Source organism: Brevibacterium sp. LAARM3_SD1 (assembly GCF_057364765.1).
Genome location: NZ_JBNFOL010000012.1, coordinates 1 through 93,532, shown reverse-complemented (window position 1 = coordinate 93,532; position 93,532 = coordinate 1). Strand labels below are relative to the sequence as shown.

The following is a 93,532-nucleotide window of genomic DNA, read 5'->3' as shown; positions in this document are numbered from 1 at the left end:
GGCCACGCCTGCTTGACAGACAGTACGAGGATCCTGACCGGCGGCCCACGCAACCTCGCGCAATGGTGCTGGCACCGTCAGGTAGTAATTCAGCCGTAGAGGGTTTCGGTGTCCTCGTCGACCCATCCCTTGGAGCGTTCGACGGCCTTGTTCCAGAGGCGGTAGAGGCGGTCGACGGTCTCGTCGTCCATCGACGGATTCCAGCGCTTGTCCTCGCGCCAGTTCTTCCGCACGTCCTCCTCACCGTTCCAGAACTTCACGGCGATGCCCGCCGCGTACGCCGCACCCAGCGCCGTGGTCTCGATGACCTCGGGTCGGATGACGGGCACGCCGAGGAGGTCGGCCTGGAACTGCATGAGAGTCTCGTTCGCGACCATGCCTCCGTCGACCTTGAGCTCGGTCAGCTCGACACCGGAGTCGAGGTTCATCGAGTCGAGGACCTCGCGTGACTGGAAGGCCACGGATTCCAGGGCGGCACGGGCGATGTGGTTCTTGTTCACATACCGTGTCAGACCCACCATCACACCGCGGCATCGGACTCCCAGTGCGGGGCGAAGAGTCCGGAGAACGCGGGCACGATATAGCAGCCGCCGTTGTCGTCGACCTGCTTGGCCAGGGTCTCGACCTCGGGAGCGTCGTTGATGATGCCGAAGTTGTCGCGCAGCCACTGCACGAGCGAACCGGTCACGGCCACCGATCCTTCGAGTGCGTAGACGGCTTCGTCCTCGCCGATCTTGTACGCGACCGTGGTGAGCAGCCCGTTCTTGCTGGCCACCGGCTCATTGCCGGTGTTGATGAGCATGAAGTTGCCGGTGCCGTAGGTGTTCTTCGCCTGCCCCTTTTCGAAGCACGCCTGACCGAACGTCGCCGCCTGCTGATCGCCGAGGATGCCGCAGATCGGGGTGTCGATGATGAGCCCGTTCTTCGCCCCGTAGCCGTAGATCTCCGAGCAGGACCTGATCTCGGGCAGCATCTCGACGGGGATGCCCATATCGGCCGCGATATCGGGGTTCCAGTCGAGCGTGTCGATGTTCATCAGCATCGTCCGCGAGGCGTTCGTGACGTCGGTGACGTGGATTCCGCCGTTGACTCCGCCGGTGAGGTTCCAGATCACCCAGGTGTCCATGGTGCCGAAGAGCAGGTCCCCGGCCGCGGCGGCTTCCTTGACCCCGTCGACGTTGTCGAAGATCCACTTGGCCTTCGGTCCGGCGAAGTAGGTGGCCAGCGGCAGACCCACCCGGTCCTTGTATTTGTCCGGTCCATCGTCCCCGGCGAGTTCGTCGCAGACCTTCTGGGTTCGGGCATCCTGCCACACGATGGCGTTGTAGACGGGTTCGCCGGTGTTCTTGTTCCAGATCACGGTGGTCTCACGCTGGTTGGTGATGCCCACGCCTTCGAGCTGGTGGCGGTTGATGTTCGCCCGGGTGAGAGCCTGGCCGATCGCCTCGTTCGTGTTCTTGATGATCTCAACCGGGTCGTGCTCGACCCAGCCGGCGCGAGGGAAGATCTGCTCGTGCTCGAGCTGGCCGGACGACACGATCTGCCCGTCATAGTTGAAGACGATCGCCCGCGACGAGGTAGTGCCCTGGTCGATGGCGAGGATGAACTTTTCCTGACTCATTCTGACTCCTGTGTCGAAGTGGTTTGTCTGTGAGCTTGCTCAGTTGTCTGTGAGCGTGCTCGGTTGTCTGTGATCGTACTCAGACGAATGCCTGGGAGGCCAGGCCGGCGACGACGCCGCCGACCAGCGGTCCGGCGATCGGCACCCACGAGTAAGCCCAGTCGGAGCCGCCCTTGTTCGGGATCGGCAGCAGAGCGTGGACGATGCGCGGGCCGAGGTCACGTGCGGGGTTGATGGCGTAGCCGGTCGGTCCGCCCAAGGACGCACCGATGACGACGACGAGGAGGCCGACGGCCAATGGTCCGAGCTCGTGCGGGGTCTCGCCGAAGAGAAGGATGACGAACACGAGGACGAAGGTCGCGATGACCTCGGTGACGAAGTTCCACCCATAGGAGCGGATCTCCGGCCCGGTCGAGAAGGTGCCGAGGATGTTCCCGGCGTCCTTCTCCTCGTCGTAGTGCTTTTTGTACACGGCCCAGGCGAGGGCGGCTCCGAGCATCGCGCCGATCAGCTCGGCCGCCAGGTAGGCGATCGTATTGCCGAAGGTCACGGCGATGCCGGGAGCGTATTCTTCGGCCCCGCTGGCGAGGATGCCGAAGGTCACGGCCGGGTTGAGGTGTGCGCCGGTCTTGAAGGCGACGAAGACACCGGCGAAGACCGCGAGGCCCCAGCCGAAGGAGATCAGCAGCCAGCCGCCGCCGTTGCCTTTGGTCTTGCCGAGGACGACGTTGGCGACGACGCCGACGCCGAGCAGCATGAGCATCGCCGTACCGGCGATCTCGAAGAGGAAGATGGTGCCCATATCTCACAAACTCCTATTGTTTGTCTTTCCGGTGGGTGTTCCGGTCGATAGTCGGCCCGGAGGGTGCTCCGAGGTCGGTCGATATTCAGTTGTCGGTATTCCGTTGTGGTTCCGCACTTCGCTGTGCACGGTTCAGTGGAGAGTCTCCCCGACCAGGGCCGCCGCCGAGGCGTCGTCGTCGGTGGACTCGGCCGCGACCTGGGCGTCGACGTGGGTATGGAAGTCCTCGACCTCGGTCGACTGACGATCGGCGTCCCAGCCGAGGACCGGTGCGACGATGGCAGCGACCGCCTCGGCGGCGTTCTTCCCCCGGTCCGCGGCTTCGTAGTTCAGCCGCATCCGCCTCTCCAGGATGTCACTGAGGTGGACGGCCCCCTCCGCGGCGGCTGCGTAGTGGGCTTCGACGCGCAGGTAGCGTTCGGCGCCTTCCAGCGGCTGACCGAGTTCGGGATCCTCATCGACGAGGTCGAGAAGATCCTCGATGAGGGTGCCGTAGCGGCGGATGAGCCGTTTGACGCGGTCTTCGTCCCAGCCGTACTTCTCTGCGATCCCGGACTGGCCGCGCCGCAGCGCACCCACTCCCTGGGCACCGAGCAGCGGCACCGATTCGGTGAGTGACCGGCGGTCCTTCGCATCGTCGCCGAGGACGAAGTCGACGGCGTCTTCGGCCATCACTCGGTAGGTGGTGAACTTTCCTCCGGCGATCGCGGCCAGAGCCGGCTCGACCTCCATGACGGTGTGTTCGCGGGAGACCTTCGTCGAAGCCTGTCCCTCTTTGACGACCGGCTGGAGCAGCGGCCGCAGTCCGGAGTAGACGCCGATGACATCCTCGCGGGTGAGTTTGTCGGCGAGGATGGCGTTGGCGTGTTCGAGCAGGTAGTCGATGTCCTGCGAGGTCGCCACCGGGGCGTCGACGTCTTCGTTCCACGGGGTGTCGGTGGTGCCGATGACCCAATAGCCTTCCCAGGGGATGACGAAGAGGACGGATTTCTCCGTCTTCGAGATGATTCCGGTGTTCGGGTCGGCCTTGATCTTGTCTTCGGCCACGGTGATGTGCACGCCCTTGGAGGCGAGCACCTTGAGCCCGGCGTCGGCCTTCGCCAGATCCTGCTGCTCTTCGGTCCAGACGCCTCCGGCGAGGATGGTGCGGCGGGCGTGGATGTCGAATTCCTCACCGCTGATCTCGTCCCGGGCGTGCACGCCGGTGACCTGGTCGCCGTCGTGGAGGTAGCCGATGACGGAGACGTGGTTGGCGGCTGCGGCTCCGTAGCTCACAGCCGAACGGACCAGGGTCATGACGAAGCGGGCGTCGTCGACCTTCGCGTCGTAGTATTCGAGGGCTCCGACGGCGGCGTCATCGGCCAGGCCCGGGAAGTGTGAGCTCAGTGCCTTCTTGCCCAGGTGCCGGTGCATCGGCACGGCGCGTTTGCGGCCGGGCCGGTGGCCATCGTGTCGTAGAGCAACACTCCGGAGCCGATGAAGGCACGGTCGATGAGGCGGTGTTCGAAGGGGAAGACGAAGGCGACGGGTTCGACGAGGTGGGGCGCGGTGTGCTGGAGCAGCAGATCGCGTTCCTTCAGAGCCTCGGCGACGAGTTTGAAGTCGAGCATCTCGAGGTAGCGCAGTCCGCCGTGCATGAGCTTCGATGATCGAGAGGAGGTTCCCGAAGCCCAGTCCTTCGCGTCGACGACACCGACTTTGAGTCCGCGCGTAGCTGCGTCGAAGGCCGATCCTGCTCCCGTCACTCCCCCACCGACGACGAAGACGTCGAGCGGGTCGGCCGCGCTCGTCTTCTTCAGTGTCTCGAGTGCCTGGTCACGGAAGTTCGGGGACAGCTCACCATTTCGCATCGGCAGAAGCGCGCTTTCTTTCAGACGTTGTTGTCATTCACCATTGTCACCCCAGAGGTTGATGCCGAGGGCGCACTACGGCGAATAATCAAAAACTAGCAGGCTATTCTGAACGGCGATACCGACCAGTAGCGAAAGCCTGCTGAGATCGGCGGCCGAAGCGCGGCGTGACGGGCAGCCGTTGCGAGGTCCGTGAGGGCGGCTCAGTCGAGGGCGGAGACGGTCTCCACGCGCATCGCCGAGGACTGCTCGGCAGAGTCGAGGAGGTCGAGTTTGCGCATGATGATGCCTTCGCGCAGCGCCCATGGGGAGATGTTCATCACGCCGATATCGAAGATCGTGAAGGCCGCCTCGGCGACGATCGCTCCGGCCAGCACCTGACCGGCACGCGCCTCGGAGACGCCGGGCAGGGTCGCCCGCTCTTCGGGGGTACGGGATGCGAGGGTGTCGATGATGCCTTCGAGGTCGCGGCGGAAGAGCTTCCTGGGAGCATAGATTCCGTCGCCGCTCGGAGCGGCACCGGCGATGCGCGCCAGGGAGCGGAAGGTCTTCGACGAACCGACGACCTGGTCAGGCACTCCGACCCGATTGATGTCGCCGGCGATACGTCCGATCTGCGCCCGGGCATGCTTGCGCAGGCGGTGGATGTCTTCTGCGGCGGGCACCGGGTCCGGCAGGAAGTCCGAATAGGTGCGTCCGGCGCCGAGTGGGATCGAAACAGCTGCCTGCGGGTATTCGTCCTGACCGGCCGCGATCTCCAGTGAACCGCCGCCGATGTCGAGCAGCAGGATCTTCCCGGCCGACCATCCGAACCAACGGCGGGCGGCGAGGAAGGTCACGCGGGCTTCGTCGCGGCCCGACATGACGTTGAGGGTGACCCCGAGCTGAGCGTTGATCGATTCGATGAGACCGATCCCGTTCGGAGCTTCCCTGACCGCCGAAGTGGCGAATGCGAGGATCTGCTCCGCTCCCTGATCCTCGGCAATCTCGACGGCATCGGTGATGAAGGAACGCAGCCGTTCCTGCCCTTCGGCATCGATCGATCCGTCATCGCCTAAGTACTCCGCGAGTCGGAGCACCTCCTTGTGCGAGGTGGCCGGCAGGGGCGGTGCTCCGACGTGGGCGTCGACGACCAGGAGGTGGACGCTGTTGGAGCCGATATCGAGGACTGCTAGGCGCATTCGCTCAGTTTATCCTCTCCGTGGGACTCCGTGCCCACGGACTTCGGAACCGGCCTGCCAGGCAGTTTTGGTGAAGCCGAAGTCCGGCGGTTCCTTGGCGAAGAACGCTTCCTGACCGCGGGTGATCTCTGCCCGGTAGGCCTCATCGAGCCACCGAGGCGGCTGTGTGTCCTCGGCCAGCTCACCGTCGAGGATCGCTTTGGCTCCGACCTGGCTGAGTCGGGACAGTCCCACGATCCGCTCCCCCAGTGCCTGCGCGGCCTCCAACGGGTTGTCGGAGACTTCGTGGAAGAAGCCGAGTTCGGCCATCTTCTCGAACTTCACGATCGAGGCCGTGATCAGCAGATACCTCGCCCAGGCATCGCCGAGGATCTGAGCCAGGCGCTTCGTGGGGCCGGCCGGGTAGACGAGCCCGAGCTTGGCCGCGGTGACGCCGAAGATCGATCCCGGGGCGGCGATGCGGATATCGCAGGCCGCGGCGATCTCCGTTCCCCCGCCCACACAGTTGCCGGTGATTGCTGCGATCGTCGGGGTCCGCGAGTTCGCCAGGGCCGCCTCGGCGGTGGAGTTGAGTTCCCAGAAGTCGTCGAGCGGCACATTGAGGTCGGCGATGTCCGAACCGGCGGAGAAGTGCCCGCCGGCCCCGGTGATCACGAGCGCACCGATCGAATCGTCGGCGTCGACGTTCGCGATGATCTGCGGCAGCGCCCTCCACATGGGCCGGGAGATGGCATTGCGCTTTTCGGTCCGATCAATGACGAGGGTTCCGACTCCACCGGTGACGGCGAAGTCGAAACCCTCGAGATCGACCGGACGGTATGAACCGTCTGGTCTCATGTGTGTTCTGCCTTTCGAGAGGTCAGCCCCGGTTGTCGGGAACCTCGCGCTGGTCCTCACCGTTGTAGGCGCTGAGAGGACGGATGAGGGCGTTGTTCGCCTGCTGCTCGAAGATATGAGCGGTCCAACCGGTGATGCGGGCCATCACGAAGATCGGGGTGAACTGCTCGGTGTCGAAGCCCATGAGGTGGTAGGCCGGGCCCGACGGGTAGTCGAGGTTCGGGTAGATGCCCTTGCGCCCGACGAAGTCCTCTTCGAAGGTGTTGTACAGATCGAGCAGATCGTTCGCGCCCTTGGCCGCGACCATGTCCTCGAAGGCCTTGCGCATGGTGGGAACGCGCGAATCGCCGTTCTTGTACACGCGGTGGCCGAAGCCCATGATCTTCGCCTTCTTGGCCAGTGCCTCGTCGATCCAGGCCGAAGCCTTGTCGGCGGTGCCGACCTCTTCGAGCATCGCCATGACGGCTTCGTTCGCTCCGCCGTGCAGCGGGCCCTTGAGCGCACCGACGGCACCGGCGACTGCCGAATACAGGTCCGATGTGGTCGAGGTGATGACGCGACCGGTGAAGGTCGAGGCGTTGAACGAGTGCTCGGCGTAGAGGATCATCGACACATCGAAGCAGCGCACGACCTCCTCGGCGGGAACTTCGCCGAAGACCATCTTGAAGAAGTTCGCGGCGTAGCCGAGGTCCTTCGTCGGTGCGATGGGGTCGAGTCCGTGACGGCGACGGTGGTCGATGGCCACGATCGTCGGCAGCTGGGCGTAGAGACGCTCGGCCTTGGCCAGGTTCGCCTCGGCGCCCTCGGTGTCGGCCTCGGGGTCGACGGCGCCCAGGTAGGCCACGGCCGTCTGCACGACGTGCATCGGGTGGCAGTCCTTGGGCAGGTCGAGGATGAGCTGGACGAGCTTGTCATCGACGGCACGCTGAGCGCGCTCGCGCTCCTGGAATTCTGCCAGCTGCGCCTCGGTGGGCAGTTCGCCGTTCCAGATGAGGTAGGCGACGTCCTCGAAGCTGCGCTTGGCGGCGAGCTCCTGCACGGGGTAGCCGCGGTAGGTCAGCGAGTTGGTCTCCTGGACCACTTTGGACACTGCGGTGGTGTCGACGACGACACCGGCGAGGCCCTTCTTGATTTCTTCGGTCACTGGTGACCCTCCTGTGAGAAGTTGAAGACTGCGGAGTCAAAATCGTTGTACGCCGCATAGTCGATCGTGTCATACAGGTCCGCACGGGTCTGCATGCCCTCGAGCAGGTCCACCTGAGTGCCCTTGTCCCGAATGGTCTGCAGGCCCGATCTGATCGCACCCATGGCGATGCGCAGAGTCGTGACCGGGTAGATCACAAGTTTGACTCCGACATTCGCCAACTGTTCGGTGGTGAACAGTTCGCTCTTTCCGAATTCCGTCATGTTCGCCAGGATCGGCACATCGACGCTGGAGGCGAATTTCTCGAACTCTCCGAGATCGCGCATCGCCTCGGGGAAGATCATGTCAGCACCCGCATCGGCATAGGCCTTCGCCCGGTCGATGGCGGCGTCGAGACCTTCCCCGGCGCGCGAGTCCGTGCGGGCGCAGATGACGAAGTTCTCGTCCCGGCGCCCCTTGACGGCGGCCTTGATGCGCTTGGACATCTCGGCCGCGGTCACGACCTCCTTGCCGTCGAGGTGGCCGCAGCGCTTCGGATTGACCTGGTCCTCCAGGTGCATTCCGGAGATTCCGGCGTCCTCGAACTCCTGGACCGTGCGGGCCACATTCATGGCTTCGCCCCATCCGGTGTCGGCGTCGATGAAGGTCGGCAGGTTCGTGACTCGGGCGATGTTGCGTCCGTGGTCGGCCACCTCGGTGAGGGTGGTCAGCCCGATATCGGGCAGACCCATGGCCGCGGAGAACGCGCCTCCGGAGATGTAGACGCCTTCGAAGCCGGTCTGCTCGATGATCTGAGCGTTGATCGGGTTGATGGCGCCGGGGAACTGGACGATCTGATCACCGGCGAGCAGCTCGCGGAACTTGGCGCGGCGCTCGGCGGGGGTTGCCTGTGCGCCGAGCATCAGAAGATGCCCTTCGATCCGCTGTGCTCGAGCCCGTCGACGACGAAGCTGAGTTCGCCCACGCCCTTGGCGTCGAGGCTCTCGAGGTTCTCGGCGAGGTCGATGAAACGGGCCTGCTCCGAGTCGGAGACGATGCCCTCGGCCAGAGTCTTGAACTTCTCGATGTAGTTCGCACGGGCGAAGGGACGCGCTCCGAACGGGTGGGCGTCTGCGACGGCGATTTCGTCGGTCAGCGTCGAGCCGTCCTCGAATTCGATCTCCACGCGTCCGCCGAAGGCCTTCTCGTTCGGGTCGATCGAGTGGTAGCGGCGGGTCCACTCGGGATCCTCGGTGGTCTCGATCTTGTGCCACAGCTCGACGGTGTCGGGACGGCCGGCGCGCTCGGGAGCATACGAGCGCTCGTGGTGCCAGCCCTGGTCCTGCATGGCTACGGCAAAGATGTACATGATCGAATGGTCGAGGGTCTCACGGCTGGCCTGCGGATCCATCTTCTGCGGATCGTTCGCACCGGTGCCGATGACGTAGTGGGTGTGGTGCGAGGTGTGGATGACGACCCGCTTGATCTTCGACAGGTCCTCGATCTGTCCGCCGAGCTTGCGGGCGAGGTCGATGAGCGCCTGAGCCTGGTACTCGGCCGAGTGCTCCTTGGTGTAGGTGTCGAGGATCGCGCGCTTCGCTTCGCCCTTGCCCGGCAGCGGGATGGTGTAGCGGGCCTCGGGACCGGAGAGGATCCAAGCGATGAAGCCGTCCTCACCTTCGTAGATCGGGTTCGGAGCACCCTCGCCGCGCATCGCACGGTCGACGGACTCGACGGCCATCTTGCCGGCGAAGGCCGGAGCGTGGGCCTTCCAGGACGAGATCTCGCCCTTGCGCGACTGACGGGTCGCGGTGGTCACGTGCAGCGCCTGCTGCACGGCCTGGAAGGTGACCTCGGTGGGCAGGTGGAGCAGTGCGCCGATACCGGCGGCTGCCGATGGGCCGAGGTGGGCGACGTGGTCGATCTTGTGCTCGTGCAGGCACATTCCCTTGACGAGGTCGACCTGGATCTCGTAGCCGGTGGCGATGCCGTTGATGAGGTCCTTGCCGCCGATGCCCTTGTGCTGGGCGACTGCGAGCACAGCCGGGATGTTGTCACCGGGATGCGAGTACTCTGCGGCGAGGAAGGTGTCGTGGAAATCGAGTTCGCGCACGGCCACACCGTTGGCCCAAGCGGCCCATTCCGGGGAGAAGCGGTCGCTCACCGGCAGGCCGAAGATGTTGGCGCCGGGGTTGAACGGGTGGGTCTGGGCCTGCTCGCGAGCGTGGGTCGGAGCGGAGCGGCGCACCGAGGCTGCTGCCACGGCGGCGTTGTCGATGACGCGGTTGATGACCATCTCGGTGACGTCGGAGTCGACCGGAGTCGGATCGGATGCGACCTCGGCGATCTTCCAGGCGAGCTGATCTTCGCGAGCCAGGTTCTCTGAGCTCTTGTAGGTACGGACTTCATGATTGATCATGGTTACCCCTTCATACGTCCTTGACCGGTTCCGGTCAGAGAGTGCTGACACAACTGTAGGCCACGTCACTTCTCGTGATGATGAGCGGTCGGAAATTTATCTCGACATCAAGATACTTTACCCGATACGTGTCCCAGTTCATCAACAGGGCCTCCAGACTCTTCTGCAGAGAGGGATGGTTGTGGGAATATTGGGTCATGACTCGGACTGCCCTGGACTTCGACGAGAACTGGTTCGACGACGCGGAATACGCGCGCCTGCGCAGACGCATCCCGATTCCCTATGTCAACGCCATCCCCGTGCGGGTGGGCGAGACGGGCAATGTCGAGCGCATCGGCCTTCTGCTGCGCAGCCTCGAGGACGGAACTCTGGGGCGAGAGCTCGTCGGCGGGCGGATCCGCTTCCACGAGACCATCCGAACCGCACTGGTGCGTCACGCCGAGAACGACCTGGGCCCGATGGCGCTGCCGGTCATCCCGCCCGCGATCGCCCCGTTCCACATCGCCGAGTACTTCCCCACCGAAGGATCGTCGCTCCTCCACGACCCGCGCCAGCATGCGATCGCCATGTGCTTCATCATGGAGGTCCGCGGCGAATGCACTCCGCGAGCCGATGCGCTCAGCCTCGATTGGCTGACCCCCGAGGAGACCCTGCGTCCCGATATCGTGGGCGAGCTCTGCTACGGCCAGGACCACATTCTGCGCATTGCGCTGGCTCACCTGGGCTTCCGCGTCTGAGCCGCGGCGCGCCCAGGTGAGACGCAGCTTCTCGCCGCACGCTTTTTCTACATCTTGTAGAACAGTCTTGGTAGACTGAAGAGGACGCGGACGATACCGCCAGTCGGGGCCGTCGTCGGCGTCTGGGTTGGACAGGCCCCGATCGAGAGGTGCGAGATGTCTGCTCAAACCAGTTCGTCCGAATCCGGCCTGAATCTCGAACTCGGCGTCCTCGTCGGCTTCGACGGCTCCGAACTCGCCGCTCAAGCCGTCCGCTACGGCGCCATCGAGGCGAAACGTCGCAGGACCGTTCTCACCGTCGTCACCGCCTATGAGCTGCCGACGATGATCTACCCGAATATGGCCTCCATCCCCAGCGAACCCGAGGATGACAAGGCGAAGAAGGAAGCAGAGAAGACCCTCACCGAGGCGGTCGAACTCCTGCGCGACTACTCCGGTGAGAAGTCCTTCCGCACCGCGCCGGGAAACTCCGCCGGTGTGCTCGTCACGCTCAGTGCCGACGCCGAAGTCGTCATCGTCGGTGCTCGCGGACGCGGCGGATTCATGGGCCGCGTCCTCGGATCCGTGTCCACGGCTCTGCCGGCCCATGCGCACTGCCCGACGATCGTCGTTCCCGAACGATCGACCTCGGCGTCCGCGGACTCGGGCCCGGTGGTTGTTGCCGTCGACGGCTCTGACACCGGTCGGGTCGCGATGTTCACGGCGGCTGCCGAAGCCGGCACTCGCGGGGCTGAGCTCGAACTCGTCGTGGTGCTGCCGGCCGGTGAGGAATGGCTCTACTGGTACCCCGACCTCGAGCTCAGCTCCGAGGTCACCGCGCGTCGGCAGAAGCAGCTGACCGAAGGCCTGGAGAAGGAAGCTGCGACACTGTCCGAGCAGTTCCCGGATCTGACGGTGACCACCTCGGTACCGGTCGGCGATCCCACCGAAACCCTCGTCGAGATCAGCTCGCGCGCACAGCTGACCGTGATGGGCACCCGCGGGCGCGGATGGATCCGCAGCGCTCTGCTGGGATCCGTCTCGCGCGGGGTCCTCAACCACGCCGAGGGTCCGGTCATGGTGGTGCCGAGCTGATCAGCAGCGCCGGACTGATCAGCTGAGTCCGGCGCCGCGGCGGCGACGGCTGGCAATCAACAGAGCCGCACCGAGTGCCAGTGCTCCCGCGCCGGCGGCCAAGGGCAGTGCGAGCCCGCCGCCGGTGCGGGGCAGATCTCCGTCTCCACCCGCCGAGGTGGTCCCGGAGGAATCCGAATCATCGGCCGTTCCCGCGGCGTTCGCCGCGGTGCCTGAGTCGGATTCTGAGCCGGTCGAGCCGGCGCCGCCTTCGGAGTCGGCAGTTTCCGTGCCGCTCTCAGCGCTGTCCGCTTCGGCGCCCGCGGTTCCGGCGTCCGCGTCGTCTCCCGTTCCATCGGCATCCTGTCCGACGTCGGCACCTGCAGCATCAGCGTCAGCATCCGAGCCGGTCGCGCCTGTGCCTCCATCGGAGTCAGCCGTTTCAGCACCGTCCTCTGCTGCTGCAGCGTCGGCGCCCGCTCCTGCCTCAGCGTCGTCGCCGTCCGCGCCGGCATCGGCACCATCTGCGCCGGCTCCGCCGTCCGCGTCGGCACTGGCATCGTCACCCGGGTCGGGCTCCTCCGCCTCGGCGCGCCTGAGTTCGACATCGTCGATCTGCTCGGCGGCTGCCTGCGCCTGCCCACCGTCGGCCGGTGCACTGCCTACTGGCACCTCATAGGTCGTCGCCCGCAGCGCTTCGTCGCTGACCTGGACCCGGGTGAACGCGGGAACGTCGTTGTGGACGCTCTTGCCTTCCCAATCGAGGCCGGGAACGTAGTCATAGAACTTCGACCCCGACGACGAGGTCAGCGTGAGGTAGAGCGTCTGTCCGTCTTCCTTCTCTTCCTCGGCTCCCGCTTCGGAGCCCTCGACGGGCTTGCCTTCACCATCCATGAGGAAGGTGCGGTTATAGATGTGGTCGTGGCCGGAGACGACGAGGTCGATGTCATTGCGAGCAGCGACCGGCGGGATCGCCTTCCGCAGCCGCTTCACGTCGAGGTCGTTCCAATGAGTCGCGGTCGAATAGATCGAGTGGTGAAATCCGAGCACCGTCCAACGTGCTTGGTCTCCGTGCTCGGCGACGACCTCGTCGATGAACTCGGCGTGGGCATCCATATCCGAGCTGTTGGAGTTGATGTTGAGGAACAGGACGCCTTCCTCGATGAACCAGTAGTCGCCTCCGGAGGTGATGACGCCACCGCCGCCGTGGTCCTGGCTGACATTGGGCCGGTTGAAGTGCTGTTCGTAGGCCTTCGATGACACATCGTGGTTGCCGATCGTCGTCGCCTGCGGGATCGTCCGAGTCGCCTCCGGCGCCAGGTACTGGGCGTACTGTTCCTGGTTGCCCGCGGAGTTGACCTGGTCTCCCAGCGAGTAGAAGAAGCTCGGGTCGTCGGCGGTGGCCGCTGCCGAACTCAGTGTCCGGTCCCAACCGGCGGCGTCGTCGGGGTCTCCGCCACCGGCGCCGACCTGCGGGTCACCGAAGACGAGGAATTCGTCGTCACCTCCGACGTCTCCCGTGGTGAACTGCTGCACCTCGGTGAATCCGTCCTCTTCGCTGCCGACCTGGTAGGCGTATTCGGTGTCGGGCTCGAGGCCGGTCATGATCGCATGGTTGAAGTGACGTTTGAGATCGGTGGCCAGCCCGGAGTCCGTGGTCTCGGCTGTTTCGGCGTCAGCAGGCAGCTCACCGCCCTCGAGCTCACTGGCCGGCGCCCAACGGACTTCTCCCCCGCCGGAGCTCTCACTCATCCACGAGAGGTTGCGGGCCATGGAATCGGCCCCGACCTGCAGCACGGGATCGGTGATCGCCTCGCTTCCCGCATCCGCCTCGGCGGGCGATTCCGTTCGGTTCTGCCCCGGGCCTTGGCTTGGGGTCTGGCTCGGATCCTGACTGGGGCTCTGGCTCGCGGTCGAGCCGGGCCCGCCTGAACCGAGCGATGGTTCGGCCCGAACGGGCACCGGCGCTGCCACCATGGCAGCGAGCAGAGTGGCGGCGGACAGGGCACTGAGCGGTCGCTTGAGTCGTTGAGTGTTCACCCGCATATTCCTACTGATCAGTAGTGTCCGGTCGTTCGAAGCCCGTCGACGAACGAGGGAACGGCAAGTGAATACTCGATAACCGATCCCGGCCCCCGCTTCGCTTCCGATCCCGGTCGCTGCCGCGCTCCCCTGTTGTACAGTGGTGGCTACGACAGGGGAGCGCCGTCAGGGGCGCTGAGAGTGCAGAAGAAGCTGCAGACCCTCGAACCTGATGCGGTCAGCACCGCCGAAGGAAGTCGAGACTCTTCACCCCTCCTTGAAAAGAGGAGGCACAATGCCGAATACCGCCGTACCGAAAACCACCGCCACCCCTTCACACGCCTTCACCGCGGCGCCGAAATCCAAACAGTGGCGAGTGGTCGACTATGTCACCACCGCCGTCCTCGGCATCGCCGTGGGACTCGTGTTCTGGGTGCTGGCGCTGAGCTGGAAGGTCCTCGAACTCGCTTTCCAGGCCTTCCCGCCGTCGATCGGCCTCATCGCCGGGCTCTGGGTCCTTGCCGGCCCGCTGGCCGGGGCGATCATCCGCAAACCCGGTGCTGCGTTGCTGTGCGAACTCATCGCCGCCATCGTCGAGGCCGTCCTCGGCTCTCACTTCGGAGCGACAGTTCTGCTCTCGGGACTGCTGCAGGGCCTCGGTGCCGAACTCGTCTTCGCCGCCTTCGGCTACAAGCGCTTCACCCTGTGGGTCACCGCGGCCTCGGGGATGCTGGCCGCGGCGTTCATGGCCGTGAGCGAGAACATCATGTACAACGCCGAATGGCAGTTCGGCTTCCAGGCGATCTACGCGGTCTGCGCGATCGTCTCCGGTCTCGTCATCTCCGGAATCGGCGCTTGGTTCGCCTACCGCGCGATCGCAGCCACCGGAGCGCTGGGCTCCTTCGCCTCCGGCCGCCTGCGCTGATGGCACTGCCGATCACTGCTTCCGGCTTCTCGTGGACTCACGCCGACCGTGATCAGCCTGCGGTCGGTCCGCTCAATCTACAGATCGCCGCCGGTGAGAAAGTGCTGCTGCTCGGCGCCTCCGGAGCCGGCAAATCGACAATCCTTCACGCTGTCGCAGGCGTCCTGCCCGAGGAATCAGGTGAGGCCACCGGTGAACTCCTCGTCGGCGGCGAGAAACCGGATCCTCGCCGAGGCAGCACCGGGCTGGTCCTCCAAGATCCCGATTCGCAGGTGATCTTCTCCCGCATCGGTGATGATGTGGCGTTCGGGATGGAGAACCTCGGATTCCCGGCCGAGACAATCGAGGCCCAGACGCTGAAGTCCCTGCGAGCGCTGGGACTCGATCTGCCTCCGGACCGTCCGAGTGCGGCTTTGTCCGGCGGGCAGAAGCAGCGGCTGGCTCTGGCCGGGATCCATGCGATGGCTCCCGAGGTCATCGTCCTCGACGAACCGACCGCCAATATCGATCCCGCCTCGGCGACCGAGGTCCGCGACGCCGTGCTCACCGTGCAGGCCGAGACCGCGGCGACCATGCTCGTCGTCGAACACCGGGTGGAGCTGTGGATCGATCACATCGACCGCGTCATCGTCCTCGGCCGCGAGGGCATCGTCGTCCAAGGTCCGCCCGATCAGATCTTCACCGATCCGGAGCTGACCGACGTGCTCATCGACTGCGGCATTTGGATGCCGCAGGACTCCCCCACCCCGCGCCGAGGCGGAACCGACGGAATCGGCAGGACGTCCGGTCGCCTCGGCGAGGTTCTGCTGCGCACCGATCGGCTCAGCGTTGCTCGGCCTCGCATGACCACCCCCGCAGCGGCCGGTATGGAGCTGAGCCTGCGTGCCGGTCAGGCACTCGGAATCGTCGGCGCGAACGGGACCGGAAAGTCGACCACGGCCCTGACCTTGGCAGGTCTGCTGCCCGAATTCTCCGGGCAGGTCCTCGCCGAGGCGGCCCTGCGGGAAGGCGCTAAACGGGCCCGTCCGTTCGCCTGGACGTCGAAGCAGTTGGCCGCGCGCATCGGCATCGTATTCCAGGAACCGGCACACCAGTTCCTCACCTCGAGCGTGGCGTCCGAACTCGAGCTGGGTCCCCGCCTGGCAGGGTGGTCTGCCGCCGATTCGCAGGCACGAGTGGATGAACTTCTCGAGGGCCTCGGTCTCACCGGGTTGGCGCACGCTCATCCGCAGAGTCTCTCCGGTGGAGAGAAGCGACGTCTGTCGGTGGCGGCGATGTTGGCTCCCCGGCCAAAGGTGCTCATCGTCGATGAACCCACCTTCGGTCAGGATGCGCTGACCTGGGCGGGGCTGGTGGAGATGTTCCTCGATGCCCTAGAGCACGGCTCTGCTGTGGTCGCGGTCAGCCATGATCACGCATTCCTCGTGGCCATCGGGGCCGATCTCCTCGAACTCGGTGACAGCAATAGTGCAGAACGAGGGTCTGGCAACGAGTCGGCTTCTTCGGTCAGGGCCGGTGATCCCGGTGAGTGAGAGTCTCGATCAGCGCACTCGCCCCTCCCCCGAGGTTGCCGTTGAAGATCCGGGGCAACTCATCCCCGTGGTGCATTCCACCGCATTGGGTCGGTGCAATCCGCTGACGAAGATCGCAGTCGCGCTGATCCTCATGGTCGGTGCCCTGTTGAGCATCGATCTGGTCTCTGCCGGTGTGGTGCTGTTGGCGGCATTGCTGGCTCTGCCGGCGACTGGCCTCGATCTCGGGGCGGCAGCCAAGCGGCTGTGGTTCTTGCCCGCCGCTGCTCTGCTCGCTGCCTGGGGCACTGCACTGTTGGCGGAGAAGTCCGGAGATGTGGTCGTCGACTTCGGTCCGATCCTGTTCACTACGGGGTCGTTGGCGGCTGCCGCAGCGATCTTCGTGCGCGCCCTGGCGTTGGCGATCCCGCTCATCGTGCTCGCCTCGACGATCGATCCGCGTGACCTCGCCGATGCGCTCATCCAGCATCTGCGTCTGCCCGAGGTCGTTGTGGTCTCGGTTCTCGCGGCCTCGCGTCTGCTCGGGCTGTTGGTCAGCGAATGGCAGGTGCTGGCGATGGCCAGGCGGGCCAGAGGCGTCGCCGGCGGTTCGCTGCTGCGGCGCACGGGCAGCCTCTTCAGCGGGGTGTTCGTTCTGCTCGTGGTCTCGATTCGCCGGGCAACGACCTTGGCGATGGCGATGGAAGGTCGGGCTTTCGGACGGCCGGGACGCACGTGGCGCCGGCGGTCGAATTTTGCGACCCGAGATGCCGTGGCGGTGGTGATCAGCCTGGCAGTCTGCGGGGTCGCGATCGGAGCGGCTCATGTACTCGGAGTCTGGAACCCGATCATCGGCTGAGACCGCATCGGCCGAGACGAGACGGAATCGTCAGAGCTGCTTGAGGAAGTCCTTGCCGAAGGCCCGCCATTCCTCGAGCGCCTCGGGGCTGGGCAGCTTCGATGTGGTGAGGACGAAGAGCGTCTTGTCTTCGCTCTTCGTCTCGGCGGCGGCTTCGACCTTGATGCCGCCGTCAAGATTCGCTCGCCAGAACGAACGTTTCGCCGTCTCCGAAGTGCGGGGATCACCATCGAGGGCCACCTCGTTGAGGGTATCGCCGACCAAGGAGGCGAACTGTTCGATGAGTTCGGAACGATTGCCGGGGATGGTGCGTGACACGGCGACGTCGAAGGTGCCATCGGCACGTTGACCGGGCACGCGCCGGCCGATCTCCTGCTCATAGGCGACGACGGCGCCTTGGACCCACCAGCCGTGGTTGTCGACTCTGCCGTCGAACTGAGGATAGAGAGCGTCGGCGAGTTCTTTATGACTCGCCGACGCTCCCCCGGCTGCTTCTAGACGAGCACGGGTGTCGGCCCATGGTTCGCCGAGTGCCTTTTCGATCGATGCGATGTTCTGCGCTTTGGTCGCCATGGCAGAAGTCTATTCGCCCGATCGGCCCCGTTTGAAGGCTCGGAAGGCGATCAGTCGATCTTGAGTTCGCCCATCTCGTCCCAGCCTTCGCCGTCGATCTTGCGGGAGATGATCTTCGGGGTCGAGACCAGATGCGGGCGCATGGCTTCGAGGCCGGCAGCGAAGTGATCGCTGGTGACGTGCGGTTCGGCACCCTCGTCGGTGAACGCTTCGACGAGGACGAACTCGTTCGGGTTCTCCAGACTCTTCGACCATTCGAAGAAGAGGTTGCCGGGTTCGGCACGGGTCGCCTCGGTGAAGGCACGCACTGCCTCGGGGAACTTCTCGACGCTTTCGGGTTTGACATCATACTTCACAACGATGAAGATCATGGTTTTACTCCTTCAGCTCATCGACTCTCTGGTCGATCCCAGCTTAGTTCGCGCACCCGCCCGAATCGACCGGTGATCAGTCGAATCCTTTGCTCGCTTCCACAATGATCAAGCGTTCTTCCGCCGACCCAGAGAAAGGAGTCCGGCTCCATTCGCTCCACATATTCTCTATCCGCAACCCTGCTGAGTAAAGATCACGCCGCAGGGTTTCGGCAGACCGGAAGCGCAGTCGCAGAGTAGTTTCAATGGTTCGCTCCGCGTCGATGAACTCGTGAGTGCTCTTCAGCGTGACAGTTCCATCGGTGTCTGGCCCGGTAACAGATTCGGACTCACGCAACTTGCCGACCGAAGTCTCGCGCACCACGTTAGGTCCGCCCCAAGCTGTCCACGCTTCTGCTTGCGGGTTGCGGGTTGCGGGTCTCAAAGACGAGCCGCCCGCCGGGCTTCAGACCTTGAGCGATGTCGAGCAGAGTTGTCTCCCATGCTTCGCCGACGATGTGCATAGCGACGTTTCCGCTCATGATGATCAGATCATCGGCGTCGCGGTCAAGGAGTTCAGAGGTGCCCAATCGCCATTCGACCTGGTCTCCCCCGGGTCGTGATGCTGCACGCGACAACATCGTAGCGGCCGGGTCGATGCCGACAATCCGGCGTCCCTTTTTCGCCAGGGGGTCAGTCAGAATTCCTGTACCGCATCCGAGGTCAGTGATGGATGAGGCCGTAAGTTCATCGGCGATCGCACGAATGTAATCGTGGTCGGGTCCGTCGCCGTTGTCCTCGTCATTGATGTCTGCGAGAAGATCGTCGTCGTAGCCGGCATCATCCACGCCTGCGGCTCACAGCCTTTCGGCGATGAGGACGATGAAGTCGCTGTCGGCGTCGAAGGGGCGCAGCTCCCAGGTGGAGAACTTCTGATCGACGAACATCCCCGTGGCCTTGACGTCTTCGATGAAATCGTCGAAGTCGTAACCGCGCCCTGCACCGAAACCGGCTACAAATCGGCCGCCGTGCTTGAGCGTCGACTTGATGTTGCCCAAGGTCTGCCGACGGGAGGCAGGATCGAGGAAGGACAGGACGTTTCCGGCGCAGAAGGCCACGTCGATCTCATCGATCCCGGCACCGGCGAAATCGAAGTCGGCGAGGTCGCCGGTGTGCCATTCACCGCTGGGAAAGTCCTCCTCGGCAACGGAGATGAGGAACTCGTCGAGGTCGACACCGAAGACGGTGTGCCCCTCGTCGATGAGCAGTCCGCCGGCCCGTCCGGTTCCGCAGCCGGCATCGAGGATGCGCGAACCCCGCGGAGCCATGGCGTTGACGAACCGGGCCTCGCCGCCGATGTCATGCCCCGCGGCCACGAGATCACGCCACCGCTGCGCGTAGTTCGCCGAATGGTCAGGGTTGGCCCTGCGTACCTTGTTCCACTGATGGTCGAAGCTCATGCCCTCATCCTAGGCCGGAACCTCATGCGAAGACCTCGGTGACCACCTCGGCGACGGCGCGGACCGGATCGCTGGGGTCCGGAGAGGTCAACACGATGATCTCTCGTCCGCCCGCCTCGGCGACAGGATGGAGGTCGACGTCGGGCCCGCCCAACGACATCATGATCGGGGTCGCCAAGGTCAGGCCGAGCCCGGTTCCGGCGAGCGCCAACGCGACCGCGGTGTCCGTGACGATATGGGTCTCCTTCGCATTGATTCCCAGCGCCGAGGTGGCCAACCGCATCGCACGGCCGAAGAGCTCCTCGGCCGGTGGGAGGATCCAATCGGCCTCGGCCAGCTCGGGCATCGCCGGGTCGGGACGTCCCGCGGGCGACGATGCCGAAGTCCTCGTCCGCCACGGCCTCCCAGCGAAGCCCGCGCATCGGCGGCAACGGCGCGGCCGGATAGTTGATTCCGATCCCCAAATCGATGACGCCGTCGATGACGGCAGACGACATGGTCTCGACGTTGATCTCGCGCGCCCGGACTTCGATATGCGGATGGCGCTCGGCCAGTTTTCGCACGACCTTCGGCAGTGCCGTCGTCGACGCCGATCCGAAGACGCCGAGGGTGACGATCGCTTCGCTGCGGAAATCCCGGCCGAGCATCGCCATCTCCGCCTGCTGCTGTGCGGCGAGGATGTTCCGGGCCCTGGGCAGCAGAGTGCGCCCGGCTTCGGCGAGGACGAGCCCGCGACCGCGCCGCGTGAACAGATCGGAATCGACGACCTTGCGCAGTGCGGCCATGTGCTGGGATACGGCACCGACGCTGTAGCCGAGATGGTCCGCCGCACGCGTCATCGATCCGAGTTCAGCCACAGCGACGAATGTGCGCAGCTGTCCGAGCGTCCATGTCATGGCAGCGCTCCCCTCTTTTTAGACTTCCTGAACACAGTGTTCACAAACTCTCCCTTGTCCTTAAGTGTGATGGCAACCACAATGAAGTCAAGACACAAACGCCGACATCGTCGTCGGCACTCTCCGCTGTCGGGGCGACCAATGACGGTCGCCCCGGCAGCAGACAGCGAGGTGAACCGTGGAAACCCCAACCGCATCGACCACCGCCCCTGCCACCGACGGGGTCCCCGACACGACCGGAGCCCTGCCCACCAAGGCCTCCGTCGTCATCATCGGCGCCGGCGTCATGGGTGCAGCCATCGCCTACCACCTGGCCGAACGCGGAGCCCGCGACATCGTCATCGTCGAACGCGACACCCCCGGAGCCGGTTCGACATCGAAGGCCGCCGGAGGGGTGCGCTGCCAGTTCTCCGACGAAGTCAACATCGCCTTGGCCGCCCGCGGCCTCGAGGTGCTGCGGAACTTCGAGGCCGAATTCGGCGTCGACATCGATCTCGTCAGCAACGGCTACCTGTTCCTCCTCGACTCCGAGGAGTGTGCCCAGACCTTCACCGAGAATGTGGCTCTCCAACAGAGGATGGGCCTGGATTCGCGGATGCTCACCGTCGCCGAGGTGGCCGAACTGGCCCCATTCGTCAACACCGACGGGCTGGTGGCAGGGGCCTTCAACCCCGGCGACGGTCACTGCACCCCCGAAGCCGTCGTCGCAGGCTTCGTCACCGCCGCCCGCGAACGCGGAGTCACTGTGGTCAAGCAATGTGAGGTCACCGGATTCGACACGAACGGCGGTACGGATCGCAGGGTCACCTCGGTGATCACGAATCGGGGCACGATCAGCTGCGAACAGGTCGTCGTCGCGGCAGGTGCGTGGTCCGGACCCATCGGGGACATGGCCGGGGTCGACCTGCCCGTGAAGCCGCTGCGGCGGGAGATCATGGTCTCCGAACCCGTCGATTTCGACACCTCGGCGATGCCCTTCACGATCGACTTCTCCACCAGCTACTACGTCCACCCGGAAGGGGCCGGGCTGCTGTTCGGCTGCCCCGATGAAGACGACGACTGGTCCTTCAACGACAAACGCGACCCGAACTGGCTGGCCACCCTGGCCGAGCACATCGAAGCCCGCACCCCTGACCTCGGCGATGTCGAAGCGAAACACGGGTGGGCAGGACTCTATGAGATGACGCCCGACCACAATGCGCTCATCGGAGAGGCCGAGGAGCTCCCGGGATTCTTCTACGCCTGCGGGTTCTCCGGTCACGGCTTCCTCATGGGCCCGGCCGTCGGCGAAGTCGTCGCCGACCTCATGACCGGTCGCACCCCCTTCGTCGACGTGACTCCCATGGACAAACGACGCTTCACCACCACCGGGCTGCGTAAGGAGCTCAACGTGATCTGAGTCCTCGCACACCTTCTCCTCCCAACCGACCTCCCCAACACCCACCCATCACGACCGACCGGCCAAACAGCCGATCGACACAGCAGACGACGAAAGGACAGCAATGACCGCACTGCCCACCGATCAGACCATCACCGACCTCCTCACCTCAGGACTGAGCGCCTGCGGAGTGGACGCCTCCGTGCTTGAGGGGTCGGCCGCCTCGGCGAGCCTTCCGGCCCGCTCCCCCATCACGGGACAGGACCTCGGCACGATCGCCGCGGACACCGCGCAGACGGCGAGCGACAAGATCGCCGCGGCCCAAACCGCGTTCGAGACCTGGCGGGACGTGCCCGCTCCCGTCCGCGGCCAGCTGGTGCAACAGTGGGGGCAGCTGCTCGGCGAGCACAAGGAGGACCTGGCGAAGATCATCACCGTCGAAGCCGGCAAGACTCCCTCCGAGGCGGCCGGTGAGGTGCAGGAGATGATCGATATCTGCGAATTCGCGCTCGGTCAGTCTCGGCAGCTGTGGGGCAAGACAATGCCCAGCGAACGCCCGGGTCACCGGCTCATGGAGACGTGGCACCCCCTCGGCGTCGTCGGAGTCATCTCCGCATTCAACTTCCCCGTGGCCGTGTACTCCTGGAATACCGCGCTGGCCCTGGTGGCCGGTGATGCGGTCGCGTGGAAGCCGTCGGAGAACGCCGTGCTCGCAGCCCTGGGGGCACAGTCACTGCTGGCTCGGGCCGCTGCCGAGGTGGGGGCACCGGAGAACCTCGCGCCCGTCCTCATCGGCGGTCGGGACATCGGCGATGCCATGGTCCGCGATGAGCGCGTCGCCTTGGTCTCGGCGACGGGATCGGTGCGGATGGGACGCGAGGTCGGGCCGGTCGTGGCTGAGCGCTTCGGCAAGATCCTGCTCGAACTCGGCGGCAACAATGCCGCCATCGTCGCCCCGAGCGCCGACATCGATCTCGCGCTGCGCGGAGTGGTCTTCGCGGCTGCCGGCACTGCCGGACAGAGGTGCACGACCCTGCGACGACTCATCGTGCACGAATCCATCGCCGATGAGTTCGTCGACAAGGTCGTCGCTGCGTACAAGACGTTGAGCATAGGCTCGCCGACCGACGACGGGGTGCTCGTGGGGCCTCTCATCAATTCGGCATCGTTCGATGCGATGCAGTCGGCTCTCAAGCAAGCTGAGGCAGAGGGCGGCAAGGTCCTGTGCGGAGGCGGTCGGGTGCTCGCCGATGAACGGCCGAACGCTCATTACGTCGAACCGGCAGTGGTGCGGATGCCCGCTCAGAGCGCTGTGGTCAAGGAAGAGACGTTCGCCCCGATCCTCTACGTCGTCACGTATTCGGATCTCGATGAGGCATTGGAGATCCACAACGATGTGCCGCAGGGGCTGTCCTCGGCGATCTTCACCGCCGAACTCGCGGAGTCCGAGAAGTTCCTGTCCCGTTCCGACTGCGGAATCGCCAACGTCAACATCGGCACCTCGGGTGCTGAGATCGGCGGCGCCTTCGGTGGTGAGAAGGAGACCGGCGGCGGCCGGGAGTCCGGTTCGGATTCGTGGAAGGCCTATATGCGTCCGGCCACGAACACGATCAACTACTCCGGCGAGCTGCCGCTGGCGCAGGGAGTCGAGTTCCTCTGAGGCCCCGGCCACAACTTGCATCGATCAAGGGCTCGCTCGGATCACACGTCGTAGACGAGGCGATTTTCGAGCGAGCCCTTGATCGAGCGGGTCAGGTAGGTGGCCCCGCCTGGCTGTCTCCTTGCCCACAGATCCGGGGGCGACCGCGACTTCGGGACCACCGAGGACTAAAATCGAGTCTGGACCGGTGAACGCTGTTGAAACCCTGCCCCTCATTGAAGGAGACCCCTGTGATTGAGCTGAAGACGCCCGCCGAGATCGACAAGATGGCGGTGACCGGCCGTTTCGTCGCGAAGACCTTGGCCGAGCTGACCTCGATCGCAGAACCGGGCATGGACATCATGCACCTGGAGAAGACCGCGCGGAAGATGATCGAGGATGCCGGAGCGAAGTCCTGCTACTGGGACTACGCCCCCTCCTTCGGCTCCGGCCCGTTCCGGAACGTCATCTGCCTGTCCGTCAACGACGGCGTCCTCCACGGCAAACCGCACAATTACGTGATGAAGGACGGCGACCTGCTCACCCTCGACTTCGCCGTCTCCATCGACGGCTGGGTCGCCGACGCCGCCCGTTCCGTCGTCGTCGGCGACGGCAGCGATGAGGACCAGCGCCTCATCGACACCACCTGGGCCGGCCTCGAAGCCGGAATCGGTGCCGCCCAAGCCGGCAACCGCCTCGGCGATATCTCGAAGGCCATCGGTGACGTCGCCGATGCCCACCGCATCCCCGTCAACCTCGACTTCGGCGGGCACGGCCTCGGCCACACGATGCATGAAGATCCGCACGTGCCCAACCGCGGCAAGGGCGGTCGCGGACTGGTCCTCAAACCAGGACTGACCCTGGCCATCGAACCGTGGTGGTCGTTCACGTCGAAGAAGCTGTCCGTCGACAAGGACGGCTGGACCCTGCGTCTGGCCGACGGTTCGAATGGTGCCCATTCGGAGAACACGATCGCCATCACCGAGGATGGTCCCCGAATCCTCACCACGCTCGACTGACCGAGCTGCCGCACTCTGCCGGCAGGGGCGTCCGACGAACTCATAGTCGGGCGCCCCTTCGCTTGTCAATACTTGCAGAACTGCCATGTCAGCGGCCCGTGCCAGAATTGCGGTATGTCTTTCACATGCTCGGAATGCGGCTATTCGACGGTCAAATGGTTGGGACGCTGCCCCGAATGCCAGGCCTGGGGCACCCTTGAAGAAAAGGGCGCCAACTCGTCGAAGGTGAAGACGAAGGTCAAGAAATCCAGCGCGGCGAAGCCGATCAGCGAGATCGACTCGACGCTCGCGCAGGCGAGATCGACGTTCGTCCCCGAGTTCGATCGGGTGCTCGGTGGTGGCATCGTGCCCGGCGCCGTTGTCCTGCTCTCCGGAGAACCCGGTGTCGGCAAGTCGACGCTGCTGCTCGACGTCGCCGCGAAGATCGCCATGTTCGGGGTCAAGGTTCTGTATGTCACCGGTGAGGAATCCGCCGGTCAGGTGCGGCTGCGCGCCGAACGGATCAATGCCCTGGCCGACTCGCTGCTCCTCGCCGCCGAGACCGATCTGGGGTCGGTACTGGGAATGATCGAATCCGAACAGCCGGAGCTGCTCGTCGTCGACTCGATCCAAACTTTGGCATCCTCCGAGGTCGAAGGCATCCCCGGCGGAGTCACCCAGGTCCGCGAAGTCGCCTCCGCCCTCATCAGGGAAGCCAAGGCCCGATCTTTGCCGACTGTGCTCGTCGGCCACATCACGAAGGACGGCACGATCGCCGGTCCTCGCCTTCTCGAGCACCTCGTCGACGTCGTATGCACTTCGAAGGTGAGAGGCATTCGCGTCTGCGCATGCTGCGCGCGGTGAAGAATCGCTTCGGCCCCACCGACGACGTGGGCTGTTTCGATATGGAGGAGAACGGCATCAAGAGTCTCGAGGATCCATCGGGCCTGTTCCTCTCCCGCAGCGGTGCCAACCCGCCCGGAACGTGCCTGACAGTGACGCAGGAGGGCAAGCGTCCGCTCCTCGTCGAAGTCCAATCGCTCATCACCGAATCCGCCGGCGGCCAGTCCCGTCGGTCCGTCTCCGGAGTCGACTCCTCACGTGTGGCGATGATGCTGGCTGTGCTCAGCCAGAACGTCTCCCAGGCGAACCTCGCCAAGAGCGATGTCTTCACCGCTACGGTCGGCGGAGCGAAGCTGTCGGAACCGGCCAGCGATCTGGCGATCTGCATGTCCCTGGCTTCGGCGCTGCTCGGCAAGCCGCTGGCTCGCCACTTCGTCGCGATCGGCGAGGTCAGCCTGTCCGGAGAGATCCGCAACGTCCCCAATCTCGGCCAACGCCTCAACGAAGCCAAACGTCTGGGCATCACCCATGCCGTCGTGGCCAAGGGCGCGATGACCAATGTGGCGACGCCGGAGAAGATGAAAGTCGAGGAGTGCGAGCACATCGCCGGGGCGGTCGAACTCATGCTGACGAATGGCGCCCTGCGGGAGCAGAAGTGAGAAAGTTCGGGACTTTCGCACGGTTTTGGCGCATCCTGGTGTCATGACCACGACAGTTTTTCCAGCATTCCGGACCACCGATGCGGCAGCGACGATCGAACTGCTGGTCACTCTCGGATTCACCGAAAGACTGCTCGTCCGCAACGAGCAGGATCCAGCACTCGTCGATCATGCCGAATTCGCACTCGGTGACACCGGCGGGATCATGTTCGGCTCGGTCCGCAACGACGGATCAGCACTCGATTCGGTGGGCGGCAGCTCGATCTATGTCGTCGTCGACACCGAACGAGAAGTCGACCGGCTCTACCAGGAGATCGTCGACATGGGGCATGCGATCGTGCGACCGGTTGAGACTCAGGACTACGGTGGCCGCGAATTCGACTTCCGCGACCACGATGGAAACTCCTGGGGAGTCGGGTCCTACCGCGGCGCCTGAGTTTTCAGTCCTGCGGTTCCTCTGACTTCTCCTCATCCGAGGAGTCCTTCTCACCGGTTTCCTCCGCCGACTTCTTCTCCTCGTCGGCCTTCTTCTCCTCCGCGGCCTTCTTCTCCTCGGCCTTCTCGGCGGCGCTCTTTTCGAGGGTGAACTTCGTCGGTTCGCTCTTCTTGTCGTCGAGCTTCACGATGAGCTCATAGTCGCCGGGAGCGAAGTCACTGTCTTCGCGGTTGCAGTTCGAGTCGACCTTGATCCGGTTCCATTTCAACTTCGCGGTCTTCTCCGACTCAGGGGCGAACTCAGTAGAGGCCTCGGCATTCTCGTCCTTTGAGGCCGCGCAGTACTCCGACGACCACACGACGTCGCCGTCCTTTTCGACGATGAATTCCTGTTTCTCGGTGCCGACCTCGATGAGGCACGTGGCGGTGTGTCCGTTCTCGATGACCATGCCGAATTCGGGTTCTTCCCCGTCCTTCACGGATTTCGGATCGACCTTCGCCTTGAGCGAGACCTTGTCCTCGGGGCACTTTCCGCTCGCTGCCTTCTTATCCGGCACCGGTGCGCCGTTGTCGTTTCGGCCGGAGTCGTCTCCTCCGCTGCGACCTTGTCCGATCCGTCGCTGCCGCTGCCGATGGCCTTGACGATGCCGGTGATTCCGAGGACCAGGAGACCCACGACGACGAGGCTGAGCACACCGAGCGTGATGCGGCGTCTGCGGTACACGTGAGCAGGCAGCTTCCCGCTAGACTGGCGAGGCTGCCCGGCAGCCCTGTTCGGCTGCGAACCACGATTGGAAGGAGTCATCGCTTTGAGCCTAGGCAATTGCGAATGAGCATCCAAATGACACACCGAGCCGGTCCCGAATCGAATCTCTCGGGGTCTTCGTCCACCTTCCCCGAGGTGGCCGAACCCGTGCTCAGACGCGTTCAGGACACCATCATCGCCTGGTTCGACGAAGCCGCCCGCGACCTGCCCTGGAGGCATCCGAACACGAGCGCCTGGGCCATTCTCGTCAGCGAGATCATGTCTCAGCAGACCCCCGTATCCCGGGTCGAACCGCGGTGGCGTGCCTGGATGGATCAGTGGCCGACACCTGCCGATCTCGCCGTCGCCCCGACCGCCGAAGTCCTCCACGCCTGGGACCGGCTCGGGTACCCGCGCCGGGCTCTCCGGCTGCAGGAAGCCGCCGAGGTCATCGCGACGGACCTGGACAATGAGGTACCTGAGACGACCGAAGAACTCGAGCGCCTGCCGGGCATCGGGTCCTATACCGCCGCAGCGGTCTCCTCCTTTGCCTTCGGCCGCAAGACGACCGTCTTGGACACGAACGTGCGTCGGGTCCTCATCCGTCTCTTCGCAGGCAGAGAACGCCCCACCACCTCACCCGGTCGGAAGGAGTCCGCGTGGGCGGCCGACTTCGTCCCCGATGAGAAGCATGTGGAGTGGAACACCGCAGTCATGGAGTTCGGTGCCCTCATCTGCACGGCACGCAATCCCGACTGCCCAGCCTGTCCGCTCCAGGACATCTGCACGTGGAACCAGAGGGGCAGACCCGCCTCGGCGACGAAACCGAAGACGCAGAAGTGGGCGGGTACGGATCGACAGCTGCGCGGAGCGATCATGGACGTCCTCAAGGCCGCACATGCCGCCGGGGACGACCAGCATGGCGTCAGCCTCGACGTCTTCACCACCTCGGTGACCGACCTCGATCCCACGCTCATCGATACTCTGGCCGAATCGACGGCCGCAGCGGTGAAGCGAGTGCGTGAACTCAGTGCCGACCAGGACAGGATCTCGCGACTCATCACCGATCTCGTCACCGACGGACTGGCTCAGCTGGCCGATGGCCGATTGGCACTGCCGCACCGGTGATGCCCGGACTAGGGGCTAGGCATTCGCCGTCGCAAGCCGTGAGGCCGCAGCCATAGCCAACACAGGCCGCTGATGGGTGTGCCCCAAATCCGTCTCAGAGGTATTTGATCATCCGCGAGTTGCCCAGGGTGTTCGGTTTGACCCGGGCCAGGTCGAGGAACTCTGCGACCCCCTCATCGGTGGAGTGGAGCAGCTCGACGTAGACCTCGGGCGAAACGGGGATGCCCTTGATCGGCTCAAAGCCGAGCGATCCGAAGAATCCGGTCTCGAACGTCAGGCAGAACACCCTGTCGACACCGATCTCCCGAGCATCGGCGAGCAGCTGTCTGATGATCGCCTTGCCCACTCCCCTGCCCCGGTAGTCCGCTGAAGTGGCGACTGTGCGCGCCTCGGCGAGGTCCGCCCAGATGATGTGCAGGGCACCGCAGCCGGCGAGGATCTCTGACCCGTCGGGCTGGGGGTCGACGACCAGCCAGAACTCCTGCAGAGACTCGAAGTACGTCACCGTGTCCTTGGCGAGCAGGATCCGCTGCTCGGCCAGTGGTGCGACGAGGGCTTCGATGCCTTTGACGTCGCCGGTCCGCGCTCGTCGCAGGTACAGGCCACCGGGAAGTTCGTGTTTGGTGTGGTGGTCCCCGGAGATCCGTCCGTGATCGAAGTCGCCTGCATCAGAGCTCATACCGCCATTCAACACCATCACCGGCGCTGGACACGAAAGAGTCCGGAGAGCCGGCTGCTGCCGACTCCCCGGACTCTTACGCGTTATCCGAGAAGGTGATGAACGATCAGACCGAGGTCTCCGAGGATCCGCTCGATCCGGACGAACCCAAACCTGCGAGTTCGGCCTCGTCATCCTCAGCGGGCTTCAGGCTCTCGGTTTCGATGCCCTCGAAGGTGAACTCGGCGTCCTTTCCTTCACCCTTGACGTCGACCTTGATGGTCTGGCCGCGGCCGATCTCCTTGAACAGGATCTTCTCCGACAGAGTGTCCTCGATCTCGAGCTGGATGGTCCGACGCAGAGGTCGGGCGCCCAGGACCGGATCGTAGCCGCGCTCGGCCAGCAGATCCTTCGCCTCTGCAGTGACGTCTACCTTCATGCCCTGATCGGCCAGGCGCACGTCGAGACGCTCGAGGAAGAGATCCACGATCTTGATGATCTCGGTCATGCTCAGCTGCGGGAACACGATCGTGTCATCAACACGGTTGAGGAACTCGGGACGGAAGTGCTGCTTGAGCTCTTCGTTGACCCGCTGCTTCATCCGGTCGTAGTTGGTCTTCGTGTCACCCTCGACCTGGAATCCGAGCTGGAGTCCACTCGAGATATCACGCGTACCGAGGTTGGTCGTCATGATGATGATGGTGTTCTTGAAGTCCACCTCACGGCCCTGCGAGTCGGTCAGGCGACCGTCCTCGAGGATCTGCAGCAGCGAGTTGAAGATGTCCGAGTGGGCCTTCTCCACCTCATCGAAGAGGACGACCGAGAACGGTTTGCGGCGGACCTTCTCCGTGAGCTGACCGCCCTCTTCGTAGCCGACATAGCCCGGAGGGGAACCGAACAGTCGGGAAACGGTGTGCTTCTCCGAGTATTCGGACATGTCGAGGCTGATGAGCGAGTCCTCATCGCCGAAGAGGAACTCGGACAGCGCCTTGGCCAGCTCGGTCTTGCCGACGCCGGTGGGGCCGGCGAAGATGAACGAACCGGAGGGACGCTTCGGATCCTTCAGCCCGGCGCGGGTACGACGGATCGCGCGCGAGATCGCCTTGACCGCGTCGTCCTGACCGATGACGCGCTTGTGCAGCTCGTCTTCCATCCGCAGCAGACGCGAGGACTCCTCCTCGGTGAGCTTGAAGATCGGAATGCCGGTGGCAGAGGCGAGCACTTCGGCGATGAGATCGGCGTCGACGACCTTCGAGGTGTCGGCGCCGGACTTGCGCCATGCCTCGGTCTGCTCTTCCTTCTCCTTCTGCAGCTTCATCTCGGAGTCGCGCTCCGAGGCTGCCAGTTCGAAGTCCTGAGCATCGATGGCGGCTTCCTTGCGGTGGCGGGCCTCGAGGATCTTCTCCTCGAGGTCACGGACCTCCTGGGGAACCGACAGACGCGAGATGCGCAGCTTGGCGCCGGCTTCGTCGATGAGGTCGATCGCCTTGTCCGGCAGGTACCGGTCGTTGATGTAGCGATCGGACATGTTCACGGCGGCAGCCAGGGCACCGTCGGTGACGGTGACCTTGTGGTGCGCCTCGTACTTGTCCCGCAGACCCTTGAGGATCTCGATCGAATGCGCCAGCGACGGCTCGGGAACCTGGATCGGCTGGAACCGGCGCTCGAGAGCGGCATCCTTCTCGATGTGCTTGCGGTACTCATCCAGAGTGGTCGCGCCGATGGTCTGCAGCTCTCCGCGAGCCAACATGGGCTTGAGGATCGAAGCGGCATCGATCGCGCCTTCGGCGGCACCCGCACCCACCAGGGTGTGGATCTCGTCGATGAACAGGATGATGTCACCGCGGGTGCGGATCTCCTTGAGCACCTTCTTCAGACGCTCTTCGAAATCACCGCGGTAGCGGGAACCTGCGACCAGCGAACCGAGGTCGAGGGTGTAGAGCTGCTTGTCGGTGAGGATCTCGGGCACTTCGCCGTTGACGATGGCCTGCGCGAGTCCTTCGACGACAGCGGTCTTGCCGACACCGGGTTCGCCGATGAGGACCGGGTTGTTCTTTGTGCGACGCGAGAGGATCTGCATCACACGCTGCATCTGCTCGTGGCGGCCGATGACCGGGTCGAGCTTGGCCTCACGGGCCGCAGCTGTGAGGTTGGTGCCGAACTGGTCGAGCACGAGCGATCCCGAGGGGGTTCCCTCTTCGCGACCGCCGGCGGACACGGGCTCCTTGCCCTGGTAGCCCGACAGCAGCTTGATGACTTCCTGGCGGACGCGTCCGAGGTCCGCGCCGAGCTTGACGAGCACCTGCGCGGCAACGCCTTCGCCCTCGCGGATGAGGCCGAGCAGAATGTGCTCGGTGCCGATGTAGCTGTGTCCCAGCTGCAGTGCTTCACGGAGGCTGAGCTCGAGGACCTTCTTCGCCCGAGGGGTGAAGGGAATGTGGCCGCTCGGAGCCTGCTGCCCCTGACCGATGATCTCCTGGACCTGGTCGCGCACCTGCTCGAGGGAGATGTCCATGCCCTCGAGAGCTTTCGCTGCCAGACCTTCACCCTCGTGGATGAGGCCGAGCAGAATGTGCTCGGTGCCGATGTAGTTGTGTTTGAGAAGTTTCGCTTCTTCCTGCGCGAGCACCACAACGCGTCGTGCTCGGTCGGTGAACCGCTCGAACATATTCATCCTCCTCGGTCTTCTGATTCTTCTGAGCCTAACCACCACGAGCGCGGTTCTATTGCAGGTTTCGCCATGAGCCGAAACCGTTTGGCTGTGGGCGAAATTCTCTAGACTCGAGGTCCACACGGCCACGACAGAGAGGTTGCCGACATGTCCACCGATCGTTCGACCATCCGAGACCTCGCCCGGGCCCATGGTCTCGACATCACTGCCGATTCCATCGTCATCAACGAGCTCGGACTCGACTTCCAGGTCGCCATCGCCGAGGCGGTCGACGGAGGTTCCTGGGTGCTCCGGATACCTCGGCGTCCGGATGCCTCCGCCCGTGCCGACGTCGAGGGCCGATTCCTCACTGCCATCGCACCCCACTTGAGTTTCGCGGTCCCCGATTGGAAGATCCACTCGCAGGATCTCATCGCCTACCCTCTGCTGCCGGGAACTCCCGGGCTGACCATCGATGACGACGGAGCGCCGCAGTGGCATTTCGACGTCGAATCCCCCGAATACACCGCGTCGCTCGGATCCGTCCTCGCCGAACTTCACACCGTCGACCCGGCCGTCGTCCGGGACTCCGGGATCCCGGAGTTCTCCCCCGCCGAGCTTCGCCAGCGCAAACGCGACGACATCGACCGAGCCGCCACGGAGTTCGAGGTGGCGCCGGCTCTGCTCCGACGGTGGACAGCGTGGCTCGACGACGACAGCTATTGGCCGACCTTCACCACCGTGACCCATGGAGAGGTGTATCCGGCGCATCAGCTCATGGACGGAGCCGTCAACCGGAGCATCCTCGACTGGACGACGGCGTCGATCGGCGACCCCGCCCGAGACTTCATGTTCCACCACGCCAGCGTCTCGGCTTCGGCATTCGAAGCGACGATGGCTCGGTATGAGGAAGCTGGCGGTCGGGTCTGGCCCCGGTTTGCCGAGCACTGCGGCGAGCTCTATTCGACGTCGCCCGTCGAGCTGGGGCTGTTCGCATTGCAGACAGAGGCGCCGGAATATATGGCTGCAGCACGGGCGCAATTGAACCCGGCCGACTGAATCACCATCATTATCGGCCCGATGTGCAGCAGACTTTCCTCCGCCATAGTTCAGGCTTCCTTGATTCGCAGCTCACTGCGACGAAACATTTGCTCCGCCCATTGATCGTTACGACTTTCAACTACTCTGCACCTGGCAATTGTCTGTGACGCTTCATCACTGCTGTCCTGCCACATCAGCAGATGATGGCATTTGCTAATGCTGGACCACATATAAAAGGCCCGAGGGGCCAGCGAATCAATTCGCTGACCCCTCGGGCCTAATCGGAAGTTATCGGCTTTCGAATGAGCCTCTTACTTCTCCGCTGCTTCGTATGCTTCGACGATCTCCAGCGGGATCCGTCCACGATCACCGAGCTGGTACCCGTTGTTCTGAGCCCACTCGCGGATCTTCGCCGTGTCCCGCTTGGGTCCCGACGAGCCCGCACGACGGCCACGGCCACCGGTGTTGGCTACACGACGTGCTTTGGCGATGAATGGGGCGAACGTTTCACGGAGCTTGTCGGCATTCTCGGTTGAGAGCTCGAGTTCGTACGTTGCCTGGTCGAGGCTGAAACGAACGGTTTCCGCCGCTTCGCTTCCGTCGAAATCATCCGTGAGAACGAGGCGCATTTCCCTTGCCATGTTCACTCTTTTCATAATCAGAGGATTTTGTCGCTGTCATCTTAACATCCGTTTCCGGATTATCGTCGATTCCGCTAACTTCGATCTCTGAATAGTATTTATCAACCTGTTGGCGTTCATTGCGATCTGCGCGGACAATACTCCGGAACACATACCAGAACAGCAATCCCACACAGATCGACGGGAGCAGCGCTTTGATGATATCCAACATCGTAAATCAGCCCTCCTGAGCCGAATCCTCTTGCGAAGAAGCCAGAGGCTTAGTGAATGGGAACAGAATGGTTTCGCGGATTCCCAGACCTGTCAGTGCCATGAGCAGACGGTCGAGGCCCATTCCCATTCCGCCGGTCGGCGGCATTCCGTGCTCCATCGCCATGAGGAAGTCCTCATCGAGGCCCATCGCCTCGTCGTCACCGCGAGCGGCATCCGCAGCCTGAGCTTCGAAGCGCTGCCGCTGGATGATCGGGTCGACGAGCTCCGAATAGCCGGTGGCCAACTCGAAGCCGCGCACGTACAGATCCCACTTCTCCACGACGCCCTCCTTCGTCCGGTGCTCACGCACCAGAGGTGAGGTGTCGACGGGGAAATCGGTGACGAATGTCGGAGCCCAGAGCTTGTCCTGGTAGAAGTGCTCCCACAGCTCTTCGACGTACTTTCCGTGTGAGCGGAAGACACCGCCCAGGTCGACGTTGTTGTCGGCGGCGATCTTGTCGAGGACGTCCAGACCGGTCTCCGGGGTCACCTCGACGCCGGATTCCTCGGACAGGGAGTCGTACATGCTCACAACCGGCCAGTCTCCGCCGAAGTCGTATTCGGTGCCGTCGTCGAGGGTGACGACGAGCGATCCGGTGGCTTCCTGGGCGGCGTTCTGGATGAGGGTCTTCGTCAGATCGGCGATCGAGTGGTAGTCGCCGAAGGACTGGTAGGCCTCGAGCATCGCGAACTCCGGGGAATGAGTGGAGTCTGCTCCCTCATTGCGGAAGTTGCGGTTGATCTCGAAGACGTTCTCGATTCCGCCGACGATCGCCCGCTTGAGGAACAGCTCGGGGGCGATGCGCAGGTACATGTCGATGTCGTAGGCGTTCATATGCGTCTTGAACGGGCGCGCCGAGGCTCCGCCGTGCATGGTCTGCAGCATCGGCGTCTCGATCTCGACGAAGTCCTGGTCGGCGAAGGTCCGCCGCAGCGACGACATCACCTTCGAACGCGTGAGCATGGTCTCGCGAGCCTGTTCGCGGGTGATGAGGTCGAGGTAGCGCTGACGGACGCGGGTGTCCTCGGCGAGCTCGGTGTGCAGGCCGGGCAGCGGACGGATGGCCTTCGATGCCATGGTCCAGGAATCCGCGAGCACGGAGACCTCACCGCGCTTGGACTTGATGACGCGGCCGTGCAGGAACAGGAAGTCGCCGAGGTCGACGTCGGTCTTGAAGTCATCCAGGCGCTCCTGACCGACTTCGCGCAGCGAGAGCATGCCCTGCAGACGGGTGCCGTCACCGGCCTGCAGCGTGACGAAGCAGAGTTTGCCGGTGGTGCGGACGAAGACGACGCGGCCGATGACGCCGACGATGTCGTCGGTCTCCTCCCCCGCTTCGAGTCCGTCGTGGGCAGCGCGGACCTCGGCGAGGCTGTGGGTGCGGGGCACCGTGACGGGGTAGGCATCGGTTCCGTCATCGAGGAGACGCTGGCGCTTGTCCTTTCGGATCCGGATCTGTTCCGGATCGAGGTGTTCGGGTGAAAGGTCTGCGTTCTCAGGTGTCTTCGAGTCGGTGTTCGCCATGCTTCAAGGCTACCGTGGACGGGCCGTACGGGGGAATTCGGCGGTCAGTCCAGAGCGGTCAGGATCTGCTGTGCCTGGGCTTCTGTGATCCGCCCCATTGCCAGGGCCTTCGCGGCCGTCGACCGGGCGAGTGCGATGTAGCTGTTGCGCACGGACGGGTTCGACCGGCTGAGGCTGAATTCGGTCAACGCCGCCAGGTGCGCTTCGACGGTTCCGACGTCACCGCGGCTGATCGGTCCGGTCAGCGCCTTGGGCCCGTTCTGCATGGTGTTGGCGACGCTGGCATCGACGAGGGTGTGGAGAACCGCCGAGGGATCGGCGACCCCCGCCTCGGCGAGCAGCTCCATGGCTTCGGTGAGGATCGTGATCGAATGGTTCGACGCATGGGTGATGGCCGCATGGTAGAGGGGACGGTCCGCCTCGGCGATGTCGATCGGTTCGGCACCGAGTTCGACGACGAGGGCCTCCCCCACCGGACGGATCGGGGCCGGGGCCGTGACAGCGATCGTCGCCTGCCGCAGCCGGCTGAGATCAACTTCGGTTCCGGTGAACGTCAGCGACGGGTGCAGGGCGATGGGCAGAGCGCCGAGGCTGGTCCCGGCTTCGAGGGCCTCCGTTCCGTACCGGCCGGAGCAGTGCATGAGGATCTGCCCGGCGTGGATGCGTCCGAGGTTCGCCAGGCCGGTCACCAAGGGTGCGATCTCGTCATCAGGGACGGCGATGAGGACGAGTTCGGCGCGCTCGGTGATCTCGTCCGGGTCGAGGACGGGCACTCCGGGAAGCATCTCCTCGGCGCGTTCGAGGCTCGCCGCCGAAGTGGCGCTGACGCCGATGATCGCATGCCCGGCCTGCCGCCAAGCGGCTCCGATGCTGGCTCCGACTCGGCCGCAGCCGATGATTCCGATGCCCAGCCTCGGTGCGTCGCTCTGGCTCATCCGTCGTCCTCCTCGAGGGTCTGTGTGCGGTTGGTGTGGCCGCTCTTCGCGGCCGCGTCGAAGGTCTGGCGGGCGATCCGGGTGCGTTCGGCATGTTCGGTGAAGAAGCGTTTGGCTCCGTCCGCGCTCTGGTGCTTCACGAGCGGGGTGATGGGTCCGGCGGTCGAATGCACGGCCACCGTGCCCAGCTTCAGCGCCCGCATCAGCGGTCCCTGATAGTAGCTCAGGGATTGGACGCGGACATGGGGAACGAAGTCGACGCGGCGGTCGAGGATGCCCAGGCGCAGCACGAGCATGGAATCGGTGAGCGCATAGGCCCGTCGTCTCCACACGAGCGGATCGACCAGTCGTGACGATCGCGGCTGCGGCTGGAACAGCTCTTCGGCCGCGGCCGCGTTCGGGTCGGCGGACTTCCGGTCGTACATCGCCGAGCGCACCAAGGTGTCGGCACCGATGTCATCGGGCAGCTGCGGGTCCGGCAGGGAGAGCCCGACCATGAGCAGTGCCTGATCGATGTCTCCGACAGGCAGCAGCAGGTTCGATTCGGTTTTGCCGCCGTCGCTGGCGATGTTGAATTGGGCCTCCCACCAGCCGGCCCACCGCCACAGCAGCGGCTGGTGCAGTGCCACCGCCTGGATGCGGTCGAGCGGAATGACCTTGCGAGAGGTGGAGAAGAGTCCGTGGTTGACGGCCAGCCCGTTCTCGCCGAGGCGGACGACGAAGTTCGCATTGTCGAGGTTCTTCCGGAACACGGAGAACGCCGCGAAGACACCGGGCAGAACACCGACGAGGATCGGGATGAACGCCTCTTTGATTCCGAAGGCCAAGAGCACGATCGCCGTGATGACGACGACGATGACGACGCCCACGGACACCAGGGTCTCGGTCTTGAGCAGGGAGGAGACGACGACCCGGTGGACGGGCACCCGGATGATCTCGCCCTCGTCGCCCACCCGCGGACTGAGGTTGTACGGGGCGAGCAGATCGCCGAGGCTGGATTCGGCTTCACCGGAGACTTCATCGGCAAAGTAACCCAGCCGTTTGGTCAGCCGCACACCGAGGCTGTCGCCGCCCCGTTCGGGAACCGAGAGATCGGCTCCGGCCTGCCCGCTGGACCTTGAGGTGCCGCTGTCGTCGGCGGCGCCCGCCATGGCCGGCACGGACGGCCCCGCAGCGAGATGCGCTGCCGCACCATCGGTCGGCACCTCAGACCCAGCCGAACCGGCACCAGCCGACGCGGACGCCGACGAAGCGGATCCAGGTGTGCCGGGGGCGGCCTCGGTGCGGGTGTGCCCCTGCCTGCGGGAGCGGACGGCGGCCAGCAGTTCGTCACGCAGCTCTTCGGCCCGCTTCTTCGACAGGTACTTCAGGGAGATGTTCGAGTCGGTGCCCCCGGCGACGTCGAAGACGAGTTCGGCCATTCCCAGCAGGCGCGGCAGCAGCTTCTGCTGCAGGTCGATGGACTGCACGCGGTCGAGTCGGGCCTTGCGCAGCTTCTTCGACAGCAGTCCGCGCCGATAGTAGATCGCTTCGGCGTCGACGCGGTAGCCCATGACGCGCCACGCCAACCAGCTGAAGAGAGCGGTGAGCAGGAGGACGAGGACGATCCCGCCGACGACAGCGAGGATGACCAGCGGATGGGCGCCCAGCCATTCGGCGAAGGTGAGGTTGACGGAACGACCGGAGGCCAGGTCTTCGACGGCGCTCTGGAAGAAGTTCTGCAGACCGTAGGCCGCGGCGATGAAGATGCCGACGAGGACGCCGAGGCTCTCGAGGATCGGCGTCAGCGGATGGACACGGTGCCAGACCTCCGGCACGGCCGCCTCGGTGGTGGTGTCCGGATTGTCGAACGAGGGTTCGTCGCTCATCGTCACAGTCCGGCCAGGTTGGCCTGGCCGAGTCCGGCGAGGCTGTCGCGCAGGCGATCGGCTTCGGCGCGGGGCAGTCCGGGGATCGTCGCGTCGGTCGCGGCGGAGGCGGTGTTGAGTTTGACGGTGGCCAGGCCGAACATGCGGTCGATGGGGCCGGCGTCGACGTCGACGAATTGGAGCCGACCGTAGGGCACGACGGTGGCGCGATGGAACATGATGCCGCGGCGGACGAGCAGGTCGTCCTCACGTTCGGCATAGCCGATGGCGCGAGCTTGGCGGAGGATGATGACCGTTGAGATGATGCCGTAGACGAGGACGGCGATCCAGACCAGATGCAGCCAGGGCACTTCGGAGTTGAAGATGATCGCGAAGACCAGGGCGGCGACGAGCAGCGGAACGAGCAGCGTCAGTGAGGCCAGGACCTCCTTCAGCCCGTACTTCGGGCTGACCCGGTTGAAGGGCACATCGGCTCCGATGGAGAAGGAGAGGTCGCGGTTCATGCTGTTTCAGCTCCCGGCGGGTCTTGAGGTGGGATCTCGCAGAATCCCTCGACGATCATTCCGACGATCATGAGCACGGCGGCGGCGATCATTGCGACAAGCATACCTGCGGCCAGATCGTTGCGGATCCCCGGTGCCGACAGGAAGTAGTACCCCGCGTTTCCGAGATACCAGCCGGAGAGTCCGGCCCCCGTCAGGGCGCTGGCCTTGGCCATGATCGCGACTCTCGCCGCCTGGAGCGGGTCGATCTCCTTCGTCCGGTCCCCGTCGTTCCACTTCTTGATGGGCCAGCCGAGCAGAAACAGGATGGCGGCGAGGACGAGCATGCCGATGACGGCGAACCATGGCAGACCGGGCAGTGAGAACCCCTGGCTTTCGAGCACCACGTCGACCACGATCGCGAGAACCGTGCCGATGACGGCCCAGACGGCGAGGGTGGACGACGAGGTTCTCTGCATGGTTCCCAGTCTCTCAGATCGCGGGCGGTTATCCAGAGGTGATCCGGGAGATGTCCTGGTCGTCGAGTTCGGCCAGAACCGCGCTGATGGGGCGGCGCCCCTGCGGAGTGTCGATGAGTGTGTCGCCGACGAGTTCGGCCCAGGGGGCGAGGACGAAGGCGCGTTCATGGGCACGCGGGTGCGGCAGCGTCAGTCGCGGGGTCTGACTGCGCAGCTCTGCTTCCTCGCCTCCGAAGCGGATGAGGTCGATGTCGAGGGTGCGCGGTCCCCACCTCAGTTCGCGCGTCCGCCCGCAGGCGACTTCGATCCCCTGCGCCACCGAGAGCAGTTCGAGCGCCGGCAGCGTGGTGGTCACCAGCACTCCGAGGTTGAGGAAGTCGTCCTGTTCGACTCCGCCCCAGGGCGCGGTGCGGAAGAGGGAGGACCGGGACGTGACGGTGATTTCCGGGTGCCGGTCGAGGGCGGCCACCGCCTGGTCGAGGGTGTCCGCGGCATCGCCGAGGTTCGCCCCGAGATTGAGATACGCAGCGGTCTCCCCGCCGTCCGAAGCTGCCGCAGGGGGCACAGCGTGCACGGCGTTCGCAGCGGTGGCGAACTCCCCCGCCGAGGCGGTGCTGCGGAATCGTTCGACGCGGATGCGCACATCGTCGAAGGTCCGTTGGATCGGTGCGGAGGGTTTGTGGACGACGACTTCGACGTGCTCGCACAGGCTCAGGCAGTGATCGGCGATGCGTTCGGCCAGCGTTTCGATGAGGTCGAAGGTGTTGTTCTCGACGATTCCCGCGACATCCTCGGCGAGTTCACCGTAATGGATCGTCTCGGCGAGGTCGTCGGTGGCTGCGGCGCGCTCCACCGAGGTGTGGAGGGTGACGTCGATGACGAAATCCTGACCCTCGCGCTTCTCGAAGTCGAAGACGCCGTGGTTGCCACGGACCGTGAGCCCGCGCAGTTCGATGCGGTCGGGAGCCGCCTCGGTGCCGGTCACCGTCCGACTCCATCGGTGCCGGCATTCGCTGCGTGGTTCGCGGCTGCGGAGTGTTCCCTGACCGCGGCGATGACCTTGCAGGCGACCGCCGAGGTGGCCGGATCGTGGACGCGGACCGCCCAGGCGCCGGCCTGTGCGGAGATCGCGGAGATCGTGGCCGTGGCCTGATCCTTCGCCGCCTGTTCGGCCTGCTTCGGGTCGTCGGGGCTGAGCAGGGAGGCGATGAAGCGCTTCCGGCTGGCGGCGACGAGGAGCCGGTGGTCGAGGGCGGAGAATGCGTCGAGAGCTGAGAGCAGCTGCCAGTTGTGTTCGGCGTTCTTCGAGAATCCGAGACCGGGGTCGACGATGATGTTCGCCGGTTCGACGCCCACGGCGATGGCTTCGTCGATGCGGGTGCGCAGTTCAGCGATCACCTCGGCGACGACATCGTCGTAGTGGAAGGTCGCCGAGGCCTGATCGAGGTAGCCGCGCCAGTGCATGAGCACGATGGGTGCTCTGGTCTCGGCGGCGACGCTGAGCATGGTGGGATCCGACTGCCCGGCGGAGACGTCGTTGATGATGTGGGCCCCGGCTGCCAGAGATTCCGCGGCGACCTGGGCACGCATCGTGTCGACGCTGATGACGGCTCCGGCTGCGGCGAGCTCACGGACGACCGGGACGACTCGGCGCAGCTCTTCGGTCTCGTCGACGCGGGCCGATCCCGGACGCGTCGACTCGCCTCCGACATCGATGATGTCGGCACCATTGGCCATGAGTTCGAGTCCGTGGGCGACGGCCCGGTCGTGGTCGAACCACAGTCCGCCGTCGGAGAAGGAGTCGGGGGTGACGTTGAGGACGCCCATGATCTGCGTCGTCTTCGCGGCTGTTTCGTCCATCGCTGTGATCCGTGTTCTGGCCTCAGCGACCGAGGATGAGACTCATCGCTTCTGCTCGTGAGGCGCTTTCGCGCAGCTGCCCGCGCACTGCGGAGGTGATCGTCGAAGCGCCGGGTTTGCGGACGCCGCGCATGGTCATGCACAGGTGTTCGGCTTCGACGACGACGATGACGCCGCGCGGGTCGAGATGGTCGACGAGGGCATCAGCGATCTGCGAGGTCAGACGCTCCTGCACCTGCGGGCGACGAGCATAGATCTCGACCAGGCGGGCCAACTTCGACAATCCCGTGACCTTGCCGTTCATGCTCGGGATATAGCCGATATGGGCGACACCGTGGAAGGGCACGAGGTGGTGTTCGCAGGTGGAGTACAGGTCGATATCGCGGACGAGGACGAGTTCCTCGTGGCTGATGTCGAAGGTGACGTCGAGGACTTCCGCCGGGTCGCGGTGGAGTCCGGCGAAGATCTCCTCATAGGCCCGAGCCACTCGGCCCGGAGTCTCGAGCAGACCCTCCCGGTCGGGGTCTTCGCCCACGGCGATGAGGATCTCACGCACAGCAGCGGCGATGCGCTCCTGGTCGACCTTGTTCTCCTGCCCCGAAGGGGCGGGGCCGAGACCGGCGGAGACCTCTTCGATATCGGCCATCAGTCGTTGTTCCCTCTGTCGTCGTTCGTGCCATTCGTCGTCGGTCCCCCGGTTCCGGGACCGCCCGTGCCGGGTCCTCCGGTCGGTCCGCCCGTCGGACCGGTGGGGCCGTTCGGGTTCTCGGGTCCCGGCGGGTTGTTCGGCACATGGGGTCCGCTGACTCCCGTGGGTCCGGCTCCGGGGATGTCGGTGGTGTCCACCTCGGCGCCGGTCGACCCGTCACCCTCGCTGCGCTCACTCTGCGGTGCGGGAGGATCGATGGGGCCGCGTTCGGACACGGGACGATCATCGTGGGCCAGCCACACTTCGCGAGTGGCGCGTTTGACGACGGGTGCGAAGATCTCCTCGAGGGCGGCCTGGTCCAGCGTTTCGCGTTCGAGCAGCTGGTAGGCGAGGTTGTCGAGGACATCGCGGTTGTGCGTCAGCGCCCAGTAGGCGTCGGCGTGCGCGGCGTCGATGAGGCCGCGGACTTCGCGATCGATCGAGGACAGGGTCGAATCCCCGTATTCGTCGCCGCCGCCGTAGCCGCGCCCGGCGAAGGGCTCGGACTGGTCGTCGCCGATCTTGACCATGCCGAGCTTCTCGCTCATTCCGTACTGGGTGACCATCTTCCGGGCGATGTTCGTCGCCTTCTCGATGTCATTGCTGGCGCCGGTGGTCGGGTCGTGGAAGACGATCTCCTCGGCCACGCGCCCGCCCATGGCGTAGGCGAGCTGGTCGAGCAGCTCGTTGCGCGTCGTCGAGTACTTGTCCTCGCTGGGCAGCACCATCGTGTAGCCCAGTGCGCGTCCGCGCGGGAGGATCGTCACCTTGGTGACGGGGTCGGTCTGGTTCATGGCCGCGGCGACGAGGGCGTGCCCGCCCTCGTGGTAGGCGGTGACGAGGCGTTCCTTGTCCTTCATCAGTCGGGTCCGCTTCTGCGGGCCGGCGATGACCCGGTCGATGGCTTCGTCGAGGATCCGGTTGTCGATGACCTTCGCGTTCTCGCGTGCGGTGAGCAGGGCCGCCTCGTTGAGGACATTGGCCAGGTCGGCACCGGAGAATCCGGGGGTCCTCTTCGCGACCTGACCGAGGTCGACCTCGTCGGCCAGCGGCTTGTCTGCGGCGTGGACCTCGAGGATGTGCTTGCGGCCTTTCATGTCCGGGGCTTCGACGGGGATCTGCCGATCGAAGCGGCCGGGGCGCAGCAGCGCCGGATCGAGGACGTCGGGACGGTTGGTCGCGGCGATGAGGATGACGTTGGTCTTGACGTCGAATCCGTCCATCTCGACGAGCAGCTGGTTGAGCGTCTGTTCGCGTTCATCGTGTCCGCCGCCCATGCCGGCGCCGCGCTGGCGGCCGACGGCGTCGATCTCGTCGATGAAGATGATGCAGGGGGCGTTCGACTTCGCCTGCTCGAACAGATCGCGCACACGGGAGGCACCGACGCCGACGTACATCTCGACGAAGTCGGAACCGGAGATCGAGTAGAACGGGACTCCGGCCTCACCGGCGACGGCCTTAGCCAGCAGCGTCTTGCCCGTACCGGGCTGACCGTAGAGGAGCACGCCCTTGGGGATCTTCGCTCCCACGGCCTTGAACTTCTCCGGTTCGGCGAGGAACTCCTTGATCTCTTCGAGCTCCTCGAGGGCCTCGTCGACTCCGGCGACGTCCTTGAAGGTGACGTCAGGGTTCTCCTTGTTGACGAGCTTCGCCTTCGACTTGCCGAAGTTCATCATCTTCCCGCCCGACATCTGCGAGATGAGGAACCAGAAGACGACGAAGATGATGACGAACGGGATGAGCGTGCCCAGCAGCGACATCAGCCAGCTCTGCTTGGGCACCTCGTCGGTGAAGCCCTTCTCCGGACCGGCTGAGTCGACGGCCTTGACGACCTGCTCGCCGCGCTGTTCGACGTAGAAGAACTGGACCTTCTTGCCGAAGTCCTTGTCGTCGACCTTGAAGTCGTCCTTGAGAGTGAGGTCGACGCGCTGGTCCTTGTCGACGATCTTGGCCTGCTCGACCTTGTCGTCCTCAAGCAGCTGCAGACCCTGTTCGGTGTCGATCTGGCTGAACCCGGACTGGCTGAACAGCAGAGCACCGACCGATACGACGAGCAGCGCCAGGACGATCCAGACCAATGGGCCCTTCGTCGCCTTGTTCAGCAGTGGGCGACGTTTGTTCGACTCGGCCATAAGTCCTCTCAGGAAAAAGATGTGGGCAACCGTTTCAGGCTACCGAGGCTGCCTGGGAACATCCCCCACAGCCTAGTACTTCGCACCCCTATAGCCCGAATGCACGGCGAATCTATTCCGTCACAGACCCCGGACCCTGCCCGGGTTCGCCGCGGGCGTAAAGATGCGATGCGGTCAGGCTCAGCTGTAGACGTGCTGAGCCAGTGTCGCAACGAACGGCACGTTGCGGTACTTCTCCGCGTAGTCGAGGCCGTAGCCGATGACGAATTCGTTGGGCACATCGAAGCCGACGTACTTGACGTCGATGTCGACCTTGACGGCTTCGGGCTTGCGCAGCATCGTGCAGATCTCGACGGTGGCCGCGCCGCGGGTGCGCAGGTTCTGGACCAGCCAGGACAGAGTGAGACCGGAGTCGATGATGTCTTCGACGATGAGCACGTGACGATCGGTGAGATCGGTGTCGAGATCCTTGAGGATCCGCACGACGCCGGAGGACTTTGTGCCCGAACCGTACGAGGACACAGCCATCCAGTCCATCGTCACCGGCGAGTGCAGGGCACGGGCGAGGTCGGCCATGACCATGACGGCCCCCTTGAGGACGCCGACGAGGAGGATGTCCTTGTCTTTGTAGTCTTCATCGATGGCGGCGGCCAATTCAACGAGTCGTGCGGCTATCTGCTCTTCCGAGACGAGTACTTTTTCGATGTCATTGCCGAGATCGTTGATGTCCACGAGTGTCGATTCTCCTCAGAAACGGGTCCTTGAGATTCCATTATGGGTCACTTTGCCTCGCCGGTGCCACTGTGCCCGGAAGTCGGCGCCAGTTCGTCGTCGACGGCCCCCGGACCCGCCGACAGCCAGCCGGTGATCGCCATGAGCGCGGAGATGATGACCATGAACCACAGCGGCACCTGCCAACCGCCGGTGACGCCGAGCAGTCCGCCCACGGCCAGCGGACACAGCGCGGCGAGCACATAGCCCGACGATTGCACGAAAGCCGAGGTCGAGGCCGTGACCGAGACCTCGCGGGTCCGAGAGGTGATGAGCGCCAGCGCGGCGGGGAACGCGAATCCGCCGTAGCCGAGCAGAACCGCCCACAGCCAGGGAGTGGTGGCCGGGCTGAGCAGCAGTCCTGTATAGCCGGCGACGGCGCTGGCGCCGAAGGAGACGAGGAAGGCGCGCGGGGCGATGCCCCGCACGATGATCTGCGGAGCGAGGAATCCGCCCGGCAGACCGCCGAAGGTCACGATCGTGAGCATGATCCCGGCGAGGAACGGGTCGAGTCCGGCGTCGCGGTAGATCTGCGGCAGCCACCCGAACTGGAGGTAGGCATTGGCCGATTGGAGACCGAAGAACATCGCCATGTACCGCGCCTTGGGCGAGGTGAAGACCGCTCGCCGAGGCGGTGCTGCGGTCCGTTCTCCTCCGGGCTCGGCCGCCTGGCCGGAGAGGACGGGCACGGATTTCAGGCTCCGCAGCACCGACCACGTGATGAGCGCGGAGAAGGGCAGGATCATCCAGAATCCGAGGCCGAAGCGCCAACTGCCGAACTGTTCGGCCAGGGGCGCAGTCAGCAGCGAGGGCAGCATCGAACCGAGTCCCAGCGAGACGGTGAAGGTCGTCGCGCCCAGGGTGGGCCGGTGCGGGAAGCGGGACTTGACGTAGACGGGCAGGATGACGTTGCCGATCGACATTCCGGCCAGGGAGAGGACCGTGAGCAGTGCGAAGGCCACCCATTCGGTGACGATCGCGCGCAGGCCGACGCCTACGACGATGAAGGCGGCGCTCATGGCCAGGGCTGTGAACAGTCCGAGTCGTTTGAGCAGGGGCACGGCGATGATGCCGCAGATGGCGAAGACGAGGCCCGGCAGAGCGGTGAGCAGACCGGTCTGCCATTCGGCCAGAGAGAATCCGTCCGTGACTTCGGAGAGCACGGGGCCCAGCGAGGAGGCGGCCGGGCGCAGTGAGGCGGCGATGAGGACGAGGCAGGCCAGGGCCAGAACGTCGAGGCCGCGGGAGCGTCGGAACCCCTGCTCGGGCGAAGTCGTCATGGCCTCATCCTTTCAGACCGCCGCGGTCGTCGTGCACGCGGGCCGCGGGTGCGCAATCGGACACAACCGCAGATGGTATACCATCCGATGATCGACTGTCGTAGGCTGAGCACATGATCGTTGTGAAGAATGTGCGCCTCTTCCCGCGCACTCCCGATGCTCCCGCCGTCGATGTCGAGATCACCGAGGGCCGGTTCTTCCGCATCTCCCGCGCCGAGGATGCCGCCCACGGTTCCACTGCACCGGGAACCGGGACTGGGTCGACGGGGGCGGAGGTCATCGACGGTGCGGGACGGATCCTGCTGCCCAGCCTCGGCGATGTCCACGCTCATCTGGATTCGAATCGGATGGGCCAGACGTTCCGGCCGCACACCGCCGACGGCACTCTGCACGGCTACATCGTGAACGATCGGGAGAACTGGCGAGGCGGCGAGCGCAGCGTCGCCGATCAGGCCGCGTTCGCGATTGCGAAGATCGTCGCCTCCGGAGGCACGCGCATCCGCTCGCATGCTCAGGTCGACGCCGACTGCGGGCTCGAACGCTTCCACGGGGTCAAGGCAGCGCTCGAGGCTCATGCCGATGTCCTCGATTTCCAGATCGTCGCCTTCCCGCAGGCCGGAATCGTGAAGGAGCAAGGCGTCCGGGAGCTGCTCGATGCGGCTCTGGCCGAGGGCGCGGACCTCGTCGGCGGGCTCGATCCGCTGCTCTACGACCGGGATCCGGCAGAGCACCTCGACACCGTGTTCGCTCTGGCCGACAAGCACGGCAAGGGCATCGACATTCACCTCCACGAGGCGGGCACCGCGGGACTGTTCTCGCTCGAGGAGATCGCGGCCCGCACCAGAGCCGCTGGCATGGCCGGCCAGGTCACGGTCTCCCATGCGTTCGCTCTCAACACGAATCCGGAGCAGGAGGTCGCCCGGGCCCTCGAGGCCCTCGCCGAGGCGGGAGTGGCCCTGACGACGGTTGCCCCGGCCAAGGGGGTGCTGCCGCAGGCGCTCATCCGTGAGCGCTGCTTGGCTCTGGGACTCGGCGAGGACGGGCAGAGGGACTATTGGAGCCCGTACGGTGACGGTGATCTGCTGCGTCGGACCTGGCAGCTGGCGTTCACGAACGGGTTCCGTGCCGATGCCGATATCGAAGGCTGCCTCGACATCGCCTCCCGCGGTGGCGCTCAGGTCATGGCCGGTGCCCGCCCCGACGGTTCGGCGCTGGCCGACGATGCCCGATTCGGTCTGGGTGTGGGTGCTCCCGCCGACTTCGTGCTCGTCCCGGCCGATACGGTCACCTCGGCGATCATGGACTGCCCGCAGGATCGGGACGTGTTCAAGGCGGGTCGGCTCATCGCCTCCGGCGGAGAGCTGACAGGCGGTGCCAGGCTGAGCTGAGGCTCAGCGGGCCTTCGCCGCGGCCTGGAACACGACCTGGCCGCCGGAGACGACGACTTCCGTGTCTCCGGGCAGGGACAGGCGACCGCGGCTGCGGTCGCGGATGAGGGCGCAGAGTTCGGCGACGCGCACCGCTCCGAGGTTCTGTCCGGGCACGCCCAGTGAGATCACCCAGTCGCGTACGACCCGGCTGAGCACGGCCTCGTCGAGTGCGGTGAAGTCCTCCACCGGCACCGAGGCGGCTCCCCGGATCGACTGCCCGGTCGCCTCGGCGCGGGCTTCGATGAAATCGGCGTCGGCCCGGCACAGGTCTGCGGTGCGGGCGAGGTTCGCGGTGATCGGCTGGCCGAGTTCGGCTTCGAGTCCGGCCAGCACCTGCCGGGCTCGGACTCGGGTGAACGCGGTGTCGGCGTTCATCGGGTCGTTCCAGATTTCGATTCCCTGGGCCTGGCAGGAGGCTTCGGTCTGGTCCCGGTCGAGGCCGAGCAGGGGGCGCATGAGGTGTCCGTTCAGTGGGCTCATCCCTGCCAGAGACCGGGTGCCCGATCCGCGCATGAGGCCGAGCAGAACGGTTTCGGCCTGGTCGCTGCGGGTGTGGGCGGTGAGGATCCAATCGGCTCCGGCCTGGGCCCGTGCGGTTTCGAGGGCGGAATAGCGGGCGGCGCGTGCCGCGGCTTCGAGGCCTTCGTCACCGGCGTCGATGCTCACGGTCATCACCTCGGCGGGCACACCCCACGATTCGGCGGTGGCGGCGACCCGGGCGGCCACCTCGGCGGTGACGGTCTGGAGACCGTGGTCGACGGTGACGGCACGGGCACGGATCTCACCGCGACGGTGGAGGAACGCTGTTGCGTGCAGCAGGGCCATCGAATCCGCTCCCCCGGACACCGCGACGATGACTCCCGGCTCTGCTGTTCCGGCCGCCTTCAGTGCCGCCCGGACGGCGCCTCGGATGGCTCCGCTCGCAGGGTCGAGGGTGGGCCGCCTCGGCGAGGAACCGGCAGACGAGCCGTCAGCCGTGGACACGGTCGAGCCAGAGGTGCGGTTCGTGGATCTCGGCTGTGCGCGGGAGGTTCTCAGGTCTCGCGTAGATGCGGGAGAAGCCCTTCTGCCCGACCTCACGGCGGACGGCGCGGACGAACTTCGCCCCGTCGCGATACTGCGCGAGCTTGAGATCCATCCCGAGCAGATTGGTGAGGAACCCGCCTTGGGCGGCGTCGCGACGGGCCTCGAACCTGCGACGCAGCGTGCGCACGCTCGGGATGACTCCGACGCCCACCTCGTCCATGACGACATCGGCGTGGCCTTCGAGCAGGGACAGGATCGCGGTGGCCTCGTCGAGAGCATTGCGCATCTTCTCGTCGCGGATGAGGTCGATGATGCTGGCCTCGCCTTTGACGATGCGCCCGAGGGTGGCGAAGAGGTCGACGATCCCGCCGACTCCGGGCATCGTCAGCCGGGTCGACACGGCTCCGGAGAGCAGGGTGCGCATATGCTCGCGCAGCCAGGGCGCCGTCGCGAACTGCACTTGGTGGGTGGCTTCGTGGAGGGCCACCCACATGCGGAAGTCACGCGGATCGACGTCCATGGCCTTCTCGGCGATGAGCACGGCCGGGGCGACAAACATCAGCCGTCCCGTCTCAACGGCGAAGGGATCGAACTGGCCGAGCACGCGTGTCGACAGGAGCGAGAGCACCCCGGCGACCTCGACGGCACCGGCCATCGCGGTGGCGGGGCTGACCGGGGCGGGCAGGGCCGCCTCGTCGAGCATTCCGTTGACTGATTGGGCATTGGCTTTGACCCAGCTGACCTGGTCGAGGACGAGCACGGAACCGGCGGCGAGCCGGCCGCGCACATCATCGGCATGTTCCGGCGGCAGCAGAAACGAGTCGAGGACGAGGTCCTGAGCGGTCAGTGCGTTGTCCTTCATCCTCTCGACGAGTGTGTCGAGGACACCCGGTTCGGGGACCTTCGCCGCGGAGACGAGCTCACGGGCGGTGCGGGCGGCGAAGTCCTCATCGATGATCATCGGCAGCCGCAATTCGCGAGTGCGGTGACGATATCATCCACGGTCTTTCTGGCTTCCAAGATCTTGTCCTTATCCACGTCGTCGATCTGGATGGAGAATACGAGGTAGCGGCCCTCCGCGTCGAGCACTCCCCCGGCCAGGGAGGTCACGGAGGACAGTGTTCCGGTCTTCGCGTGCACCACACCCGAGGCATTCCTCTCATCGAGGAAGCGGTCATGCAGGGTGCCGGTCAGTCCCCCGACGGGGAAGTAGCTGACGAGTCCGGCCAAAGAGTCATCGGCGACGACCGAGGCCTGCAGGACGGTCGTGAGATCGTGTGGGGCGATCCGGTTGTCATAGGACAGGCCTGATGTGTCGACGAGGTGTGTGCGCCCGAGATCGACGGATTCGCCGAGGGCCTCCAGCACCGCTTCGGGGCCGTTCTCGAGGCTGCCGTCCTTGCCCTGGGCGATGGCGACCTCGTTGCCGAGCACCTCGGCGACGACGTTGTCGCTGTGCACGAGGGCGTATTCGACGATCTCGGAGATCGTCGCCGATTCCACTCGGGCCAGTTCCTTCGGGCTCTCGGACTCGGACGGCTGCTCGGATTCGGTCGGTGCCTTGGATTCGGACTCGGCGGCCGCCTCGGTGACGGTGATCCCGGTCTTCTTCAGTTCCTTCTCGAAGATCGAGAAGGCATCCTTGGCCGGGTGTTCGCTGCGGCCGCGCCATTCGGCGTCCTTCGACCCGACGTAGGCGGTGTCGACCATGATCGGCTGGATCAGGGTGATCACGCCCTTGGCGATATCGGCTCGCTCCCAGCCGGAGTCGAAGTCCTTGCCGACGTACCTGCTCGTATCCAGGTTGAGGGCCACCTCGGAGATGTTCTGTTTCTCGAGGGCGGCCGCGGTGTCCTCGGCCAGGGTCCGCAGGCCGGCGTGCCCGTTGACCGAACCGGGGTCGGAATCTCCGGCCGACAGGAGCACATCTCCTCCCCCGGTGAGGGTCAGGGTGTTCGTGTCGGCATCGAAGTCCGTCGTCGTCGCCAGGCGCTTCTCCCCGCCGATCGCGGACAGGGCGGCGGCCGCGGTGAGCACCTTCGTCACGGAGGCGGGAGTGCGCGGTTTCGTCTCGTCCTTCGCATAGAGGACATCGTCGCTGACCCCGTCGCGGACCTCGAGGCCGAAGCCCTTGACCTTCGAGTCCTTGAGCACGGCGTCGATCGTCTTCGGGATCTGGGTGGGCACAGGAGCGGAATCGTCGACCGCCGAGGCGGGGGCGGGCTCCTGCTGGGCGTGGGCCTGCGGGGTGGGCACGGTCTGGACCTCGACCTGGGGTTCGGTGGTGAGCACGCTCGGCAGGCCGGGCACGAGGTCAAAGGCGTCGACGGCGGCATAGGCCCCGAGAGCGAGCACGATGGCGCCGGCGGTGATCGCACCGCCCTTCTTCCGCCGCGATGTCGACTTTCTGCGGTCACGGCGCGAGGAGCCGGAGTCCGACGGGTTCTGCGGCGCATCGGTGTCGTTCAAACGCAGGCTCTCATTCCTCGACGACCGTGAGGTGGTCGCCGTCGGTGGGCGGTGACGGGGACTTGTACCATCTATTCTAGTGATGCACCCCTAACGTGAAGGAGCACTATGGAACTGTTGGCCACAATCGAGATCCCGCAGGGGTCCCGCAACAAGTACGAAGTCGACCATGAGACCGGTCGGGTCAAGCTCGATCGCTACCTCTACACTTCGATGCAGTACCCCGCCGATTACGGCTATATCGAGGACACGCTCGGAAACGACGGCGACCCTCTCGATGTGCTCGTGCTGCTGCCCGAGCCGCTGTTCCCCGGTGTGCTCATCGACATCCGCCCCATCGGCATGTTCCAGATGGAGGACGAGGCCGGCGGCGATGACAAGGTCCTCGCTGTTCCCGCCGGAGATCCCCGTTGGGACTCCTATACCGACATCTCGGATGTGGACCAGTTCATGCTCGACTCGATCGAGCACTTCTTCAACCGGTACAAGGACCTCGAGCCCGGCAAGTTCGTCAAGGGTTCGAGCTGGGCCGGCCGCGAAGCCGCCGAAGCGGAGATCAACGCCTCCATCGAACGATTCAAGGCCGAGGGCCACTGAGCCTTCCCCCTCACCATGTGCTGACGAATCAGCGCTGGATCACGACCGCCCGGATGATGACATCCGGGCGGTTTCGTTTGCCCTCGGCCGTTGCCCGGGCCGCTGCGGCCGGGCGTGATGATCATCACGATTTCTTAGGTGACCCTAAGGGGCAGTGTGAGCCAGGTTATGCGATTGTCGAGTCATGAAACTCGATCATGTGTCATACGCCAGTGAACCTGACGGCTATCGTGCGACTGCCGAGCGGATCGCGGAGAAGCTCGGAGTGGCTCCCTACGACGGCGGTGTGCATCCTCGATTCGGCACCAGAAACCTCATCTTCCCCCTAGCGAACGGCCACTACCTCGAAGTCGTGGAAGCCTTGGAGCATCCGGCCGCTCTCTCGACACCCTTCGGCCAGGCAGTCCGGGCTCGTTCCGAGCTCGGCGGCGGCTGGATGGGCTGGTGCGTCTCGGTCGACGATCTCACCGCAGTCGAATCCCGCCTCGAACGCAAGGCCGTCGATGGAAACCGCACACCGGAGTCCGGTTTGGAACTCAGGTGGCTGCAGATCGGCGTCAAGGGGCTCATCGCCGACCCCCAGCTGCCGTTCTTCATCAAGTGGTCCGCCGATTCCTCGCAGCATCCTTCGACGTACAAGACGAATGAGGACGTCGCCATCGACACCCTGCAGATCGCCGGGGACCGCGATCGTCTGCGCGATTGGCTGGGCACTCAGGATGCCAAGCCGATCTCGGAGATCAACATCGACTGGTCCGCACCCCACGGGACGCCGGGCATCATGTCGGTGAGCTTCAACACGCAGAACGGCCCCGTCACCATCTGAGCCCCTCAGCGTCCGCGTACTCTGCGGAGTCGAAGAAGGCCAGAGGCAGTGCCGCCTCTGGCCTTCTTCAGCTTATGGTCGTGGAGTCATCAGTCGCCCTGAGTCTCCAACGGCGATCCCTGCTCGCTTTCCGTCCCGTCTGCTTTCTTCCGACGCAGATGAGCGGCCGTCGCCATCGCACCGCCGGCGGCGAGGAGACCTGCTCCGCCGCCGAGCAGCGGCAGAGTGCTGTCAGTGCCGGTCCACGGCAGTTCACCGCCGTCCGACCCGGACCCGCCTGAACCGGACCCACCTGAACCCGAGCCGCCGTTCGAAGAACCGCCGCCCGAGCCGGATCCGCCGGAGCTGCCTGAACCTGAGCCGCCGTCGCTTCCGGCGCTCGCTGCTGCACCAGCTGCCGCGGCATCCTTCGCGCCGTCCTGCGACCCGGCAGTCGATCCGGAGCTGTCGGCGTCCGTTCCGGTCCTGTCGCCCTTGGCATCGGTGTCCTCACCAGTTCCGGCACCATCTGAGTTGCCGTTCTCATCCGAGTCCTTGGCCCCTTCATCTGTGCCGTCGGCGTCGGAGTCCTGGTCCTTCGGCGGTTCAGTCGGGTCCGGTGCCGATCCCCCGTCGCCCTTGATGACCTGCACGACCGTGGGCCGCGGCATCGCGGCCACTCCCTTATCGACATCGGTCGCGTCGACATAGTCGGGGAACTGCGAGTGCTGATCGGCATAGGAGCCGTCCTCACCTGGGTGCTGGACCGCAACGAAAGCTGACTCATACTCGTCGTGGACGAGTGGTCCGCAGACCTCGGCTTCGCGAGGCACGGACAGGAACTGTTCGACCCGACCGCGCTGGTCACCGTCGATCGTGACCTTGAACAGCCCGTCGCAGTAGCCGATGCCGTCGGGAGCACCGTCGGTGGAGATCCACAGGTTTCCGACGGTATCGAAGGCCACATTGTCCGGGCAGGAGATCGGTGAGACCTGATCGGCGGGGAAGCCGGAGAAGTAGGTGGCATCGCCCTGCTTCGGGTCTCCGCAGACCAACAGCAGCGTCCAGTCGAATTCGGTGCCCGTATGATCGCCGGAGCGCTCGGTGATCTCGACGATGTGCCCGTCGCGGTTCTCCGTGCGCGGATTGGCCTCATCTGCGGCGGCCTTCCCGTCGGTGCCGCGGTCGGAGTTGTTCGTGCAGGCGACGTAGATGCGGCCGTTGACCGGGTTCGGTTCGACGTCTTCGCAGCGGTCCATCTTCGTCGGTCCGACCTTGTCGGCGGCCAGTCGGGTGTTGACAAGGACCTCTTCGACGGAGAATCCGGACACCTGCGACTTGCCGTCCTTGACCAGCGGAAGCCACTGTCCGCTGCCGTCGAACTCGCCGTCGGCGGGCACCTCACCGCTGCCGTCGATCTCGGACTTCGGTGAGTTGCCGGTGAACTTCGCGACGTAGAGGTCGCCGTCGGTCAGCAGCGTCTTGTTGTGTTCGCGGTCGCCCTCGACGTAGGTGTCCTTCGAGACGAACTTGTAGAGGTAGTCGAACTTCTCATCGTCTCCCATATAGGCCACGGCGTGGCCCGAATCGGAGATCGTGATGTTCGCCCCTTCGTGTTTGAAGCGGCCCATGTTCGTGTGCTTATGAGGGGTGGAGTTCGGGTCCCAGGGGTCGACTTCGACGATCCAGCCGAAGCGATTCGCTTCGTTCGCGTAGCCCGGGTTGTTCGTATCGAATCGGTCGACATCGGCTTCCCACCCGTTGGCCGAGTCTTCGCTGTCGAGACCGTAGCGCTTATCGGCCGCCGAGGTGCCCTGCGCCTTGAAGTACGAGTTGAAGTTCTCCTCACCGGACACCAGAGTGCCCCAGGGCGTGAGCCCGCCCGAGCAGTTGCCGAGAGTGCCCTGCGCCTTGTCACCGTTCGGATAGTCCTTCGTCCGCAGCAGATCGGAACCGGCGGCGGGACCGGTGAACTCGTATTCGGTGTCGATGAGGAACCGGCGGTTCTTCTTTCCGTTGACATCGATCGTCCACGTCGACTTCTCGTCCGTGCGGATGAGTTCGGCAACGGTCAGTCCGTGGGCTTCACGGCTGATCGCCCGCTGATCGGCTCCGTCCATGTCCTCGGGGTACATGATGGCGTCGTTCGTGTATTCCTGGTTGGCGAAGAGCACGGCCCGGTTGGAGTCATCGGGGTCGATCTGGATGGACAGGAAGTCGTTGTTGTAGCCGAACTGGCGGCGCTGCGCCTCTGGGCTCTGATTCTCCGGGTCAAATTTCGGAGAGTCGGGGAACAAGGGGTCTCCCCAGCGGACGATCGGATGCCAGGAGTAGCCTTCGGGGACGACGAATTCGTCGACCTCATGCTGGACCGGGTCGATGGCGGTGAAGGCGAGACTGCCTGCGGTGGCTGCGGCGGCAGAGCGTGCGGTCGGACTCGGTGCGGTGGTCACTGCGATGGCCAAGGCACCGGCAGCAGAGGCACCGAGAACCGCGCGACGGCTGAGCTTCGCATTGACGATATCGCGGAAATACCCATTTGCCGATGTGTTGCAGGTGGCCTTGAGGCAGGCGTTGTCGCACTTCAGTGCGCACGTGACGGGGCTGCGCTTGCCACGCACATGGTCGGCCATCGGCAGAAAGGTTCGCATAGATTCTCTCCTTGTATCGGGTATCTTCCCAGTCCGGGGCCGCCCGGCACAGAGGGCGGAACCGGGAGGGCTCACCCGGTCGAGACTGTCACCGGCAAGCGGCCCTGGAACTACCCGTCGGTGAACTGCCGGTGAACCCAGCAGGTCGAGTGAGTGTCCCATTCGCCTGTCCCGGCTTCGGGTCCTGGTCTCAGCCTGGGGCTCCTGGCCTCAGCCGAAGTCGACGAGGGCGAGCACTCCCGGGGCGAGGAATCCGACGGCGTCGATGATGACATGCGCCCACACCAGCGGCATGAGTCTGCCCTTGCGCAGGAAATACCAGCCGAAGATGATGCCCATGGCGACGTTGCCGATGAACGGGCCGATGCCCTGATAGAGGTGGTAGCTGGCGCGGAAGAGAGCCAGGGAGATGATGATAGGCCAGGGCCCGAACCCCAGCTGCCGCAGTCGCAGCCACCCGAAACCGAAGATGATGACCTCTTCGACGATCCCGTTCTTCGCGGCCGAGAGCAGCAGGACGGGAATCGTCCACCAATGATCGCCGAGGTTGGACGGCTGGATCTCGGCCGTGATCCCCAGTGCCCTGCCGCCCGCGTACACCCCGAGGGTGCCGATGCCGATGATGAGGAAGATGAGGACACCGTGGCCGAGGTCGCGCCCTCGGTGCCCGTCGACTCCGAGTCGGGTCGACAGCGGCTGCGCCGGCCGGTCTCGACTGAGCAGGTAGATCGCGAGGGCGACGGGAACGAGGGTGAAGCCGATGTCGAGAAGCTGGTAGATGAGGTCGAAACCCGGCCGGGCGAGATCGAGGTATTGAGCTTCGCCTGGGCGTCGCTGATCGGCCCACGGGTGGCGATATCGGCCAGGCGCACGATTGCATAGACGGCCGACTGGCCCAGCGACAGGGCCGCAATGAGGCCGAGCTCGAACCACAGGCGCTTTCTCTCCTGTGGTTCGAGCTCGGTCGTCATGGACTCAACTCTAGCCGGGACGGATCAGTGTTTGGGTTCACCGTCCCCGTCGTCGCGGCGCGGGTTCTGGCTGCGCAGGGTGAAGTCCGTTTCCTGCCCGCTGCCTCGCTCCGCGTCGGCCTCCCGCCCGCCGCCTCCGTGGTCGGCGTCCGTCGATTCATCCGACGCCGAGGCGGTGCTGCCCGAATCCGTGGACCTCGGGTCCGCGGTCGGTGCGGCCTCCTCGGTGGGGGCCTCCCCCTCTGTCCGTGTCCGAGGTTCACCGAAACCGGCGACTGCGGCTCCCGCACCGGCGGGCACCGTGGCGGTCTCCCGCTGGTTCGCCCGGGCTTCGGCGGCGTCGAGGACCTCTCCGCGGGCCATGTTCTTCACGTACTTCTTCTCGGCCCGGCGTTCCTTCACTCCTTCGAGCAGCAGGTAGAGCACCGGCACGAGGATGAGCGTGAGCAGCGTCGAGCTGACCAGGCCGCCGATGACGACGATCGCCAACGGCTTCGAGATGAACACTCCCCCGCCGGTGAGCCCGAGGGCCATCGGCAGCAGCGCGAAGATCGTGGCGGCCGCGGTCATGAGAATCGGACGATAACGCAGCCGGGCGCCGTGGACGACGGATGTGCGCAGCTCGACCCCGCGAACGCGGAAGTGGTTGATGAGGTCGATGAGCACGATCGCGTTCGTGACCACGATGCCGATGAGCATGAGCAGACCGATCATCGACGTCAGCCCCAGCGGGGTGTCGGTGATGAGCGAGAGCGCTACCGAACCGGTGGCCGCGAACGGGATCGAGACCAGCAGGATCAGCGGCTGCAGCAGCGACTTGAACGTGGCGACCATGATGACGAACACGATGAGGATCGCCGCGAGCATCGCCAGTCCCAGCTGCGAGAACGCTTCGTTCTGCTCCTGGGTGGCACCGCCGGTGTCGACGGACACCGTATCGGGCAGGTCCACCTCGTCGAGGGCCGACTGCACCTCGGTCGAGACAGCACCGAGGTCATCGCCCTCCGGGGTCACGGACACGGTGGTCGAGCGCTGCGAATCCGTGTGGCGGATCGTCGGAGCGGTCTTGACCTCCTTGACCTCGGCGACCTCATCGAGTTCGATGAAGCGCGGCTCCGAGGTCACGGGAGCGCCCGCATTCGGATCTCCGGCGGCTGCGCCACCGGCACCGCCACCAGCGCCGCCGGCTCCACCAGCACCGCCTTCTCCGCCAGCGCCGCCGGCTCCTCCGGCCGCACCGGCGTCACCCGAACCACCGGCACCGCCAGCGCCTCCGGCAGCTCCTCCAGCGCCTCCGGCTGCAGCACCCGCACCGGCTCCGCCGGCAGGGGCTGTCTCTTCCGGCTTGCCCGGGATCTTGAGTTCACGCAGCTTCTCCACGGTGTCGGCATTGCGATCGAAGAGCAGCACCGAATGCGAGACATCGTCGACGACGACCTCACCGATCTGCTGACCGTGCATGGCCCGCTGCACATACTGGCCGATGGACGCCTCAGTGAGGTTCTCCTCTGCGGCCTTCTCATGATCGACCTTGACCTCGATCACGGGCTGGACCGCAGCGATATCGCTGGTCACCGACTGTGCCGAGGACACGCCTTCGAGCTTGTCGCTGACCTTCTTCGTCGCGTCTTCGAGTTCCTGCGCGTCGGTGGCCGTGAGCGTGACGTCGATCGTCTGCGCACCCGGGGTCGAGCTCTGGCTCGCCACCTCGACGTCACCGGCACCGTCGAGCTCGTCGAACTGCTTCTGCAGGTCGGCGGAGATCGACTGCGCCGAGACTCCGGACTTCGTGTTGACGATATACGTGCCCGTCAGCGACGAGTCATCGGTGAAGCCGAACGATGTTCCGCCCAGCGACAGCTGATAGTTGTCGACATCGGAGGCATCGGCGAGGATGTCCTCGACTTTCTTCGCCTGCTCCGATGCCTCATCGAGGTCCGTGCCCGGGTCGAAGGTCTGAGAGATCTGCAGGGAGTCCTGCCCGGTGTCGCCGAAGAGCTCGGTCTTCAGCTGGGGAATCATCGCTCCGGTGCCGCCGAGGATGAGCACGGCGATGAGGATCATGACGATCGGGTGCTTCGTCGAGAACCCGATGACCGGCATATAGGTCTTCTGCAGACGCGTCACCGGAGAATGCATTCCGGCGAGCTCGTCGACCGCCGCCGTGCCGTCTTCGGATTCGCCGTAGCGCGGACCACCCGCGGCCACTCCGGTCGGTTCGGACCGGGTGGAGGCTTCGCCTCGCGCAGAGGCAGCAGCCGGAAGGGAGGAATCGGCATCGTCGCGCGGGCCGGTGTCCTCGGCTTCGGCACCGGCGCGACGAGGTCGCGCTTCTTGTCGGCCTTCTTCGCCGCCTTCTTCTCTGTCCGCCACTGCGACAGCATCGACTTGCGGCTGCGACGGATCTCGGCCTTCTCAGCGCGGGTGAGCTTGACCTTCGCTTCACGCTGACGGAGGAACCAGTACGCGAGGACGGGCACGATCGTCAGCGCCACAAACAGGGAGGAGAGCAGGGCGATCGTCGCGGTCAGGGCGAAGGGCCGGAACATCTCGCCGGTCTGCCCCGTCACGAACGCCAGCGGCAGGAACACGGCCACCGTGGTCAGGGTCGACGCGGTGATGGCCCCGGCCACCTCGGAGACGGCGGCGAGGATGTTCGAGAATTTGTCGCCACCGGAGGCATGACGTCTTCGGATCGCCTCGATGACGACGATGGAGTCGTCGACGACGCGGCCCACGGAGATCGTCAGCGCTCCCAGGGTGAGCATATTGAGGGTCTCCCCGCCCATCCACAGCCCGATCATGGCGATGAGGAGGGAGAGCGGAATGGAGATGGCGGTGATGATCGTCGCCCGCACCGAGAGCAGGAAGACAAGGATGACGAGGACCGCGAAGATCAGGCCCAACCCACCCTCGTTGAGCAGGTCGTGGATGGACTGCTCGATGAACGGTGCCTGGTCGAACGCGGAGACGAACTCAGTGTTGTCGCCCATCACCTTCTCGAGTTCAGGCAGCTTGTCGGCCACCGCGTGTGAGACGTCGACGGTGTTCGCGTCGGATTCCTTCATCACCGACACGGACAGCGACGGCTGTCCGTTGGTGCGCGAGATCGATTCGACGGGCTCGTCGACGAGCTTGACGTCGGCGACGTCGGAGACCTGGATCGGTCCGTCCTTGCCGGAGATGACGAGGTCCTTGATCGCATCGATCGAGCGGATGCGCGTGCCGACCTCGACCGGGGCCGTGCCGTCGGCGCCCTTGAGCTCACCCGCCGAGGTGGGGACGCCGTTGGATTGGAGGATTCCGGCCACCTCGTCGAGGTTGGCTCCTTCGTCCTCGAGATCGTCACGACGGATGCTGATCTCGACCTGTTTGGTCTTCGCACCGGCGATCTGCACCTGGGAGACTCCGTCGACCTTCTTCAGCTCCGGTTCGACCATGTCCTCGAGATTCGCGGCCAGCTGGTCTTCATCGGCGTCGGAGGTCACGGAGAGGGCGAGCACCGGAATATCGTCGGTGCCCATCATCATGACGTTCGGTTCGACCCCGTCGGGCAGGGTCGGCTGCACTTGGGAGACCGCGCGCTGCAGAGCACGGACGACGTCATCGGAGTCGTCGCCGTACTTCGTGCCCACGGTGATCTGCGAACTGCCCGCCGAGGATGTCGAGGTCATGTCCTCGACTTCGGGCAGTGCGGTCAGCGCCCCTTCGAGGGGGTCGGTGACTTCGGATTCGACGGCCTCGGGGGTCGCCCCCTCGTAGGAGGCGGTGACCGTGGCCTGTGGGTTGTCGAGGGATGGGAAGAGCTCTTGCTTGAGGGCACCGGCTCCGATGACGCCGAAGATGACGGCAACGACGGAGATCAGCGCGATGAGCGCCCGGTTCTTCAAGCTCAGTCGAGTCAGGAAACTCACAGAAGGGGACTTTCTTTGTCGTAGACAGGGCGACGACGCAGAACGCCGACAGAGCCATCCTAGTGAGTGTCCGCTGAGCCGCCCATGAGGAAAACCTGACTTCTCGGAATCAGAACCGGGGCGCGCCCAGCCGCACCTGCGTCACTGAGTCGAAGCCGGCTGCCTCGGTCGGGTCTCGCGGCCGAAGAACCACAGACCGGCGGCGATGATGCCGAGGACACCGGTGAGCAGGAACGCCCACGAGTAGTCGAAGTGGTCGACGACGGCTCCGGCGATGATCGGGCCGAGGATCGCTCCGCCGTCGAGGGCCATCTGGTAGCGGGCGAGCACTCGGCCGCCCTTGCGTTCGCGGCCGATGACATCGGCGACGGTGGCCTGTTGCGCGGGATTGGCCAGGCCGGATCCGACTCCGGCGATGACCGAGAAGGCGAAGAACAGCCAGATCGAGTCGATGAAGGCCAACGCCGCGGTCGTCACGCCGAGGACGAACAGACCCCATTGGATGAAGGGCTTGCGCCCGACGGTGTCCGCGAAGCGCCCCACGACCGTGACCGCCGAGGCATTGCCGATGGCGAACATGGTCAGAGCCAGTCCGGCCACGGCCGTATCGGCCTTGAGTGCCTGGATGGCGAAGAGCGGGTAGATGGCCACGCGGATGCCCATCGCCGACCAGCCTTGGACGAAAGCGGAGATGAGCGCGGAGCGGTAGGCCGAATCCTTCCAGGCTTCCCGGAAGGACATGACTTCCTGCTGCTCCTTGTCCTTCTCCGCCTCCAGGCGGGCACGCCCGGACTTCGTGGAGGAGCCGAATGAGGCGGTGGAGCCGAGGAAGACGCGGACGACGATGGCGGCGATGAGCAGACCGACGGCGTAGATGACGAACGGGATGCGCATCCCCCATCCGGCCATCGCACCGCCGAGGACGGGCCCGGTGATATTGCCGACGAGGAACGCTGTCGCATACGTCGAAGAGGCTTTCGCACGGGCGTCGATCGGGGCGAGCCGGACGATGAGGGCCATCGCGGAGACGCTGAACATGGTCGAGCCGATGCCGCCGAGCCCGCGGAAGATCAGCAGCTGCCAGTAGTTCTGGGCGAAGGCGACGGCCGCGGTGGAGGCGGCGACGATGAGGAGGCCGGTGATGTAGATTCGGCGTTCACCGAAGGCATCGACGAGGCGGCCAGACGAGGGTGAGAACACGAACCGGAAGAATGCGAACGAGGAGACGACGATGGTTGCGGCCGTGACCCCGAAGTCGAAGCTCGCTGCGAACTGCGGCAGGACGGGAGCGATGATTCCGTAGCCGAGGGCGACGATGAAGGCCGCTGCCACGAGGACGTAGATCTCCTTGGGCAGGCGGCGCGTTTCCGGAGTCTCGGTGTCGGGTGTGCTCACAGGGTATCGAGGAACTGTTCGGGCTTCGGCAGGGGGCGGGTGCTCGTGGTCAGCCGCTGTCGGTAGCGTTCGGAAACGGCTCCGATGTAGAACCAGCCCATGAGCAGCTCGTGATCGGCAAGACGGTGGAGGCGACGCACCGGTTCGGTGTTCGTCAGGGTTCCCGACCGCCACATCACTCCCCAGCCTGCCTGCCACAGAGCGAGCTCGAGAAGGTGTCCGGCACCGGCGGCCGTGGCGTGCTGCTCCCATTCGGGAACCTTGTCATGCTTGGCCGGTGAGGAGACGAGGGCGAGCAGGAGTTCGGCTCGCAGCGGCTTCGTGTTTGTCTCTCCCGGCTTGCGGACGACTCCGGCGGCTTCGTCGAGGGCATCGCCGAGGCGGAGCCGGTCGTCTCCGCGGATGATGAGGAAGCGCCAGGGGCGCAGGGACTTGTGGTCGGCGACCGAGGAGATCGACCGGATGATCTCCAGCAGGTCGGAGTCGTTCGGGGTCTCCGGGTCGACCTTCGAGATCGACCGCCGTGTGCTCAGGGCGTGGAGAACGGGATCGGCGACGATGTCGATCGATGACGGCACCGAGTAGTCGGGTCCGCGGCGGGTGGGCGTGATGGTCGCGGTGCTGCCCTTCGCCGAGGCGGCGGCATCCTCGGCGTGGTCAGCGTTGTGCTCGCTCTGCGCCGAGCGGGCGGTCTGTGCGTCCTGCGCGGCCAAGCTCTTCGCCCATGGCCCGGTGTTGCCGTCGAGGAAATGGGCACGAACGCGGTCTTTCGTCACCTCGCAGGCCTTGCCCGAGTCCTTGGACCGTTTGCGGTCCTTATGTTTGGACTTCTTGCATTTGTCCTTTTTGTGACTGCCCATCAGCTCACCCAATCGGCGAAGGCGGTGCGGGCCTTTTGCAGTTTCGGGTCGATGATGACACGGCAGTAGCCGTTGTCCGGGTTCGCGGTGTAGAAGTCCTGGTGGACCGCCTCGGCGGGATAGAACGTGCCGAGGGGTTCGAGGGTGGTCACGATCGGATCGTCGAAGAGGGACTGTGCGGATTCGATGGCTTCGGCGAAATGCTGCTTCTCGGTTTCATCACGGTAGAACATGGCCGACCGGTACTGGGTGCCGACGTCGTAGCCCTGACGATTGAGGCTCGTGGGGTCGTGGCCGGTGAAGAACAGGCCGAGGATGACCTCTTCGGGGACGATGTCGGCGTCGAAGGTCACCTGCAGGGCTTCGGCGTGGCCGGTCATGCCGGAGCAGACCTCGCGGTAGCCGGGGTTGTCGGTGTGGCCGCCGGTGTAGCCGGAGATCACTTCTCTCACGCCGGTGGTCCGCTGGTAGACGGCGTCGAGGCACCAGAAGCAGCCGGCGCCGAGAGTGAGGGTACGAAGATCGCTCATGCAACGTATAACGATGACGCGAGCAGGTTATTCCCGCCAGTCCCGGCTCACATCACCAGACCGGACGGCAGAGAGAAGCCGAACTCGGCGGCTGCCTTCTGCGTCGAGGGCTGGTGCCAGAACTTCGCGACCGATTCGTTCGTCGCCAGGGATCGCATCTCGGCCTTGTCGAGGAAGAGGATTCCGGACAGGTGGTCGGTCTCGTGGGCGACGATGCGTGCCGACCAGCCGGAGACCTCTTCGGCGATGGGGCTGCCCTGCAGGTCGGTGCCTGTCAATGCGATTGTGCGGGGGCGGGCGACGACGGCCTGGTAGCCGGGGATCGACAGGCATCCTTCATAGAAGGCGACGTCGTCTGCGCCGGCGCGTTCGTATCCCGCGTTGAGGACGACTCGCAGCGGCATCGGCTCCCGTTGCCGGACCTTCGCGACTTCGGGATCGCGGGCGCCGGGATCCTCGGCGACGAACATCGACAAGGCAATGCCCACTTGCGGGGCGGCGAGGCCCACTCCGGGGGCTGCGAGCATGGTTGCTCGCATCACCTCGGCGAGCCGTTCGAGCTCGGCATCGTCGACCTGCCCGTCGAAAGGGCGGGTGTCGGTGCGCAGGACGGGGTCACCGGCCTCGACGATGGGCGCGGTCCCATCTCCCTCCTCGGCGGCGGTGAGGACAGCCCGGATCTGTTCGGCGATCAGCGCATCGGCTGCGTGCATGGAATGGTTTCCTCAGCTCGCGCGAGCGACGATGAGTTCGGCGTGCTTGAGCAGCGGGGCGTCGATCATCTTGCCCTCGAAGGAGAATGCGCCTTTCTCCGTCTTCGCCAGGTCGAGCACGGATTGTGCCCATGTCAGCTGTTCGTCGCTGGGGCGGAAGGCGTCGCGGACGACGGGCACGTGGTTGGGGTGGATGGAGACCTTACCGGAGAAGCCCGACTGCACGGCGTCCTCGGCTTCGGCGGCGAGGCCCTCGAGGTTCGGAATGTCCGCCCAGATCGAGTCGAGGGCGAACTTGCTGTGGGCCCGGGCGGCGAGCAGGGTCTGGCTGCGCACATGCTTGGCTACGTCCCGGTAGCCGCCGTCATCCTTGCGTGAAGAGCCTCCGCCGAGGTCGGCGATGAGATCCTCGGATCCCCACATCAGCGCGTAGACGTTCGGGGCGGCGGCGATCTCGGCGACGTTGACGGCGCCGAGCGCGGTTTCGATGAGCGCGATGACCTGGAAGCCCGACAGGATCGACAGATCCGCTGCGAGTTCTGCCTTCGGCAGCATCACGGCCGTGTAGTCGGTGCGTGCGAGCATCTTGAGGTCCTCGCCGAGGTGGCCCGAATCGTGGGAGTTCACCCGCACGACCGTGCGGCTGGGGTCGAGGGGGAAGTCGACGATGGACTCCCGCGCGGCGGCTTTGTCGGCCTCGTTGACGGCGTCCTCGAGGTCGAGGATGACGATATCCGAGCGTTCGGCAGCTTTCGTGTACCGGTCGGGGCGGTCGCCGGGGACGAAGAGCCAGGCGGGTTTGAACTCGAGTGCCATGGGCGTGCTCACTTTCCGGTTTCGGTCTGGTCGGCGGTATCGGCGGCGGACTTCGCAGCTGCGGATTCGTGGCTGGAGTCGAACATCATCGCCTGGCGCACGGCCTTCGCGACGAGCTTGCCGTCCTGGTTGTAGCCGCGGTGTTCGAAGGTGACGATGCCCTGGCCGGGACGCGACTTCGAATTGCGCTTGTCGAGGATCGTCGTCTCCGCGTAGAGGGTGTCGCCGTGGAACATCGGTGCCGGGAAGCTGACCTCGGAGAAGCCGAGGTTTCCGACCGTCGTGCCCTGGGTGAGCTGGGATACGGACAGGCCGATGAGGGTGGCAAGAGTGAACATCGAGTTCACGAGACGCTCACCGAAGGGTTCGGTGGCCGACCATGCGGCGTCGAGGTGCAGGGCCTGGGTATTCATGGACACGGCCGTGAACAAGGTGTTGTCCGCCTCGGTGATGGTGCGGCCCGGCGCGTGCTTATAGGTGGCGCCGACTTCCATCTCGTCCAGCCACAGACCTCGTTGTGCAATGACCTTGTCACTCATGTAACGCTCCTCACTCGTCGTGATTTGAGTTTATCGCCATTCACCGGAGCCCTGCGACCCGGGGGTCGGTAGGATCGAGCCCATCATGGCCATCACACGAACGCTCTTCGTCGTCACGCATCCCGAGTCGCGACATCATCTCGAATCGCGGGTCGGCGGGTGGCACGATCCCGCACTCACCGTTCGCGGTGAGTTCCAAGCCGATCGCATCGCTGCCGAGCTGCAGTCACGGATTCCGGCGGGTGCCTCGGCGCTGGTCTTCACCTCCGATCTCAGGAGGGCCCGCACAACCGCCGCGATCATCGCCGATCGGCTCGACAGTCGAGTGGTCGACCGGCCGGACCTGCGCGAGAAGTCGTACGGGGTCGCGGAGGGGCGGGAGCAGTCCTGGCTGGACGAGCGCTTCGTCTTCCCGCCCGTGCCGGATGATGCCTTCGACCATGCGGCGCGGCTCGATCATGCCGAAGGCATCGACGGAGCGGAGACGCGGCGTGAGGCCGGGGCTCGGATCTACGCCGCCGTCGACGAGATCCTCGCACAGCGGGCCTCGCACCAGGTGGTCGTCACGCACGGCTTCGCCCACACGTTCGTCATCGGTCGGTGGCTCGAGCTGCCTCTCGAGGCGATGGGCCGGGCGACGTTCGCGGCGCGATCAGGGTGCATCACAGAACTGGTCGAGGACGATCTGTTCGGCAATCGGACCCTGCAATCGCTGGCGGCGGTGGACCACCTCGGCGATGCCTGAGGTGGTCCACCGCTGTGAGAGCAGAGGGCATTTGCCTGCTCTTAGTGAGATGGCCGCCTGATCGGCTGTGCACCGGTCAGGCGCTCAGCTCGGTATCGAGTTCGCTGAAAGCCGATGACCATCCGTCGTACACGCTCTCGTCCGAACCCGAGTCGCCCGGCAGGCCGGTCAGCGTGAAGGTCATGCGAGTGCGGCCGGCGTCGAGCTCGTCGAGTTCAATGCTCACGCGCGGAGCCTCGTCGACCTCGCCGGGACTCCCCCACGTGAAATCGAGGCGGTCGGGTTCGTCGATGCGGAGGTACTTCCCGGCGGTCGGGAACTCCTGTCCCGTGTCGGGGATGCGCATCGTATAGGTGTACTCGCCTCCGACGCGCAGGTCGACGGAGACGGATTCGCGTGGGGTCACCAGCGTTTCGGGGTGGAACCAGCGGGCCATCACGTCCGGATTCGTCCATGCTTCCCAGACGCGGGCGCGCGGTGCGGCGAATTCGCGGACGATGGTGAAGCCGGGCTCCTCCGCCTGCGCGCTGTTCGAGTCGGTGGCTGTGCGGTCTGTGTTGATTGTGTTGTCCGTGTTCTCGGCGTTCATCGCTGTTCTCCTCCTTGAGTCGTGCATGATGCTTAAGTCGTTCATGATGTCTGCGTGATCCGCTTCGTCGTTTTGTCGATGTCGGGTCCGCGGTTCACTCCGCTGTCGGCGGATCGGTCGTTGCAGGGTCGGTGGGCACCTCCTCGGCGAGGATGCGATCGAGATTGTCGAAGCGCTGCTGCCATTCGTCGTGAGCCGACTGCAGCCAGCCGGTCGCCTCGGTGAGCGCGTCGGCGTTGAGTGCGATGATGCGCTGCTGTGCGGATTTCGACCGCGTGATGAGCCCTGCAGTCTCGAGCACCTTGAGGTGCTGGGAGACCGCGGACCGGCTGATCGGCAGCGGCTCCGCAAGCTCACCTGCGCTCTTGTCTCCCGAGCGCAGCCGATCGATGATCGTCCGACGAGTCGGGTCGGCCAGCGCCGCGAAGACGAGATCCATACTCATTTAAGCGTCCCCTTAATTAAGTGATTACTACAATACACTTCTCTGACGTCCCGTCAAGGGGCGCGCACCATCGGATCGGACTTCTCAGCACACTTGCGCCCAACCCGACTAGGCTGGAAGCAGCCGCTTCGGCCCACCCCGAGCTCGAGGAGAGACATGGATCGCGATTCGATCGACTGCTGGCTGACCGATATGGACGGCGTCCTGGTCAAGGAGAACAATCCGCTGCCGGGTGCCGCGGAGCTGCTCGCCCAGTGGCGTCAGGCAGACATCCCCTATCTGGTGCTGACGAACAACTCCATCTACACCGCGCGTGACCTCTCCGCCCGGCTGCGCTCGAACGGACTCGACGTCCCCGAGTCGAACATCTGGACCTCGGCGATGGCCACCGCGGATTTCCTGTCCAATCAGGTCGAGCGCGGCACGGCCTATGTCGTCGGCGAGGCGGGACTGACCACGGCGATCCACGAGGCCGGGTTCGTCATGACCGAACACGACCCGGACTTCGTCGTCGTCGGCGAGACCCACTCCTATTCGTTCGAGGCGATCACGAAGGCGATCCGCCTCATCGATGCCGGCTCCCGCTTCATCGTCACGAACCCGGACGCCACCGGCCCCAGCCCCGAGGGCGTCCTGCCGGCCACCGGCGCCATCGCCGCACTCATCACGAAGGCGACGAACCGCGAGCCCTACGTCGTGGGCAAGCCGAACCCGATGATGTTCCGCTCGGCCCTGAATCAGATCGGCGCGCATTCGATGAGCACAGCGATGATCGGCGATCGCATGGACACCGACATCATCGCCGGGATGGAAGCGGGCATGCACACGGTCCTCGTGCTGTCGGGAATCTCCACCGCCGAGGATGTCCGCCGCTTCCCGTTCCGACCCAACGAGATCGTCAACGGAGTCCACGAGCTGCTCGATGTGCCGCTGGAGAACCGCGGAGAGCTCGGCCCCGACACCACCGGCTCCGCCTGAGGCGGCCCCGCACCTGCGGCGCCGGACATACAGCCTCCCAGCGGCGAGAAGCTGGCGCCTGCAGCCTCCACCTGGCGACAAACGGGTTGAGGTACACGTGGATTCGCCGAAAAACGGTCTGAGTGTCAAAACACGGGTGCGCGCAACCTCCCTGAACCGAGAAACTGGCTGAGTGTCGACACACGGGTGTGCCCACGCGTTTTTCGACACTCAGCCCGTTTCTCGATGAAGCCGCCCCGGCGACCGCTCCGCGGCCGCCCCAGCACAGGAGAGCACCCACGCCAGACTCTCCGGAACCCGATTACCCAATGCTGAATATGCGGTTTGATGCCATTTGATCTTTTTTCATTGCATTTATTGCGTATTTGGTTCATGCTTGATGAATGTTCCAAGTGCTGACGACGCGGCAGCTCCGTGAACTCGGTATGACCCGCAAACAGATGGCCGAAGCGGAACGATGCTGCCTGCGCAGAGTCAGGAAGGGCCACTTCGTGATCCGCAGGGCCTGTGACGATGACCATCACGGACCCATCCGCGGTCTTTCTACGGATCACGACACTTCGTTCCCGACTGTTTTCGGAGATCTGCGAGACGAAGGCGCCGCACACGCGGCCCCAGCTGCCCGGCTACTGGAGCGAAGAGGTCAGGCGCATGACGGACTCCATATACCGGCGGGGCCATGGCCGCTTCTCCCATTCCTCGAGGGTGAGTTCGCGGCTGACGTCCTGGTAGCCGGCGACGACGTCGACGATGTCATCGACCAAGTCCCCGCCGGTGGTCAGCAGGCTGATCTCGTAGTTGAGGCCGAAGGAGCGCATGTCCATGTTCGATGAGCCCATCACGGCGTAGATGTCGTCGACGATGAAGCACTTCGTGTGGAGCACAGCGGGTTTCGGGTACAGGAAGATCCGCACCCCCGCTTCGAGCAGCGACCGGTAGTACGACGATTGGGCCCGGTCGACCATGTATTGGTCGGCCTGCTCGCTGACGTAGAGCTCGACGTCGACTCCGCGCCGGGCCGCGGTCTCCACTGCGGCCAGCAGCGATTCGTCGGGCACGAAGTAGGGGCTGACGATGACCAGGCGCTTCTGCGCCAGATACATCATCGAGGTGAAGACCTTGAGGTTCGGCGAGGTCGTGAATCCGGGGCCGGAGGGAATCAGCTGCATGGCGCTCGTCGCTCCGCCGACTTCGGGTTCGTTGCCGTCCCGTTCGTAGGGGCGGATGCCCAGCGCCTGCCCCGATTCGGAGTACCAGTCGGTGGAGAACGCCGCTTCGATCGCTGCGACGATGGGCCCGGAGAGCTCGACCATGATGTCGTGCCAGTTCCGGCCGATCTGCGAGTTCTTCCTGTTGAGGTAGCTCGAGTCGATCATGTTCTGCGAACCCATCATCGCCTGTTTGCCGTCGATGACGAGCAGCTTGCGGTGGTTGCGCAGATCGATGCGCCGGGCCTTGCCCCGCCACGGAATGAACGGCAGCATCAGGTGCCATTCGATTCCCGCGGCGTTGAGGCGTTTGCCCAGCCGATGGAATCCCGGATACTTCCTCGACCCGATGTGGTCGAAGAGGACGCGGACTTCCACACCGCGTGCCGAGGCCCGTTCGAGTGCCCGGAAGAACACGTCGGTCGTCTTGTCCCAGGCCATGATGTAGATCTCGACGTGGACGTACTCGTGGGCCTCATCGACGAGTTCGGCCATGCGCTCGATCGAGGCTTCGTAGTCCGAGATCACCCCGTGGCTGTCGCCGGTGACCATCGGCAGCGCGGTCAGCGCCCGCCCCAACTGGGCGACGGAGACGAATTCCGGCGCGGCGTCCAGCGATGGAGGCACATCCGGCAGATCATCGGCGCCTTCGTGCAGGAGTTCGTTCGCTTCAGCCTGGATCCGTGCGCGGCGCTGATTGATATAGGGGCTGCCGAGCATGAGGAATGCGGGAATGCCGATGATCGGCACGAACAGGATGAGCAGCAGCCACGCCGATGACGATGATGGGCGACGGTTCTCCGGCACCACACCGACCGCGATGATCTTCACGATGTATTCGATGACGATCCACGTCGTCGTCGCCACCGATGCCACCATGCTGAGATCCATGTGCTCCCACTTCCCCTTCGGTCGCCGTCTCACCTCACGGTGTTATCGGACCAGAATATCGCCCGCCGAGCGCCCCGCACGTCCGTACGGAGGTGCGGGACCGCCTCGGCGGGCGATGTCGGCATCTGAACTTCGGCGGGTGACCGTCGGAAGGTCGGCACCCACACTCAAGTCAGGATGTGAACTGAGCTCAGAGCCCGAGTTCGCGGGCGATGAGCATGAGCTGGACCTCGGTGGTGCCTTCGCCGACTTCGAGGATCTTCGAGTCGCGGTAGTGGCGGGCGACGAGGTATTCGTTCATGAAGCCGTAGCCGCCGTGAATCTGCGTGGCGTCGCGCGCGTTGTCCATGGCTGCTTCGCCGGCGACCATCTTCGCGATCGCCGCTTCCTTTTTGAACGGCAGTCCGGCGAGCATCCGCGAGGCTGCGAGGTAGTACGCCGAACGGGCGGCGACAACGCGAGCTTCCATGCGGGCGATCTTGAACGAGATGCCCTGGAAGTCGGCGATCGGCTTGCCGAAGGCCTGACGTTCCTTCGCATACTTCACGGATTCGTCGACGCAGCCCTGGGCGGCACCGACGGACAGGGCGCCGACGGCGATGCGGCCTTCGTCGAGGATGCGCAGGAAGTTCGCGTAGCCGCGGCCGCGTTCGCCGAGGAGGTTCTCTTCGGGCACCTGCACGTTGTCGAAGGTGAGCGGGTGCGTGTCCGAGGAGTTCCAGCCGACCTTGTCATAAGCCGGTTCGGCGGTGAAGCCGGGAGTGCCGGTCGGGATCATGATCGTCGAGATCTCGGGCACCTCACGGCCGGACTTCGAGGTCCGGGTCCCGGTCACGGCGGTGGCGGTGACGAGCCGGGTGATGTCGGTGCCGGAGTTCGTGATGAAGCACTTGCTGCCGTTGATCGTCCAGGTGCCGTCCTCCAGGGTGGCCTTGGTCCGGGTGCCTCCGGCATCGGAGCCGGCTTCGGGTTCGGTCAGGCCGAAGGCGGCCAAGCCCGAGGCATCGGTGAGCTTGGGCAGCCATTCCCTCTTCTGCTCTTCGGTGCCGAAGCGATAGATCGGCATCGCACCGAGCGAGACTCCGGCTTCGAGGGTGATGGCCAGGGACTGGTTGACTCTGGCGAGTTCCTCGATGGCCAGGCACAGGGCGAAGTAGTCGCCGCCCATTCCGCCGTACTCTTCGTCGAAGGGCAGACCGAACAGGCCCATTTCGCCCATCTTCGCAACGAGGTCGTAGGCGAATTCGTGCTTGGCGTCGAGTTCGGCCGAGACGGGTGCGACCTCTTCGTCAGCGAACTTCGCGACACCCTGGCGCAGGTCTTCGTATTCTTCGGGCAGCATGCCCGGAACAAAGGTTTCCATTGTTTCCTCCCCGCTTGTGGCGTGGTTGTGGTGAAAGTGACTGGTGACTATTCGGTGGCGTCGGCGGCGGCTTCGTCGACGACTGTGGCGAGCACTTCGTCGAGGGCGACCTGGGCGCCTTCGACGGCGGTGACGGTGACGATTCCGGAAGCGGGCGCGGTGAGTACGTGTTCCATCTTCATCGCCTCGACGACGACAAGCGGATCACCTTGCTCGACCCGGTCTCCGGTCTCGACCTTGATGTCGACGACGGACCCGGGCATCGGTGCGAGCACCTCAGCGCCCTCGAGTCCCGGCGTCAGCGACGAGTCCGCCAGCGGCCGAGTGAAGACATGGATTCCGGAGTCCGTGCTCACCCAGATGCTGCGGTCGCGGGCGTCGGAGAAGATCCGGGCGGTGTGCTGGATCCCGTCGAGCGTGACGTGCCACAGACCGTCGGCATCGACATCGACGGCTCCTGCACGGACGTCGACCTCGCTGCTCTGCCCGCCGCCGGCCAGGGTGACCGTGGGACGGAAGTCCGGACGTGAGGTGCGCCAGGCGCTCGGTCCGGCCCACACCGAGGCGGTCGACCGATTCGCGGTCAGCTCGGCGTCCGTGACCGGTCCGGTCAGGGTCGTGCCTGCCGCTCCCCCGGTGACCGTGACGGCGGCGGCCGCCAGCTGCGCGTGGGGCTCACCGGCGCTGTGCTCCAGCTGATCCTCGCCGAGGTTGTCGATGAGTGAGGTGTCGAGATCACCGGCGACCACCTCGGGCAGGCTCATGAGGGTGCGCAGGAAGTCGATGTTCGTCACGATTCCCGGCACCGCCGAGGCGGCGAGCGCGGCATCGAGCCGCTTGAGCGCCGCTGCCCGATCGTCGGCGCGGACGATGAGCTTGGCGATCATCGGGTCGTAGTCCGAGGCGATGGTCTGCCCGGCTTCGAGCCCGGCGTCGACGCGGATGCCCTCTCCTTCGGGGAAGACGACGTCGAGGGCGCGACCGCCGGTGGGCAGGAATCCGCGCGAGGGGTCCTCGGCGTAGATTCTCGCTTCGATCGAGTGCCCGGTCAGTGTGATGTCGTCCTGGGTCAGCGGCAGCTCTTCGCCCGCGCCGACGCGCAGTTGGAGTTCGACGAGGTCGACTCCGGTGACCTCCTCGGTGACGGGGTGTTCGACCTGCAGTCGAGTGTTCATCTCCATGAAGAAGAACTCATCGGGACGGTCGGCGCGACGATGAATCGACGGTGCGCACGACGTAGCCGACGGATTTCGCGGTCTCGCAGGCGGCCTGGCCGATTCGGGCGCGGGTCTCTTCGTCCAGCAGCGCCGAGGGTGCTTCCTCGATGACCTTCTGGTGACGGCGCTGCAGGGAGCATTCGCGTTCGCCGAGGTGGATGACGTTGCCGTGAGAGTCGGCCATGATCTGGACTTCGATATGGCGCGGGGTGGCGACGAGGCGTTCGAGGAACAGGGTGTCGTCGCCGAAGGAGCTCGCGGCTTCGCGGCGGGCGGTCTGCAGCGCCTCCGCCAGCTTCTCGGGTTCGAAGACCGCGTGCATGCCTTTGCCTCCGCCGCCGGCGGAGGGCTTGATGAGCACGGGGAAGCCGATGTCGTCCGAGGCAGCGATGAGGGCCTCGTCGCTCATCGCGGCGTCCTTCGTACCGGGAACGAGAGGCACACCGCGCGAGGACACCGCCTGCTTCGCGGTGATCTTGTCGCCCATCGTCCGAATCGCCTCGGCTCCGGGGCCGAGGAAGACGATTCCGGCATCGGCGCAGGCGGCGGAGAATTCGGCGTTCTCCGACAGGAATCCGTAGCCGGGGTGGATGGCTTCGGCTCCCGTGGCCTGTGCTGCGGCGATGACCTTGTCGATGCGCAGGTAGGACTCTGAGGCGGCGGCGGGCCCCAGGTGGACCGCGGTGTCGGCGGCCTTGACGTGGGCCGCATGGGCGTCGGCATCGGAGTAGACGGCGACGGTGCGGATGCCGAGACGGCGGCAGGTGCGGATGACGCGCAGGGCGATCTCGCCGCGGTTGGCGATGAGGACTGTTGAGAACATTTTCGTCATGGAGGGGCTCACATTCTGAAGACGCCGTAGCCGCTGGCATTCAGCGGGCGTTCCATCGGTCCGAAACGGGCGAGTTCGAGGGCCAGCGCTAGTACCTGGCGGGTGTCACCGGGCTCGATGATTCCGTCATCCCACAGGCGAGCCGTCGAGTAGTACGGGTTGCCCTGGGCTTCGTACTGGTCGCGGATGGGCTGCTTGAAGGCGTCTTCGTCGGCAGCGCTCCACTCCTCGCCGCGGGCCTCGAGCTGGTCGCGCCTGACGGTGGAGAGCACGCTGGCGGCCTGTTCGCCGCCCATCACGGAGATGCGGGCATTGGGCCACATCCACAGGAACCGCGGGGAGTACGCGCGGCCGCACATCGAGTAGTTTCCGGCACCGAAGGAACCGCCGATGACGACGGTGAACTTGGGCACGCGGGCGGTGGCGACGGCGTTGACCATCTTCGCTCCGTGTTTGGCGATGCCGCCGGCTTCGTAGTCGCGGCCGACCATGAAGCCGGAGATGTTCTGCAGGAACACCAGGGGCACGCTGCGCTGGTCGCACAGCTCGATGAAGTGGGCACCTTTCTGCGCGGATTCGCCGAAGAGGATGCCGTTGTTGGCGATGATGCCGACGGGGTGCCCGTCGAGGTGGGCGAAGCCGGTGACGAGGCTCGTGCCGTATTCGGCTTTGAACTCGTGGAATTCGGATCCGTCGACGAGGCGGGCGATGACCTCGCGGACGTCATAGGGAGTGCGTGAGTCCACGGGTACGACGGAGGTCAGCTCCTCCGGCGAGTGTGCCGGCAGGCGGGATTCGATGACGTCCCAGTTCGGGGTGCTCTTCGGCCCGAGAGTCGAAACGATGTCCCGCATGATCTCCAGCGCATGGGGGTCATTGGCTGCGAGGTGGTCGGTGACGCCGGAGACGCGGGAATGCAGCGCTCCGCCGCCGAGCTCTTCCGCGGTGACTTCCTCACCCGTGGCGGCTTTGACCAGGGGCGGGCCGCCGAGGAAGATCGTCCCCTGCTCGGAGACGATGATCGATTCATCGGCCATGGCCGGGACGTAGGCGCCGCCGGCGGTGCAGGAGCCCATGACTGCGGCCAGCTGTGGGATGCCGGCCGCCGAGAGTGTGGCCTGGTTGTAGAAGATGCGGCCGAAGTGCTCTCGGTCGGGGAACACGTCGTCCTGGTTCGGCAGGTTCGCCCCACCGGAGTCGACGAGGTAGATGCACGGAAGGCTGTTCTCTTTGGCGACTTCCTGAGCCCGGAGGTGCTTCTTCACCGTCACCGGGTAGTAGGTGCCGCCCTTGACGGTGGCGTCATTGGCCACGATCACGCATTCGCGTCCGGCGACCCGACCGATGCCGGTGATCATTCCGGCTCCCGGGCTGGCGTCGTCGTACATGCCGCCCGCGGCCAGCGGAGAGAGCTCGAGGAAGGGAGTGCCAGGGTCGAGGAGATGTTCGACACGGTCACGGGGCAGCAGCTTTCCGCGATCGATATGGCGCTGTCTCGACTTCTCGGAACCGCCGCGGGCCGTTGCCGCGATGCGCTCCCGGAGTTCAGCGATGAGTTCGGCGTGGGCCTCGGAGTTGACCTGCCCCGTCGCCGGACTGACCGCAGTTCCCACTGCTCTCATTCCATCCTCATTTCAGTTAATAACTCTTAACTGACTGCTATGATACTGGTCACAGGCAGAACTGACAACGCACGAGTTCGACCCCACCGACGACTTCCGTAGCGGTGGAGATGAGGCTGAGGGAAGGAGGCCGCATGTCGGGTCCGGACACGGCCAGACCGACGGCGCGGGCAGCGGCGAAGGCGGCCCGACGCAAGCAGCTGCTCGCGGTCGCGAAGACGCTCTATGCCCGTCACGGCTTCCACGGGGTGCGCCTCGACGACCTGGGCAAGGGTGCGGGAATCTCGGCACCGGCGGTCTATCGGCACTTCTCGTCGAAGGAGGCCGTGCTCGAAGAGCTGCTCGTCGGCATCTCCGCCTATCTGCAGTCCGGGGGCGAGGAGATCGTCTCCGCCGCCCGGGACACCACCTCGGGGATCTCCCCCGCCGAGGCGGCCCGGACCCTGCGTCGTCTCATCGACTTCCACGTCGACTTCGCCATGAGCGAGCCCGAGCTCATCCGCATCCAGGACCGCGACCTCGATGCACTGCCGGACGAATCGCGGCGGACCGTGCGCCGTCTGCAGCGCGCCTATGTCAGCCGGTGGGCAGAGGTCGTCGAAGCCGCGCATCCGGCGTGGACGCTGGAGACGGCCACGGTGCGCGTGCACGCGACGTTCGGGATGATGAATTCGACCCCGCACCAGGCTCGCCGCTCCAGCGCCGAGGTGGTCGGGGTCGAATTGCGCGCCGCCGCAGCCGCGGCGCTGGGGCTCGACTGAACCTGATTGGATCAGCTGAGCCCCGCCTCGGCGATATGTCGATCACAGAGGACGGTCGCTGCGTCGGTCAGGGGACGATGACGAGTTTGCCGCGCACGTGGCCAGCGGCGCTGTCCTTGAACGCCTGGGGCACTTCGTCGAGTCCAAAGGTTCCGGCAACCTCGACGGTCAGCTTGCCTTCGTCGACGAGGAGACCGAGCCGGGCGGTCTCGGACCCGTCGGGACGTACCCAGATGTAGCGTCCGCCGTGTTCGGCGACGCTGGGATCGGCCACCGAGGCGTGCGCCCCGCCCTCGGCGAGCACGGCCAGGGTGTTGTCGAGGACTCCCCCGACGAAGTCCGCGACCCCGTCGACCTTGCCGTCGGCGACCTCGAGGACGCGCTCGACCAGACCGTTGCCGTAGGTCACGGGTTCGGCGCCGAGCCCACGCAGGTACTCGTGGTTGGCTTCAGAGGCGGTGCCGATGACGCGTGCTCCGGCGGCTCGGGCGATCTGCACGGCGAAGCTGCCCACTCCCCCGGATGCTCCGTGGATGAGCACGGTCCTGCCCTCGAGCTCCCCGAGGGACTCGAGGGTGCGCAGAGCGGTGCCGCCGGCCAGCGGCAGACCGCCGGCCTGTTCCCAGCTGAGGCTCTTCGGCTTCGGAGCCACCGCATGGACCGGGACCGCAACCTTCTCTGCGAAGGTTCCTCCGCCCAGCACGTCCTTACGGGCATAGGCGACGACTTCGTCCCCGATGGAGAATTCCGGGGTGTCGAATCCGAGACCGACGACGACTCCGGCGACATCCCATCCCGGGGTGACGGGAAACTGTGTGGGCATGACCGGGTCGAGGTGACCGCCGACGAGCTTCCAATCCACCGGGTTGACCCCTGCGGCTCTGACTTCGATGAGCACTGAGGCCGGCGGCACCTTCGGGTCGGGCAGCTCCCGGACCGTGATGTCGTCGAAGTTCTCGGTGTAGGCGTCATAGACGGCGGCACGCATAGCAATGGCCTTCCGGTAGATGTCAGTGACACTGAGTCATCAGTGTGCCTGGACAACACCGGAAGGCCATCTGGCTATTCCGGAGGTCGCCGCCTCGGCGATCGTCGAGGCGGGCCGACCTAGCTGACCTGCGACTTATTCGTAGGTCTTTCCGGTCTTCGCGCGCTCGACCAGCGAGGCCGGCGGGGTGAAGTGCTCTCCGTACTTCGCGGCCAGGTCGTTCGCCCGGTCGACGAAGCCGGCCAGTCCGCCTTCGTACTGGTTGACGTACTGGAGCACGCCGCCGGTCCACGCGGGGAATCCGATGCCGAAGATCGAACCGATGTTCGCGTCCGGCACCGAGGTGAGCACACCCTCGTCGAGGCATTTGATCGTCTCGATCGCCTCGGCGAAGAGCATCCGCTCCTGCAGATCGGCGAAGGGCTGATCGTTCGACCCGGACTCGTACTTCTCGCGCACACCCTGCCACAGCGTGGTGCGTTTGCCGTTCTCGTCGTAGTCGTAGAAGCCGGCGCCGTCCTTGCGTCCGGTCCGTCCCTGCTCGACCATCCAGTCGAAGACGGCTTCGGAGGGGTGGGCGATCCAGGTGCCGCCTGCGGCTTCGACCGCGTCGCGGGTCTCCTTGTTGATCTTCTGCGACAGGGTCAACGTCAGTTCGTCGAGCAGCTGCAGGGCACCGGTGGGGTATCCGGCCTGCAGTGCCGCCTGTTCCACGCTGGCCGGCTCCACGCCTTCACCGACGGCGGCGACCGCCTCGGCGATGAAGGTGCCGATGACGCGGGAGGTGAAGAATCCGCGCGAGTCGTTGACGACGATCGGAGTCTTCCGGATCTGCTGCACGAGGTCGAAGGTGCGGGCCAGGACCTCGTCGGAGGTGTTCTCACCGCAGATGATCTCGACCAGCGGCATCTTGTCGGCCGGCGAGAAGAAGTGGACGCCGATGAAGTCCTTGTCGCGGGTGACGCCCTTAGCCAGGTCGGTGATCGGCAGAGTCGAGGTGTTCGAACCGAGGACCGCATCGGGCTCGACGATGTCCTGGATCTCCTGGAACACCTTCTGCTTGAGATCGACGGATTCGAAGACCGCCTCGATGACGAAGTCGACACCGGCGAAATCCTCGGCCGAGGCACTCGGTGTGATCCGGTCGAGGACGGCCTGCGATTTCACCTCGGTGGTCCTGCCCTTGGCCAGGGCCGATTCTTCACGCTTGGCGGCGTAGGCCTTGCCCTTCTCCGCATTGGCGAGCTCGACGTCCTTGAGGACGACCTCGATACCCGACTTCGCAGCGCTGTAGGCGATCGCGGCACCCATCATTCCGGCACCGATCACGCCGAGCTTCTTCACCTGGCGGGGTTCGAAGCCGTCAGGGCGCGAGCCGCCGGAGTTGATGTGGCCGAGGTCGAAGAAGAACGCCTTGATCATGTTCTTCGCCACCGGAGTATGGGTGACGTTGACGAAGTAGCGGGACTCGACCGTCAGCGCGGTGTCGATGTCGACCAGGGCGCCTTCGACGGCCGCTGCGACCACGGCTCGCGGAGCCGGCATCGGTGCACCCTTGCCCTGCTTGCGCAGCAGGGACGGCAGAGCGGGAAGCATCGCGCCGATCTTCGGCGAGGACGGCGAGCCACCCGGGATCTTGAAGCCCTTGACGTCCCACGGCTGCACAGCCTCGGGGTTGGCTTTGATCCAGGCCTTGGCCTTGGACTCGAGTTCGGCCGCAGGAGCGAGTTCGTCGATGAAGCCGAGCGCCTGGGCATCGGCGGCCTTGAACTTCGTCGACGGCAGGATGGCCTTCTGCAGCGCGGTCTGGATGCCGAGCATGCGCACCGACCGGGCGACTCCGCCCCCTCCTGGCAGCAGGCCGAGGGAGACCTCGGGGAAGCCGAAGCGGGCGCTCGGGTTGTCGTCGGCCGCGATCCGATGGTGGGCGGCCAGAGCGAGCTCGAGTCCGCCGCCCAGGGCCGCACCTCCGAGCGCGGCGACAACGGGTTTGCCGAAGGTCTCGAGTCGGCGCAGCACCTTCTTGAGGTGCTCGACAGCCTCGAATTCCTCTGCGGCATTGGCCGGGTCGGCTTCACGCAGCTTGTTGAGGTTGCCACCGGCGAAGAAGGTCTTCTTCGGGGAGGTGAGGACGACACCGGTGATGTCGTCGACATTGGCTTCGAGCCATTCCACGGTCGCCTCGAGGGCGGCCGCGAAGTAGTCGTTCATGGTGTTGACCTTGGCGCCGGGCTCGTCGATGACGACGGTGACGATGCCATCGGCATCGGTGTTGCGCTGGTAGTCGGCAGCTGTGGTTTCAGTGTTCGTCATGTCAGACCCTTTCGATGATCGTCGCGATGCCCATGCCTGCGCCGATGCACAGGGTGACGAGTCCACGCTTGAGGTCGCGGCGCTCGAGTTCGTCGAGGACAGTGCCCAGAATCATGGCGCCGGTGGCGCCCAGCGGGTGGCCCATGGCGATGGCTCCGCCGTTGACGTTGACTTTGTCGTGGGGGATGTTGAGATCCTTCATCCACTTGAGCACGACGGCGGCGAATGCCTCGTTGAGTTCGAACAGATCGATGTCATCGACGGTCATGCCGGCTTTGTCGAGGGCCTTCTTCGTCGCCGGAGTCGGACCGGTGAGCATGATCGTGGGTTCCGAGCCGGTGACCGCGGTGGAGACGATGCGGGCACGGGGCTTCATTCCCATCTTCTGGCCGACCTCCTCATCGCCGAGGATGGCAAGCGCTGCGCCGTCGACGATTCCGGAGGAGTTCGCGGCGGTGTGGACGTGGTCGATGGCTTCGATCCAGTGGTACTTCTGCAGAGCCACCTCGTCGAATCCGGTCTGTGCGGCGAGCTTGGCGAAGGCTGGGGGCAGCTGCGACAGCGATTCGACGGTCGATCCGGGACGCATGTGCTCATCGCGGTCGAGCACGGTGATGCCGTTGATGTCCTTGACCGGGATGATCGAATTTTCGAAGAGGCTGTTCTCCCAGGCCACAGCGGCGCGCTTCTGCGATTCGGCGGCGAAGGCGTCCACGTCTGCACGGGTGAAGCCCTCTGTGGTGGCGATGAGGTCGGCACCGATTCCCTGGGGCACGAAGTACGTGTCATAGTTCGTCGTCGGATCCTGCGCCCAGGCTCCGCCGTCGGATCCCAGCGGCACACGGGACATCGATTCGACGCCACCGGCGAGGACGAGGTTCTCGAATCCGGAGCCGACCTTCTGGGCGGCGATGTTGACGGCTTCGAGCCCGGAGGCGCAGAAGCGGTTGACCTGAACGCCGGCGACGGACTCGTCGAGGCCGGCGGCGATCGCGGCGACACGGGCGATGTCGCTGCCCTGTTCGCCGACTGGCGAGACGACGCCGAGGACGATGTCGTCGATCTGGGAGTCGTCGAGGTCCGGATTGCGCTCGCGTACGGCGTCGATGAGGCCGGTGACGAGATCGATGGGCTTGACGCTGTGCAGCGCCCCGCCGCGGTTCTTACCGCGTGGGGTGCGCACTGCGTCATAGATGAACGCTTCGCTCATGTGTTCCTCACAGTCTGAGGGCCGTGCACGAGGTCTCGGCAGAGACCCCGGCGAACGGCCCGATGTTGGGTTCCTGTGTCAGCTTCACGATCGTCGACAGCTCAGGCCCGGAGCGGGTCCGCTCGATCGGAAATTCAGCTGACTGATCAATCGTTCAGTGGTGTGCGTCTCCATTGTCTATCAGTTTCCGGTGATGAGCAACACACCTCAGCCGGGCCCGACACGTCGAGGATCAGCCCGGAAGAACCCAGAACAAGTAGAGTCATCACCGGAGAGTACTCATCATTGAGCAGCAGAGGATTCACTTGGTTTCATTGCGTCGTTCTCGGGCATTCACAGCAGTGGCTGCGGGGGCCACCCTCATCGGCCTGTCTGCCTGCGGCGGAGGATCGTCGACCTCCACCGACGGCGGGAAATCAGATCCGATTGAAGTCGTCTCCCACCCCGACCACGAGGGCGAGCCGATCGATCTGGACCTTCCCGCCCACTCCTCGGGCGCTTTTGAGTTCGACAAGTGGCCTTCGGCCTGCGAACTCACGGATGAAGAGACGGTCAAGGCCGTACTCCCCGGCGCGGCGGAAATCGGGCAGAAGCCCACCCCGACGACCATGACGGTCATCTCCATCGGTGCCGGCGGCGGCAATGAGGAGAACACCATCCCGGAAGGCATGTGCCTGACCAGTACCGGCTTCGACGCCGAGGGACTTCGCCTGGACGACGGCAACGTGGTCGTCAACTTCACCACCCGAATCCTGCAAGCCGGCGAGGCGGACTACATCAAGAAGAACGGCGAACTGCCGCAAGGCAAGGAGATCGATCTCGGGGAGGCCACGTGCGTGCAGGCGCAGCAGACCATTACGTGTGCCTTGGAGAACATCGTGTTCGAGATGAACATCGACGCACGACCCTACGAACAGTACGGCCATCCTGAAGGCAGCCTCTACAAGGTCGATGGCAAAGAGATCAACTACTCCGGCAATACCGAGGGCTTCATGAAGATGAGCAAGGAGAAGATCCTCACACCCCTCGCTGAGATCGCGGTCGATCGACTCTCTTCCTGAGTCCGGCTGCCCGCACGAGGGCAGGCCCTTGGCGCTGGCCCTGGGGGCAGGTCTGCTCGCTGGCCCCATCGCGGTCGGACCCCGGGCAGACCCCGCTTCTGCCGGCGGCGACACCACACCGCATTTCTCGGGCCCACGTCGACAGAAACTGCCATGTCGGGGCGGGTCCGACGATTTCCGTGGTTCAGATCCCGCAAATTCCACAGTTTCTCGAAACAATTCAATGACTGAAACATTTCCTCGTCAGAATCCGCGATCGGTTCTGCAGCATCATCTGCAGTTTCCACCCCGGGAACACACCAGTCCCCTATCCGCAGACGACTCCCCTGATGCGCACCTCACCCACTGCGCATGCATCCCCCGCTCTCCGCCCATCCCAGGCCGATCCCGAGTCTGGTGCGTTGCCCGCTTCGCACGGCGGTCAGTGGAGCAGGCAATACCGAGAAGCGAGTACTTTCGATGATCAAGAACCTACGCGAGCACGAGCTCAGCGAACTGCTGAACGTCACCAGAGGGGCCGGATCCGACACCGTCGTCGTCACCGGCCCTGCAGGTTCGGGACGAACCGCTCTCCTCTCCTCTGTCGCAGGGGCAACCACCATTTCGACAAGCATCGTCCGGGCCAATCCGACAGAGAAGGACTGGCGGTTCTCCGGACTCTCCGCCTTCCTCGCGGCCGTCGATGATGCTGTCGGAACGAGCCTGCGGTCGCTGGTCACGCTGTCCGCCGACGAACGATCGGCCTTCGCCGTCGCAGAGGATCTCGATGCTTCTCTGCGGACGAGGACTTTCGATGCGTTCGCAGTCATCGTCGATGACGCCGATCTGATGGACCCGACCAGTCTCGAGGTGATCGGGTTTCTGCTTCGGCGTCGCAGCATCAAGAATCTCCGTGCGATCCTCGCGGTCCAGTCGATCGGCGGCTCCGGGCCCCTGAGCAGCTTCACGAGGGTCGGTCGTCCTCAGTCCGCTCAAGGTCGAATCGCTCATCGAACTGGGCCTGTCCTCGACCTCGCCTCTGGCGTGGAAGAGCGTCCTCGAAATCGCCGCCAGATGGAGCGCAGGCAATCCGAGGTCATTCGAATCGCTGCTCTCAGCAATTCGTCCCGGAGCGTTGTACGAGAACGAAGCGCTCACTCTTCCCCTCAGACCCGGAACGGAACTGCAGGAGACAGTGCGTCACTCCTTTGAGAGCTGTTCGACACAGATGGTGGATGCGCTAAAAGTCATCTCGTGCGGTGGCCACATACCCGCCCACATCGTCGAGCAGATCGCGCAGGTCGACGACCTCACCGACGACGAGGCCGTGCTGCGCGCGTGGCACGCCAGCTTCACCGCACTCGACGCCGAGACCGTCGCCGACTTGTTCGCGTGCGCGACAGAATGAGTCCGAGACGGTCGAATACTCCACGGCATGGAATTCTCCGAGTGAGCGCTGCTCCTCACAGACGGCCCCGCCCCGGAGTCGGCGGTCGAAGAGCTGACCGCAGAGCTCATGTCACAGTGCCAGTACACGCTCGCCCGCAGATACCTCCGGTTCCTCCAGGGACGAAAGGGCACCGATGAGGTCAGACCGTCGGTGTTGAGGCTGCGAATCCTCATCGACTATGCCGAGTTGAGCATCATCAAAGATCAGCATGTGCCGCGAGTCGTCGAACGCAACGCAGCGACGTCGCTGGAGGCCTGCCCATATCTGCTGGCCAGCACCGTCTTCTGCTATCTCCAGCAATGGGACATGGAAAGTGCTCGAACGACAGCGAGTCGGATATCAACACTGCTCGGCAGTGAGGCCGAGCTGGCTCAGGTCGTCGAATCGGTCATCGGTCTCTTCGACGTGGCGCTCAACGGCCGAAGTCTTCCCTCTGCCGAGGAACTCGAGGCCATCGGCGACCGCATTCGGCAGTGCTTCGCTGTCGAATTCTCATGGATCGTCTTCGCCCCGACGCTGTCGTTGGCGGACCGGTTCGACGACGCTCGCGCAGTGCTGAGCAACTTCTTCGACCAGTCATCGCATCTCACCCCGCTGTGGGCGAGAATCTCCAGGGTCGTGGCATTCATCAATGAGTCCCGCGCCGGCAACTACCACCGCGTTCGCGAACTGGACGAACTGCTCACCGCCAGCAACGACCATCACGAGAGTGTGTCGGTCAACGATCATCTTCGGAATGCGATGATGGCCGTCCTCGACGGCCGTTCGGACCTCGCTCACAGCGCGGTCCGCGACGCGCGCCGACTCACGGCACAGGGGTCGAGTCGGTTGCTGAGATGCAAACTCGCGACGATCGAGGCACGCACAGCGATGTAGGAAGGTGACTTCGCTTCTGCGAACAGGCACTTCGCCCGCTGTCACCGCCTGTCGACGTGGCTGCCCAGCCCTCACCTCCTGCGGTATCTCGACGACTTCATCGAATCACTCGTCTATGTCGGCGACATCTCCAAAGCCAAGCGGATCCTCGCCGAGTTGGAACAGGCCCAACGTGATATTCCGACGACTTGGACGTCATCGGCGGCAGCGCGCAGCAGACCGCTGCTCATGTCCGGCGATGAGGCTTGGAGGGAGTTCTCCCGACTCCTCGATGCGTGGACGAGTCCGGAGCTCAAATATGTGCGCGGTCGGACGTTTCTGGCCTATGCCCATAAGCTCAAGGAACTCGGCTATGACGCCGACAGCGAAGAAATGAAGGCAATCGGCAGGTCCCGTCCTCACCGACATCGGATTCGGAGACGCTCGAGTCGTGGGAGAAACCCACGCCGAGTCGTCGGGATCGATCACAGATTCCCTCAATGACAAAGAACTTCCGGTCGTCGAACTGCTCACTCAGGGATACAAGAACCATGTCATCGCCCATGAGCTCTTCGTCTCCGTGCGGACAGTGGAACTGAGACACGAATATCTACCGCAAAGTCGGAGTGAAGTCCCGATTCGAGTTGCGGGCCCTCGACCAGGAGAACAAAGCGAACTCCGACGGCGACTGAGGCGCAGCACTGGCGGCTGCGGCTCCAGACCCGAAGAGCCAGTTGACAGTTCCGCCACGAGAAAGCCCCTCTGATCATCAATTCTGCTGATCAGAGGGGCTGTTGCCGAGCCGCCTGCGGGAATCGAACCCGCGACCTATTCATTACGAGTGAATCGCTCTGCCGACTGAGCTAAGGCGGCAACCGAACCAACTTTAGCCAACTTCTCTGCCAGTGGTCAAAACGAATAATCCCTTCCTGGGCGGTTCCGACCGAGAGCTTCGTCACCCCCTCTCTGACAGGTGACAGCCGAGTACCTGGCCCACTCGAGAGCGGGTGCCGGCAGGTCACGACCCGGCACCCGCTAACCTTGAAAGGACAGTTGGTCCATATCCGAGAGGGAGAGACATCCATGACAGAGTTCGACTCCGACGACTTCATGAGCGACTTCCAAGCGCTCATCGAATGCGAGTCGTTCTCCAACGACCTCTCCTCACTGGCCCGCAGCGCCCGGCTCGTCTCGCGCATCGGCACCGGGATGCTCGGTGCCGCGCCTCAGATTATCGAGACCGACGGTCACCCGCACGTGCTATGGCGATTCGGCACCAGCCCCCGCAAGATCGTGCTCATCGGCCACCATGACACCGTCTGGCCCACCGGCACTCTCACCGACTTCCCGTACTCGGTCAAGGACGGGGTGTCCGCGGACCGGCGCCGATGACATGAAGGGCGGACTGCTCATCGCGATCTACGCCTTGGCGAAGGTCCGTGCCGAACTCGGCAGCCTCGATGGTGTCAGCCTCCTCATCACCGCCGATGAGGAACTCGGCTCCCCGGGCTCTCGGCAGATCATCGAAAACGAAGCCCGCGGGGCGAAGGCCGCTCTCGTGTTCGAAAGCGGCGCCGCGCACGGTGCCGTCAAGATCGCGCGCAAGGGAGTGGCGATCTACCAGCTTGAAGTCACCGGTCTGGCATCGCATGCCGGAGTCGAACCGGAGAAGGGCATCAACGCCACCATCGAAGTGGCCAACCAGGTCATCGAGATCGCCGGCCTCCATAAACCTGCGGTCGGAACCTCTGTCGTCCCGACGTGATGACCAGCGGATCGACCACGAACACCGTGCCAGCCAAAGCCGTCGTCGGAATCGACTCCAGAGCTGCCTCGGCGGATGAACAGGTGCGCATCGACGATGCTCTGCGCGCACTGACGCCCACCGTGGCCGGTGCGAAGATCGAACTCAAGGGCGGAATCAACCGTGCTCCGCTCGAAGAGGACATGGCGATGGGCCTCTACGCCCGCGCCCAACGGCTGGCCGGACGACTTGGGCATCCCCCGCTGCGGTCCGTCGCCGTCGGCGGAGGGTCTGACGGCAACTTCACCGCCGGAGTCGGCACTCCGACCCTTGACGGTCTCGGCACCGTCGGTGGAGGCTCCCACGCCCGCACCGAACATGCCCTGCAGATCTGGATTCCCCGCCGCATCGAACTCACCGCGGCACTCGTCACAGAGCTCCTCAGCGAGAGCTGAGGGGCCGACTACTCCCCCGGCGCTTCTCGACGCCGTCGATTCAGGGCCCCGGAACTCAGATCGCGCCGGTGCGGTCTTCCTGCAGCCAGGGGTTCGACAGCAGCACGAAGGCTGCTTCGACGATGAGCACCGGCGACATGTTCGTCTGCAGACGCTGGCGAGCCTCGGTGATGGCGTCGATGCGCAGCAGCGTGGTGTCGGGACCATCCCGGTTCGCCTGTTCGGCGATGAGATCGACTTCGCCGGCGTTGATCCACCCGTCACGGATCCCCAGCTGGTACATGAGGATGTCGCGGTAGAGGCTCATGAGTTCGAGGAAGATCCGGTCGAGCTCATCGTTGCGGGCCCGCACCGAGCGGCGCTTCTGCTCCTCCTCGAGCTTCCTGATCTGCGCTCTGGCCGACGGCGGAATCGTCTTCTCCCCTTCGACACCCAAGGTGGTCAGCAGCTGAGTCCGCTCGGCGGCGTTGCGCTCTTCGACTCGTGACTTCGCGGTTTCGGCAGCGGCATCGACGATGCGGCCGGCCAAACGGATCGTCGCCCCCACGGAGGTGAGTTTGCCGGGGATCGCGAGAATCTGTTTACGTTCGGCATCAGCCGATTCGTTGAGTGCGAGGTATTTCGCGCGCCCGATGTGGTTCTGGGCCACTGCGGCAGCCCAGTGTGCGCGATCTTCCGAGACGTTGTCGCGCTGCATCAGCAGCTGTGCCACGGCATCCCGAGAGGGGATGCGCAGTCGCACAGGACGACACCGCGACCGGATGGTGGTGAGCACATCGATCGGACTCGGCGCGCACAGCAGCCACACGGTTCCCGGAGGCGGCTCTTCGATGGCTTTGAGCAGCACGTTCGCTGTGCGTTCCATCATCCGGTCGGCATCTTCGATGATGACGACGCGCCATTTCGAGTTCACGGGCGACGCCTGTGCCTTGGACACGAGTTCACGGACCTCTTCGATCGATATGACCGATTTCTGCGTCGACATGATCGTCAGGGACTCGTGATGACCCGACAGCACTCGGGCGGTCACGTCATTCGATTCAGTGCCCCCGGAGATGAGCGCGGCGGCGAAGGCGCGTGCCGCATTCGATCGGCCCGACCCGGGCGGTCCGGTGAACAGCCACGCATGGGTCATCGCCGCCGGGTTGTCGAGCGCATAGCCGAGCTGGGTGATGACGTCATCCTGGCCGACGAGTTCGTCGAAGACGCTCACTTCAGGAATCCTCCCGGTTGGTGAAGCGACGGTTGCTGCGTTCGCGCTGCTGGCGCAAGCGCTCCCGAGCCTGCCGTTCGATCTCGGCCTGAGCCTGCAGTCGTTCACGGCTCATCTCGCGGGCGGTGCGGGCTGGCAGAACCGTGGTTTCCGCGTCCCCGCCGTCGACCGAGTCGCCTGCTGCGTCATCCGTTCCGGTTTCGGCAGGTGGATCGGCACGGTGGACAACGCGAGTTTCGGCGTCTTCGGGGCCGACGCGGTTGACGATCCGAGTCTCAGCATTCTCGTCCGTGGCGATTCGGTCCGTCGGCACCCCATCGGCCTCGTCGCTGTCGTCGACGAGCGCCTCCGAGGCGGTCCCGCTGGCCGGCAGCACCGTGGTCGCCGCGTCCTCGTCGGAACGGTTCGGGGCCTCATCTGAACGATGCGAGCCCTTCGGTTCCAAGAAGGACGGAAGTTCCTCCTCGTCGCCTTCCGAATCCCGGTCCGCATTCTCATCCGCGGATGCCGGGGATGCGGAAGCGGCGGAGCGTTCCACATTCGCCGAGGCGGCCGGATCCTCCCGCAGATCGGCCCCGAGGTCGACGCGTTCGGTGGGAACCGCACCGGAGATCTCGGCCTCGGCGTCGGTGATCGCAGAGGGAACGAACCGATCGCTGGAGGCCGGGACGAAGCGCGGTCCGCGTTCGTGCACCGCATCGTCGATATCGTCGGGGTCTGTTGCATCAGCGGCTGCTTCGCCTATTGCTTCGCTGCCATCGACGGCGTCGTCTTCAGTCTCGCGGGCATCGACCGAGTCTGCAGAGCTGTCGCCGGAGTGGGCGTCGTCGGAACCGTCGTCTGCCTCGGCCGTGCCGTCGTCGGGCACGGTCCCGGCGGCTACGGCAGCGATCGGCACGGAACTGCGTTCCGGACCGTTGTCGGCCTCAGCCGTCGACGTTGAGGCGGGGGCCGCCTCGGTGCCGGTGTCGCGTTTGACCAGCGTCTGCGGAAGGCGGGCGCGGATGGCTGCGAGGATCCGTTCGGTGAGCTCATCGGCGTCGACCGAAGCGTCGAGGACGACGTACCGGTCGAGTTCCTTGTGGGCACGGGACAGGTAGGTCTGGCGCACCCGCTGGTGGAACTGCTGGTTCTCCTGGTCGAGGTAGTTGCTGTCGCCGCGCTTGCCCATCCGCTCGGCGGCGACCTCGGGTTCGATGTCGAGGACGATCGTCAGGTTCGGCACGAGCCCCTGGGTGGCCCACCGGCTGAGCGCGAGGATCGTCTTCTCGTCGAAGCTGCGGCCGGCCGACTGGTAGGCGATCGTCGAATCGATGTATCGGTCGGTGATGACGATGTTTCCGGCATCGAGGCTGGGGTCGACCAGGGATGCCACATGGTGGGCACGATCAGCGGCGAAGAGCAGGGCTTCGGTGCGCGGGCTCGGCGGGTCGGAGTCGAAGAGAACAGAACGGATCTTCGTGCCCAGTTCGGTGCCGCCGGGTTCGCGAGTGGCCTCCACGTGATAGCCGTCATCGGCCAGGGCGGCGGAGATGCGTTTGATCTGCGTGGTCTTGCCCGAACCGTCTCCGCCTTCGATGGCGATGAAGAACCCGGCGCCGAGGCGCTCAGCCGAGTTTCCGAGCCCGCCTGCCGCGGTCTCGGGCTGGCTGGGCGGACGGAATCCGTGGACGATGTCGACGGACAGACCCTGCAGCTTGTGGGGGTCGAACGTGAAGAGTCCGATGACTCCGGCGACGAGAGCGGCGATGCCGAAGATGAGGAACGCGACGTCGCTGGGGGCCAGAACCCAGTCCGGGCTCGAACCGACTTCGACCGTGCCGCCGAGGTCGAGTGCGTTGATCACCAAGGCCAGGCCGGCACCGGCGACGGCACCGTAGCGGCGGGAGAAGTCATAGGGCTGAGCGCGCACGCCGATGCCGACGAGGAACGCGATCGCGGCCGAGAGCACGACCTTGCCGGAGAGTTCGTTGATGCTTCCGGTGGCCAGCAGCAGCACACCGGAGACGAGCAGACCGAAGGTGGACACGCGCGGACGGGACATTCCGGGAGCGAAGGTCGGACCCATCTCGAATCCGATTGCCCATCCGACGAGACAGCAGGCGATGATGACCGCGAAACCGGCCTGACCATAGCCGTGGCCGATCGCCGTCGGCTGAGCGAGCATGAAGGTGGCGCCGAGGACGGCGAAGAGGCCGATGCACACCCACGGATTCGAAATCGATTCGGCGGGGCGGGCGACCCGGGCCTTGTGTTCAGGGAATTGCCCGGTCGTCGCGGACTCCGCGTGCAGGGCGCGTTCGGGGGTGAGGAAGATGATCACGGAACCGGTGGCCATGCCGATGCCCACCAGCAGTGACACCCATCCGAGCGCCTGGGTTCCCGCAGCGGAGCCGCCGAGGATCTGGAAAGCGCAGGAGACGAACACGAGGACGGCCGCGGGAATGCCGACACGACGCCACGGCTTCTCATGTCTGAACGGGTTGATGCTCATGAGCAGTCCCACCACGGCGCCGAGGAACAGGGCCGCGACCCAGGTCAGCCAGGCACTGGGAGCGAGGCTGAGGACGACGAGGACCGCGGCTTCGATGATCGCGGTGATCGACAGAGCGGTCTTGCGCACCGCCGGAGGTCGTGAGGCGAAGACCTTGGAGGGGATGAAGAGGCCGGCGCAGGAGAGGGCGAAGACGATGAGCAGCGACAGGCTGCCCATCTGGTTGTCGAATCCTCCGGCGCTCAGCGACTCCCCCATGGCGGTGAAGGCGCGTCCGCCCACCGTCGCGACGAGTCCGCTGGTTCCTGCCACGACATAGCTGATCGCGACAAGAACGATCAGTGCACCCCAGGCGGCGGTCTCGGTGACCAGGCGGCCGGGAGCTCCGGGCAGTCGGTGTCCTGTAGTCGTCAACATGCTCACAGCCCTACACTATCTGCCCGAACTGACATATCTCTTGGAAACGAGTGCGATCTGCGACAACCCGAGCCCGGTCAGAGCCTGCCGATCCTCTACCCTTGAACTCGTGCACACAGACAGACTGGCGATGACCACGGTGGCCGCAGACGGTTTGGGACCGGTGGAAGAACTCGCGTTCGCCCGCGTCCTCCTCGATTCGGTCAAGGCCGGACGTCGCGGGGCGACTCTGCGGATGTACCGACCGGCTCCGACCCTGGCGTTCGGTGCTCGGGATCGTTTCCTGCCCGGCTTCGCCACCGCCATCGAAGCGGCCCGGGACCACGGTTTCACACCTGCTCTGCGCAGCCTCGGCGGGCGTGCGGCTGCCTACCATCCGGGATCTCTGGTCATCGATCACATCGAACCGAGTGATTCGTTCATCACGAACACCACCGCGCGATTCACCGGTTTCGGTGAGGACTATGTCGAGGTGCTGCGGGGGCTGGGCGTCGATGCCCGCCTCGGCGAGATTCCCGGCGAATACTGTCCGGGTGAGCACAGCGTCAACGTGGCCGGTCGGATCAAGGCGATCGGCACCGCCCAGCGTGTGGTCTCCGGGGCGTGGCTGTTCTCGTCGTCCGTCGTCGTCGAGGATCCGGATCCGATCCGCGCCGTCCTCACCGATGTCGAAGCCGCCCTCGGAATCGATTGGGATCCGTCCACGGGCGGATCGATCAGCGAGATCCATCCCGAGGTGACGATCGATTCCGTCGCCGAGGCGTTCGCCGCCTACTATTCCGACGCGAATCCGCATACGCCCCTGTCCCCCACCGCCGAGGAGCTGGCCGAGGTGGCCGCCCACGCGGACAAACACCGACTCTGAGGACACACCATGACCGTCACCATTCGTGAAGCAGAGCCGACCGACCTGCCCGACATCCTGCGCCTCGTCCACGCACTGGCCGTCTACGAGAAGGAACCGGACGCGGTCGAGGCCACCGAGGCGGATTTCGCCGCGGTGATGTTCCCCGACGGGGGTCAAGCGAACACGTTCGGCCTCGTGGCCGAATCCGGCGGCGAAGTCATCGGCATTGCGATCTGGTTCCATTCGTTCTCCACCTGGACTGGCAGGAACGGCATCTGGCTCGAGGACCTCTTCGTCGCGCCCGAACATCGCGGTTCGGGAGCCGGGAAGGCGCTGCTCGGTCGGCTGGCGCAGATCTGCCAGGAGCGTGGACTGACTCGGCTCGAATGGTGCGTGCTCAAATGGAACACACCGTCGATCGGTTTCTACGAATCGCTGGGAGCGAAGCCGCAGGACGAGTGGGAGACCTATCGCCTCGACGGCCAGGCGCTCACCGACTTCGCGGAGTCATCGCGCGGCTGACCTCGTCCGTGAGGCTGCTGGAGTACGCGGCCGGTCCATGCAGACCGTGATTGTTGGGTCGATCCACGGTGGAATCGGTCTTGAAATCACCGTGGATCGACCCAACAATCACAGGCCACGGGGAGAAGAGACGACTTTCGCCCTCTGCCTGATGCTTCAGACAGAGGGCGAAAAGTGAATGCTGCGGGCTCGGCAGCCGTCGACTCAGGGGGTCTTCGGCTTGGCCGTGCTCGTCTTCTTCGCGGCGGTGGTCTTCGTCCCTGTCGATTTCGACGCTGACGACTTGGCAGCCGTCGTCTTCTTCGCAGCGGTGGTCTTCGTCCCTGTCGACTTCGATGCCGTCGACTTGGCGGCCGTCGTCTTCTTCGCAGCAGTCGTCTTGGCTGCCGTCGTCTTCTTCGCGGCCGTCTTCTTGGCGGGGGCCTTCTTCGCCGGAGCCTTCTTCTTCGCCGGTCCCTTCGCGCGCTTCTCTGCGAGCAGAGTCGCCGCACGTTCGAGGGTCACGGCTTCGACGGAGTCGTCCTTGCGCAGAGTCGCATTCGTCTCACCATGGTGACATACGGCCCGAAACGGCCGTCCTTGACGACGACGGGCTTCTTCGTCTCCGGATCCTCGCCGAGTTCCTTCAGCGGTGCCGCGGCACGACGACCGCCGCGCTGCTTCGGCTCGGCATAGATCTTCAGCGCCTCCTCGAGGGTGATGTTGAAGATCTGCTCCTCATCCGTCAGGGAACGGGAGTCCGTGCCCTTCTTCAGGTACGGTCCGTAGCGGCCGTTCTGCGCGGTGATGTCCGTGCCCTCTTCGTCCTGACCGACCACTCGGGGAAGGCTGAGCAGCTTGAGCGCGGTCTCGAGGTCGATCGAGTTCAGATCCATCGACTTGAACAGGGAACCGGTGCGCGGCTTCGGCTTCTTGGCCCCACGCTTCGGCTTCTCCTCAGGTTCGGGCAGCACCTCGGAGACATAGGGTCCGAAACGACCGTTCTTCGCCACGATGGTGTGTCCGGTCTCCGGATCGACACCGAGCTCACGGTCGCCGTCGCCCTGGGATTCGATGAGTTCGGCCGCCTTCGCCGCTGTCAGCTCATCGGGTGCCAGATCGTCGGGGACGGAGACCCGCTTCGGGTCCTCGCCTTCCTTCTCCGAGGCGACCTCAAGGTAGGGACCGTAGCGACCGACGCGCAGGTTGACACCCTCGCTGATGGCGACGGTGTTGACCTCACGGGCATCGATATCGCCGAGGTCGTCGACGATTGCTTTGAGTCCCTCTCGGTCCTGACCCTTGTCGCCGAAGTAGAACCCGGCCAGCCAGTCGTTGCGATCCTCTTCGCCCATCGCGATCCGGTCGAGTTCGGATTCGAGGTCGGCGGTGAACGCGTAGTCGACGAGTCCGGTGAAGTGCTCCTCGAGCAGGCGCACGACGGAGAACGCCAACCAGCTGGGCACCAGTGCGTTGCCGCGAGTGGTCACATAGCCGCGGTCCTGGATGACTGAGATCGTCGCCGCATAGGTCGAGGGACGGCCGATGCCGAGCTCCTCGAGCTGTTTGACGAGGCTGGCCTCAGTGAAACGCGGCGGCGGAGCGGTCGTGTGTCCGTCGGCTTCGGCCTTGACGACCGACAGCGCCTGGCCCTCTTCGACCTGCGGCAGCCGCGACTCCCCGGACTTCGTGTCGTAGCGGGACGCGTCCTGGCCCTCTTCATAGGCGGCGAGGAACCCGCGGAAGGTGATGACGGTGCCGCTGGCGCTGAATCCGGCCTCATGACCATCGGCGAGAGCTGCACTGACCTTGATGGTCGCGGTCTTGCCCTTCGCATCGGCCATCTGGCTGGCGACGGTGCGCTTCCAGATGAGGTCGTAGAGGCGGAACTCATCGCCGTTGAGCTGTTTGGACACCTGCGCCGGGGTGCGGAAGGAGTCACCGGCAGGGCGGATCGCCTCGTGGGCCTCCTGTGCCGATTTCTGCTTGCTCGCGTACTGGCGCGGTGACTGCGGAACGAATTCGGGGCCGTAGAGTTCGGTCACCTGCTTGCGGGCGGCGGCGATGGCCTGACCCGACAGCGCCGAGGAGTCGGTACGCATATAGGTGATGTAGCCGTGCTCGTACAGCGACTGGGCGGTGCGCATCGCCTGACGAGCGCTCATGCGCAGTTTGCGTCCGGCCTCCTGCTGCAGGGTCGAGGTCGTGAACGGCGCGGCCGGGCGGCGGGAGTACGGCTTCGACTCGACCGCGGTCACCGTCAGCGCATCCTTCGCACTGCCGTTGAGCTCTGTGGCCAGAGACTCCGCGCGTACCTGGTCGACGACCGTCGCCGAGGAGTTCTTCAGCTCACCCTTGTCGTTGAAGTCACGACCGGTGGCCACCCGCGACCCGTCGAGGGTGGTGAGGTTCGCGGCGAACGGGTTCGTCCCGTCCGGCAGACCGAGATCGATGTCGAGGTCCCAGTAGTCGGCTGGCACGAAGGCCATGCGTTCGCGTTCGCGTTCGACGACGAGCCTGGTGGCCACGGACTGGACGCGTCCGGCCGAGAGCCCTGCACGGATCTTGCGCCACAGCACGGGTGAGACCTCGTAGCCGTAGAGACGGTCGAGGATGCGGCGGGTCTCCTGCGCATCGACGAGCGAGGTGTCGATATCGCGGGTGTTCTCCAGGGCACGTTCGATCGCTTCGGGCGTGATCTCGTGGAAGACCATGCGCTTGACCGGGATCTTCGGTTTGAGGACTTCGAGCAGATGCCAGGCGATGGCCTCTCCCTCGCGGTCCTCATCCGTTGCCAGATAGAGTTCGTCGGCGTCCTTGAGCAGACGCTTGAGTTCGGTGACCTTCTTCTTCTTGCCCGGATCGATCGGTAGTAGGGGTCGAAGTTGTTGTCGACGTCGACAGCGAACTTTCCGTACGGCCCCTTCTTCATATCGGCGGGCAGCTCCGAGGGGGTGGGCAGGTCGCGGATATGACCGACGGAGGCCTCGACGTCATAACCGTCGCCGAGGTATCCCACAATCGTTCGCGCCTTCGTCGGAGACTCGACGATGACGAGGCGACGGGGCTTCTTCTCGGTTGCGGTCACGCTTTCACATTCCTCTCACGGCATCAGCTGCCCACTGCAACGGACGATCCGGCCCAATGTAACACTGTTGAACGGACACGTTCCTCATCGGCCCTCAACCCACGGAAGCTGTCCGGACCTCGTCCGGTTTCGGCTCGGACACGGGGTCAACGGTTTCCGATCCTATCCCTATTCCCCGTCGCGAGCTCAGCGCGACGATCGCACGAGGCGACATTGGTCCGCCCGGCAGCGCACCATGGGCCGA

General features: G+C 65.0%; 79 protein-coding genes, 1 tRNA gene, 6 pseudogenes and 1 riboswitch. Of the genes and pseudogenes, 28 read left to right on the top strand and 58 right to left on the bottom strand.

The annotated features are described in order from the left end of the window. Positions 1–89: 89 nt before the first annotated feature. The 8 genes and pseudogenes from glpK to AC2W7L_RS09165 form a co-directional block, all read right to left on the bottom strand. Positions 90–1,621 (bottom strand): annotated as a pseudogene (glpK, locus tag AC2W7L_RS09200) (glycerol kinase GlpK). 79 nt (positions 1,622–1,700) lie between these two features. After that, complete coding sequence (locus AC2W7L_RS09195) at positions 1,701–2,423, bottom strand: MIP/aquaporin family protein (RefSeq protein WP_486004211.1); 723 nt, start codon at positions 2,421–2,423, stop codon at positions 1,701–1,703. A 132-nt stretch (positions 2,424–2,555) separates the two neighbouring features. After that, a pseudogene (locus tag AC2W7L_RS09190) lies at positions 2,556–4,273 on the bottom strand (glycerol-3-phosphate dehydrogenase/oxidase). Between the two features lie 203 nt (positions 4,274–4,476). Beyond that, positions 4,477–5,454, bottom strand: a complete 978-nt coding sequence (locus tag AC2W7L_RS09185; RefSeq protein ID WP_167194483.1) for a Ppx/GppA phosphatase family protein — start codon at positions 5,452–5,454, stop codon at positions 4,477–4,479. A 9-nt stretch (positions 5,455–5,463) separates the two neighbouring features. Then, the gene (locus AC2W7L_RS09180) at positions 5,464–6,291 is read right to left on the bottom strand and encodes an enoyl-CoA hydratase/isomerase family protein (RefSeq protein WP_486004210.1); all 828 of its coding nucleotides are present in this window, start codon (positions 6,289–6,291) and stop codon (positions 5,464–5,466) included. 22 nt (positions 6,292–6,313) lie between these two features. Beyond that, on the bottom strand, positions 6,314–7,435 hold the full coding sequence (locus AC2W7L_RS09175) for a bifunctional 2-methylcitrate synthase/citrate synthase (protein ID WP_486004209.1): 1,122 nt from the start codon (positions 7,433–7,435) through the stop codon (positions 6,314–6,316). Continuing rightward, positions 7,432–8,337 carry a methylisocitrate lyase gene (prpB, locus tag AC2W7L_RS09170; protein WP_167194477.1) on the bottom strand — a complete coding sequence of 302 codons (906 nt, stop codon included), beginning with the start codon at positions 8,335–8,337 and terminating at the stop codon, positions 7,432–7,434. Before prpB ends, AC2W7L_RS09175 begins: the two co-directional genes overlap by 4 nt. Then, positions 8,337–9,833 carry an MmgE/PrpD family protein gene (locus AC2W7L_RS09165; RefSeq protein WP_486004208.1) on the bottom strand — a complete coding sequence of 499 codons (1,497 nt, stop codon included), beginning with the start codon at positions 9,831–9,833 and terminating at the stop codon, positions 8,337–8,339. The genes prpB and AC2W7L_RS09165 overlap by 1 nt, the downstream gene beginning before the upstream one ends. A 197-nt stretch (positions 9,834–10,030) precedes the next feature. Here AC2W7L_RS09165 and AC2W7L_RS09160 point away from each other — a divergent pair, with 197 nt between their 5' ends. Both AC2W7L_RS09160 and AC2W7L_RS09155 read left to right on the top strand, forming a co-directional pair. Continuing rightward, the gene (locus AC2W7L_RS09160; protein ID WP_486004207.1) at positions 10,031–10,570 is read left to right on the top strand and encodes a DUF4916 domain-containing protein; all 540 of its coding nucleotides are present in this window, start codon (positions 10,031–10,033) and stop codon (positions 10,568–10,570) included. 156 nt (positions 10,571–10,726) lie between these two features. Next, on the top strand, positions 10,727–11,644 hold the full coding sequence (locus AC2W7L_RS09155; RefSeq protein ID WP_486004206.1) for a universal stress protein: 918 nt from the start codon (positions 10,727–10,729) through the stop codon (positions 11,642–11,644). A gap of 18 nt (positions 11,645–11,662) precedes the next feature. Here the strand turns inward: AC2W7L_RS09155 and AC2W7L_RS09150 are convergent, their stop codons facing one another. Then, a complete protein-coding gene (locus AC2W7L_RS09150) occupies positions 11,663–13,663 on the bottom strand; it encodes a purple acid phosphatase family protein (RefSeq protein WP_486004205.1) in 2,001 nt (666 codons plus the stop codon). A 146-nt stretch (positions 13,664–13,809) separates the two neighbouring features. Beyond that, positions 13,810–13,918: riboswitch (TPP riboswitch) on the top strand. A gap of 22 nt (positions 13,919–13,940) precedes the next feature. Between AC2W7L_RS09150 and AC2W7L_RS09145 the strand changes: the two genes are divergently transcribed. From AC2W7L_RS09145 to AC2W7L_RS09135, 3 genes are read left to right on the top strand one after another with little or no spacing between them, the layout of a single operon-like run. Beyond that, positions 13,941–14,570: an ECF transporter S component gene (locus AC2W7L_RS09145; protein ID WP_486004204.1), complete on the top strand. Its 630-nt coding sequence runs from the start codon at positions 13,941–13,943 to the stop codon at positions 14,568–14,570. Next, positions 14,570–16,102, top strand: a complete 1,533-nt coding sequence (locus AC2W7L_RS09140; protein WP_486004203.1) for an ABC transporter ATP-binding protein — start codon at positions 14,570–14,572, stop codon at positions 16,100–16,102. The genes AC2W7L_RS09145 and AC2W7L_RS09140 overlap by 1 nt, the downstream gene beginning before the upstream one ends. Continuing rightward, complete coding sequence (locus AC2W7L_RS09135; RefSeq protein WP_486004202.1) at positions 16,095–16,940, top strand: energy-coupling factor transporter transmembrane component T family protein; 846 nt, start codon at positions 16,095–16,097, stop codon at positions 16,938–16,940. The genes AC2W7L_RS09140 and AC2W7L_RS09135 overlap by 8 nt, the downstream gene beginning before the upstream one ends. Positions 16,941–16,970: 30 nt before the next feature. On the opposite strand, the gene AC2W7L_RS09130 is transcribed toward AC2W7L_RS09135, so the two are convergent. From AC2W7L_RS09130 to AC2W7L_RS09100, 7 genes and pseudogenes are all read right to left on the bottom strand, one after another. After that, a complete protein-coding gene (locus AC2W7L_RS09130) occupies positions 16,971–17,513 on the bottom strand; it encodes a hypothetical protein (protein ID WP_486004201.1) in 543 nt (180 codons plus the stop codon). Between the two features lie 50 nt (positions 17,514–17,563). Next, positions 17,564–17,884 (bottom strand): putative quinol monooxygenase, encoded by a 321-nt coding sequence (locus AC2W7L_RS09125; RefSeq protein WP_152348523.1) that lies wholly within the window; start codon positions 17,882–17,884, stop codon positions 17,564–17,566. Between the two features lie 76 nt (positions 17,885–17,960). Continuing rightward, a complete protein-coding gene (locus AC2W7L_RS09120) occupies positions 17,961–18,248 on the bottom strand; it encodes a hypothetical protein (protein ID WP_486004200.1) in 288 nt (95 codons plus the stop codon). 1 nt (position 18,249) lies between these two features. After that, positions 18,250–18,711 carry a class I SAM-dependent methyltransferase gene (locus tag AC2W7L_RS09115; RefSeq protein WP_486004199.1) on the bottom strand — a complete coding sequence of 154 codons (462 nt, stop codon included), beginning with the start codon at positions 18,709–18,711 and terminating at the stop codon, positions 18,250–18,252. Between the two features lie 9 nt (positions 18,712–18,720). Next, a complete protein-coding gene (locus tag AC2W7L_RS09110) occupies positions 18,721–19,323 on the bottom strand; it encodes a class I SAM-dependent methyltransferase (RefSeq protein ID WP_486004198.1) in 603 nt (200 codons plus the stop codon). Positions 19,324–19,345: 22 nt separating this feature from the next. Next, positions 19,346–19,669 carry a type 2 periplasmic-binding domain-containing protein gene (locus tag AC2W7L_RS09105; protein ID WP_486004216.1) on the bottom strand — a complete coding sequence of 108 codons (324 nt, stop codon included), beginning with the start codon at positions 19,667–19,669 and terminating at the stop codon, positions 19,346–19,348. 79 nt (positions 19,670–19,748) lie between these two features. Continuing rightward, a pseudogene (locus AC2W7L_RS09100) lies at positions 19,749–20,162 on the bottom strand (LysR family transcriptional regulator); the annotation flags it as partial. A gap of 235 nt (positions 20,163–20,397) precedes the next feature. On the opposite strand from AC2W7L_RS09100, the gene AC2W7L_RS09095 reads away from it, so the two are divergent. The 5 genes and pseudogenes from AC2W7L_RS09095 (at position 20,398) to AC2W7L_RS09075 (ending at position 26,172) form a co-directional block, all read left to right on the top strand. Next, positions 20,398–21,618: an NAD(P)/FAD-dependent oxidoreductase gene (locus AC2W7L_RS09095; protein ID WP_486004197.1), complete on the top strand. Its 1,221-nt coding sequence runs from the start codon at positions 20,398–20,400 to the stop codon at positions 21,616–21,618. Positions 21,619–21,721: 103 nt separating this feature from the next. Next, a complete protein-coding gene (gene amaB / locus AC2W7L_RS09090) occupies positions 21,722–23,257 on the top strand; it encodes an L-piperidine-6-carboxylate dehydrogenase (protein WP_486004196.1) in 1,536 nt (511 codons plus the stop codon). A 230-nt stretch (positions 23,258–23,487) separates the two neighbouring features. Beyond that, positions 23,488–24,255 carry a type I methionyl aminopeptidase gene (gene map / locus AC2W7L_RS09085; protein WP_486004195.1) on the top strand — a complete coding sequence of 256 codons (768 nt, stop codon included), beginning with the start codon at positions 23,488–23,490 and terminating at the stop codon, positions 24,253–24,255. A 114-nt stretch (positions 24,256–24,369) separates the two neighbouring features. After that, positions 24,370–25,736: pseudogene (gene radA / locus AC2W7L_RS09080) on the top strand (DNA repair protein RadA). A 43-nt stretch (positions 25,737–25,779) separates the two neighbouring features. Beyond that, positions 25,780–26,172 carry a VOC family protein gene (locus tag AC2W7L_RS09075; protein WP_486004194.1) on the top strand — a complete coding sequence of 131 codons (393 nt, stop codon included), beginning with the start codon at positions 25,780–25,782 and terminating at the stop codon, positions 26,170–26,172. A 4-nt stretch (positions 26,173–26,176) separates the two neighbouring features. Here the strand turns inward: AC2W7L_RS09075 and AC2W7L_RS09070 are convergent, their stop codons facing one another. Next, positions 26,177–26,728: a hypothetical protein gene (locus tag AC2W7L_RS09070; RefSeq protein ID WP_486004193.1), complete on the bottom strand. Its 552-nt coding sequence runs from the start codon at positions 26,726–26,728 to the stop codon at positions 26,177–26,179. Positions 26,729–27,012: 284 nt separating this feature from the next. On the opposite strand from AC2W7L_RS09070, the gene AC2W7L_RS09065 reads away from it, so the two are divergent. Beyond that, positions 27,013–28,044, top strand: coding sequence for an HhH-GPD family protein (locus AC2W7L_RS09065; RefSeq protein ID WP_486004192.1), 1,032 nt, complete (start codon positions 27,013–27,015; stop codon positions 28,042–28,044). 94 nt (positions 28,045–28,138) lie between these two features. Here the strand turns inward: AC2W7L_RS09065 and AC2W7L_RS09060 are convergent, their stop codons facing one another. After that, positions 28,139–28,723, bottom strand: coding sequence for an amino-acid N-acetyltransferase (locus AC2W7L_RS09060; RefSeq protein ID WP_486004191.1), 585 nt, complete (start codon positions 28,721–28,723; stop codon positions 28,139–28,141). 106 nt (positions 28,724–28,829) lie between these two features. Then, positions 28,830–31,370: an ATP-dependent Clp protease ATP-binding subunit gene (locus AC2W7L_RS09055; protein WP_486004215.1), complete on the bottom strand. Its 2,541-nt coding sequence runs from the start codon at positions 31,368–31,370 to the stop codon at positions 28,830–28,832. A 150-nt stretch (positions 31,371–31,520) separates the two neighbouring features. Between AC2W7L_RS09055 and AC2W7L_RS09050 the strand changes: the two genes are divergently transcribed. Then, positions 31,521–32,411, top strand: coding sequence for a macrolide 2'-phosphotransferase (locus tag AC2W7L_RS09050; protein ID WP_486004190.1), 891 nt, complete (start codon positions 31,521–31,523; stop codon positions 32,409–32,411). 293 nt (positions 32,412–32,704) lie between these two features. Here the strand turns inward: AC2W7L_RS09050 and AC2W7L_RS09045 are convergent, their stop codons facing one another. The 13 genes from AC2W7L_RS09045 to AC2W7L_RS08985 form a co-directional block, all read right to left on the bottom strand. Then, entirely contained in the window at positions 32,705–33,034 is a 330-nt protein-coding gene (locus AC2W7L_RS09045) for a histone-like nucleoid-structuring protein Lsr2 (protein ID WP_092015973.1), read from the bottom strand. Beyond that, positions 33,000–33,245 (bottom strand): hypothetical protein, encoded by a 246-nt coding sequence (locus AC2W7L_RS09040; protein ID WP_486004189.1) that lies wholly within the window; start codon positions 33,243–33,245, stop codon positions 33,000–33,002. The genes AC2W7L_RS09045 and AC2W7L_RS09040 overlap by 35 nt, the downstream gene beginning before the upstream one ends. Before the next feature lie 6 nt (positions 33,246–33,251). Then, positions 33,252–34,811: a lysine--tRNA ligase gene (gene lysS, locus AC2W7L_RS09035; protein ID WP_486004188.1), complete on the bottom strand. Its 1,560-nt coding sequence runs from the start codon at positions 34,809–34,811 to the stop codon at positions 33,252–33,254. Between the two features lie 44 nt (positions 34,812–34,855). Next, positions 34,856–35,746 (bottom strand): Rossmann-like and DUF2520 domain-containing protein, encoded by an 891-nt coding sequence (locus AC2W7L_RS09030; protein WP_486004187.1) that lies wholly within the window; start codon positions 35,744–35,746, stop codon positions 34,856–34,858. Next, complete coding sequence (locus AC2W7L_RS09025) at positions 35,743–37,614, bottom strand: PH domain-containing protein (protein WP_486004186.1); 1,872 nt, start codon at positions 37,612–37,614, stop codon at positions 35,743–35,745. Before AC2W7L_RS09025 ends, AC2W7L_RS09030 begins: the two co-directional genes overlap by 4 nt. 2 nt (positions 37,615–37,616) lie before the next feature. After that, positions 37,617–38,117 (bottom strand): PH domain-containing protein, encoded by a 501-nt coding sequence (locus tag AC2W7L_RS09020; protein ID WP_486004185.1) that lies wholly within the window; start codon positions 38,115–38,117, stop codon positions 37,617–37,619. Then, on the bottom strand, positions 38,114–38,575 hold the full coding sequence (locus AC2W7L_RS09015) for a DUF3180 domain-containing protein (protein WP_486004184.1): 462 nt from the start codon (positions 38,573–38,575) through the stop codon (positions 38,114–38,116). The genes AC2W7L_RS09020 and AC2W7L_RS09015 overlap by 4 nt, the downstream gene beginning before the upstream one ends. 28 nt (positions 38,576–38,603) lie before the next feature. Beyond that, entirely contained in the window at positions 38,604–39,560 is a 957-nt protein-coding gene (gene folK, locus AC2W7L_RS09010; protein WP_486004183.1) for a 2-amino-4-hydroxy-6-hydroxymethyldihydropteridine diphosphokinase, read from the bottom strand. Beyond that, positions 39,557–40,435 carry a dihydropteroate synthase gene (folP, locus tag AC2W7L_RS09005; protein WP_486004182.1) on the bottom strand — a complete coding sequence of 293 codons (879 nt, stop codon included), beginning with the start codon at positions 40,433–40,435 and terminating at the stop codon, positions 39,557–39,559. Before folP ends, folK begins: the two co-directional genes overlap by 4 nt. 22 nt (positions 40,436–40,457) lie before the next feature. Next, entirely contained in the window at positions 40,458–41,081 is a 624-nt protein-coding gene (folE, locus tag AC2W7L_RS09000) for a GTP cyclohydrolase I FolE (RefSeq protein ID WP_486004181.1), read from the bottom strand. Then, positions 41,081–43,255: an ATP-dependent zinc metalloprotease FtsH gene (gene ftsH / locus AC2W7L_RS08995; RefSeq protein ID WP_486004180.1), complete on the bottom strand. Its 2,175-nt coding sequence runs from the start codon at positions 43,253–43,255 to the stop codon at positions 41,081–41,083. Before ftsH ends, folE begins: the two co-directional genes overlap by 1 nt. 180 nt (positions 43,256–43,435) lie before the next feature. Next, positions 43,436–43,987: a hypoxanthine phosphoribosyltransferase gene (hpt, locus tag AC2W7L_RS08990; protein ID WP_025778026.1), complete on the bottom strand. Its 552-nt coding sequence runs from the start codon at positions 43,985–43,987 to the stop codon at positions 43,436–43,438. 47 nt (positions 43,988–44,034) lie between these two features. After that, on the bottom strand, positions 44,035–45,306 hold the full coding sequence (locus AC2W7L_RS08985; protein WP_486004179.1) for an MFS transporter: 1,272 nt from the start codon (positions 45,304–45,306) through the stop codon (positions 44,035–44,037). Positions 45,307–45,419: 113 nt separating this feature from the next. Between AC2W7L_RS08985 and AC2W7L_RS08980 the strand changes: the two genes are divergently transcribed. Continuing rightward, positions 45,420–46,694, top strand: a complete 1,275-nt coding sequence (locus tag AC2W7L_RS08980; protein ID WP_486004178.1) for an amidohydrolase family protein — start codon at positions 45,420–45,422, stop codon at positions 46,692–46,694. Between the two features lie 3 nt (positions 46,695–46,697). On the opposite strand, the gene tilS is transcribed toward AC2W7L_RS08980, so the two are convergent. The 3 genes from tilS to dacB are packed head-to-tail and all read right to left on the bottom strand — an operon-like array spanning position 46,698 to position 50,231. Then, entirely contained in the window at positions 46,698–47,720 is a 1,023-nt protein-coding gene (gene tilS / locus AC2W7L_RS08975; RefSeq protein WP_486004177.1) for a tRNA lysidine(34) synthetase TilS, read from the bottom strand. After that, on the bottom strand, positions 47,707–48,723 hold the full coding sequence (locus AC2W7L_RS08970; protein ID WP_486004176.1) for a zinc-dependent metalloprotease: 1,017 nt from the start codon (positions 48,721–48,723) through the stop codon (positions 47,707–47,709). Before AC2W7L_RS08970 ends, tilS begins: the two co-directional genes overlap by 14 nt. After that, complete coding sequence (gene dacB, locus AC2W7L_RS08965; RefSeq protein WP_486004175.1) at positions 48,720–50,231, bottom strand: D-alanyl-D-alanine carboxypeptidase/D-alanyl-D-alanine endopeptidase; 1,512 nt, start codon at positions 50,229–50,231, stop codon at positions 48,720–48,722. Before dacB ends, AC2W7L_RS08970 begins: the two co-directional genes overlap by 4 nt. A gap of 108 nt (positions 50,232–50,339) precedes the next feature. On the opposite strand from dacB, the gene AC2W7L_RS08960 reads away from it, so the two are divergent. Beyond that, the gene (locus AC2W7L_RS08960) at positions 50,340–50,828 is read left to right on the top strand and encodes an inorganic diphosphatase (protein ID WP_486004174.1); all 489 of its coding nucleotides are present in this window, start codon (positions 50,340–50,342) and stop codon (positions 50,826–50,828) included. 184 nt (positions 50,829–51,012) lie between these two features. Further along, complete coding sequence (locus tag AC2W7L_RS08955; protein WP_486004173.1) at positions 51,013–51,654, top strand: VOC family protein; 642 nt, start codon at positions 51,013–51,015, stop codon at positions 51,652–51,654. An 89-nt stretch (positions 51,655–51,743) separates the two neighbouring features. Here the strand turns inward: AC2W7L_RS08955 and AC2W7L_RS08950 are convergent, their stop codons facing one another. From AC2W7L_RS08950 to AC2W7L_RS08905, 10 genes are all read right to left on the bottom strand, one after another. Next, positions 51,744–54,284: a PhoX family protein gene (locus AC2W7L_RS08950; RefSeq protein ID WP_486004172.1), complete on the bottom strand. Its 2,541-nt coding sequence runs from the start codon at positions 54,282–54,284 to the stop codon at positions 51,744–51,746. A gap of 210 nt (positions 54,285–54,494) precedes the next feature. Beyond that, positions 54,495–55,217, bottom strand: a complete 723-nt coding sequence (locus tag AC2W7L_RS08945; RefSeq protein WP_486004171.1) for a CPBP family intramembrane glutamic endopeptidase — start codon at positions 55,215–55,217, stop codon at positions 54,495–54,497. Between the two features lie 62 nt (positions 55,218–55,279). Next, positions 55,280–57,358 (bottom strand): efflux RND transporter permease subunit, encoded by a 2,079-nt coding sequence (locus tag AC2W7L_RS08940; protein ID WP_486004214.1) that lies wholly within the window; start codon positions 57,356–57,358, stop codon positions 55,280–55,282. A 20-nt stretch (positions 57,359–57,378) separates the two neighbouring features. Continuing rightward, on the bottom strand, positions 57,379–59,169 hold the full coding sequence (locus AC2W7L_RS08935; protein ID WP_486004170.1) for an efflux RND transporter permease subunit: 1,791 nt from the start codon (positions 59,167–59,169) through the stop codon (positions 57,379–57,381). A 141-nt stretch (positions 59,170–59,310) separates the two neighbouring features. Beyond that, entirely contained in the window at positions 59,311–60,564 is a 1,254-nt protein-coding gene (locus AC2W7L_RS08930; protein WP_486004169.1) for an MFS transporter, read from the bottom strand. Next, complete coding sequence (locus AC2W7L_RS08925) at positions 60,561–61,424, bottom strand: nitroreductase family protein (protein WP_486004168.1); 864 nt, start codon at positions 61,422–61,424, stop codon at positions 60,561–60,563. Before AC2W7L_RS08925 ends, AC2W7L_RS08930 begins: the two co-directional genes overlap by 4 nt. Beyond that, positions 61,424–61,954: a peptide-methionine (S)-S-oxide reductase MsrA gene (msrA, locus tag AC2W7L_RS08920; RefSeq protein ID WP_486004167.1), complete on the bottom strand. Its 531-nt coding sequence runs from the start codon at positions 61,952–61,954 to the stop codon at positions 61,424–61,426. The genes AC2W7L_RS08925 and msrA overlap by 1 nt, the downstream gene beginning before the upstream one ends. Before the next feature lie 47 nt (positions 61,955–62,001). After that, positions 62,002–62,667: a peptide deformylase gene (locus tag AC2W7L_RS08915; protein ID WP_486004166.1), complete on the bottom strand. Its 666-nt coding sequence runs from the start codon at positions 62,665–62,667 to the stop codon at positions 62,002–62,004. 12 nt (positions 62,668–62,679) lie between these two features. After that, entirely contained in the window at positions 62,680–63,483 is an 804-nt protein-coding gene (locus AC2W7L_RS08910) for an HpcH/HpaI aldolase/citrate lyase family protein (RefSeq protein ID WP_212127660.1), read from the bottom strand. An 8-nt stretch (positions 63,484–63,491) separates the two neighbouring features. Further along, a complete protein-coding gene (locus tag AC2W7L_RS08905; protein ID WP_212127661.1) occupies positions 63,492–64,022 on the bottom strand; it encodes a MaoC family dehydratase in 531 nt (176 codons plus the stop codon). Positions 64,023–64,107: 85 nt separating this feature from the next. Here AC2W7L_RS08905 and AC2W7L_RS08900 point away from each other — a divergent pair, with 85 nt between their 5' ends. Next, a complete protein-coding gene (locus tag AC2W7L_RS08900) occupies positions 64,108–64,767 on the top strand; it encodes a histidine phosphatase family protein (protein ID WP_486004165.1) in 660 nt (219 codons plus the stop codon). Positions 64,768–64,843: 76 nt separating this feature from the next. Here the strand turns inward: AC2W7L_RS08900 and AC2W7L_RS08895 are convergent, their stop codons facing one another. Next, a complete protein-coding gene (locus AC2W7L_RS08895; RefSeq protein ID WP_486004164.1) occupies positions 64,844–65,356 on the bottom strand; it encodes an SRPBCC family protein in 513 nt (170 codons plus the stop codon). Between the two features lie 94 nt (positions 65,357–65,450). Then, positions 65,451–65,801 (bottom strand): ArsR/SmtB family transcription factor, encoded by a 351-nt coding sequence (locus AC2W7L_RS08890; RefSeq protein WP_486004163.1) that lies wholly within the window; start codon positions 65,799–65,801, stop codon positions 65,451–65,453. Positions 65,802–65,957: 156 nt separating this feature from the next. Between AC2W7L_RS08890 and AC2W7L_RS08885 the strand changes: the two genes are divergently transcribed. Continuing rightward, on the top strand, positions 65,958–66,779 hold the full coding sequence (locus AC2W7L_RS08885) for an HAD-IIA family hydrolase (RefSeq protein ID WP_486004162.1): 822 nt from the start codon (positions 65,958–65,960) through the stop codon (positions 66,777–66,779). 626 nt (positions 66,780–67,405) lie between these two features. Here the strand turns inward: AC2W7L_RS08885 and cls are convergent. The 4 genes and pseudogenes from cls to AC2W7L_RS08865 form a co-directional block, all read right to left on the bottom strand. Then, entirely contained in the window at positions 67,406–68,878 is a 1,473-nt protein-coding gene (gene cls / locus AC2W7L_RS08880) for a cardiolipin synthase (protein ID WP_486004161.1), read from the bottom strand. Positions 68,879–69,068: 190 nt separating this feature from the next. Then, positions 69,069–70,241 (bottom strand): acyl-CoA dehydrogenase family protein, encoded by a 1,173-nt coding sequence (locus AC2W7L_RS08875; protein ID WP_486004160.1) that lies wholly within the window; start codon positions 70,239–70,241, stop codon positions 69,069–69,071. 47 nt (positions 70,242–70,288) lie between these two features. After that, positions 70,289–72,281: pseudogene (locus AC2W7L_RS08870) on the bottom strand (acetyl/propionyl/methylcrotonyl-CoA carboxylase subunit alpha). 17 nt (positions 72,282–72,298) lie between these two features. Further along, the gene (locus AC2W7L_RS08865) at positions 72,299–73,912 is read right to left on the bottom strand and encodes a carboxyl transferase domain-containing protein (protein WP_486004159.1); all 1,614 of its coding nucleotides are present in this window, start codon (positions 73,910–73,912) and stop codon (positions 72,299–72,301) included. A 134-nt stretch (positions 73,913–74,046) separates the two neighbouring features. On the opposite strand from AC2W7L_RS08865, the gene AC2W7L_RS08860 reads away from it, so the two are divergent. Further along, a complete protein-coding gene (locus AC2W7L_RS08860; RefSeq protein ID WP_486004158.1) occupies positions 74,047–74,673 on the top strand; it encodes a TetR/AcrR family transcriptional regulator in 627 nt (208 codons plus the stop codon). 67 nt (positions 74,674–74,740) lie between these two features. On the opposite strand, the gene AC2W7L_RS08855 is transcribed toward AC2W7L_RS08860, so the two are convergent. The 3 genes from AC2W7L_RS08855 to AC2W7L_RS08845 form a co-directional block, all read right to left on the bottom strand. After that, on the bottom strand, positions 74,741–75,661 hold the full coding sequence (locus tag AC2W7L_RS08855) for an NADP-dependent oxidoreductase (protein WP_486004157.1): 921 nt from the start codon (positions 75,659–75,661) through the stop codon (positions 74,741–74,743). 135 nt (positions 75,662–75,796) lie between these two features. Then, complete coding sequence (locus tag AC2W7L_RS08850) at positions 75,797–77,974, bottom strand: 3-hydroxyacyl-CoA dehydrogenase NAD-binding domain-containing protein (protein ID WP_486004156.1); 2,178 nt, start codon at positions 77,972–77,974, stop codon at positions 75,797–75,799. A gap of 1 nt (position 77,975) precedes the next feature. Continuing rightward, positions 77,976–79,184, bottom strand: a complete 1,209-nt coding sequence (locus AC2W7L_RS08845; RefSeq protein ID WP_486004155.1) for an acetyl-CoA C-acetyltransferase — start codon at positions 79,182–79,184, stop codon at positions 77,976–77,978. A gap of 305 nt (positions 79,185–79,489) precedes the next feature. Here AC2W7L_RS08845 and AC2W7L_RS08840 point away from each other — a divergent pair, with 305 nt between their 5' ends. From AC2W7L_RS08840 to AC2W7L_RS08820, 5 genes are all read left to right on the top strand, one after another. Next, positions 79,490–80,245: a hypothetical protein gene (locus AC2W7L_RS08840; RefSeq protein ID WP_486004154.1), complete on the top strand. Its 756-nt coding sequence runs from the start codon at positions 79,490–79,492 to the stop codon at positions 80,243–80,245. Positions 80,246–80,704: 459 nt separating this feature from the next. Then, entirely contained in the window at positions 80,705–81,436 is a 732-nt protein-coding gene (locus AC2W7L_RS08835; RefSeq protein ID WP_486004153.1) for an ATP-binding protein, read from the top strand. Further along, positions 81,420–81,632: a hypothetical protein gene (locus AC2W7L_RS08830; protein WP_486004152.1), complete on the top strand. Its 213-nt coding sequence runs from the start codon at positions 81,420–81,422 to the stop codon at positions 81,630–81,632. Before AC2W7L_RS08835 ends, AC2W7L_RS08830 begins: the two co-directional genes overlap by 17 nt. 195 nt (positions 81,633–81,827) lie before the next feature. Beyond that, the gene (locus AC2W7L_RS08825) at positions 81,828–82,550 is read left to right on the top strand and encodes a hypothetical protein (RefSeq protein WP_486004151.1); all 723 of its coding nucleotides are present in this window, start codon (positions 81,828–81,830) and stop codon (positions 82,548–82,550) included. 430 nt (positions 82,551–82,980) lie between these two features. Further along, positions 82,981–83,295, top strand: a complete 315-nt coding sequence (locus tag AC2W7L_RS08820; protein ID WP_486004150.1) for a LuxR C-terminal-related transcriptional regulator — start codon at positions 82,981–82,983, stop codon at positions 83,293–83,295. A 34-nt stretch (positions 83,296–83,329) separates the two neighbouring features. On the opposite strand, the gene AC2W7L_RS08815 is transcribed toward AC2W7L_RS08820, so the two are convergent. Further along, positions 83,330–83,402, bottom strand: a tRNA-Thr gene (locus AC2W7L_RS08815). A 210-nt stretch (positions 83,403–83,612) separates the two neighbouring features. Between AC2W7L_RS08815 and AC2W7L_RS08810 the strand changes: the two genes are divergently transcribed. The 3 genes from AC2W7L_RS08810 to AC2W7L_RS08800 are packed head-to-tail and all read left to right on the top strand — an operon-like array spanning position 83,613 to position 84,728. Next, positions 83,613–83,921 carry a hypothetical protein gene (locus AC2W7L_RS08810; protein ID WP_486004149.1) on the top strand — a complete coding sequence of 103 codons (309 nt, stop codon included), beginning with the start codon at positions 83,613–83,615 and terminating at the stop codon, positions 83,919–83,921. 1 nt (position 83,922) lies between these two features. Beyond that, entirely contained in the window at positions 83,923–84,294 is a 372-nt protein-coding gene (locus AC2W7L_RS08805; RefSeq protein ID WP_486004148.1) for a M20/M25/M40 family metallo-hydrolase, read from the top strand. Further along, the gene (locus AC2W7L_RS08800; protein WP_486004147.1) at positions 84,294–84,728 is read left to right on the top strand and encodes a M20/M25/M40 family metallo-hydrolase; all 435 of its coding nucleotides are present in this window, start codon (positions 84,294–84,296) and stop codon (positions 84,726–84,728) included. Before AC2W7L_RS08805 ends, AC2W7L_RS08800 begins: the two co-directional genes overlap by 1 nt. 55 nt (positions 84,729–84,783) lie before the next feature. On the opposite strand, the gene AC2W7L_RS08795 is transcribed toward AC2W7L_RS08800, so the two are convergent. Together AC2W7L_RS08795 and tmk are read right to left on the bottom strand one after the other, a co-directional pair. Then, positions 84,784–85,941, bottom strand: coding sequence for a DNA polymerase III subunit delta' (locus AC2W7L_RS08795; protein WP_486004146.1), 1,158 nt, complete (start codon positions 85,939–85,941; stop codon positions 84,784–84,786). A 1-nt stretch (position 85,942) separates the two neighbouring features. Then, complete coding sequence (gene tmk / locus AC2W7L_RS08790) at positions 85,943–88,852, bottom strand: dTMP kinase (RefSeq protein ID WP_486004213.1); 2,910 nt, start codon at positions 88,850–88,852, stop codon at positions 85,943–85,945. A gap of 130 nt (positions 88,853–88,982) precedes the next feature. Here tmk and AC2W7L_RS08785 point away from each other — a divergent pair, with 130 nt between their 5' ends. Beyond that, the gene (locus tag AC2W7L_RS08785) at positions 88,983–89,717 is read left to right on the top strand and encodes a lipoate--protein ligase family protein (RefSeq protein ID WP_486004212.1); all 735 of its coding nucleotides are present in this window, start codon (positions 88,983–88,985) and stop codon (positions 89,715–89,717) included. A 9-nt stretch (positions 89,718–89,726) separates the two neighbouring features. After that, positions 89,727–90,221: a GNAT family N-acetyltransferase gene (locus tag AC2W7L_RS08780; protein ID WP_167194365.1), complete on the top strand. Its 495-nt coding sequence runs from the start codon at positions 89,727–89,729 to the stop codon at positions 90,219–90,221. A gap of 204 nt (positions 90,222–90,425) precedes the next feature. On the opposite strand, the pseudogene topA reads toward AC2W7L_RS08780, so the two are convergent. Beyond that, positions 90,426–93,288 (bottom strand): annotated as a pseudogene (gene topA, locus AC2W7L_RS08775) (type I DNA topoisomerase). Positions 93,289–93,532 lie beyond the last annotated feature (244 nt).

Excerpts from the sequence above, each read along its gene's own strand:
- lysS (WP_486004188.1), bottom strand. The coding sequence starts at position 34,811 with ATGGCGAACACCGACTCGAAGACACCTGAGAACGCAGACCTTTCACCC.
- folP (WP_486004182.1), bottom strand. The coding sequence starts at position 40,435 with ATGGACGAAACAGCCGCGAAGACGACGCAGATCATGGGCGTCCTCAAC.
- AC2W7L_RS08885 (WP_486004162.1), top strand. The coding sequence starts at position 65,958 with ATGGATCGCGATTCGATCGACTGCTGGCTGACCGATATGGACGGCGTC.
- AC2W7L_RS08940 (WP_486004214.1), bottom strand. The coding sequence starts at position 57,358 with ATGCCGGTCATCGGGTTCTCGACGAAGCACCCGATCGTCATGATCCTC.
- AC2W7L_RS09110 (WP_486004198.1), bottom strand. The coding sequence starts at position 19,323 with ATGAGCTTCGACCATCAGTGGAACAAGGTACGCAGGGCCAACCCTGAC.
- AC2W7L_RS08875 (WP_486004160.1), bottom strand. The coding sequence starts at position 70,241 with ATGGAAACCTTTGTTCCGGGCATGCTGCCCGAAGAATACGAAGACCTG.
- AC2W7L_RS09180 (WP_486004210.1), bottom strand. The coding sequence starts at position 6,291 with ATGAGACCAGACGGTTCATACCGTCCGGTCGATCTCGAGGGTTTCGAC.
- AC2W7L_RS09015 (WP_486004184.1), bottom strand. The coding sequence starts at position 38,575 with ATGCAGAGAACCTCGTCGTCCACCCTCGCCGTCTGGGCCGTCATCGGC.
- AC2W7L_RS09030 (WP_486004187.1), bottom strand. The coding sequence starts at position 35,746 with ATGAGCCAGAGCGACGCACCGAGGCTGGGCATCGGAATCATCGGCTGC.
- AC2W7L_RS08955 (WP_486004173.1), top strand. The coding sequence starts at position 51,013 with ATGAAACTCGATCATGTGTCATACGCCAGTGAACCTGACGGCTATCGT.
- cls (WP_486004161.1), bottom strand. The coding sequence starts at position 68,878 with ATGGATCTCAGCATGGTGGCATCGGTGGCGACGACGACGTGGATCGTC.
- AC2W7L_RS08960 (WP_486004174.1), top strand. The coding sequence starts at position 50,340 with ATGGAACTGTTGGCCACAATCGAGATCCCGCAGGGGTCCCGCAACAAG.
- AC2W7L_RS09060 (WP_486004191.1), bottom strand. The coding sequence starts at position 28,723 with ATGAGCTCTGATGCAGGCGACTTCGATCACGGACGGATCTCCGGGGAC.
- AC2W7L_RS09195 (WP_486004211.1), bottom strand. The coding sequence starts at position 2,423 with ATGGGCACCATCTTCCTCTTCGAGATCGCCGGTACGGCGATGCTCATG.
- AC2W7L_RS08895 (WP_486004164.1), bottom strand. The coding sequence starts at position 65,356 with ATGAACGCCGAGAACACGGACAACACAATCAACACAGACCGCACAGCC.
- AC2W7L_RS08915 (WP_486004166.1), bottom strand. The coding sequence starts at position 62,667 with ATGCACGCAGCCGATGCGCTGATCGCCGAACAGATCCGGGCTGTCCTC.
- AC2W7L_RS08850 (WP_486004156.1), bottom strand. The coding sequence starts at position 77,974 with ATGACGAACACTGAAACCACAGCTGCCGACTACCAGCGCAACACCGAT.
- AC2W7L_RS08900 (WP_486004165.1), top strand. The coding sequence starts at position 64,108 with ATGGCCATCACACGAACGCTCTTCGTCGTCACGCATCCCGAGTCGCGA.
- AC2W7L_RS08910 (WP_212127660.1), bottom strand. The coding sequence starts at position 63,483 with ATGGCACTCGAGTTCAAACCCGCCTGGCTCTTCGTCCCCGGCGACCGC.
- AC2W7L_RS08950 (WP_486004172.1), bottom strand. The coding sequence starts at position 54,284 with ATGCGAACCTTTCTGCCGATGGCCGACCATGTGCGTGGCAAGCGCAGC.
- AC2W7L_RS09155 (WP_486004206.1), top strand. The coding sequence starts at position 10,727 with ATGTCTGCTCAAACCAGTTCGTCCGAATCCGGCCTGAATCTCGAACTC.
- AC2W7L_RS09025 (WP_486004186.1), bottom strand. The coding sequence starts at position 37,614 with ATGAGCGACGAACCCTCGTTCGACAATCCGGACACCACCACCGAGGCG.
- AC2W7L_RS08810 (WP_486004149.1), top strand. The coding sequence starts at position 83,613 with ATGACAGAGTTCGACTCCGACGACTTCATGAGCGACTTCCAAGCGCTC.
- AC2W7L_RS08970 (WP_486004176.1), bottom strand. The coding sequence starts at position 48,723 with ATGATCATCGATGAGGACTTCGCCGCCCGCACCGCCCGTGAGCTCGTC.
- AC2W7L_RS09140 (WP_486004203.1), top strand. The coding sequence starts at position 14,570 with ATGGCACTGCCGATCACTGCTTCCGGCTTCTCGTGGACTCACGCCGAC.
- AC2W7L_RS08865 (WP_486004159.1), bottom strand. The coding sequence starts at position 73,912 with ATGAGAGCAGTGGGAACTGCGGTCAGTCCGGCGACGGGGCAGGTCAAC.
- msrA (WP_486004167.1), bottom strand. The coding sequence starts at position 61,954 with ATGAGCGATCTTCGTACCCTCACTCTCGGCGCCGGCTGCTTCTGGTGC.
- AC2W7L_RS08980 (WP_486004178.1), top strand. The coding sequence starts at position 45,420 with ATGATCGTTGTGAAGAATGTGCGCCTCTTCCCGCGCACTCCCGATGCT.
- amaB (WP_486004196.1), top strand. The coding sequence starts at position 21,722 with ATGACCGCACTGCCCACCGATCAGACCATCACCGACCTCCTCACCTCA.
- AC2W7L_RS09145 (WP_486004204.1), top strand. The coding sequence starts at position 13,941 with ATGCCGAATACCGCCGTACCGAAAACCACCGCCACCCCTTCACACGCC.
- AC2W7L_RS09125 (WP_152348523.1), bottom strand. The coding sequence starts at position 17,884 with ATGATCTTCATCGTTGTGAAGTATGATGTCAAACCCGAAAGCGTCGAG.
- AC2W7L_RS09065 (WP_486004192.1), top strand. The coding sequence starts at position 27,013 with ATGACACACCGAGCCGGTCCCGAATCGAATCTCTCGGGGTCTTCGTCC.
- AC2W7L_RS08845 (WP_486004155.1), bottom strand. The coding sequence starts at position 79,184 with ATGAGCGAAGCGTTCATCTATGACGCAGTGCGCACCCCACGCGGTAAG.
- AC2W7L_RS09105 (WP_486004216.1), bottom strand. The coding sequence starts at position 19,669 with ATGCCCGAGCTGGCCGAGGCCGATTGGATCCTCCCACCGGCCGAGGAG.
- AC2W7L_RS08905 (WP_212127661.1), bottom strand. The coding sequence starts at position 64,022 with ATGAGTGACAAGGTCATTGCACAACGAGGTCTGTGGCTGGACGAGATG.
- AC2W7L_RS08925 (WP_486004168.1), bottom strand. The coding sequence starts at position 61,424 with ATGGGCAGTCACAAAAAGGACAAATGCAAGAAGTCCAAACATAAGGAC.
- AC2W7L_RS09055 (WP_486004215.1), bottom strand. The coding sequence starts at position 31,370 with ATGTTCGAGCGGTTCACCGACCGAGCACGACGCGTTGTGGTGCTCGCG.
- AC2W7L_RS08800 (WP_486004147.1), top strand. The coding sequence starts at position 84,294 with ATGACCAGCGGATCGACCACGAACACCGTGCCAGCCAAAGCCGTCGTC.
- AC2W7L_RS09045 (WP_092015973.1), bottom strand. The coding sequence starts at position 33,034 with ATGGCAAGGGAAATGCGCCTCGTTCTCACGGATGATTTCGACGGAAGC.
- AC2W7L_RS08835 (WP_486004153.1), top strand. The coding sequence starts at position 80,705 with ATGATCAAGAACCTACGCGAGCACGAGCTCAGCGAACTGCTGAACGTC.
- AC2W7L_RS09020 (WP_486004185.1), bottom strand. The coding sequence starts at position 38,117 with ATGAACCGCGACCTCTCCTTCTCCATCGGAGCCGATGTGCCCTTCAAC.
- ftsH (WP_486004180.1), bottom strand. The coding sequence starts at position 43,255 with ATGGCCGAGTCGAACAAACGTCGCCCACTGCTGAACAAGGCGACGAAG.
- AC2W7L_RS09185 (WP_167194483.1), bottom strand. The coding sequence starts at position 5,454 with ATGCGCCTAGCAGTCCTCGATATCGGCTCCAACAGCGTCCACCTCCTG.
- AC2W7L_RS09165 (WP_486004208.1), bottom strand. The coding sequence starts at position 9,833 with ATGATCAATCATGAAGTCCGTACCTACAAGAGCTCAGAGAACCTGGCT.
- AC2W7L_RS08985 (WP_486004179.1), bottom strand. The coding sequence starts at position 45,306 with ATGACGACTTCGCCCGAGCAGGGGTTCCGACGCTCCCGCGGCCTCGAC.
- AC2W7L_RS09160 (WP_486004207.1), top strand. The coding sequence starts at position 10,031 with ATGACTCGGACTGCCCTGGACTTCGACGAGAACTGGTTCGACGACGCG.
- AC2W7L_RS08890 (WP_486004163.1), bottom strand. The coding sequence starts at position 65,801 with ATGAGTATGGATCTCGTCTTCGCGGCGCTGGCCGACCCGACTCGTCGG.
- AC2W7L_RS08855 (WP_486004157.1), bottom strand. The coding sequence starts at position 75,661 with ATGCGTGCCGCCGTCTATGACGCCTACACCGAGAACTTCGACGACATC.
- AC2W7L_RS09050 (WP_486004190.1), top strand. The coding sequence starts at position 31,521 with ATGTCCACCGATCGTTCGACCATCCGAGACCTCGCCCGGGCCCATGGT.
- tmk (WP_486004213.1), bottom strand. The coding sequence starts at position 88,852 with ATGTTGACGACTACAGGACACCGACTGCCCGGAGCTCCCGGCCGCCTG.
- prpB (WP_167194477.1), bottom strand. The coding sequence starts at position 8,337 with ATGCTCGGCGCACAGGCAACCCCCGCCGAGCGCCGCGCCAAGTTCCGC.
- AC2W7L_RS08785 (WP_486004212.1), top strand. The coding sequence starts at position 88,983 with ATGACCACGGTGGCCGCAGACGGTTTGGGACCGGTGGAAGAACTCGCG.
- folE (WP_486004181.1), bottom strand. The coding sequence starts at position 41,081 with ATGGCCGATATCGAAGAGGTCTCCGCCGGTCTCGGCCCCGCCCCTTCG.
- AC2W7L_RS08780 (WP_167194365.1), top strand. The coding sequence starts at position 89,727 with ATGACCGTCACCATTCGTGAAGCAGAGCCGACCGACCTGCCCGACATC.
- AC2W7L_RS09040 (WP_486004189.1), bottom strand. The coding sequence starts at position 33,245 with ATGTTGGATATCATCAAAGCGCTGCTCCCGTCGATCTGTGTGGGATTG.
- AC2W7L_RS08805 (WP_486004148.1), top strand. The coding sequence starts at position 83,923 with ATGAAGGGCGGACTGCTCATCGCGATCTACGCCTTGGCGAAGGTCCGT.
- AC2W7L_RS08860 (WP_486004158.1), top strand. The coding sequence starts at position 74,047 with ATGTCGGGTCCGGACACGGCCAGACCGACGGCGCGGGCAGCGGCGAAG.
- AC2W7L_RS09075 (WP_486004194.1), top strand. The coding sequence starts at position 25,780 with ATGACCACGACAGTTTTTCCAGCATTCCGGACCACCGATGCGGCAGCG.
- AC2W7L_RS09130 (WP_486004201.1), bottom strand. The coding sequence starts at position 17,513 with ATGGCGACCAAAGCGCAGAACATCGCATCGATCGAAAAGGCACTCGGC.